This is a genomic window from Parvibaculum sp. (assembly GCF_039973015.1).
In the GTDB taxonomy this organism is placed as follows: Bacteria; Pseudomonadota; Alphaproteobacteria; order Parvibaculales; family Parvibaculaceae; genus Parvibaculum.
The window spans coordinates 57,436-169,722 of the sequence record NZ_JBDWLT010000009.1 but is presented as its reverse complement, the minus strand read 5'-3'; the positions used below and the strand labels follow the sequence as shown (position 1 = coordinate 169,722).

Genomic DNA, 112,287 nt, shown 5'->3' with positions numbered 1-112,287 from the left:
CATATGGGGCTACGAAACGCCGGACGGCTCCTTCGCACAGTTCTGCCGCGTGCAATCGCAGCAGCTGATGCCGCGCCCGAAGCATCTCACATGGGAAGAGAGTGCCTGCTACACACTCACTCTTGCAACGGCCTACCGCATGCTGTTCGGCCATCGCCCGCACATCCTGTCACCCGGACAGAACGTGCTTGTGTGGGGCGCGTCGGGTGGCCTCGGCTCCTTCGCGGTGCAGCTCTGCGCAACGGCGGGCGCACACGCCATCGGCGTCATATCCGACGACTCCAAACACGACTTCGTCATGTCGATGGGTGCGAAAGGCGTCATCAACAGAAAGAATTTCAACTGCTGGGGCCAGCTGCCGAAGGTGAACTCCGAAGAGTTCAACGACTTCATGAAAGAAGCGCGCAAGTTTGGCAAGGCCGTGTGGGATATCACGGGTAAGGGCATCGACCCCGACATTGTGTTCGAACACCCCGGCGAGTCGACCTTTCCCGTTTCCTGCATGGTCGCGAAACGCGGTGGCATGGTTGTCTTTTGCGCCGGCACCACGGGCTTCAACCTGACCTTCGACGCACGCTTCGTGTGGATGCGCCAGAAGCGCATTCAGGGCTCGCATTTCGCGCATCTGAAGCAGGCGTCGGCTGCAAACCAGCTCGTCATCGAGCGCCGCATCGACCCTTGCATGTCGGAAGTTCTTCCGTGGGCGGACATTCCTCTTGCACATGACAAGATGTGGAAAAACGAACACCTGCCGGGCAACATGGCGGTGCTCGTTTCGGCCGCGCGGCCGGGCTTGCGCACGGTCGAGGATGCCATCGAAGCGGGGACAAAGGCGGCCTGAAACGGCCCACCGTCATCGAAACGTCATCAAACCGTCATAAAGCGCGAAGTTATCCCGCAAGCGGGGACAAGTCGGACAAGGGCCGGGGATAACCCGGCCCTTTTTCATGCGTGGCGGCATCGGAGGCAAAATAACAATCCCCGCTTGCCGCTTCGCACACGCGGTAGGGTGGCCGCAAAATAACAATCCCCGGTTTTCGGCTGCCCGTTTCAGGCGCCGCCGAGCCAGGCATCGCCTTCCTCGTAGAGCGTTGCCGCCTCCGGGCTCTTGTCGAGAACGACGGTTTTCGAAAGTTCGATGCCCGCCTTCTTCATGCTGGCGGCAAGAAAGCGGAGTTCCTTCGGAAACTCATCAAGCCCCTCGAAGACGGCAGCGGGAAGGGCGGGCATGTCGACAGGATCGATCCGGTCCTTTTCATAGACCGCGACACGCTTTTGAATCTTCCATGAACCGTCGCGCCTTTCGAGCAGGTCCAGAAAGCGCGCATGGGAGGTGGTGTCGACGGTGCCGGCGGGCGCGGACGACCGCACCATGATGACGACATTGACCTCGCTCACCGCGCGCGTCCCCTCCACGCGAATGGAAGGCACGCCGAACTGGTGCTTGAGAAGCGCACTGCCATTGGCTGCGATCATCTTCGAGGCCTCGACGAAACCTTCGTGAGGTCCGTCATACCAGCTGATCGAGATCGTGCCGCCGGGATGAAAGACGGAAGAGAGTTCGCCCCACCGCTCCTGATCGCGATAGAAGCCCCAATTGTTCACAAGCGCCGCGATTTCCGCTTTCGCCATCATGTCCTCAATCCCTTCACGCGATGCATCAGCGCGCGTGACCGCCGAGGCAGCCAGAAACGCGAAGAGCGCAGCAAGCGCCATCGAGATGTTTTTCATGTTTTTCTCCCCGCGCGTCTCAATGGCGCGAAGAGAAGATGACAAAGCGAGGGTGGGACGGCAATGGACGCGCGGTCAGTTCGGGAGGAGGCAGCGACGGCTCAGCCGTTCAGGCCAAGGTCTTTTCTCACCTCGGCTGCCGAATGTGTTCTCTCTTCGCCCTTGCGCACGCGCTCCAGCACATGCGCGGCGAGATAATAATCTTCCATGTCGGCGATACCGCGCTCCACAAGCTCGCGCAGATAATACGCCCTGGTGCGCCCGGTCTTCTTCGCGAGAAGATCGAGCCGCGTTGCGAGATTTGCGGTGAGGCGGACGGAGATAGGCATGGCAGCCTCTACAGGATGGACATCTGGTCTTATGGCGCAAACGCCGGAGAAACTCTCTTGGGTAATGCCCTGAGAATTCTACATTCGCGACATGAATGCCCTTGGGAACAAATACGACCTCGCCGCGCTAAAGGAAAAATGGGCCACCCTTGCGGGGGAAGTCGCCCTACTCAGGAGGGCCGGTAAGCCCGTCACGGCCCCAGAGATTGTCCCGGGTGCCACTCAAGGAGACTCCCGGCGCGCTCTAACGCCCGTATCAGGGGGAACCTTGTCCATCTGCAAAGGGCGGAAGATCGTGGTGAAGGAAAGGAACGGGACCGGGGCAACGTGGGTTTTGACTTAAACGCTTGCTGAAAAGACGCTGCGGCAAATTTTTTTGAGGCGTTGCTAATCCATTAGAAGCGTCTCGCTTATCGCTTACCAAAGAAGCGAGACGCTTTTGCCACGCAAAGCACACATTGTCAACCCCTATACGCCATTATTAAACGCTATATATCCTCCATATGCCCGCTGTACGGGCATCTCGAATTGAAAGGCGCACCGCAATGAGCATCAAATCTCACGCCTTCGGCCGTGTGACGCTCACGGACGAGGACGCAAAAAAGTTCAAAAACCAGGTTATATACGGAAAGCCGAAAGCCGCTGCCGTAGAAAGCGTCAAGCGCGGCGTAACCCTTGCGCATGAGTTTGGAAAAGGCGGACGTATCCGCATCCAGATTGATCGCGCAAAGGTGAAGGGTGCCTGATAACGCCACTGAAATAGAAGTAAAGCAGTTGGAGCCCGGTGATAAGGTCACCGGGCTTTCGCTTGGCGACGCAGCATTTACAGCTCTGAAGACATTCTTTCAGAAACACGCTAAGAGCTACGAGGCTCAAAGCCTCGCGCGAACCTATGTCGCCTATGACCGGAATGGAAGCTCGCGCCCCGTGGCGTTTATCACCATCGTTTGTAGCGAGGTTGAAACTACCGCCGAACACAGCCTTCTCGGTGAAGATGTACCGTTTCAATATCGCGGCTATCCGGCGGTCAAGCTGGCAAGACTCGCGGTCGATACGCGCTACCGCAAAAGCGGGGTCGGGAGGGCTCTCGTAGATATTGCACTTGGTGTGGTAAAGACTTCCGTCTGCCCGTCCGTTGGGTGTCGCTTTATGGTGGTCGATTCAAAACGACAGTCAGTCAACTTCTACGAAAAGTGCGGCTTCACGATGTTGGATACCGACGAAAATCGCCGCAGAGACGAACCAGTAATGTTTATTGATCTACACAAGATCGAGACTTAGGCCTTATGCCGCTGCCAGTAGCCGGAGAAATCAGCTGACGGCTTCACCTTTATCGCACGGGCACTAACCACACTCCACCTGTTCCCCGTTCGGCATACCGCGATTGTCTTCCCGACAAGAGGCCCTTGCCGACACTGCGGGCATTCCCAAAGGAACGACCAGCGAAGCCTCGCTTATAAGTATGAGAATGCGAACCTAACGAAACGCCGGGACCGGATGCGCTGTATCCGATGCGGTCAGAAGCGGGCGCTATCGTGATTGACGGTCGGGGAGGTAGCTAAGCTGCTTCCGGCGTTTGCGCCATAAGACCGTGGACATCTGTATTCGGCATATTCCCTGTGTGCGTTCACGGCAAGGCGTTTGAGAGAAGCCTGTACATGCCGCACCTCCCATGGGTTGCCACGCCTCCCTTACGGGAGACTCGCAATGACGGTATCGCCGCCCCTTCTACCGCTCCCAGTAGTCCTTCGAGAACATGACGAGGACGGTCAGCAATTCGAGACGGCCGAGCAGCATCGCGAAGGCCATGATGAGTTTTGGCCCGTCGGGCAGCGAAGAAAAATTGCCGGCCGGACCGACGATGGGGCCAAGGCCCGGACCGACATTCGCAATAGAGGTGACGGCGGAGGAGAGCGCCGTCACGAAGTCGAGCCCGAAGGCTGCAAGGGCCAGCGCAACGAAAAGCATGGAAGCGAAATAGACGAACACGAAGAGCGCGACGGAGAAGACGATCTCCCGGCTCACCGTGCGTTCGCCGTAGCGCAGCGTCTGTGCGACATGCGGATAGAGCGTCTGGCGAACCTGCGTGCGGAAGAGAAGCGCCAGAATCTGCAGGCGGAACATCTTCATGCCGCCGGACGTCGACCCCGTACACCCGCCGAGAAACATCAGGATAAAGAAAGCCATGATCCCGAATGGCCCCCAGAGCGTATAATCGGTGCTGGCAAAACCCGCCGTGGTGACGATGGAGGTGACATTGAAGGCGGTCAGCGTCAGCGCCTCGAAGAACCCGTAATCGCCGCGCGCGGCCAGCCAGAGCGCCATCACGATGGAGACGCCGGCCAGCATGGTAACGAAGCTCTTTACCTGCGGATCGGTCCAGAGCGTTTCCCCGGAGCCCCGGAGCGTCTGTACATAGAGAGCGAGCGGCAAGGCGCCCGAAATCATGAAGACCGTGCCGGTCCAATGGATGAAGGGGTTGTCGAAATAACCGAAAGAAGCGTCATGGGTAGAGAACCCCGCCGTCGCGACGGTGGTCATTGCGTGGTTGAGCGCATCGAAGGGCGTCATGCCGCCAACGATATAGGCGAGCGCGCAGAGAAGCGTGAGCAGCAGGTAGACCTCGCCGATCGCAACCGCGACCTGCCCGGGGCGCGGCAGCACCTTCTCCGTCTTGTCCGTGCTTTCCGTGCGGAAGAGCTGCATGCCGCCGACACGCAAGAAGGGCAGAATGGCCACCGCCGTGACGATGATGCCGATACCGCCAACCCATTGCAGCAGCGAGCGCCAGAGGAGGAGACCGGGCGGCGTGCGGTCGAGCCCGGTCATGACGGTCGAGCCCGTGGTGGTCACGGCGGACATGGCCTCGAAAAAGGCATCCGTGTAGTTCATGTCGACTTCGGAGAAGACAAAAGGCAGCGCCGAAAAGGCACCCACCGAAAGCCAGCCGAGTGTCGTGACCAGAAAAGTCGCCCGGTGGGTAAGGTCGCGCTCTTCCGTCTGGTTCGCCAGCATGAGCGCACCGCCGACGAAGCCCGTCACCACCGCAGAGGAGAGGAAGGCCTTCCAGTCCCCGGTGCGTGCAACGATTTCAGCGAGTACCGGCACGAGCATGACCACCGCCAGCGCCACGAGCAGCGCACCGATGACGAGACCGACCACCTTGGTGCTGTCGGCCGCTGTCGTGATCTTTGCGCCGTCCATGGAATGCCCCCGTCAGGCCGTCTCTTGCAACACTTACCAGCGAATCGGGGCCCCGGCTGGCCCGGACCCCGGCTTCGAGATATATAGACATTGAGAAGCACGTGCTATTTTCATCGGGCCATCCCCCGTGCTTCCCGGAAAAATTCCGGATTTCACGTCCACAGGGCCCTTTCCGGGGCCTGCGACATCCCTTTTGTCCTTTTGTCTGCCCGATACGAGCGAGTTCGCCCATGAGCCAGTCCACCGCCGCCAGTTCCAATCCGAGCGCCACGGAAGGCAAAGTCCTTCTCGACGATCTCCTGCCCTTGACGGCAAGCGCCGTGGAGGCAGCCAGCACGCTTTTCGCCAAGGCGAAAGCGGCGGTTTTCGCGAAAGTCGCAAAAGACGGCAAGGTCTCGGCGGCACTGGTCGAGAAGGAACAGTTCGCTGCCCACGGGCTTGCTTGGGCAGCGACCTATGTGGAAGCGCTGCGCCAGCTCAACGCCTATGCGGCGCGCATGGAGGGCGAAGGCCGCCTCGGCGAGTTCGAGGCGCTGATCGTGCAGGTCGCTTTCGGCGAATATCTCTCGCAACTCGCAGGCGGCATTCCGATGAGCCAGGGCGAGACGGTGCGCATGCGCGATCTCGGCGTCTCGCACGAAGAGGCACAGGTTCTGTTCAACGACGCCGTGCGCAAGCTCGTGACGGGCGGCAACACCGCCGCCGCGCGCGCGCGGCTGGCCGAACTGATCGGCGCGAATGCGGGGGCTGCAACCTTCGGCGATGCGGGCCTCGAAGACACCTATGAGCAGATCCGCGACCAGATGCGCAAATTCGCCGATGCCGAAGTCGTGCCCCACGCGCATGAGTGGCACCTGAAGGACGACTACATTCCGCTCGATGTGATCGCGCAGATGTCGGAACTCGGCGTCTTCGGCCTGACGATCCCGGAGGAATTCGGCGGCCTCGGCCTCGGCAAGGAATCGATGTGCGTCGTCTCGGAAGAGCTGAGCCGCGGCTATATCGGCGTCGGCTCGCTTGGCACCCGCTCGGAAATCGCCGCGGAGCTGATCCTCGGCGGCGGCACCGACGAACAAAAGCAGAAGTGGCTGCCGAAGATCGCGAGCGGCGAAACACTGCCGACCGCCGTCTTCACCGAGCCCAATACGGGCTCCGACCTCGCAAGCCTGAAGACGCGCGGCAAGCGCGACGGCGATACCTACAAGGTCAACGGCAACAAGACCTGGATCACGCACGCCGCCCGCGCGGACGTGATGACGCTGCTCTGCCGCACCAATGACGAGCCGGGCTACAAGGGCCTGTCCATGCTGCTCGCGGAAAAGCCGCGTGGCGACGACAACGAACCCTTCCCCGCGAAAGGCATGTCGGGCGGCGAGATCGAAGTGCTCGGCTATCGCGGCATGAAGGAATTCGAGATCGGCTTCGACGATTTCGAGGTGAAGGCGGAAAACCTTCTCGGCGGCGAGGAAGGCCAGGGCTTCAAACAGCTCATGCAGACCTTCGAGAGCGCGCGCATCCAGACGGCGGCGCGCGCTGTGGGCGTTGCGCAATGCGCACTCGAACTCGGCCTTCGCTACGCGCAGGAGCGCATCCAGTTCGGCAAGCCGATCATGAGCTTCCCGCGCGTCTTCGGAAAGCTCGTGATGATGGCCGTGGAAATCATGGTGGCGCGCCAGATCACTTATTTTGCCGCGCGCGAAAAGGACGGCGGCAGACGCTGCGACCTGGAGGCGGGCATGGCAAAACTGCTCGCCGCGCGCATCGCCTGGGCAGCGGCCGACAATGCCCTGCAAATCCACGGCGGCAACGGCTTCGCGCTCGAATATCCCGTGAGCCGCGTACTTTGCGACGCGCGCATCCTCAACATCTTCGAGGGTGCGGCGGAAATTCAGGCGCAGGTCATCGCGCGCCGCCTGCTCGAAGGAGGAAACTGAGCTCATGACTGAAATTTTCACATGGCTCGGACCCATCGCGATGGGCGCGGTCGTCATCGTGCTGCTGCTCGGTCTCTGGAACATGATGCGCGGCGGTTCGGCAAGCCGCTCGCAGACGCTGATGCGCTGGCGCGTGGGGCTGCAGTTCCTCGCCGTCGTCATCATCATGATCGGGCTCTATCTGAGCACGAGCTGAAGGCTCCATCCGAGCACGAGCCGGGCCCCGGCAACACCGGCCAGATGCTCGACAAGCCATTGTTTTACCACGCATTTTCGTGAAGCCGCCCCTTCGGCTCCGCGATTTCAGGCTTTGCCCGCCCGATACAGGTCTTATGATGCCTCGCGCCCTATATCTCTTGGCAAAGAGACGATGGCTGCGACAGGAGGAGGCCCCCGATGCCCGGTAAAGAGATTTCCGCCGCTGAACTGCCGAAGGAACACGTCAATATTTCGGGCCGCAGCATGGCCTATAGCGAGATGGGCAAAGGCGACCCGATCCTCTTCCTGCATGGCAACCCGACATCGTCCTATCTCTGGCGCAATGTGATGCCGCATCTGAAAGATCAGGGCCGCTGCATCGCGCCGGACCTGATGGGCATGGGCGACAGCGACAAGCTCGAACCCTCCGGCCCCACCCGTTACACCTTCCGCGAACATCGCCGCTTTCTCGACGCCTTCCTCGAAGCGGTGGGCGCGACGGAGAAGGTGACGCTGGTGATCCATGACTGGGGTTCGGCGCTCGGCTTCGACTGGGCGAACCGCAACCGCGGCGCGGTCGAAGGCATCGCCTATATGGAAGGGATCGTGAGGCCGCTTGAATGGGACGAGTGGAACAAGGATGCGCGCGGCATCTTCGAAGGCTTCCGCTCGGAGGCGGGCGAGGAAATGATCCTGCGCAAGAACCTCTTCATCGAGGCCGTGCTGCCGGGCTCGATCCTGCGGAAACTGACGGACGAGGAAATGGACGTCTATCGCCGCCCCTTCCGCGAGGAAGGCGAGGACCGGCGGCCGACGCTCACCTGGCCGCGCCAGATCCCGCTTGGCGGCGAGCCGGAAGACGTGACCGACATCGTGCAGTCCTATGCCGGCTGGATGGCCGCGAACGACCTCCCCAAGCTCTTCATCAATGCCGACCCCGGCGCGATCCTGACCGGCGCGCCGCGCGAATTCTGCCGGAGCTGGCCGAACCAGACCGAAGTGACGGTGAAGGGCAGCCATTTCATCCAGGAAGACAGCCCGCACGAAATCGGCGAGGCTGTGGCCGAGTGGCGGCGCGGCTGGAAGAGCTAGGGCTGTAATATCGCCGTAATGTGGCGCAGGCAGCTTGATCCCTCGCCCGCAACAGGCGATTCTTGCTCAAAGCCACAGCCAGGGGATTCCCAAGCCATGACCGATACCGCCTCCGACACGTCGAGCTTCGCCACGAGGATCAAGACGCTTCATTGGGCCATCGCCGTTCTCGTGCTCATCATGCTCTATGGCGGCTTCACGCTGAGCCGCGAGACGGCGACATATCATTTCGGCACCGGCCTCGTGATTCTCGTCCTCATGGTGATCTGGCTGGCGGTAAGGGGATCGAGCCCCCGCCCCGCCTATCCGCCCATGCCGCGCTGGCAGGCAATCGCCGCCAAGGCGACCCATCACAGCCTCTATGCGCTGGTAACGCTGCAACCGCTCTTCGGCCTGCTGCTGGTGACGACCTCGAAGGGCGAACCCGTGGCCTATGGCGTGATACCGCTCAAGATTGCGCAGAACGATACGCTGCACGAAATCGGCGAATGGCTGCACGTCGTCAACGGCTACCTCATTGCCGCGCTGGTGGCGTTCCATATTCTCGGCGCGCTCTATCATCACGTGGTTCTCAAGGATAACGTGCTGAAGCGCATGTTGCCCTTCACAAAGGGCTGACGGCGGCAAACCGCCTGGAGAGATATGGTTACGCTCAACAAGATCTATACGAAGAGCGGCGACAAGGGCACGACCGCGCTTGCGACCGGCGAGCGTGTGCCCAAGCACGCGCTTCGGATCGAAAGCTACGGCACTACGGACGAGACGAATTCCGTCATCGGCATCGCCCGGCTGCACACCGGCACCATGCCGAAGCTCGACGCGATGCTGGGCCGCATCCAGAACGAGCTTTTCGACCTGGGCGCCGATCTCGCCACCCCGGAAAAGGACGAGAAGCTCGACTACGAGCCGCTGCGCATCCTCGATACCCAGGTGACGCGGCTCGAAACGGAAATCGACGAAATGAATACCGCGCTCGCCCCCCTGCGCTCCTTCATCCTGCCGGGGGGGACGCCGGCCGCTGCCTATCTCCATCTCGCCCGCACCGTCTGCCGCCGGGCCGAACGGCAGGTAACGGCGCTTATGGAACTTCCCCATGAGCGTGTGAGCGAGGCCGCTCTCAAATATCTCAACCGCCTCTCCGACTTCCTTTTCGTCGCCGCCCGCTTCGCCAATCTGGGCGAGGACGGGAAAGGCCCCGGCGACGTGATGTGGGTTCCCGGCGGAACCCGGGAGAGCGGCAAATAGCCCCGAGCCGCGCTTGCCCCTATTCGTTGACAGGGACGGGCGGGGCCACTAGGTTCCCGCACCGCAACAGCAGCTTTGTGGCACCGGGCGAGTCTGGCCTCGTTTTACGCGAGAAACAGCCGTTTCAAGGCAGCCGCCCGCCCAAGACCTACACCAAGACCGGCGCCGAGGTACCGTGAGGCCCGGGGGCAGTTTCATCCCCGTTTCTCGCCGCCAAGGCAATGCGCAGGGAGTCCGCCTCAATGAAAGTCCTCGTACCGATCAAGCGAGTGGTCGACTACAACGTGAAAATCCGCGTGAAATCGGATGGCAGCGGTGTCGATCTCGCCAACGTCAAGATGTCGATGAACCCGTTCGACGAAATCGCTATCGAAGAAGCGGTTCGCCTGAAGGAAGCGGGCACGGCAACCGAAGTCGTCGCCGTTTCGATCGGCGTCCAGCAGTCCACGGAAACGCTCCGCACCGCGCTCGCCATGGGCGCCGACCGCGGCATTCTCGTGAAGACCGATGAAACCGTCGAACCGCTCAATGTCGCGAAGATCCTGAAAGCGGTCGCCGAGGAAGAAAAGCCGGACCTCATCATTCTCGGCAAGCAGGCAATCGACGACGATTGCAACCAGACGGGCCAGATGCTTTCCGCGCTGCTCGGCTGGTCGCAGGGCACCTTCGCCTCGAAGGTCGAGATCGCCGGCGACACGCTGAACCTGACCCGCGAAATCGATGGCGGCCTGCAGACGCTGAAGCTCAAGATGCCGGCGGTCGTGACGGCCGACCTGCGCCTCAACGAGCCGCGCTACGCCTCGCTGCCCAACATCATGAAGGCGAAGAAGAAGCCGATCGACGAAAAGTCGCCGGCCGATTACAGCGTCGATGTGAAGGCACACCTTGAAGTCCTGAAGGTGTCGGAACCGCCGCAGCGCTCGGCAGGTATCAAGGTCGAGTCCGCAGCCGAACTCGTCTCGAAACTCAAGGAAGCGGGAGTGATCGGATGACCACGCTTGTTATTGCAGACCACAACAACAAGGCCCTGAACGACGCCACCGCGAAGACCGTCACGGCTGCCTCGAAGATAGGCGGCGATGTCGTCATCCTCGTCGCGGGCAGCGGCTGCGACGCGGTCGCCGAGGCCGCCTCGAAACTCGACGGCGTGACGAAGGTTCTCGTCGCCGACGATGCCCAGTACGAGCATCCGGTTGCAGAACCCCTCGCAGCGCTCGTCGTGAGCCTTGCGGGCGACTATGACGCCATCGTCACGGCTGCCACCACCGTCGGCAAGAATTTCATGCCGCGCGTGGCCGCCCTTCTCGACGTGGCTCAGATCTCGGAAATCACCGCCGTCGAAGGCGCCGACACCTTCGAGCGTCCGATCTATGCCGGTAACGCCATCCAGACCGTGAAGTCGACCGACGCCAAGAAGGTCATCACGGTCCGCACCACCGCCTTCCCGGCGGCGGGCCAGGGCGGCTCGGCCTCGGTCGAGAAGATCGGCGCGGCGGAAAATCCCGGCCTGACCGAATTCGTGGGCGAAGAGCTGACGAAGTCCGACCGCCCGGAACTGACCTCCGCCAAGATCATTATCTCGGGCGGCCGCGGCATGCAGAACGGCGAGAACTTCGCCATGCTCGAAAAGATCGCCGACAAGCTGGGCGCCGGCGTCGGCGCCTCGCGCGCAGCGGTCGATGCGGGCTTCGTGCCGAACGACTACCAAGTCGGCCAGACCGGCAAGGTCGTCGCTCCCGAGCTCTATATCGCGGTCGGCATCTCCGGCGCGATCCAGCATCTCGCGGGCATGAAGGACTCGAAGGTCATCGTCGCCATCAACAAGGACGAAGAGGCGCCGATCTTCCAGGTCGCCGATTACGGCCTCGTGGCGGACCTCTTCAAGGCCGTGCCGGAACTTGAAGAAGAGCTCGGCAAAGCCGGTCTCTGAACTTTTCGGCCCGTTCTTGCGGACCAAGTGAAGCGCTGCCGGGCAACCGGCGGCGCTTTTTCTTTACGCTGCCGGTCTTCCGCGCCATTCTTAGGGCCGTTCCAGCCTGCCGCTTCGGCAGGCCGTAAAACCACAGGTTTCGAGTAATGAATTTTCGCAAGGTAGGCGTCATCGGCGCCGGTCAGATGGGCAACGGTATCGCGCATGTCTGCGCGCTGGCGGGATATGAGGTCGCGCTTTACGACGTCTCGCGCGAGCGCATCGAAGCGGGGCTCGCAACCATCGACGGCAACATGGCGCGGCAGGTATCGAGCGAGCGCATCACCGTCGAACAGCGCGACAAGGCGCTGGAACTGCTCGGCCCCGCCGAAAGCATGGAAAGTTTCGAGGATGCCGACATCGTGATCGAGTCGGCGACCGAGAACGAAGAGGTCAAACGCAAGATCTTCTCCGAACTCTGCCCGCATCTGCGCGAGGATGCGCTGATCGCGACCAACACCTCTTCCATCTCGATTACGCGGCTTGCCGCCTCGACCGACCGCCCCGAACGCTTCATGGGCATGCATTTCATGAACCCGGTGCCGGTGATGGAGCTGGTCGAGCTGGTGCGCGGGATCGCGACCGACGATCCGACCTTCGATGCGATCCAGGTCTTCGCCAGCTCGCTCGGCAAGAAGGTGGCAAACGCGGAAGACTTCCCCGCCTTCATCGTGAACCGCATCCTGCTGCCCATGATCAATGAGGCGGTCTACACGCTTTACGAAGGCGTGGGCTCGGTCGAGAGCATCGACAAGGCGATGAAACTCGGCGCGAACCATCCGATGGGGCCGCTCCAGCTGGCCGACTTCATCGGCCTCGATACCTGCCTTTCGATCATGCAGGTGCTTTACGACGGGCTGGCGGATTCGAAATACCGGCCCTGCCCGCTTCTCGTGAAATATGTCGAGGCCGGCTGGCTCGGCCGCAAGACCCAGCGCGGCTTCTACGATTATCGCGGCGAGAAGCCCGTCCCGACGCGCTGAACCGGCATCGCCGTTCCGCATCGGAAATGAATTCCTAACGAGTTCATTAACCCGGAGCGCGCAGAATGACCGTCAAAAGCGCGCCGAAGGGGCGTGTGAGGACGGAAATGCCCAGCAGCTTCGATCATGGCGAAGGCGCCACCAAGATCACGGAAGAACCCGAATTCATCGACGTTCCCGAGCATCCCTCGGTGTGTGCGCTCCATGACTATATCGAGCGCAAGCGCGGAAGCCGCGAAATGGCCGACCGCGCCGACATCAATCCCGCTGAAATCGCGAAGCTGATGCCGAACCTCGTCATCGCCGAGGCCGTGAACGGCGGCGACGATTTCCGTGTCCGCCTTTTCGGCACGGCGCTTGTGGAACTTCTCGGCGAGGAACGGACAGGGAAACTTCTTTCGGAATTCGCCGAGGAAAGCACCGCCTTTTCAAGCAGGAACCCGGCATCCGTCCGGCGCCGCTGGCTCTACATCACGCGGAAAGCCTTTCTGGACCGCAAACCCGTTTTCGTGAAGGTGCCCTTTACGGCCTCGGACCGCCTCTATCTCGTCGGTCACACCATTTCGGTGCCTTTGACCGCGGGCGGCAGCGACCCCGCCCAGATGCTCGGCGGCATGTTCGTGACAAGGTTAGATCCTACCGACTAGCGATAGAGGTCGAGGGCTTCCGCGATAAAGGCCTTTGCGTCCTCGCTCGCCCAGGGCGCGGGACCGACCATGCGGCCGATTTCCTCGCCTTCCGGCGAAATCAGGAGCGTCGTCGGCAGGCCGAAGGCGCCAAGGGTGAAATTGGCCTTGGCGGCGGGGTCGATATAGAGGCCGAGATGGCCGGCCCCCACTTCGGCAAGGAAGTCCCGGACGAGTTTTTGCCCGTTGCTGTCGACGCTGAGGGCCACGACCTCGAAACGCTCGCCGCCAAACGCCGCCTGAAGCTCGTCCAGCTCCGGCATCTCCTCGCGGCAAGGGCCGCACCAGGTCGCCCAGATGTTCAGGAGAACGAGCTTGCCCCGGAAATCGGCCAATGTCAGCGTCTCTCCCCCGGCATTCTCGAAGGTGAACTCCGGCATGGGCTGAGGCGAGGGCTTCGCCTTGAAATTGGCCACCTCGCCCGTGGCGGCGGCATCGAGCCGGGCGGCGGCCTCGCTCATGGCGGGCCTATCCGGGTTGCCGCCCCCCTGTCCGATCAAGTATACCGCGCCTGCGGCTATCAGCACCGCTACGGCCAGAATGGCGATTGTTTTCGGCTTTCCCTGGAACATTCCCTACTCTTTTTCGGCTTGGCTTCGGAATGCCGCCCAAGGCGCCGGTGAGACCCGAACAGGAGCCCGGAGAACGACATGAGCAACAAGATGTGGGGCGGACGCTTCGGCGAAGGCCCCGACCGGATCATGGAGGAAATCAACGCCTCCATCGGCTTCGACCAGCGCTTCTTTGCCCAGGATATCGAGGGCTCGAAGGCGCATGCGGCCATGTTGGCCGAAACGGGAATTATCTCAAGGGACGATGCCGGGAAAATCGTCGCAGGGCTCGACGAGGTTCTTGCCGAGATCGAGAACGGCAAGTTCGAATTCCGGCGCGACCTCGAAGACATCCACATGAACGTGGAATCGCGGCTTTCGGACCTGATCGGCGCGGCGGCAGGGCGGCTTCATACCGCGCGCTCGCGCAACGACCAGGTGGCGACCGACTTCAAGCTCTATATCCGCGACACGCTCGACCACCTGGACGGCCAGCTCCGCGACCTGCAGGAAGCCCTGCTGACGCGCGCGGAAGAACACGCGGCCACCATCATGCCGGGCTTCACGCATCTCCAGACGGCCCAGCCCGTGACCTTCGGCCATCACTGCCTTGCCTACGTGGAAATGGCGGGCCGCGACCGGGGCCGGCTTGCCGACGCGAGAAAGCGGCTGAACGAATGCCCGCTGGGCGCGGCCGCCCTTGCCGGCACCTCCTTTCCCATCGACCGGGAGCAGACGGCGACGGCGCTGCGCTTCGAGCGCCCGACGCGGAACTCGCTCGACAGCGTCTCCGACCGCGACTTCGTGCTCGAAACGCTCGGCGCGGCCTCGATCGCCGCCACGCATCTGACGCGGCTCGCCGAAGAAATCGTGATCTGGTCGACGCCGGGCTTCGATTTCGTGCGCTTGCCCGACAGCTTCACCACCGGCTCCTCGATCATGCCGCAGAAGCGCAACCCCGACGCTGCCGAACTCGTGCGCGCGAAAGCCGGCCGCGTAATCGGCGCGCTGACCTCGCTTCTCATCGTGATGAAGGGCCTGCCCCTCGCCTATTCCAAGGATATGCAGGAAGACAAGGAAGCCGCCTTCGACGCGCTGGACGCATTGTCGCTCTCGCTGGCCGCGATGACCGGCATGGTGAAGAGCATGAGCGTCAACGAGAAATCGATGCGGGCCGCCGCCTCGCGCGGCTTCTCAACCGCGACCGACCTTGCCGACTGGCTGGTCCGGGCGCTGAACCTCCCCTTCAGGCAGGCGCACCATGTGACGGGCGCCCTTGTCGCGAAGGCGGAGCAGAAAGGCATCGACCTCGACGGGCTTTCGCTCGACGACATGCGCGAGGTGGAGCCCGGCATCACGGATGAGGTATATTCCGTTCTTGGCGTCGACAACTCCGTCGCCAGCCGGACGAGCTTCGGCGGCACCTCGCCGGAGAATGTGCGCGCCGCCGCGAAATGGTGGCGCGATGAACTCGGGCGCGATGGCGGCCGCTAGAGCTGGGAGAAGCGGGATGACGATAGGGCGGACGATCATGACGGCGCTGCTCGGGCTCGCGCTCGCCGCGACGCTTTCGGCCTGCGGGCGCAAGGGCGACCTCGAACTTCCCGCAGGCGCGAAACCACGCCCCGCAGCCGAACAGGGCCCCTCGGCGCAAGACGTGCTGGGCGACAATCCGCCCATCGACGCCGAACCGCTCGACGAGGAAATGGAAGATATCGCGCCGCGCAGCCGCGTCAGCAACTACTGAGCGCACCCCGCGCCCCCGGACAAAGACATGCATCACTTCGACTATCGCGACGGCGTTCTTCATGCCGAGGACGTCGCGATCCCCGAGATTGCCGCAGCGGTCGGCACACCCTTCTATTGCTATTCGAGTGCAACGCTTGAACGGCACTACCGCGTCTTTGCGGATGCCTTCAAGGGACAGCCCGCGCGCGTCTGCTATTCGGTGAAGGCGAATTCGAATCTTGCCGTGGTCGCGACACTGGCAAGACAGGGCGCGGGCGCGGATGTCGTGTCAGAGGGTGAGCTGCGCCGTGCGCTGGCGGCAGGGATAAGCGCGGACAAGATCGTCTTTTCCGGCGTCGGCAAGACCGAAGCCGAGATGAGTTTCGCGCTGGAAACAGGCATCGACCGCTTCAATGTCGAGTCCGAACCCGAACTTGACCTTCTCTCGCAGCTCGCCGCCGCGCGGGGCCTCACCGCGCGCGTCGCGATCCGCGTGAACCCGGATGTCGACGCGAAGACGCATGAGAAGATCGCGACCGGCAAGGCGGAAAACAAGTTCGGCATTTCCTGGCAGCGCGCACCTTCGGTCTATGACCACGCGAAGGAACTGCCGGGCATCGAGGCAAACGGCATCGACGTTCATATCGGCAGCCAGCTGACCGACCTCGCGCCTTTCGACGCGGCGTTCACGCGCGTGGCGGCAATGGTCGAGGAATTGCGCGCGCGCGGCCACGACATTCGCCACATCGATCTCGGCGGCGGGCTCGGCATTCCCTATCGCGGCGATAACGACGTGCCCCCGCACCCGGACGAATATGCCGCGATGGTGAAGCGCACGATGGGCCATCTCGGCTGTTCGCTGACCTTCGAGCCGGGGCGCCTGATCGCGGGTAATGCGGGCATTCTCGTCAGCCGCGTGATTTACGAAAAGCAGGGCGACGACCGCAACTTCCTCATTCTCGATGCGGCAATGAACGACCTGATCCGCCCGACGCTCTACGACGCCTTTCACGAAATTCGCGCGGTCACGCAAGCGGATGACGCGGAACAGGTGATCTATGACGTGGTCGGCCCCGTCTGCGAAACGGGCGATTATTTCGCCAAGGGCCGAAAGCTCCCGAGGCTCGGGAGCGGCGATCTCGTCGCCGTCATGTCCGCGGGCGCTTACGGCGCCGTGCAGGCCTCCACCTACAATACAAGGCCCCTCGTGCCCGAAGTCATGGTGAAGGGGGAGACCTTCGAGGAAGTCCGCGCGCGCCCCAGTTATGACGCAATGCTGAAACAGGATATCATCCCGTCCTGGCTCGATTAGGCGTTCTGCCCACGGGCCGGAAACGGTACGCGAGCGTGAACAAGCGAGCATGAACAAGGGCGAGAAGGCTTGACCGGCCCCGGAGGAAAAAAACCGGCAGGAAGGCGGGAAGACCCGCGCGGCATGAAACTGCCGCCGCGCGTCGAACGCCGTGTACGCATTTCGCGCGCGCTGCTTTTCTGGGAAGAGCTGCTGCCCGCGATCTGGCCTGCCGCCGCGGTTGCAGGGCTCTTCATCGCACTCGCCCTTTTCGGCCTTTTTGCAAGCCTTCCCCTTTCGCTGCACTGGGCGCTGCTGGCGATTTTCGGTACGCTGACGATCTGGCTGCTCTGGCAGGGCTTTCGCGGCTTCCGCTGGCCGGACCGCGACGATGCGCTGCGCCATCTCGAAAAATCATCGGGCCTCGCCCATGCGCCGCTTTCCTCCTATGAGGATGTCGCTGCCGGGAACACCGGCGACCCGGCACTCTGGGCCGCGCATCGCAACTGGATGTCGGAGCGGATCGCACGGCTTCGCATCGGTTTTCCCGTGTCCGTGCTGGCCCTGCGCGACCCCTATGCCATTCGGGCCGCCGTCGCGCTCCTCCTCGTCATCGGCATCGCGGGAACAGGCGCGGGCCGCCTCGACCGGCTGACAGACGCGATGCTGCCGGGCGCGGCGGGCGCGCGGATGGCCAATATCGAAGCCTGGATCACCCCGCCCGGCTATACCGGCAAGCCGCCCCTCTATCTCGAACGCAAGACGGAAGAGGCAAAGGATCTCACGAGGCTCGAAGTGCCGGAGGGCGCCACGCTTTCCATTCGCGTCCACGGGCTGAAGAATGCGCCGGTGCTCGAAAGCCACGGAGAGAGCCGCAACGAACCGCAAATGCTCGAAACCGTGAGCGCGGAGAATTACGCCATCGACGCGACGATGAACGGGACGGCGGATGTGGCGCTCACCGAAGGCGGACGCATGATCCGCGCCTGGCATATCGAGGTGACGCCGGACCACGACCCGGAAATCGAACTGTCGAAGCCGATAGAGCGTGCGGCATCCGGCGCACTCCATTTCAGCTACCGGGTGAAGGACGATTATGGCGTTGCGAACGCCGAAGCCCTGATCGCGCTCGACCGCACCGGCATTCCCGAAACGGACCCCGCCATCAGCGTGCCGCAACCGCGCGTGAGCGCACCCGAGGTCCGGCTCGGCCTGCCGGGTTCGCGCCCGCGCGACGCGCAAGGCGAAGCCTTCGCCGAACTCACCGCGCATCCCTGGGCGGGATTGCCGGTGACGATCACGCTTGCCGCAACCGACGACCTGAAACAGCAAGGGAAGTCGGAACCCGTTTCAATCGTCCTGCCCGCGCGCGACTTCACCGATCCGCTGGCCCGCGCCATCGTGGAGCAGCGCCGCCGCCTCGCGCTCGACCCGCGCTCGGGCGCAAGCGTTGCGCGCTTCATCGACAATTTCACGCAGGATGCCGAGCGCTATATCGACGACAAGGTGGTCTATCTGTCGCTGCGCGCCGCCTATTGGCGGCTGACGGAGGCGACGCGCGACACCGACCTCACCGGCATCTACGACCTTTTATGGTCGGTTGCGCTCAGGATCGAGGATGGCGACCTCTCGCTTGCCGAGCGCGACCTGCGCGATGCGAGGAAGGCGCTGGCCGATGCGCTGGCGGAAGGAGCGGGCGCCGAGGAAATCGACCGGCTGATGAAGGAATTGAAAGATGCCTTCAACCGCTACATGGAAGCCATCGCCAAGATGCAGCCCGCCGAGAACGCGCTGATGCAGAGCGAGTTTCCCGATGGCGACATGCAGACCATCGAGCGCGGCGAGCTCGAAGAAATGATGCGGCAGATCGAGGATCTGGCACAGAGCGGCGCGCGCGAACAGGCGCAGGCCATGCTCGACAAGCTTCAGAACATTCTCGAAAACCTGCAAATGCCGGGCGAGCAGGGCCCGCCGAGCCCCTCGGACCAGGCAATGGCGCAAGCCATCGACGACATCGGCAAGATGATCTCGAAGCAACGCGACCTGATGGACCGGACGTTCCGCGAACTGGAGCGGCTGCGCCTCGACCCGGAGGCCGAACGCAAGCTCGGCATTCAGACGGGAGAGGAAGAAAAGGAAGACGGCGACAAGCCGCTTGAAGGTCTCTCTTCCGAACAGAACGATCTCGGCGAAGAACTCGACAAGCTTCTCAGTATGCTGAAGGAAAAGGGAGCGGAGCCGCCCGATACGCTTCTTGAGGCGCTTGCCGCGATGAACGACGCGGAAGACCGGCTGGACGCCGCCCGCGCCGACCGCGCCACCGCATCGCAGGGACAGGCGATCCAGAACATGCAGAAGGGTGCGCAGGCGCTCGCCGACAAGCTGATGCAGGGCCGTTCCGGGGAGGGCACGGCGCAAGGCTCGGGAGGCAAGGATCCTTTCGGCAGACCCTCTTCCAGCCCGAGCGAGACGAATACCAGAACCGTGCCCGACCATATCGACACACAGCGCGCGCAGCGGATTTTGAAGGAGTTGCGCGACCGCGCCATGGAGCTTGGCCGCCCGCAGATCGAACTCGATTATCTCGACCGACTGCTCAGGCGTTTTTAGCTTCTGTCCAGATCGAGCACGGCCTGGACGCGCATGACGAGTTCGTCGAGCGTGAAGGGCTTGAGCAGAATGTCCTGGATGATGGCGTCGAGACCATGTGCGCGTTCGCGCTGATCCGAATAGCCCGTCATCAGCATGATACGAAGAGACGGCGCATCGCGCGCGGCAAGAAGCGCAAGCGAAACCCCGTCCATCACCGGCATCAGGATATCCGTCAGCAGAAGATCATGCGCACGGTGCGGGCGGGCCCGGGCAAGCGCTTCAAGCGCATCGCTGCCATCGCCGACGCATTCGACCTCATGACCCGCCCCCTGAAGCGCGCGCTGGATAAAGCTGCGCACGGCGGGCTCATCTTCTGCGATGAGGATACGGGCCATTATTTCATCGCTCCCATTATTTCATCGCTCCCGTGACTTCACTGCTCAATATAGCCGACGAAGGGAAGCTGCCGGTAGGCATGGGCGACATCCATGCCGTAGCCCACAACAAAACGGTCCGGGCAATCGAAGCCGGTGAAATCCGCCTTGGCATCGACGGCAAGTTTGCCGGGCTTGTTGAGCAGCACGCAGGTCATGACGCGCTGTGCGCCGCGCGCGGCCAGGAGGTCTTTTGCAAAGGCCAGAGTGCGGCCGGACTCGAGAATATCGTCGACGATGAGAACGTCGCGGCCCGCAATGGCGGCCTCCGTGTCGCGCACGATTGTCACGTCGCCGAGCGAGCGTGTGCCCTTGCCGTAGCTTGAGAGCGTGATGAAATCCATGTCGGGTTCCGCACCTGCCTCATGCAGCGCGCGCAGGAGATCGGCGGCGAAGATGAAACTGCCCTTGAGGATCGGCACGACCAAGGGCTCCGTCCCGAGCGAACGCACGATATCGGACGCAAGCTCGCGGACACGGGCCGCAATTTCCTCCGCCGGGTAGAGCACCGAGATCCGGGCGCCCTTCGGCGCGAGCCGGCTCATCCCCTATTCCGCCGCAGGGGGTGCATCGGGAACATCCGCCGGAATATCTTCCGGGGCCGGCACGGCATCAGGTACAGCTTCGGGCAGGTCTTCAGGTGTCGCACCGGGCAAATCTTCGGGCAGGTCTTCGGACGGACCGGCCGAAGCAATATCCGTCTTCTCGACGAAACGGATTTCGATATCGCGCGCTTCGGGCGGCGGGCTCGACAGGCGCGTGATGAAGGACGCAGCCTCATCGGCCGGGAGCGCGCGCTCGGAAAGCGCGAAGGTCCAGTAATAGAGCTCCTTCTGCCCCTCATCGAGGAGGCCGACCCGAAGGCGGGGCAAGGCGACATTTTCGCCGGCCACATTCACGACCTCGCCCATGACGGCCAGAACGGGCAACCCGTCTTCGGTCTGGCGTTCATAGGTAACATTGCGGAATTCGAGGCCGCGCAGATTGATTTCCTCCCCTGCGACGGCATAGAGCTTCGTCGTCGCAGGCCAGAACGCGACCACCTGCTCGCGGTAAATCCAGCCACCCGCCAGCGTACCGCCGACGAAAAGACAAAGCAGCAGCCAGCCCGCCGTGCCCAGTATCCGGCCACGGCGCATGGAAGCGGCGCGGCGGACCTCCGCACGAAAGCGATGACCGATATCGGCGGCGATGCCTGTCTTTGCCGCAGCCCCGTCCGCAGCGGGCGCATCCTTTTTCGCTGCCTCCCCCTTGGGGAGGGCTTCATCGGCGAAGACGATATCGTCATCCTCTGCCGGGGAGGGAGCGGGCGCAGCGGCAGCGCCCGTCTGTTGCGATTTCTCGCCAAAGACCTTCTTGCGGATCGGCGTGACGGTCGCGGTTGCAAGCTCTTCCTCCGGGCGGGGCGGAGGCGGCATGTCCTCCGCCGTTTCGGAGGGCGGCGATTGATGCCAGCTATGGCCGCACTTGGCGCAGCGCACCTTGCGGCCCGAAGGCGCAAAGGAGGCGCCATCCACCGGATAGCGCGCGGAACAGGACGGGCAATGGATGATCATCCGGGACAATGGTCTCAACCTGGACGCGGAAAACGGGCTTCTCCCGCGCGAACCGCAAAGAGTCGCGCGAGGGGAGATTCGAGTGAGCCTATTGAAAGATCGCGCATGGTTAAAGGCGCGTTAAGAGGACAAGGAAGAAAGCCGCTTTTTCGCGGAAAAGTGCGGGTCGCCGCATGGCGCAGCTGCATCGGCGCGCATGTTCCGTGATACCGTCCCTGCATGATTCGCTTCGAGAATGTGGGCATGCGTTACGGCATGGGGCCGGAGGTGCTGCGCGATGTGAGCTTCCACCTCGCGCCGGCCTCGTTCCACTTTCTGACGGGCCCTTCGGGCGCGGGCAAGACCTCGCTGCTGAAGCTCATGTTCCTCGCCAACCGGCCCTCGCGCGGCCTCATCACCATGTTCGGGCAGGACATCGCCACCCTGCCCCGCAAGGAACTGCCGCCGCTGCGCCGCCGGATCGGCGTCGTGTTCCAGGAATTCCGCCTGCTCGGACACCTGACCACCTATGAAAACGTGGCCTTGCCGCTGAAAATCCAGGGCAAGCGCGAAGCCGAGTACCGCGCCGATGTCGAGGAATTGCTGGCCTGGGTGGGGCTTGGCGACCGGATGAACGCAACGCCGCCGACGCTTTCGGGCGGCGAGAAGCAGCGCGCCGCCATCGCGCGCGCCGTTGTCGCGCAACCCGAAGTGCTGCTCGCCGACGAACCGACAGGCAATGTGGACCCCGAAATGGGCCAGCGCCTGCTGCGCCTCTTCGTGGAACTGAACCGGCTCGGCACCAGTGTGCTGATCGCGACGCATGACCGGGCGCTTGTCGAAAGCACGGGCGCACCCGAACTCGTATTGAGGGATGGGAGGCTCACCATCCGTGGCTGATCCGCTGCGCGGCAAGGACAAGGCGCCGACCTTTCACGACGAGGAACGCGGCCCCGCAGGCGCGCTCGCCGCCATGCTGGTCGAGACGAAAAGCGTGATGCCGGCGGCCGGTGCGACCGGCATGTCGCTGATGCTCGTCGTTGCCGCCATGTGCTTTCTCGCAACGCTGGCCCTCGGCGCGGCGCTTTCCGTCGGCGGCAAGGCGCGCGAATGGACAAACGACCTTTCAGGCTCTCTCACCGTCGAGATCAAACCCTCGCGCGAGATGGAACCGGAAGAACAGATAGACGCCGTGATGGGTGTACTGGCGGAGACAAGCGGCATCGTGAGCGCAACGCCGCTCTCGCGCGACGATACGGCGGCGCTGCTTGAGCCCTGGCTCGGCGGCGAGGTGCTGGCGGACGATCTGCCGCTGCCGCGTCTTGTCGACATCCGCATCGAGGGTTCGGCGCCGCCCGACCTTTCCGCCCTTGCAATGGAGGTCGCGGCAGCCGCACCCGGCGCCTCGCTCGACACGCACCGGCAGTGGCAGAGCGAAATCGTCAACGCGGCGCGCTCCGCCGAATGGCTCGCCTATGCGGTGCTGGCCCTTGTCGCGGCGACGACCGTCGCCATTGTCGTCTTTGCCACGCGGGCGGGCCTCTCGGCAAACCGCGACGTGGTGGAGGTGCTGCACCTGATCGGCGCGCGGGACAATTTCATCGCCTCGGAAGTGCAGCGCCACTTCCTCCATCTCGGTTTTCGCGGCGGGGTGATCGGTGCGGGCCTCGGGGCCGCAGCCTTCCTCCTTCTCGGTCTTGCAGGGGCGACGGGCGACCTCTACCTGGTGTCGGCCTCGGGCATCGGCCCGGAATACCTCCCCGCTCTGGCCGTCATTCCCTTCGCCGCCGCGCTGGTTGCCGTTCTGGCCGCCCGCTTAACGGTTTTTCAGACCCTTGAGAGCATGCTCTGAAGACTTTCCCAAGGCTTCCCGAGGGCTTTTCGGGGCGCTTTACTTGGCGCTTTCGGGCCATATCATGTGCGCCCGGCCGGCATGGTAGAATGCGGGCAGGCATCAGGCGCGGCGGAGCTGGTTTCCGCCCGGAACGGAGACGGGCATGGCGGCAGGCGGCACGCTGCGGCAGAGAACGGGGTGGCGCCTCACGCGTATCGCCGTGAGCCTGCTGGCGCTTGCGCTCGCCGCCTATATTGGCGGCTTCTTCCTCTTCACCGCCGAACTCGACCGCACCCCGCCCGTGGGAATCGCGCAGGCGGACGGCATCGTCGCGCTGACGGGCGGCCCCGACCGCATCACCGCCGCCTACCGCCTGCTCGAACAGGGCAAGGGCCAGCGTCTTCTCATCACCGGCGTTCACCCCGATGTCGATTCGAAGTCGCTGAAGGAAATCGTGCCGGGCAGCGCCGCAAAGTTCGATTGCTGCGTCGATGTCGGCTACATGGCGGAAAACACCATCGGCAATGCGGACGAGACAGCCGAATGGGTCCGCCGCAAGAACTACCGCTCGGTCATTCTCGTCACCAGCACCTATCACCTGCCCCGTGCGAAGCTCGAACTCGCCCGCGCCATGCCCGGCGTCGAAATCAGGCCCTACCCCGTTTTTCAGGATACGCTGCATCTCGACGGCTGGTGGGCCTATCCCGGCACCACCCGGCTGCTGATCTCCGAATACACGAAATATCTGCTGACGCTGACCTATGGCCGTCAGTCATCCCTGCCGACCTGACCGGCCTGAAGGAAACCCCGCCGTGCTCTTTCTCCGCTCCGCCGCCTTCAACCTGGTCTTCTATGCGCTCTCCGTGATCGTTGTCTTCGCGGCGACGCCCTGCTTCCTGCTGCCGCGCCGCTACACGCTGCGCGCGATGGAATTCTGGTCGCACATGACGCTCTGGCTGCTGCGCGTGCTGGCGGGCACCCGATACGAGGTACGGGGCCAACTGCCGCAAGGCGGCGTGCTCGTCGCCTCCAAGCATCAGTCGATGTGGGACACCATCGTCATGACCGCGATCCTGAAAGACCCGGCCATGGTGCTGAAGCGAGAGCTGCTGTGGATTCCGTTTTACGGCTGGTATGCCCGGAAGGCCCGCATGATCGCCATCGACCGGGGGGCGGCGGCCGCCGCGATCCGCCGCCTTGTCGCACAGGGCAAGGCCGCCGTGGCCGAGGGCCGCCCGGTCGTGATCTTCCCCGAAGGCACACGCTCCGCGCCGGGAGCCAAGCTCGACTACAAGCCCGGCGTTGCCGCGCTTTACCGCCAGCTCGGCGTCGAATGCGTGCCCGCCGCTGTCAATTCCGGCCTTTTCTGGGGACGGCGCGGCTTTGCCCGGCGGCCCGGCACCATCGTCATCGAGTTTCTGGAGCCGATCCCGCCCGGCCTCGACCGCAAGAGCTTCATGGCAACGCTCGAAACCCGCGTGGAGACGGCAGCGATGAAACTGGTCGCGGAAGCCGGCGGCACCCGCTGATCTGTGGACAACACCGCCTTCTGTCCGGTGAAAAGCGGGGATAACTGGAATCTTTTAATAAAAACAACCATATAAGAGAGCCCGGAACGGGAACTCTTTGCAGACAAAACAGGAACTTCTTTGTCATCTGAAAGTGCTAGGCTCGCGCCCATGAAACCGATCGCCGAACAAATCTGGGATATGAAATACCGCCTGCACGGGCAGGACGGGACGCCGCTCGACCTGACGGTGGACGACACCCGCAACCGCGTGGCCAGTGCGCTTGCCGAGGCCGAAGCCCCCGATATGCGCGCGCACTGGACCGCGCGTTTCCGCGAGGCGATGGACGGCTTCCGCTTCCTCCCGGCAGGCCGGATTCTGGCCGGTGCGGGCACGGGCCGCGACGTTACGCTCTTCAACTGCTTCGTGATGGGCGAAGTCCCGGACACGATGGAAGGTATTTTCGAGAACCTGAAGGAAGCGGCCCTGACGATGCAGCAGGGCGGCGGCATCGGCTACGACTTCTCCACACTGCGCCCCAAGGGTGCGCCGGTGATGGGCGTGGGCGCGGATGCCTCCGGCCCCTTGTCCTTCATGGATGTGTGGGACGCGATGTGCCGCACCATCATGTCGGCGGGCTCGCGCCGCGGCGCCATGATGGCGACGATGCGCTGCGACCACCCGGATATCGAGGCCTTTATCGAGGCGAAGCAGGAGCCGGGCCGCCTCACCATGTTCAACCTGTCGGTGCTGGCGACCGATCCCTTCATGGAAGCGGTGAAGCGCGACGGCGACTGGGATCTCGTCTTTGGCGGCAAGATCTACAAGACGCTGAAGGCGCGCGCGCTCTGGGACCGCATCATGGCGGCGACCTATGCCTATGCGGAGCCGGGCGTCATCTTCATCGACCGCATCAACCGGCGGAACAATCTCTATTACGCCGAGGAAATCCACGCGACGAATCCCTGCGGCGAACAGCCCTTGCCGCCTTATGGCGCCTGCCTTCTGGGATCGGTGAACCTCGCCGCGCTGGTGAAGGAGCCCTTCACGGGCGATGCGCATATCGACGAGGGGGAGCTTTCCGATCTCGTTTATGCCGCCGTGCGCGCCATGGACAATGTGGTCGACATTTCGCGCTTTCCTCTTCCCGAGCAGCGCCACGAGGCGCAGGCGAAGCGGCGTATCGGCCTTGGCGTGACAGGGCTCGCGGACGCGCTCATCATGTGCCGCTCGCGCTATGGCTCGGACGCATCGCTGGCACTTATCTCCAAATGGATGAAGGCGCTCTCGCGCGCGGCCTATCTTGCCTCCGTCGAACTCGCAAAGGAGAAGGGCCCCTTCCCGCTCTTCGTTGCCGACGCCTATCTTGCGGGCGAAACGGTATCCTCGCTCGACAAGGATGTGCGCGAAGCGATCGCCGAACATGGCATCCGCAACGCGCTCGTCACCTCCATCGCACCGACCGGCACGATCTCGCTCTTCGCGGGCAATGTCTCGTCGGGGATCGAGCCCGTCTTCGCCTATGCCTATACGCGGAAAGTCCTGATGCCGGACGGGACAAGGCGCGAGGAGAAGGTGCGCGACTACGCGCTCGACCGCTATCGCGAAACCTTCGGCGCGGAAGCCGCACTGCCGGATTATTTCGTCACCGCGCAGGAACTGACGCCCGCCGAACACATCGCCGTGCAGGCCGCCGTGCAGGACCATATCGACAGCTCGATCTCGAAGACGATCAACGTGCCCGCCGAAATTTCCTTCGACGATTTCAAGAGCATCTACATGGATGCCTACGAAAAGGGATTGAAGGGCTGCACGACCTATCGCCCGAGCGAAGTGCGCGGCTCGGTTCTCTCCGTGGACGAAGCGCCCGCAGAAGCGAAGAACGCGGAGCAGCCGGCGCTGCCGCTCGCCGCGCCTGCAATGCCAAGCGACCGCTACGAGAAGGACGGCGTCGTCTACATGTCGAAGCCACTGGAGCGCGAAACCGTGCTGCCGGGCTTCACCTACAAGCTGCAATGGCCGGAGTCGGACCACGCGATCTACATCACGATCAACGACATCGCCCAGGAGGGAAGGCGCCGACCCTTCGAGATTTTCATCAACTCGAAGAACATGGAGCATTACGCCTGGACGGTCGCGCTGACGCGGATGATTTCCGCCGTCTTCCGCCGCGGCGGCGACGTGACCTTCGTGGTGGAGGAGCTGAAGGCGGTGTTCGATCCGCGCGGCGGCTCATGGATGAAGGGCCGCTACGTGCCGAGCCTTCTTGCCGCCATCGGCGAGGTGATCGAACAGCACATGATCGACACGGGCTTCATCGCCGCGAAAGACGGCAAGCCCGTGACGGAAGCGCTGCGCGCGGTCGCGGGCGACCCGCCGCCCCCGGGCAACCCAACCGTGACATCTCTCAAAGGCTGCCCGCGCTGCGGCGAGCGCGGCATGATCAAGCAGGAAGGCTGCGAGACCTGCACCTCCTGCGGCTATTCGAAGTGCAGTTGAGTTCGCTTTTCACCACAACACGGAGCGGATGATGACGGCTCGAGATTTTGCGCGCCTGCTAATCAAACTAATGGGCGTGTTCGTGCTGGCCCTGACGCTGGTTCAGCTTTCGCAAGCCATTTCCTATCTTCCTACCTACGCAAACCAAGGATCGCTCCTCGCCGTCCTCTTCCTCTATCTCGTACCTATCCTGATCGGCGCGCTGATCGGCTGGTTTCTCTTCAAATCAGACCGCCTGATTGCCGACAAGGTCATGTTCACGGATACCGGAGACAATCCGTCCGGAAGTCTGAATTTCGAAAAGGCCGAGGAAATTCTGATCTCCCTACTTGGCATCTATCTTTGGGCCTATGGCCTGATTGGACTGGCAAGAACCCTCGGACTGGTTGCCTCCCTTACGACTGCCGACCATCCGGGATTATCGGAAGACACGCTCTGGAGTTCTTACCTGATTCCGTCTCTTGCCCAGATCACGGTCGGCACCCTGATCTTCCTTTCAAGCCGGGGCATCGTCGTTCTGCGAAGGCGTTTCCTGGATATTCGGGACAAAACGCGAGCACTCGGAATGGACGAGTAGGGAATCCGGCCTTTCCGTCCCGCTTTCCCGAACTAGATCACTGAGGCTGTGAACGTCACCTCATCCAATGTCCGGGAGTTTCCATGCGCGACCTGCTGCTGATCGAGAACCCGCATAGCGGCGGCGGCAAGCATTGGGAGGCGGAGCCCTTTCTCGAAAAGCTCAGGCAGGCGGAAATCGAGGTTCGCCACGAAAAGCCCGAAAGCCCGGAGGAATGCGTCCGGCTTATCGAGGAAACGGAGGCGGACGCCGTGGCCATCGCGGGCGGGGACGGCACGCTGAACCCGCTGATTTCGACGCTGATCGACCGCCAGCTTCCGCTTCTTGTGCTGCCCGCCGGAACCGCCAATGACTTCGCCCGTTCTCTTGAGATGCCCGAAAAGCCGGAAGAACTGGCCGGACTGATAACGGGAGGCGAGATCGCCGCCGTCGATGTCGGCTATGCGAACGGGAAGCCCTTCCTCAATGCGGCGAGCATCGGCATGACCAATACGATCAGCCGCCTGCAGACCGAGGAACGCAAGGGCAGGCTCGGCGTACTGAGTTACGCGGTGAGCGCCTTCGAGGCAGGCCGGACCTCACGCTCCTTCGTCGCGCGCTTCGAGGGCGGCAAGGCGCGCAAGGATATGCGCTGCATCCAGCTTCTTGTCGGCAATGGCCGCTTCTATGGCGGCGGCATGACGGTGCATGCCGATGCGACGTTGACGGACGGGTTGCTGCATCTCTACGCCGCCGTCCCGCGTTCGATTTTCGGCATGGCGGCGCTGCTGCCGTTCCTGCGTTTCGGCCGCACAGACCTCGCCCCCGAAGTGCTGTGCGACGAAGGCGCGGAAATCTCGATTGCGACCGCGCCGAGGCGGCATGTCTTCGCCGATGGTGAGGAACTGACGCAAACGCCGGTGCGCTTCCGCGTCGCGCGCCGCGCCTTGAAAGTGATCGTCCCGCGAAAGGAGACAACATGAACCAGTTGATGCTCTCCCCGGAAGAAGGCGCCTTCCGCGCCCTCGGTGTCGCCTGCCAGTCGGCCAGCCGCTACTACGAAGCCGCCATCGACGTAACGAGCGATGAATGGAAGGCTTTCGCGAAAGGCCGCGCCACCGCCTATGCGGACGCCGCCCGGCGCATCACCGAACTGCTGAAGCGCGACGAGCTCTTGCCGGGCTCGCCGGATGCGGACATGGAATGGCTGAAACAGATTGCGCTTCGCGCCCAGACCGCGATATCGGGGGACGAGGCGGGCACATTGCTGAAAAGTTTTGCCCGGACGGAACGCAAGGTGTGGGACGCGCTCGGCGAGCTTGGCCAGACGGGTGTTTCGCCCGCGCATGGACAGACAGCGGAAAATATCGCGCAGATTGTGATGGATGGATTTCTCTGGCTCGGAAAGGAAAAAGAGGCTTTCCTCGATGCTGGCAACAACTGACGCAAGAAGACGAGGGCGAATATGCGGGGCTTCCTTCATCACATCGACCTGACCGTGACGGACCCCTGGGCCTCCGCACCTTTCTACGACGCCGTGCTTGGCTTCATGGGCTATCGCCGCTGGTCGGAAGACGCGAACGGCATCGACTGGGAACACGCCTCCTCGAAAGACAGACTGCCGACCATCGGCATCTTCAAGGCGCGCGGCCCGAACGCAGGCCGCGGCCATGACCGCTACACACCGGGACTTCATCACATGGCATGGATCGCGGACAGCCGCGAGGATGTCGACCGGCTGCACAAGCTGCTGATCGAGATCGACGCCGTGGTTCTCGATGCGCCCGCCGACTACCCCGAATATGGCGAAGGCTATTACGCGGTGATGTTTGCAGACCCGGACGGGCTGAAGCTCGAATTCGTCCACGAACCGCGAAACTGATGCGATGACGCTGCTCGAAATTCCGAATCGCGAGGCGCGGCGGCTTTTCCTCGACCATCATGCGCTGAACCTCGCCCCTGCGGAGCACCACGGAGACGACGAGACGCTCTCCCTTATCCGGCGGCTCGGCTTCGTGCAGCTCGATTCGATCAACACCGTCGAGCGCGCGCATCACATGATCCTTTTCTCCCGCGCACCCGGCTACCGCCACGAGCAATTGAGCGCGCTTCATCATGATCATGCCGCGCTCTTCGAGCACTGGACACATGATGCCTCGCTGATCCCCATCGAGTTCTATCCGCACTGGCGGCACCGCTTTCGCGCGGCCAAGGCAAGGATCGCGGCGAGCCCGCGCTGGCAGGACCGCATTGGCGAGGACGGCGAAAAACTGCTGCGCAAGGTGCGCCGCCGCCTGCGCCGCGAAGGCCCGCTGATGGCGCGCGACTTCGAGGACAAGGGAGCGGGAGGCTGGTGGGGCTGGGGCCCCTCCAAGACGGCGCTCGAAACGCTCTGGCGGACGGGCGAAGTCGCCATCGCGCGGCGCGAAGGCTTCGAGAAGGTCTACGATCTTGCCGAGCGCGTGATCCCGGACGAGTTGCGCAAAGCGCGCCCCAGCGAAACAGCCTCGACGGACTGGGCCTGCCGCGCGGCGCTGGACCGGCTCGGGATCGCCACGCCGCAGGAGATTGCCGGGTTCTGGCAACTCGTTTCCATCGCCAACGCAAAGGCATGGACGGCAAAGGCATTGAAGCGCGGAGAGATCGTCGAGGTGAGCATCGAGGGCACGGATGGCGGCAGGCAGCGTGCCTTCGCGCCCGCCAACATAGAGGCGCGATTGGCGCAGGCCGCCGAAGCCCCGCGTGGCATTCGCTTTCTCTCACCCTTCGACCCTGCCATCCGCGACCGCAAGCGGGCGCTTCGCCTTTTCGGCTTCGATTATCGCATCGAGGTCTTCGTGCCGGAGAAGAAGCGGCAATATGGCTATTACGTCTTGCCAATGATGGAGGGCGACCGCTTCATCGGACGCGCCGACATGAAAGCGCACCGCGCCGAAGACCGGATCGAGATGAAAGGGCTCTGGCTGGAACCGGGCGTGAAACTGACCGGTTCGCGCGAGAAGCAAATAAGATCCGCATTCGCGACGCTTGCCCGCTTCACGGGAACGGCGACTATCGAGGCAGACGCTGCTCTACGGCGCGCCAGAGATGCGTGAGCCCCTTGTCGGATAATCCCGCCTCATCGAGATGGCGAACGGTACTTTCGAGATAGTCGGGATTCTTTCCCGACTGCCCCTCGCCTTCTGCAATAAGCCGGACCTGGGTGTCGAAGTCGATACGCCCCGCATATTGTTCATGCGCACGGTCGACGACGAAACAAAGCGCCTCGACGCGAAGACCATCATCGACAAGCTCGACCGGCTTCACGACATCCCGGTAGACGAGCGTGACCTGCTCGCGCGCCTGCAGATAACGCTTCACATCTGCCGCGCGGGCCCCCTCTACGCGAAAAGCGACACCCCGGCACGAACCGCCCGCATCGAGCCCGAAAACCAGACCCGGCTTTTCGGGCGTACCGCGATGAACATGACTGTAGACGCAGAAGGCACGATGATAGCCGCGCAGCAACGCGGCGCGCCGCTCCTCATATTCGAATCCCGGCCGCCACATCAGCGAGCCGTATCCAAAAACCCATAAATCCTGCATGCTGACAACTCCGCTTGCGCGGGCAACTATAGGCATACGCGCAAGCGGAGCAAAGCGGGACACAGGTATCGGAACGATGAGCGAAGCAGCGACGGAAGGAAAACGCACGGGCATACGCTGGGGCATTATCGGGCCCTCGCTTGCCTTTGCGATATTTGCCGCCGCCTACAGCGTCTATTGGTTCACCATTGCCGGCGAAGTACGCAAGGCCGTGGAAATCTACGCCGCGCGAAGCGAAAAGGAAGTCGTCACCTCATGGGACGGCTTCGCGGTCGGCGGTTACCCCTTTCGCATCGAAGCGCAATTCACAGCGCCCAAGGCGGCGGCACCCGCCACACCCGAGAAATGGGAATGGCAGGGCGAAGGCGCCTATCTCGCATTGCAGCCCCATAATCTTCGCCACATGGTCCTCACCCTGGAAGGCGAGCAGCGCCTCAGCTATCGCGATCTGCGGACAGCCGCGCGCGCGACGAACGAGGCGCGCTTCACGGCAGGGTCCGCGCAAGCAAGCTATGTCTTGCTGGAAGACAAGCCCTTCGGCCGCCTCGCCATCGACATGGAAGCGCTGAAGGGGGAGCACCATCTCGGCGCGAACGACACAACCGAAGAACTCACGGCAAAACGTCTCCAGCTTCACGCGCGCCCCGCCGAAAGCCCTGAAGGCATCAAGGAGCCGGGCAGCTACGACATCGCGCTTCAGGCGGAAGATGTGGATGTCGACAGCACGACGAAAATTCCCGCACTAGGCCCGCGAATGGAATTTTTCCTCGCGCAGACCAGACTGCGCGGCCTGCCGCCTGGAAATTATGTCAGCCTCGTGGAACTGATGCGCGACTGGCAGGCAGCAGGCGGCACACTCGCCATTTCCGACCTTGCCGTGAAGTGGGGCCCGCTCGATCTCTATGCGAGCGGCGAACTTGGGCTCGACGCAAAGCACCGCCCGGAAGGACAGCTCGACGCGCGCATCACCGATTTCGAAGGGCTGCTCGACGCGATGGTGGAAGACGGGATCGTGCAGGAACGCGAGGCGCGCATCGCGATGGCGGGGCTCGTCCTCGTCTCGCAATTTCAGGGCAGCAAATCGAACGAAATCCGGATGCCCGTCATCATGCGCGAGGGGAAGCTCTATCTCGGGCCTCTCGTCATCGCGAAGCTCGAACCGCTTTACTGATCGCCCGCGCCGTCCGCATCCTTCGCGGCGTGTTTCGGCGTCCGCCCGAAATTGGGTGCGGGCGTATCCTGCCCCGCATCGACGATCGAACGGCGAATGGCGCGGGTGCGCGTGAAAAGCTCGAACAGCTGATCGCCATCGCCCCAGCGGATAGCGCGTTGCAGCGCCGTCAGATCCTCTGAGAAGCGCGCCAGCATTTCAAGGATCGGCTCCTTGTTGTTGAGGCAGACATCGCGCCACATCGTTGGGTCGGAGGCCGCAAGGCGCGTGAAATCGCGAAAGCCGGACGCGGAATATTTGATCACTTCCGACTGCGTCACCGTTTCGAGATCGCTCGCCGTGCCGACGATGTTGTAGGCGATGATATGCGGCAGATGGCTGACGATGGCGAGCACCATGTCGTGATGCTTCGGCTCCATCACATCGACCCTGGAACCGCATCCGCTCCAGAAGGCGCTGAGTTTTTCGACCGCATCCTGATCCGTGCCCGGCACCGGCGTAAGGATGCACCAGCGCCCGTCGAAAAGCTCGGCGAAGCCCGCATCGGGGCCGGATTCTTCCGTTCCCGCAATCGGATGACCGGGAATGAAGTGAACGCCGTCAGGCACATAAGGGCTCATGTCGCGGATGACCGCGAGCTTTACGGAACCGACATCGGTGAGGATCGCGCCTTTTTTAAGATGAGGCTCGATCTCCGCCGCCACCTGTCCGAGCGCGCCAACCGGGGTGCAGACCACAATCAGATCCGCATCTTCCACCGCTGCTGCTGCGCTCTCATGCACGCTGTCGATGAAGCCGAGCTCGAGGGCGCGCGCGCGTGTCGTCTCCGAGCGGGCATAACCGGCGACATGGCCGGCGAGGCCGCCACGCTTCATCGCATGACCCAGCGAGGAACCGATCAGCCCGAGGCCGATCATCGCCACACGGTCGAAATGCCTTTCCGCGCCCATCACACAGCCGCCTTCACGCCTGCGAATTCGGCAAGCGCCTTCACGACGAGGCGGTTCGCCTCTTCCGAACCGACGGAGAGACGCAGGCAATCCGGCAGCCCATAGCTCGTCATCTGGCGAAGAATGAGCCCGCGCTTCATCAGGAAGGCATCGGCATCTTTCGCCGTCCTGCCCTGTTCCTTCGGGAAACGGATCAGAAAGAAATTACCGACGCTCGGCACGGTCTCGTAGCCGAGCTTCGAGATTTCCTCGCTGAGCCAGCGGAGCCATTTGTCGTTGTGCTGGCGCGCGGCATCGACATGATCCGTGTCGGCCATCGCCGCGATACCGGCCTCGATGGCGGGAATGGATACGTTGAAGGGCCCGCGAATGCGGTTCACCACATCGACGATGTGCGCAGGCGCATACATCCAGCCAAGGCGAAGCGCGGCAAGCCCGTAAATCTTCGAGAAGGTGCGCGTCATCACGACATTTTCCGATGTCGCAACAAGCTCGATCCCCGCTTCATAGTCGTTGCGGCTCACATATTCGCTATAGGCCGCATCGAGGATCAGCAGGATGCCGGGACGCAGACCCTGCTGCAAACGCCGCACTTCGTCCGCCGGAAGATAACTCCCCGTCGGATTGTTCGGATTGGCAAGAAAGACGATCTTCGTCTTCGGCGTGACGGCATCGAGGATCGCGTCGACATCGGCGTGAAGCGCCGTCTCCTTCACGGTAACGCAGGTGGCGCCAGCCGCCTTGGTCACGATCGGATAGACGAGAAAACCATGCTCGGTCGTAATCGCCTCGTCGCCCTCGCCGAGATAGGCCTGGGCCAGAAGATGCAGGAGCTCGTCGGACCCCGCGCCGCAGACGATCCGGTCCGCATTGAGACCGTAACGCGCGGCAATTGCCTCACGCAGGCCAAGCGCACCGCCATCGGGGTAGAGGTGAAGTTTGTCGGCCGCCGCCGCAAAGGCTTCTTTTGCGCGCGGAGAAGGCCCCAACGGTGTTTCATTGGCCGAGAGCTTGAAAATGCGGGTGCCCCGCTCGGCGCTGGCGCGGCCGCCGACATAAGGCTCGATTTCGAGAACGCCGCGCTGCGGCTCGGGACGCTTCACCATGTTCTCACTCGCCATCGCTGTCGCGCTGAAGCGGGTTGGCATAACCGCCGAGAAGGCGCGCCTCGATAACGGCATCGCCGGCAAGAGCCGAAAGCCGCTCATCATCGGCGGCCAGATGATAGGGAACGGAAATGAGATAGATGTGCTTGGCCGCCCCGTTATCGGTACGCGCGCTCGCAATACGTTTTCCTTCGAGCCCCGCCTCTTTCACCAGCGCCATGACACGCGTGTCGCTCAGGCTTTCCGCAACGGAAAGCGCGATGAGGCTGGTGTCGTCACCGGTGCCTTCGAAATTGCTGTGCGCGAGGACAAGCGCCCGGGCGCCGTCGTTCTCCCCCGCAACATCGGCGAAGGGAAGCCGCGCGACGATCCGCATCTCGCTGGTGCCGCCCGTCGCAAGGCCAACCCACCAGTCGCTATCCACCGCCGCGCCCGGCTGCGGCAGAATGCCGATGGCCGAGCGGTCATGCCCCACACGGCGGAGCACATCGCGCGCCTGGCCGTGAAGCTCCATCGGCGTCGTCGAGCCATAATAGTTACGGGCAAGATCCCAATAGCCGAGCGCGTCGCCCTCGGGGCCAAAGACATCCACCCGGAAAGGCCCCTGAATCCGCGTCATCGCCGCCATGATCTCGCGCCAGAGCCGGATCAGCACCCGAAGCGGCAGCGCCCCCTTGTGGCGCTCTGCAAGACGGCGGATCACCTCTGCCTCGCGGCCCGGCCGGAAAGCGACAAAGCTCCCTTTTCCCGCCGCGCTGGCCGCTCGCGCTTTGGCTTCCGCGACCTCGACCACGAGCTCGGTCCGCTTCTGCAGGAGATCCTGCATGGCATCGTCGATCGCATCGATCTCCTTGCGGACATCGGCGAGGGCCTTCTCGGGTGTGGCGGTCTCGGTCGTCATTCGGCGTCACTCGGCAGGGGGATTGCGGCACGCGAGCAAGCCCCCAACCCGGCCCGCGAGAGCGGTATTCATACGAGGGACACCCGCTAAAATCAAAGAAAACATTGACATTTTGGGGGGTGCATCCCTAGCTATGCACCCTGTTTGGCGGGGGACCGGAAGGCCGCCGCCAACCTGTCCAGACCAAAAAAGGCGGCGCAAAAGCGCTTATGAACACCATCGAGAAGGCCGCTGGCGCATCGGGCGCCGAAGGCCCCGGCAGCACAGAGTTCGAAGAAGGCGGGATCAAGGTGCACCGCGCATCCATGACCTTCGGCCCCGACGAGCCGCTTGCCCTCGATTCCGGCGTGAACCTCAGCCCCTTCACCATCGCCTATGAGACCTACGGTACGCTTAATGCCGACAAGTCGAATGTGGTGCTGATCTGCCACGCCCTGACCGGTGACCAGTATGCCGCGAGCACCCATCCGCTGAGCGGCAAGCCCGGCTGGTGGCCGCATATGGTCGGCCCGGGCTGCCCGATCGACACGAACCGCTTCTTCGTCATCTGCCAGAACGTGATCGGCGGTTGCATGGGGACCACGGGCCCGCGCGATATCGACCCCGCGACGGGCCGCCCTTACGGCCTGAGCTTCCCCGTCATCACGGTGGGCGACATGGTGCGCGCCCAGGCGATGCTGCTCGACCGGCTCGGCATTCACGATCTCTTCTGCGTCATTGGCGGCTCCATGGGCGGCATGCAGGTGCTGCAATGGGCGGCGGCTTATCCCGAGCGCGTCTTTGCCGCGATCCCGATTGCGACCGCTGCCCGCCATTCTGCGCAGAACATCGCCTTCCACGAGGTCGGCCGCCAGGCAATCATGGCCGATCCCGAATGGAAGCAGGGCGCCTATCTCTCGCACGGCACGAACCCCGCCAAGGGGCTCGCGGTCGCGCGCATGGCCGCCCATATCACCTATTTGTCGGAGCCCGCGCTCCACCGGAAATTCGGACGCAACCTGCAGGACCGGGACGCCATCACCTACGGCTTCGATGCCGACTTCCAGATCGAAAGCTATCTGCGCCATCAGGGTTCGACCTTCGTCGACCGCTTCGACGCGAACTCCTATCTCTACATCACGCGCGCGATGGACTATTTCGATCTTGCGGATGATTTCGGCGGTGTGCTTGCGAATGCCTTCCGGGGCACGGCATCGCGCTTCTGCGTCGTCTCTTTCACAAGCGACTGGCTGTTTCCGACCTCCGACAACCGGCAGATCGTGCACGCGCTGAATGCGGTCGCGGCGAATGTAAGCTTCGTCGAGATCAAGACCGACAAGGGTCATGACGCCTTCCTGCTCGACGAGCCGGAGATGTTCGCGACACTGCGCGGCTTCATCGACAGCGCCGCACGTACGCGAGGCCTCGCCGGATGAGCAACGGATATGGCCTCGACACGGGCCGCATAGACCTCGATCTCATCGCCCAGATGATCGCACCGGAAAGCCGCGTGCTCGATGTCGGCTGCGGCGACGGCGACCTGCTCGCCCTGCTGCGCTCGCAGAAGGATATCGACGGCCGCGGCGTGGAACTGAGCCAGGAAGGCGTGAACGCAAGCGTGGCGCGCGGCCTTGCCGTGGTGCAGGGCGATGCCGACACAGACCTCTCCGATTATCCCGACGACGCCTTCGACTATGTGATCCTCAGCCAGACGATCCAGGCGACGCGCAATCCGAAGGCGGTGCTGCGCGAAATGAAACGCATCGGCCGCCATGTCATCGTGTCTTTTCCGAATTTCGGCAATTGGCGCGTACGGCTGAAGCTCCTCTTCAGCGGACGTATGCCGGAAACACGTTCGCTCGGCTATTCCTGGTACGACACGCCAAACATCCACCTCTGTACAGTGCTCGACTTCGCCTCGCTCTGCGATGAACTCGGCCTTGAAATAGAGGACGCGCTGATCGTGACCAAAAACAAGGCACGGCGCATTTCCAATCCGGGCATCTTCGCCAATCTTTTTGCGAATGACGCCGTTTTCCTGCTTTCGCGGAACACCTGAAGATCAGTCTCCGTCTTCCGGCAGGACGGCGCGCGCCGGGGCGGGCGCAGGCGTGGGCAGCGGCGCAATCGCCCGAACCCTGGACTTCATCTTGCGCGATGCCGGCAGCGGCGTCGCGGCATAGATCTGCTTCGTCGCCTCCACCATGATGACACCGGAAAAACGCGGCCAGAGCATATGGCCCGCCCGCTCCCAGGCGGACGCCGAACGAAGCAGCGGACGCCAGTCGAAAGGCGGGACGAAAAGCGCCACTTCCCAGTCCGACGGCGAGAACATCGATTCGCGGAGAAGCTGCGTAATCTGGCTGCGCGAGAAGGGCTGCCCGTGACCGAAAGGCGTCGCCTCGCGCCGCGCCCACAGGCCGCGACGGTTCGGCACCACAATAAGCAGCCGCCCGCCCGGCGCCAGAACGCGCCATATCTGGCGCAACAGCCCGCGCTTGGATTCGCTCGCCTCAAGCCCGTGAACCAGCAGCACACGGTCCATACTTTCATCGGGCAGCGGCAATTCGCGTTCGTCGACAAGACCGGTGAGGCACTTTCCGTTCGCTGGCCACTGCATAACCCCCTGACGCGCCGGCATGAGGCCGATGGTACGCTCCGCCTTGCCCACGAAGGGTGCGAGATAGGGCGTCGCAAAGCCGAGACCAAGTACATTGAGCCCCCGCACATCGGGCCATATCTGCTCCACTCGGCGCGCAATATGGTGCTGCGCGACGCGCCCGAGCGGGCGGCCGTAAAAATCGCGAAGGTCGATCACATCCATCTGCACGAAATAAACTCCAGCAAATCCGGCATTGAAGCACCGGGTTCACGCGGGCGGCCAAGACCTCTACCCTAAGCGGGAAAGCCTATATCGGGCGAGACTAACGGGAGGCAAACGATCCCGATAGCGCCCACCGCCGATGTGCCACCGAAGGAGATGAGATGGCAAAGCTCGAAATTCACCAGTTTCCCTGCCTGAACGACAATTACGGCTATCTGGTCCACGAGCCTTCTTCCGGCGCAACGGCTGCAATCGATACACCGGAAGTGAAGCCGATCCTTGCCGCTCTTGAGGAGAAGGGCTGGAAACTCACCCATATCCTCAACACCCATCACCATTACGACCATGCAGGCGGCAATGCGGAACTCAAGGAGAAGACCGGCTGCATCGTCATCGGCCCGAAAGGCGAGAAGGACAAAATCCCCGCCATCGACCGCGCCGTGAGTGAAGGCGACATCGTGGAACTGGGCGCGGCGCGCGCCCGCGTGATCGACGTGCCGGGGCACACCAGCGGCCATATCGCCTACAGCTTCGACGAAGAACACATTGCCTTCGTAGGCGACACGCTCTTTGCGCTGGGCTGCGGACGGCTCTTCGAGGGTACACCGCAACAAATGTGGACATCGCTCGGCAAGCTGATGGAACTTCCCGACGATACGGTCGTCTATTGCGCACATGAATATACGCAGGCGAATGCGCGCTTCGCCCTTTCAGTCGAGCCCGACAATGCCGCCCTCGTCGCCCGTGCCAGGGAGATCGACGAGATGCGCGCGCGCGGTGAATGGACCGTGCCGACCACCATCGGCCTCGAAAAGAAGACAAACCCCTTCCTGCGTGCGGCAAGCCCGGACCTTCGCCGCACCATCGGGCTCGACGCGGCAAACGATGTCGAGGTCTTCGCCGAAACCCGCAAGCGAAAGGACAATTTCTGATATGCCTTCATTCGCCGGCCTGGACGCCGACGCCATCATCGAACTTCTCGGCATGGAACCGCACCCGGAAGGCGGCCATTTTGCCGAAACCTTTCGCGACACGGCAGGCGGTACGCGCGCCCATTCGACCGCCATCTACTACCTGCTGAAGGAAAGCGAGCGATCCCACTGGCACCGTGTCGACGCTGCCGAAATCTGGCATTGGTACGCGGGGGGGCCGCTCGCCCTGTCACGCCATGTGGAAGGGCAAAAGCCCGAAACCCTGCTTCTCGGCCAGAACCTCGACGCAGGCGAACGCCCCCAAATCGTGATCCCGGCGAATGCCTGGCAGGCGGCCGAACCGCTCGGCCTGTGGACGCTGGTGGGCTGCACGGTCGCCCCCGGCTTCGAATTCGCGGGCTTCGAGATGGCGGAACCCGGATGGACGCCCGCCACTTAACCCTGTTTCTTTTTCACCGCTCCTGTTGCCCCTCTGCGCTGGCCGAAAGCGGCGGGCCCGCTAGACTGGGCCGATAGATACCGTCGCCGGTCCGTGGGGGGCTCAAGGTGAAATCCGTTCTCGCCGCAGCGAGTATGCTGGCCGCGCTTTTCTGCGCGAGCCTGCCCGCGCGCGCGCAAAACCCGGCCTGCGAGCAAGAGACTTCCGTGGTCACGCTCCCGACAAAGGGCGGCCCTGCCTATGGCGGGATGCAATATCCCCGGTCCGCGGGCCTAGGCCTCAAGCAGGTCGCACTCACCTTCGACGATGGTCCCAACCCCGACACGACGCCGCTTATTCTCGATATTCTCGACCGGCATTGTGTGAAGGCGACCTTCTTCATGGTCGGGATCTACGCCGAAAGGCATCCAGACATCGTGCGCGAGGTGGCGGCGCGCGGCCACACCATCGGCACCCATAGCTGGTCCCACCCGAACAACCTCCGTCATTACTCGCCTGCGAACGCGCAAAGCCAGATCCGGCGCGGTTTCGACGCGGTGGAGACGGCGCTTGCAAGCGCGCCTGCCGCCGACCGCGAAAGGCTTGCGCCCTTCTTCCGCTTTCCCGGCCTCAATGACAGCAAGACGCTGATCGGCTGGCTCGGCGAACGCAACATCGCAACCTTCTCCTGCGAATTCGGCGCGGATGACTGGAAATCGATCAGCTCCGCGCAGGTGCGCATCCGGGCGCTGCGCAACATCGCTTATGTAGGGCGCGGCATCCTGATCCTCCACGACACCAAGCCGCGAACGGCCGCCATGCTTTCCGGCCTGATCGAGGCATTGCGCGCGGACGGCTACAGCTTCGCCCGGCTTGCGCCGGAAGAAGGCGCGCGCGCCCTTGCCGCTGCCGCGCCCGATCCCCTCATACGTCCTGTCCGCCGCGCGGACGCTCCTTCCGAACCAGGAGCAACCCTGGGCGCCGCCTTGAAACCGTCGCTTGAGCCCCAAACCGCCCTCCAGTAGCCTTTTGCCATGATCGAAAAATCCGCATCGGGACTTTTTCTGCCGACACGCCGCAAGGCGCTTGCACTGGGCCTTGGCGTGGCGGGTCTTCTGGCGGCGCCTTCCATCCTTCGCGCGGACACGCCGCACAAACGGACGCTCCGGCTCCAGAGCCTCAACTCAGGCGAAAAGCTCACCGTTACCTACTGGACGGACAAGGGCTACGAAGAGGATGCGTTGAAGCGCGTCTCGTGGTTCATGCGCGACCTGCGCACGGGCGGCGTCCATGACGTGCATCCGGGCCTTCTCGACCTGCTCTGGGAGATCGACACCAATACGCGCTCGAAGAACCCGATTTACACCATGTCCGGCTATCGCTCGCCGGAAACGAACGACTGGCTCTTCCATCGCGGCAACGGCGTCGATCCCGGCAGCTTCCACATGCGCGGCATGGCGATGGACATCACGCAGGATTTCCTCGACCCCGAAGAGGTTTACCGCGTGGCAAAAAAACTCGGCAAGGGTGGCGCGGGCTTCTACCCGACAAAGACGCCTTATGCTCATGTCGATATCGGCCCGCCCGACAGCTGGCTCTATCCCGGCATGCCACGCGCCGGTCGCGACGACGAATACGACCGGATGCAAGAGAAAATCGAACAGCAAAGCGGCTGAAACGAAAAACGCCCCGGAGATATCCGGGGCGTTTTCTTGTCATATGCGGGAGAGCCTATCCCGCGATGTACTGCGCGCCATTTGCCGTGATCGTGGCACCGGTAACGAAGCTCGCCTTCTCGTCGGCAAGGAAGGCAACGCAATGCGCGATTTCCTCCGCCTTGCCGAGGCGGCCGACCGGGATCGTCGAGATGATGCCTTCCAGCACCTTTTCCGGCACCGCCGCCACCATGTCGGTGTCGACATAGCCCGGCGCAATGCAGTTCACCGTGACTCCCTTGCGCGCAACTTCCTGCGCCAGCGCCTTGGTAAAGCCGATGACGCCGGCCTTCGCCGCGGAATAATTGGTCTGCCCCATCTGGCCCTTCTGGCCATTGATCGACGAGATGTTGACGATGCGCCCGAAACCGCGCTCGCGCATGCCGTTGATGAGCGGCTGGCACATGTTGAACATGGAATCGAGATCGACGGCCATGACCTCGCGCCACTGCGCGGGCGTCATCTTGTGCAGCATGCCGTCTCGCGTAATGCCCGCATTGTTGACCAGCACATCGACCGGACCGAGTTCTGCCTCGACCGAGCCAATGCCTTTCACGCACGCGTCATAGTCGCCCACATTCCACTTGTAGACATTGACACCATGCTCTTTCGAGAAGGCCGCCGCTGCTTCATCGTTGCCGGCATAGTTGGCGGCCACCTTGTAGCCGGCATTCTTCAGCGCGACCGAAATCGCGGCGCCGATGCCGCGTGTACCGCCCGTCACGAGCGCAACTTTGGTCATTGTCGGTTATCCCCGTCCTGGAAGTTTCTGTAAGCCGATGCAAAGCTCAGCGTTCGACGCAAAGTGCGATACCCATGCCACCGCCAATGCAGAGCGTGGCGAGCCCTTTCTTCGCATCGCGCTTCTCCATTTCGTGAAGAAGCGTGACAAAGACGCGGGCACCGGACGCGCCGATCGGATGGCCGATGGAAATCGCACCGCCATTCACATTGACGATCTCCGGGTTCCAGCCGAGATCCTTGTTGACCGCAAGTGCCTGCGCCGCAAAGGCCTCGTTGGCTTCCACGAGATCGAGATCGTCGACCGTCCAGCCCGCCTTCTTGAGCGCCGCGCGCGAGGCCGGGATCGGTCCCGTTCCCATGACGGCCGGATCGACGCCCGCCTGCGCCCAGGAGACGATGCGGCCGAGCACCTTGTGGCCTTCCTTTTCAGCGCGTTCCGCGCTCATCAGCACAACTGCGGCAGCGCCATCATTGATGCCGGACGCATTCGCCGCCGTCACCGTACCGCCATCCTTCTGGAAGGCAGGCTTCAGGCCCTGAATACCTTCGAGTGTCACGCCATGCTTGATGAACTCGTCGCTGTCGACCACCGTCTCGCCCTTGCGCGACTTGATGGTGACGGGAACGATTTCATCCTTGAAACGGCCGGCCTTCTGCGCGGCCTCCGCCTTGTTCTGCGAGGCAACGGCAAAAGCATCCTGTTCCTCGCGCGTGATCTGCCAGCGCGCGGCGACATTCTCGGCGGTCTGCCCCATGTGATAGCCATTGAAGGCATCCCAGAGCCCGTCCCGGATCATCGTATCGACGAACTGCATATCGCCCATTTTCTGGCCCGCGCGGAGATAGGCTGCATGAGGCGCCTGGCTCATGCTTTCCTGACCGCCCGAGACCACGACCTCGCTGTCGCCATTGACGATGGCCTGATATCCGAGCGCAACGGCGCGAAGCCCCGAGCCGCAAAGCTGGTTGACGCCCCAGGCCGGCACTTCAACGGGAAGCCCGGAATTGATAGAGGCCTGGCGAGCCGGATTCTGGCCCTGACCGGCCTGCAGGATCTGGCCGAGGATGACCTCGGAAACCGCATCCTTTTCGATCCCCGCCCGCTCGATGGCCGAAGAAACGGCGATACGGCCAAGTTCATGCGCGGGCAGGCCCGAGAGAGCGCCGTTGAATGAGCCGACGGGCGTACGCGCCGCGCCGACAATGACCACCTCGGTACCGGATTTGCTCATGGCTTGCTCCCTGGAACCGGCCTCGACGGGCCGAAAGATTATGTGGCTCCCGCCCGGCGCCCGCGGTTGCCGGCTGCAGATGGCCGGGACGCGGTAGCGCTGTTTTCGGTGCATCGCAATGCGGGGCTTGCGCACCGCAACAATACCGCGTCACAATGCCAAATGACAGGGGGCAAGGGACCGTTGCGGCAAGCAAAATGCCGTCACCCGTAAAAAGGTGGGCCCGATGCGACAACATTGTAAAACGAGAGATTGGGACAGCCGTGGCAAAAAAGACTTCATCCACGGACGATGATGTCATCGTTATCAAGAAATACGCGAACAGGCGGCTCTACAACACTTCGACCTCGAGCTATGTGACGCTCGACCATCTCTGCGAGATGGTAAAGCAGAGCAAGGAGTTCGTGGTCCGGGATGCGAAGACGGGCGACGACATCACCCGCTCCGTACTGACGCAGATCATTTTCGAGGAAGAGGGCAAAGGGCAGAACCTGCTCCCGATCAACTTCCTCAGACAGCTGATCCGCTTCTATGGCGACAGCCTGCAGGGCTTTATCCCGTCCTATCTCGAAATGAGCATGAACAGCTTTTCGAAGGAGCAGGAAAAGCTGCGCAACCGCGTGACAAGCGCGCTGGGCGGCCGCGAGCGGCTGAGCCAGTTCGAGGACCAGATTCGCCAGAATCTTGAGGTTTTCGATAATGCCATGCGCATGTTCTCGCCCTTTGGCCGGCCGGGCGCCGGTGCAGGCGAGCGCGGGGGGAAGGACCAGCAGAAGCCTGATCCGGCAGAGGCATCCGAAAGCGGCGAAAAGCGCGACGACGAGCTCGATGAACTCAAGAAGCAGCTTTCCCAGATGCAGGCCCAGCTTGAGGCGCTGTCGAAAAAGTAAGGCTCAGGCGACCGTTCGGTGGCCAGAGAAGCTCGCGACTGATCCTGGCAACGACATGGCGGGCTCTCCAAGATAGAAGCCCTGGAGATATTCCACGCCCAGTGACCTCAGCATCTCGACTTCCTCGGCATTGCTGACCCATTCGGCGACCGTCGGCAGGTTGAAGTTCTGCGCAAGGTTCACGAGTGTGCGCACGAAGAACTGATTGTCTGGGTTGGTCACAAGGTCGATCACGAATGATCCGTCGATTTTTACCAGGTCCACATCGAGCATCTTGAGGTTGCGGAAAGACGTGTAGCCCGCGCCGAAATCGTCGATGGCAATCTGGCACCCCAGATCGCGGAAGGTCGCGACGAATTCGGTCAGTTCCGAAACCTCCTGGATCGCCACCGTTTCGGTGATTTCGATGACGAGCCGCCGCGCAAGGTTGCTGTCTGCGGCAAGGAAGCTGGCAAGCGTTTCGCGCCAGAGACGATCGCTCGTCGTGCGCCCGGACACGTTGAGCGAGAGCCGGACATCCGGCCGCTCACGCAGCGTCTGGATGGCAAGCTCCATCACGCGATAGTCGAGAAGCCCGATCAGCCCCAACTTTTCCGCCACCGGCACAAAATGTCCGGCCGCCAGAATATTGCCGTCCGGCTGCACCATGCGAACGAGACATTCATAGATAACCGTCTCGCCGCTCTTCGCATCGACGATTGGCTGGTAGGCAATGCGGATACGCTTGTCATTAAGGGCGGTGATAAGTTCGTCGGCGACATTGATGTTGCGCAACCTCGTCTTTTCGCGTTCGCGCGAGGGTGTATAGACGACATGGCTGTCGCGAAGCCGCTGCTTCGCTGCAACGAGCGCCTCCTCCGCGCGGGCAAGCGCCTGGTCGACACTCGATGCATGACCGGGAAGCGCAATCGAGCCCGCTGAAACCGTGACGGAAACGGGACCACGCGCCGTCATCACAACCTTGTCGCGCACCTCGGCAAGCAGCCGTTCGGAAATGCCCCCAAGCCGTTCTTCATTGCAGTTACGCAGGATAAGGCCGAATTTGTTACCCGCATAGCGGCCAAGCGCATCGCCGCGTCGCGCAAGCGAAGTCAGCCGCTGGCCGACATGGACAATCACTTCGTCGGCCACATCGAAGCCGAAGGCATCGTTGATGAGAGCGAGGTTATCGACAGCAATGAGCAGAAAAGCGGAATTCTGGCGGCCGCGCTGGGAAGCGATCATCGCATCCGTCAGCGCTTCCTTCATGCGCACCCGGTTCAACAGACCTGTCAGTTCGTCATAGGTCGACAGGCGCACGAGCTCTTCCTCGCGCTTGTGGCGCTCATCGATCGCACGCAACACGCCAATAGCGCTCGCCGGTGCGCCATCGCTTCCGCCATACCACCGGCCGCGATCCTCGACCCAGCGCATACCGCCGAAGTCGTCGCGTATCTGGTATTCGAGTTCGTAAGGCACCCCGCCGCCCGTGTCGCTTTCGCGCGAGCGGCAAATCTGTTCGTAGCGGCTCACGCCCTCGCTTGCGATGCGTGCGGCAAAATCACGATGTGTGGATATCCTGGAAATGTCGGAGATGCCGAGAAGTTGCACGGCCCCCGCGCCCCAACTCAAGACATCCTCGCCGATCGACCACTTGTAGGCAGCATCACCTACAGCGTTCACAGCATTCTCCAGAAGATCATCGCCCGTCTTCATGGGTTCGCCGCTATACGCCACGCCGACTCTGCCCGCTTCCTGCGTCTTCGAGTCCACAACACCGCTCCTGCCGTGTTTAGTTTACTTGGGCACACCGCCCGATCAGGACGCTTCCTGCATCCATTCCGGTCATACTCAGGCAGCAGCCGTTAAAATTTCGAGAAGTGGCTAGGCGACTAAAAGCTTAAAAATGCTGGTTAATTCACGCAGATTGTTCCGTTCCAGCACAACCCGTTGCATTTAAGCGCAGCTATCCGCGGCAGGATTCTTGCGATGCTCGTGCGAACAGGTTCATTCTCCAGTGCGGTACTCGTACGCAACGGCGGCAATAGTGGTAAATGGAAAAAAGATGACGGGAGTGGAGCGCATAGAGCGGACGCGCCGCGCCTTGCCCGCCCCGAGGCGGGCGGAAGAAACGCCGCCCGTGAAGCGCAGCGACCCAGCGCCGCTTCCCCGAACATCGGCCCCCACCCACGCTGCCCTTGGCAGACCCGATCTCACAGCGACCCGTCCCGTCGCCGCCTTCCTCGCGCAATATATCGATCAGCACTGGGCCTGGCCGCGCTCTCCCGAGCGCAAGGAAGAAAAGCGCCGCGAAGCAACCTCCGCCTATATCGGCGCGGACATGCTTCCCGATCTCCTCGCGGAAACGCTCCGCAGCGGACATCACCGGCGCAAGCTGTAACTTCTTCTGAAAATCAGTAGCCGATGGCGGCACCGTCCTTGCGCGGGTCGGAGCCGCCGGCGAGCGTGCCCCGTTCATGGTCGATGACGATAGCCTGCCCGCCGCCATGCGGCAGGAACGCGTCTTTCACCTCGTGACCGCGCGCCGCGAGCCCGTCCCGCGCTTCGGCGGACAGACCGTGCTCGACCTCGATCCCTTTGCCCGCGGGAAAGGCTCGCGTGCTGTCGAGTGCCTGCTGCACATCCATCCCGTAGTCCAGCATGTTGGTCACGACATGCGCATGACCGACCGCCTGATAGGCTCCGCCCATCACGCCGAAGGGCATGACCGCGCGCCCCTTCTCGACAAGCATAGCGGGGATAATCGTGTGGAGCGGCCGCTTGCCGCCTGCCACGCAATTGAGATGCCCTTCTTCCATCACGAAGCCCGAACCCCGGTTCTGAAACATGACGCCGGATTTCGGTGCGCAAATCCCGGAGCCGAAACCGAAGAAGAGCGAGTTGATGAAGGAGACCGCATTGCGATCCTTGTCCACGACGGTGAGATAGACCGTGTCGCGATTGAGCGGATCGCGCACCGTGCCCAGATCCTCGATACGCCGGTTAGGGTCGATCCGCGCCGCCAGTTCTTCCGCCGTTTCCCGCGATAGCAGCCGCTCCACCGGCACTTCGCCAAAATCGGGGTCGGCGACATAGCGGTCGCGCATGTCATAGGCGAGGCGCGCCGCCTCCATTTCATAGTGGAAGCGTGCGGCGCCATGCGGGTCGAGCCCGTCGACCTCCGTGCATGAAAGAATGTTGAGCATCAGCAATGCCGTGATGCCCTGCCCGTTTGGCGGAATTTCGCAGATTTCCCGCCCGCGATACCGGGTGCGGATCGGCTCTACATAGTTGCACTTCGTCGCCGCGAAATCCTCGGCCGTGTGAAAACCGCCCATGCGGCGAAGTTTCTCCACCATATCCCCGGCGAGCGGCCCTTCGTAAAAGGCGTCGCGCCCCTTCGCACCGATAAGCCGAAGTGTCTCCGCCAGCACCGGCAGACGAAACTTTTCCCCGACGGCAGGAGCCTTGCCGTCCTTCGTGAATTGGGCAACGGCATCCGCATCGTGCGCGAGATGGCCTTCCAGAAAATGCCACTCGGTGCCGATGCGCGGCGCAACGGCAAAACCTTCTTCGGCAAGCCGGATCGCAGGCTCGAAGACCCGGCCAAGCTCCATCGTGCCGTGATCGGCGAGAAGCCGTGCCCATGCATCGACCGCGCCCGGCACGGTGACGGCATGAACGCTGTTGAGTCCGAGATCGCCACCGGCGGATTTCAGCTTTTCCAGCGAGAGCGCTTTTGGCGAACGGCCAGACCCGTTGAGACCGATAATATCCCCGCCGCCGCCTTTCGACAGAATGGCGAAGCAGTCGCCGCCGATGCCCGTATTATAAGGCTCGACGACACAGAGAACGGCACTCGCCGCAATCGCCGCGTCGACCGCATTGCCGCCCGCACGCATGATCGAGACAGCCGCTTCGGCGGCAAGCGGCTGCGAGGTCGCACACATGCCGTTGACGCTGTGAACCGTGGAACGGCCGGGCAGATGAAAATCGCGCATCGAAGTACTCAACTGTTTCGCGTGGCGAGGATTAGAGATTGAAGGTCGGCCACCGCACGCTCGATCCGTTCGAGGTGGGCATCCATTTCAGCAAGTTTCGCCATCACGGCACTATCGCCGGCTTGTCCCGCGGCGGTGGGAGAAGATGGAACCGGCGTCGAAACCCCTGCCTTGTTTGCGACATCCGCGGGCGGGGCTGCAAGAAGCTGCGCAAGCACACTCACTTCATGATGTGCGAGTTCACGCTGGTCTTTCCATATCTCGTCGACCTGCGCGCGAGAAAGACGAAGGGCGGCCGCAACTTCATCCCGCGTCCGCCCGGTCTCCCTCAGCTTCGCATCGAACCATTCCTGATCGAAGAAAAGCGCCATGATTTCTCTCAACGTCCCCTGAAAACAGGCGGCCGCTTCTCAAGGAAACTGCTTACGCCTTCGCGGTGATCTTCCGTCTGGAAGAGTTTACCCAGCGTACCGCTTACCCAGCTACCGATTTCGCGCAAGTCGCCATAGGAGGTCCGGCGAAGCCCTTCTTTCATGAAACGAAGAGCAAGCGGTGCGTTGACGGCGATCCTGCCCGCCAGCGCCAGCGCGCGCTCCAGCAACTCGTCATGAGGCACCACCTCGCTGACAAGCCCGATGCGCGCGGCCTCCGCCGCATCGATGACATCGCCGGTGAAAAGAAGCTCCGCTGCCTTTGCCGGGCCGACAATGGCAGGCAGACGCCAGAGCCCGCCGACATCGGTGATCAGCCCGCGCTTGATGAAGATTTCCCCGAACTTCGCTTGTTCCGATGCAATGCGAATATCCGCAAAGAGCGTGAGCTCCATGCCCCAGCCGACGGCGGCGCCATTGACCGCCGCTATCACCGGCCTGTCGCATTCGAGCGCGGCAACGGCGGCAGGCGTCGGCTCGGGACGCACACTGGTGAGCCTCGCCACGCTCTGCTCGTGCTGCTCGCCCGTCATCATCTCCTTCACATCCTCGCCGGAACAGAAGGCAGGATCCGAGCCTGTGACCACGACACAGCGAACGTCCGGGTCGGCGGAGGCGGCGCGAAACGACGCTTCCACCTCGTCATAGGCACGGCGGTTCAGCGCGTTGCGCCGTTCCGGCCGGTTGATGGTGACGATCGCAACATGGTCTCGAACCTCATAGAGAACGCATGTGAATTCCGAGGGCGCAATGCGCGGCATCATGACTTCCTCCCTTTCGGCTTCTTTCCTCCGAGCCTAACGGCAGCACAGGCGGGAGCAAGACATTCAGATGAGGAACTCCACGGCAATCAGCACGAGTGCCGCAATCCAGAAAGTTTCGGCAAGCATGAGACCGACCGGCCGCCAGCCCGTTGACGCAAGGTCGCCAAAGGATGTCTTCATGCCAAGCGCGGCAATGGCGGTGACGAGACACCAGCGCGAGACATCCGTCGCAGCGTCAATCACGGGAGGTGAAAGCAGGCCGAAACTGTTGACGGCGACAAGCGCCGCGAACCCGACAAGAAATACCGGCACAAGGCGAGCACCGCCTGCCGCCTTGCCCCCGCTTGTGCGGCTGACAACGAAGGCAATGCAGAAGACCACGGGAAGCAGCATCGCCACCCGCAGAAGCTTCACATATGTGGCGACATCGCCCGTCTCCACCGAAACCATGTAGCCGGCGCCAACGACCTGGGCCACATCGTGGATCGTACCGCCGAGAAATATCCCCGCCCGCGTGTCGTCGAGACCGATAGCACCGACGAAAACCGGATAGAAGATCATGGCAAGCGTCGAAAGCGCGGTGATCGCAACCACGGTAAGGATTGTATCGCGCTCGCCTTCTTCTCGCTGCGGCAGAACAGAGGCAATCGCCAGCGCTGCCGATGCCCCGCAGATGGCAACGGCACCGCCCGACAAAACCCCGAAAAGCGATTTGAGACCTAGAAGCCGCGAAAGCAGAATACCGACAAGGATCGTCGTCGCAACACCGGCGATGACCGTAAAGACGGGGACAACCCCGAGGCTCGCGATCTCGCCCGCCGTGATCCTGACGCCCAGCAGCGCCACACCGACCCGCAGGATCGTGCGCGAGGAAAACTCGATCCCGGCAACGCAACGGCCTTCTTCATGAAGAAAGTGGAACGCCATACCGAAGAGAAGCGCGAACAGCATGACGGGCGCACCGTAATGCTGTGACAGCCAGGAAGAAGCGAGTGCGATCGTGACCGCCACAAGAACGCCGGGATAGACGGCGTGTATGAGCACACCCTTCGGCAACCGGTGGAGAAGCGAATGCGAGGACGGCACGCTGTGCTCGGCCCTCACAATTCCTTCCATACTCTCCAGCGATTCAAGCTGCTTCAGGGAGCGGGGCGTACCGCGGTCGGGCGATGTCATTCAGGCAAACTCGCCAAGCGCATCTGCACCGGCATCGCCGAGCTTCGATCCGCCATCGCAATCGACGATGGTGCCGGTGATGTATTTCGCGTTGTCCGTCGAAAGGAAAAGCGCGGTGTCGGCGATATCGGTCTTGGTGCCGTAGTCGCGCATCGCGATGCGGGATTTGATCGCCGTTTCCATTTCTGGCGTCGGTGCGAGGCGCGCCATACCCTCCGTATCCGCGATGGGCCCCGGGGATATCGCATTGACGCGAACGCCCGCCGGGCCCCACTCCATCGCAAGGCACTTCGTCAGCATGTTTATGCCCGCCTTCGCCGCACAGACATGCGACTGGAAAACGCTGGGGTTCACCGCCTGCGGTGCGGTGATCGAGATAAGCGAGGCGCCTGGCCTGTTCAGATACTGGAAGGAAGCGCGCAGCACGTTAAAAGTACCGATGAGGTCGATATCGACCACCGTCTTGAAACCATTGGACGACATACCGAGCGCGGGGGCCACGAAGTTGCCTGCAGCACCCGAAATCACGATGTCCAGATTGCCGAGTTTTTCGCGCGCCTGGGCCATTGCCTGATCGACCGAATTGAAATCACGAACATCGGCCGCCATGCCGATGGCCTCATGGCCTTCATCCGTAATGGTCTTCGCCGCAGCGACGATTTTTTCGTGACTGCGGCTGATAAGCGCGACCTTGGCGCCCGCCCGCGCAAAATGCTGCGCGATGCCGAGATTGATACCGCTCGACGCGCCGGCAACGAAAGCCACCTTTCCCGCCAGCACCTGATCCTTGAATGCGTCAGTCATAATTCGTCTCCTTTGAGAACCGCGCGCAGCGCCTGATTTTGTCCGCATCAAGCCTGTAATTCAGGCCTCTCGCAACCCCGCGGCCCATTTGTAGAGCGCCGGTCAACCCACTAGACTGCGCCCGCGCCCGGCTTCCGCAGCGGAAAGAGCGGGACAGTGCAGGAAAGGGCTGAAAGCATCATGGCGATCGTGAAGGGAGTGGCAATTCTCCTGGTGGCGCTTCTCCTCATCATGTTCATGAGCTTCTGGGCGGCCGGCCGCGCGCGCGCGCCGCTGGATGCCGAAGCGCGCGCCCAACTCGAAGCTGACGGTAACGCCTATGATTTCGTGACGCTGCCTTCCGGCACTGTTCACTATCGGCTTGAAGGGCCGGACGCCGGCCCCGTCATCGTGCTGATTCATGGATTCTCTACGCCCTCCATCGTCTGGGAGGACTATTTCAAGCCGCTGACGGCCGCGGGCTATCGTGTCCTCGCCTATGACAATTTCGGGCGCGGCCTCTCCGACCGGCCTGATGCGGTCTACAATGCCGACCTCTTCGACAGGCAACTCGCGGAACTGATCGAAGCGCTGAAGATCGACCGGCGCATCGACCTTGTCGGCTATTCCATGGGCGGCGCCATCGCGACGATCTTCGCGGCGCGCCACCCCGAATTCGTGCGGTCGCTGACGCTGATCGCGCCCGCGGGTCTCGGCGTCGCGACAAACGAGGACGCCGAACTGCTGAAACGTCCGCTCATCGGCGACTGGATCGTCCGTCTCTTCGGCACCCGCATCTTCTACAGCGCCGCCTCGCAGGAAGCTGCAAGCGCGCCGAACCCCGGCGCTTTCCTGGCGGGGTTCAGCCGTCAGCTCGACTATCGCGGCTATGGCGACGCGCTGCTTTCCACCATGAGGTATTATCCGCTCACGGGCGCCGATGCCTTCTTTGCGAAAGTCGGAGAATCGGAAATGCCCGTTCTTGCCATCTGGGGCGAAGCAGACGAAACCGTGCCTTACGAAAATGCAGAAAAACTCATGAGCCTCATGCCGCAAGCGCAGCTTCGCTCCTATTCCGGTACCGGGCACAACATCGCCTTTGCCAGACCCGGGCTGGTAAGCGGCCTTATCGAGGATTTTCTCAAGGTGCAGGATGCGAGGGTCACATCCGGCGGCATGGGCGGCAAACCGCGCGGGCCGCTGACGCGGCTCGAGTCACGACGCTGCGGAAGCTGCAGCCACGAGGCGCCGGAAGATGGTGCATTCGACGTTGAGCGGCCTTCCACAGAATAGAAAAACCGTTGGCGAATGAGAGTATTCGGGTAATGAAGCCGCTCGTCGAAGAGCTGGAATGGGTCGCGCCGCATGATTTGTTTCATGCTCTGGCAGCAGACCCTTTCGCGCTTTTCCTCGATAGCGCTACAGCGGGACCGGAGCGCGATCCCGCGCTGCACGGACGATGGAGTTTCATCGCAATCGAACCCTTTCAGCACCTTGTCTGGCGGCATGGCGAAAACGGAAAACCATTCGATCTCCTGAAGGACACGCTCGCCTCTCTCGCACCAGTCGAAACCGGCAGCACCACAACGCCCTTTCCAGGCGGGGCGGCAGGGTTTTTCGGCTATGGCCTTGGGAGAACGCTGGAGCACCTGCCGCCGGAAGACCGGCCCTTTGCCATCGACGACCAGCATTTTCCAGACATGGCTCTCGGATTCTACGACCTCGTGCTCGCCTTCGACATGGTACAAAACCGCGCCTTCATCGTTTCGACGGGGCTTCCCGAAAGCAAGCCTGCCGCACGGTTGAAGCGCGCGGAAACACGCATGGAGAAAATGCGCAAGCGGATATCGTCGCTGTCAAATCCGTCAGCTTTCATCCCGTCGGCGCTGCCGGAAATCGCATCGAACTTCACGCGCGAAGGCTATGAGCGCGCAGTGGCACAGGTCATCGGCTACATACACGCCGGGGATATTTTCCAGGCAAACCTCTCGCAACGCTTCGAGGCGGAACTCGGCAAGGAAGATACGCCATACGGACTCTATTTGCGCCTGCGCGAGGCAAGCCCCGCTCCCTTCTCGTCCTTTTTCAATTTCGGCGAAGGCGCGATCGTATCTTCGTCGCCGGAGCGATTCCTCCTCTGCCGCGAAGACCTGGTCGAAACCAAGCCGATCAAGGGCACAAGGAAACGCGGCACAACACGCGCTGAAGATGAGAGGCTCGCGGCCGAACTTCTCACCTCCGAAAAGGACCGCGCGGAAAACGTGATGATCGTGGACCTGTTGCGCAACGACATTTCGCGTGTCTGCGAGGATAACTCAGTGACGGTGGACAAGCTCTGCGAGCTCGAAAGCTTCGCCAATGTGCACCATCTCGTGTCGACGGTGCGGGGAAAACTGCGCGCAGGAAAATCCTCAACAGACCTTCTTGCCGCCTGCTTTCCCGGCGGTTCGGTCACAGGCGCACCGAAGCGCCGTGCCATGGAAATCATTGCTGAACTGGAACCGACCGCGCGCGGTCCCTATTGCGGCGCCATCGGTTATCTCGGTGCCGATGGCAGCATGGACAGCGCCATCACGATCCGCACCATGACCGTGAAAGACCGGCGCGTCACCTTTCAGGCAGGCGGCGGCATCGTGGCGGATTCCGAACCTGCCGCGGAATACGAGGAAACGCTGGCAAAGGCACGTGATATGCGGCGCGCACTCGGCGACGGCCAAACACGCGAAGAAAAACCGCTCCTGACGGGACAGCGTGCATGATCCTCGTCATCGATAATTTCGACAGCTTCGTTCACAATCTCGCCCGCTATGTCGGCGAACTCGGCCACGAACGCCGTACAATCCGCACGGATAAAATCTCGGTCGATGAAGCGCTGTCATTGACACCGCAGGCCATCATTCTCTCGCCCGGCCCCTGCGGCCCGGACAAGGCGGGAATTTCCGTTCCCCTCGTGAAGGCAGCGGCGGCGCACGGCATTCCGCTGCTCGGCGTCTGCCTTGGCCACCAGGCGGTGGCGGCGGCTTTCGGCGGGCGTATCCTGCGCGCGGCGAAGCCTGTGCATGGCAAGCCATCGCGCATTTATCATGAAGGCGAGGATATTTTCGCGGGCTTGCCTTCTCCTTTCACCGCCGGCCGCTATCATTCGCTTGTTGCTGAACTTCCGGCAAGCGGAGTGCTTCGTGCCACCGCACATACGCAAGACGGCGTGTTGATGGCGCTTGCACATGACGAACTGCCGATATTCGGTGTGCAGTTTCACCCCGAATCCGTGCTGACCGAACACGGGCACGCGCTACTCGCCAATTTCTTCCGGCTCGCAAAAGTTGTGCCGCAGGGAGCAAGGATAAGCGCATGAAAATCTGGCTCAACGGTTCGATTTCCGATGCGCGGGATGCGCGTATCGATCCCGCCGACCGGGGATTTCTCCTCGGTGACGGCCTGTTCGAAACCATGCTGGCGCTGCATGGACATATCCTGTTCGCAGACGAGCACATGCTGCGTCTTGGCACGTCCTCGAATTTGATAGGGCTGCCGCTCCCCTATTCTCTCGCCGAAATCGAGATGGCATGTGCCGACCTGCTGGACGAAAACGAAATGGACGAAGCGCCTCGCGCCTCGCTTCGCGTGACCGTGACACGAGGCCCCGCACCGCGCGGGCTAGCACTCCCCGTGGAGCCGAAGCCGACCGTGCTCATCACTTGCGCGGCAACGGGCGAAGCGCCAGTGCGAACGTCTCTGGTGACGGCAACGCCGAGGCGCAACCCCTGGTCGCCTTCGTCGCGGCTGAAGGCGCTCCCCTATCTCGATAATCTGCTCGCAAAGGAAGAGGCGCGGGAGAAAGGCGCGGACGACGCACTGCTGCTCGATACGAACGGCAACATCGCCTGCACGAGCGCAGCGAATATTTTTCTCTGGGAAGGCGACAGACTTGTCACCCCCTCCACGAATTGCGGCATCCTGCCCGGTATCACCCGCGCGGCCCTGCTCGAACTCGCGCCGGAGATGGGAATTGAATCAAGGGAAGAGGAGATCGCGGCGGCACGACTGGCGCGCATATCCGGCGCTTTCGTGACGAACAGCCTTGTCGGCATTGTGCCGGTCACGAATATCGACGGGCGGGATATTCCCGCCCATCCACTGACAGCCCGCCTCGCCGCGGCATACGAGCTTCTGCTCGACGCCGCAGACGAAGAAGACTGAGATTATTCGCCGACGGTGAAGTCTCGGCGAGCCGCCGTGATGGTGACGGTGAACCCGGCGATCACGTCGAACAGCGCAAGCAGGACGAGCGCGAAGAAGGTGGAGGTGCCGAACTGCGGCAGCACGATGAACTGGACCAGCGCAATCAGCAGGACCAGCATCGAAAGCGCATGATTGACGATGGTGGATGCGCCCGTCTTCGTCGCGTTGATGAGTTCGAGGAAGAGCAGGAGAAGACCGGCATAGAGGATGAGGTCGCCGACCGAGATCGTCCACACCGCCCCCGAAATCAGCGAGATTGAGGTGATCTGCGATTCCATCGACAGCCCGGTCAGGTAGATGACGACGTTATAGATGATGATGACGATTGCCATCAGCGGCAGCGTACCAAGCATAGTTGAACCCTCTCATTGCCCCCACAAACTGGTCTCTTATGTGCCAGTCTAACACAGTTTTGGCACCATAACCCGCCCAGATGACTGCTTGGCGACAAAGCCGGGATGAGTTGCTGCATACGAACAACACCAGGGAAAAACCCAATTGACCTCTGCATCGCATTATTTTTCAGGAACTTACCGTGAAGCGCGCGCCCGTTTTCTCGATGCGGCGCGCGCGGCGGGTGCGCGCATTAACCATCACGAGCACCCGCTGAAAGGGCCCGAAGGTGAAACGCTGGCAACCGATGTCGCACGGCTGGGGCCGGAGGATGCGACCCGTATTCTCGCCATCGGCTCGGGTACGCATGGCGTTGAAGGCTATTGCGGCTCAGGTGTGCAGACGGCACTGCTTTCGGAAGGCTTTGCCACGCAACTGCCCAAGAGCACGGCGCTTGTTTTCGTCCATGCGATCAATCCTTACGGCTTCGCCTGGAACCGGCGCGTGAACGAGAACAATGTCGACCTCAACCGCAACTTCATCGATCACGCGAAACCGCACCCCGAAAACCCGGGCTATGAGGAACTGGCGGATGCGATCAACCCGCCCGACTTGTCCCCGGAGGCAATGGCGCAGAGCCGCGAACGCATGCGCGCCTATGCCGGGAAACACGGACACCGCGCCATGCAGCACGCGCTGAGCGCGGGGCAATACACACATCCGGACGGCGTTCAGTTCGGCGGGCTGGAGCCTGTCTGGTCGAACAGGACGCTGCGCAGGATCGTGCGCGAGGAAATGGGGAAAGCGGAGCGCACTGTCTTCGTCGATATCCACACCGGCCTTGGCGAGCGCGGCCACGGCGAGATGATTTGCGTAGAACCTGAAACGAGTGCGGCTTACGAGAGAATGCACCGCTGGTGGGGCAGCATCGTGCATTCGACGGTCGGCGGCGCGTCGGTTTCCTCCGACGTACCGGGCTCGATCCCCGTCTGCTTCGCGGAAGAACTGAAGGGACACGAAGTGACCGCCGGCGGGCTTGAGTTCGGCACCGTGCCGATCCGCGAGGTGACGGTGGCGCTCCAGTCGGACAACTGGCTCCACCAGAATGGCGGCGCGGCAAATCCGAAAGCGGCCGAAATCGGCAAGCTCATCCGCGATGCATTCTATGTCGACGAGCCAGACTGGAAGGAAATGGTGACGGCGCAGACGCGCGATATTTGCCTCGCCGCGCTGAAGGGGCTTCAGGACTAGCACGCACAAACAAAAACGCCGCCCCGAAGGACGGCGTTTCGAAATCTGCTTGAAGAGGAAGAGGCTTATTCGCCCTTCGGCTTCAGGATCTGCTTGCCGCGATACATGCCGCTCTTCAGGTCCACGTGATGGGGACGGTGCAGCTCGCCCGAATCCGGGTTCTCGACATAGGCCGGCTGCTTCAGAGCATCGGCCGAACGGCGCATGCCGCGCTTCGACGGGGTGGTTTTCCTCTTGGGGACGGCCATGGGCTTCGCTCCGATTGCTCCGCGAGCGGCCCGCCATCTGCGGACGCCTGCCCTCGCGAAAAAGGCTTTGAAAACAGAATATTGGCCATGCCCGGCGGCGCTGCTCGCAGCGCCGGACGGCCTTTGGCGGGCCTTATACAGCGAAAGCGGGCGAAAAGTCCATAAGCCCCCGCCCGAAATCCGGCCCGCGCCTAGTTCAGATGGATAATGGCGCACTCATCGGCAGATACGGCAGCCCGGGCACAGGCGCTCTGGGCGCTCCGTTCGCTGGCGAAGGGGCCCATACGAACGCGGTGAACCTCATCGCCCGAAATCTGCGCCGTATCGATGGACACGCGCTCGCCGGGCTTGAGGTCCGGTTCACGGCCCAGAATGTCGAAATAGCGGCGGCTGGCGCGGTCGATGGTCGAATAGGAGCCGACCTGCGCGTAATAGCGCCCCGACGGCGCGGCCAGCGATGCGACCTGAACGGAACCGGACGACGAACGCCCCGGGCGGGCCAGCGGCTTGGGCACAGAAGAGGTGATGGAACCGGTGACAAACCCCGCATAGGGATCGTCATTCCAGGCAATCTGCGTGTATTGGGGCCTCGCGGCGGGACGCGGCGCGCTGACCGGAACGGCGACGGCGGTCTCGACCAGACGGTCCATGCCCCCCCGGTCGTAAACCCGAACCTCCTGACGCTCGCGCGGCCCGGTATCGACGAGCCCGCGCTCCTTCTGCACCACGAAAAGCGCCACGAGTATTGCGCCAAGCACCAGCCAGAAGCGGTCACGCTGAGCCTTTTCGAACATATCTGCCCCCATCCCGATTGCCGCCGAGGCGGCTCATGGGAGGAGACTCGCGCCATATGGTTAACTCACACTTAAACTGGCCCGAAACGGCACAATTTATTCCCGGTTCTCAGAAAATATGAATTATTTCAATGGCTTGATCAGGACGCCAAAACGCCCGCCGCATCGCGCCACGCAACGCCGAGCGCGTCCGAAACCGCCCTGTAGGTCAGATCGCCCTTGTGAACATTAAGCCCGGCAAGGAGATGCGGGTTGTCGAGCATGGCCTGACGGTAGCCCTTGTCCGCGAGCGCCAGCGTGAAGGGCAGCGTCGCGTTGTTGAGGGCGAAGGTCGAGGTCCGCGCGACAGCACCCGGCATGTTGGCGACGCAATAGTGAACCACGTCATGCTTCACATAGGTGGGGTCGGCATGGGTGGTTGCGTGCGAGGTCGCAAAGCAGCCGCCCTGATCGATGGCGATATCGACCAGCACCGATCCCTTCTTCATCTGCTTCACCATGTCCTCGGTCACGAGCTTCGGCGCGGCGGCACCCGGCACCAGCACGGCGCCGATCACGAGATCCGCACCGAGCACGCTCTCCTCGATCGCATCAACCGTCGAATAGATCGTGTTGAGGCTGGGGCCGAACTGCATGTCGAGTTCGTAGAGGCGGTGAAGGTTGAGATCGATGACGGTGACATGGGCTTCAAGGCCCATCGCCATGCGCGCGGCATTGGTACCCGATACGCCGCCGCCGAGAATGACGACCTTCCCCGCAGGCACACCCGGCACACCGCCCAGCAGCATGCCGCGCCCGCCCTGCGCAATCTCAAGGCAATGCGCGCCCGCCTGGATCGACATGCGGCCCGCGACTTCCGACATCGGCGCTAGCAAGGGCAGGCCGCCATGTCTGTCGGTCACCGTTTCATAGGCGATGGCAATGCAGCCCGATTCCACAAGGCCGCGCGCCTGCTCGGGGTCGGGCGCGAGATGCAGATAGGTGAAGATGATCTGGCCTTCGTGAAGCTGCTTCCACTCGGATGGCTGCGGCTCCTTCACCTTCACGATCATGTCGGAAGTCGCAAAAATCTCTTCCGCCGCATCGATGATCTTCGCGCCGGCGGCCTCGTATTGCTCGTCGAAAAGGCCGATGCCGAAGCCCGCCCCCTTCTGCACGAAGACCTCATGTCCGTGATGCACCGCCTCGCGGACGGCAGGCGGCGTCATGCCGACGCGATACTCGTGAACCTTGATTTCCTTGGGGACGCCGATGCGCATGGGATGCCTCGTGAGGGGATGAACGCGAAAAAGTGTAGCGCGCGGAAGGAGCGCTACCAAGGTGGGGCATGGAGCCAATCGCGGGCAGCCGTTTAATATTCTGATCAAGCCGTGAGCGGCCGGACAAACGAACAACCGAGAGAGTGCCCGTAGAAATGCATTGCTGCCGTAGAAAGGGGCAACATACATCACGGCACCGTCACAAATATGTCCGCTATCTTAAACACCCGATACGACGGCGGCACCGCGCGTCCTCTTGTGCTAGTCAGGAGCGGGGAGCAGCCATGACTTATTTGTTCGGCGATGAATTGCGAGACGAGATCGAGGCGAGGCTTCGCGGCTTTCCGCGCGCGGAACTCCAGCAAGGCGAGCTGAAGCGCGCCGCGGTTGTCATCACCGTGATCCCGCACGGTCCGCAGGCCGGCTTCCTGCTGACACGGCGCGCGCCGAGGATGAACGCCCATGCGGGCCAATGGGCGCTGCCGGGCGGACGGCTCGACAAGGGCGAGGACGCGGCGGAGGCGGCATTGCGCGAGTTGCGCGAAGAAATCGCACTCGACATCGCCCCCGCCCAAGTGCTTGGAATGCTTGACGATTATCCGACGCGGTCGGGCTATCTCATCACGCCGGTGGTGGTCTGGGCAGCCGACACGAGCGCCATGACGCCGAACCCCGGCGAGGTCGCCTCGATCCACCCCTTCGCGCTCGATGAACTGACAAGGGCGGACTCGCCCATCTTTCTCGAAATACCGGAAAGCGAGCGGCCCGTGATCCGGCTCCTCATCGGCGAGAGCCACGTGCATGCGCCGACGGCAGCCGTGCTCTATCAGTTTGGAGAAGTCGGATTGCGCGGGAGAGAAACCCGCGTGGCGGAACTCGAACAGCCCGTCTGGGCCTGGCGCTGAAGATCAGGCGGGTTGCGCCCCGCCCTGCCCGCGCTGGCCGCGATCATGATTCAAGGGCTGAAAACCGAGCCCCTTCAATGCCTTGGCCGGGAAGCGCGCCCATGCCTTTTCGTGGAAATAGAAGACCACCGTGTTGACCGCAGGCTCGATCAGCGCAACGCCCGCCGCCAGCGTGACCTCGCCGGTCAGCAGATAGACGACGCCGAACCCCACCGAGAAGTGGAGCGAGCCGTAGGTCATGGTCTTCACGAGGTCGCGCATGGGTCCGGTTCCTTTGAAAGCCGCTATTGCGACTTATTCTTATTTAAAGAAGAGGGCCCGGCATGTCAAGGGGCGGATAAGTGAAGCCGACTGTCCCCCGACTGTCCCCCGACTGTCATCGAAACGTCACTGAAACGTCACAAATGGCCGGGATATCCCCGCCCCGGCTGGCAGGAGTGCTTATCCCCGGCTTTCGGGTGGCGGCGAGAATGACGGGCAAGGAGACGGCAAGTGTGCGTTTGAAAGTGCGGATACGTGCGAGCGCACATAAAGGCGCACATGAGAGCGCACGTTCCTGTGCGCCGGGACCGTCTCCGCCTTTCGCTCATTTGAAGGAGACCGCAGATGCCCTCGCCCCGACACGCAAACCGGATCGCAACCATGCGCGCAAGGCGCACCCTTTCCGTGACCGATTTCCGCAAGAACCCGTCCGCCCATATGAGGGCGGCGATGGGCGACACGCTCGCGGTCCTGAGCCGCAACCGCGTCGAGTTCTACGCCGTGCCGCCCATGCTGTTCGAGGCGCTGATCGACCGGATCGAAGCGCTGGAGGGAGACGGGAGGAGGTGAGGGGAAGCCGCGGGGATGGTGTCAGAGGTGTCAATGGGAAGGGTTAGGGCCACGACAATCATCCGTCTACCCCCTAAATTGTCATCCCGGCTTTCGCCGGGATGACACTTTTGGTTATGGCAAGGCTTGTGTTCAAGGCCCCACCCTCCCCCTGCGGGAGGGTCGAAATTTGCGAGCGCAAGCGAAGCGAATTTCGGGGAGGGGTAAGCGGATGAAACGATAGCGCTGCACTGAACGAGGACGGAGTCCCCCCTCCCCGAACGAGCTTCGCTCGTTCGACCCTCCCGCAGGGGGAGGGTGGTCCGGATGGAAAGGCCTGCGAATGTTGCTCTGGATTGCTTCGTCGCGGCTTCGCCGCTCCTCGCAATGACGGATGATGGTATGAATTGAAATGACGAAACGCCGAAGGCGTTCGTTTTCTCATACCTCACGCCAGCGTCAGGATGACCGGGCCGTTCTTTGTCGCGACGAGGGAGTGTTCATATTGCACGGTGGGCGCGGCGGGATCGGCGAGCAGCGTCCAGCCATCGTCGCTTTCGGCCGCGAAGTCGCCGCCCATCGAGAGGAAGGGTTCGATGGTGAAGACGAGGCCTTCCTGAATGAGGCGGCGGTCGGAAGGATCGCGCCAGGTTGAAATGCCTTCGGGCTCTTCATGCAGCGAACGTCCGACGCCGTGGCTCGCGAGATTGCGGATCAGCGTGTAGCCGCCCTTGTCGGCGAAGCGCTCGATGCTCTCGCCGATGGCATTGAGGCGGCCGCCCGGCTTCACCGCGCGGATGCCCTCCCACATGGCGCGCTTGCCATCGCGGCAGAGGCGCGCGACATGAGACTTGACCGGGGGGACGGGGAAGCTCGCGCCCGTGTCGCCGAAGAAGCCGTCCTTCTCCGCCGACACATCTATATTGACGAGATCGCCCGCGCGGATGATCCGGTCGCCCGGAATGCCATGCGCCACTTCCTCATTGACGCTGATGCAGGTCGCGCCCGGAAACTTGTAGGAGAGTTCGGGCGCGGAGCGCGCGCCCTCGCGCTCCAGCAGCGCGCGGCCCATGTCGTCGAGCTCGCGCGTCGTCATGCCGGGCTCAATGGCCGCCCCCATGACGCCCAGCACCTGCGCGACGATGCGGCCAATGGCGCGGAGGCCTTCCAGTTCTTCTTGCGTGGTAATGGTCATGGCGCGGAGTTTAGCGCGGAAAGGCGGAACGGACACGAAGTAAAGCCTCACACCCCTCTCCCCTCCGGGGAGAGGGAGGGAGCGGGCGTCAGCCCGCGGAAGGGTGAGGGGACTTGTCGAGTTCGAGCAGGATCATCTCAAGCACGCCATCCGTGTTCGTCAGCACGTCGGGATTCCAGAAGCGAACGGGGGCGAGGGAGAAAATCCGCTGCTTCAGTCTGATCGAACCATTGAAGCCCTTCAACCTTCCTTACCGCTGCACCATCTTGCGGGCTTCCTCGGCGAACTTCTTCGCGCCCTCGCCATTGCCCTGCTGGAGCGCGGCGAGGTCGACGGGGACGGTAATGCCCTTCTGCGCGGCGGGACGCGCGGCGATGAGGTCGAGCCAGCGCTGAAGATTTGGCAGGCCGTCGATCTCCACGCCCGACCATTTATGCGTGCGCACCCATGCCCAGTTCGCGATATCGGCGATGGAATAATCGCCCGCGAGATACTCATTGTCCTTCAGATGACCGTCCAGAACGGTGAAGAGACGCTTCGATTCGTTCTGGTAGCGGTCGATGACCGGCTGAATTTTCTCGGGAAAGTAGCGGAAGAAAACATTGGCCTGACCCATCATCGGGCCGATACCGCCCATCTGGAACATGAGCCACTGGATCACCTGGCTGCGGCCCTTTGCATCTCCCGGCATCAGCCTGCCCGTTTTCTCGGCAAGATAGATCATGATCGCGCCGGACTCGAAAACCGCGAAATCGCCCTCGTCGCGGTCGACAATGGCGGGGATGCGCCCGTTCGGATTGATCGCGAGAAAGGCGGGTTCCTTCTGCTGGTTCTTCTGCAGCTCGATGGCATGGACCTCGTAAGGGAGCCTGAGTTCTTCAAGCGTTATCGAGGCTTTCCAGCCATTGGGCGTCGAGGCGGTATAGAGGTCGATCATGGGTGCAGGCTCACTTTGCTGAAAGGTGAGAGGCTTTTATTGGCGCTCAACGTGCCACTTCCGGCGCGGGCGGGCCAGCGGGATTTTGAACCGGAGCCGTGACGATCCGGCGGAAGCACTGCCGAAATCTTTTGCAGCGCACATCACATATCCGCGAGCGGCGGAAGGAGGCAACAGGGGCAGCAAACCTGCCCTGTTGCACGGACGGACCGCCGTTTAAAATTTTTGACGCATTTGCGAAGGGAACCGCCGCGTGAGCTTGCGCGGATGCAAAATCCATTGAACACTGACGATCTCGGCCGCTCGACCTCAAGGCAGGGGCGGGGCACAGACACCACAAGATGGAGGGAAGACATCCATGAACCGCAAAAGAGGCATGGCCGGACTGTTGAGCGCGATCTCACGCCGGCAGTTCATGACGGGAGCGGCCGCAGTGGGCCTCAGCATCACCACGATGCCGAAATTCGCGTCCGCCGCCGAGGAAAAGAAGCTGAGCCTGTATAACTGGGATACCTATATCGGCGAAACGACGCTCGACGACTTCAAGGAAGCGACGGGCATCGAAGTGAAGATGGACCTCTTCGCCGACAACTCGGAACTCTTCGCCAAGCTGCGCGCCGGCAATCCCGGCTATGACGTGATCGTGCCGTCCAACGACTGGATCCCACGCATGGTCGCCGCCGGCATGTTGCAGGAACTCGATCACTCGAAGATTCCGAACATGTCAAACCTGTTCCCGCGCTTCCTGGACGAGCCGTTCGATCCGGGCCGCAAATATTCGGTTCCCTATATGTGGGGCACCATCGGCATCGGCTACCGCAAGTCGAAGGTCTCCTCCGTGCCCGACAGCTGGAAGGTGCTCTACGACAGCGACGAGTATGCGGGCAAGATCGCGCTGCTCTCCGATTGCGGCACCATGCTGTCCTGCGCGCTGAAATATCTCGGCTATTCCGCGAACTCGACCGACAAGGCCGAGAACGAAGCGGCAGCCGAGCTCATCATCAAGCAGAAGGGCAACATCAAGTCCTTCGCCGACGATAACGGCCAGGACCTGCTCGCCTCGGGCGAAATCGATATCACCATGGAATATAATGGCGATATCGCGCAGCTCATGACCGAAGACGACGATGTCGGCTTCGTGCTTCCCAAGGAAGGCGGCATCATCTGGGAAGACACGCTCGCGATCCCCAAGGGCGCGCCGCACCCGGAGAACGCCCATGCGTTCATCAACTATGTCTATGAGCCTGAGCCGAACATGCTCATCACCGACTACATCCAGTATGCGACGCCGAACAAGGCGGGTTTCGACCTGATGCCGGAAGAGTACCGGACCAACCCGGCAATCTTCCCGCCGGAAGAGGCAATCGAAGCCTCCGAGACGGCCGAGTATCTCGGCGAGGATGTGGTGCAGATGCGCGAAGAGCTCTGCACGAAAATCAACGCCGCGTAAGCGGAACCGGGGGCGGGCAGGAAACTGCCCGCCCTTTTTCTGCTTCCTGTCTTTCGTCTCTTTCTCCTTTTCCGCGCCCGTGCTTTTCTGGCCGCGGAAAATGACAAGGGGGCAATCCGGAGCGAGGGGGGACCGCGCTCCGGCCCGGCTTGGTACTCGCGTTTTTCTCTTGCCCTTCGGGGGGCCTGACCCATGGAAAACTGGAAGCGATCGGCACAGGCGTTCTTCTCGGCCTTCACGCCGCCGACATTCTGGCTCGTCGCCTTCTTCATCGTGCCGCTGTCGCTGATCTGGCTCTACAGCTTCAGCATGAAAACCGGCGTGACCGAGATCACGCTGGACTGGAACCTCAACCAGTATGCCCGCGCGCTGGAGCCGCTCTATCTCGGCATCTTCTGGAAATCGATCCTGATGGCGGCGGCGACGACCGCAATCTGCCTCGTGGTGGCCTTCCCGGTCGCCATCGCCATCGTCTTTTCCAAGCCGACCATGCGCATGTGGCTGCTGCTGCTCGTGATCCTGCCCTTCTGGACGAACCTGCTGATCCGCACCTATGCGCTGATCGCGGTGCTCAGAACCAACGGCTTCATCAATGGCGGGCTCGGCTGGCTGGTGGAGAAAGGCGACTGGCTGCTTTCCTTTGTCGGGCTCGGCGACAACACGATCATCGGCCCCTTCGAGCCGTTGTCGCTCCTCTACAATAACACCGCCGTCATTTTCGGCCTCGTCTATGTGAGCCTGCCCTTCATGGTGCTGCCGCTCTATGCGGCGCTCGACCGGCTGGACCGCTCCTATCTCGAAGCGAGCCTCGACCTCGGCGCCGGCCATTTCCGCACCTTCTTTTCCATCGTGGTGCCGCTGGCGCTGCCGGGCATTGCGAGCGGCATCGTCATCACCTTCATTCCCGCCATGGGCTCCTATCTCACGCCGGACCTTCTCGGCGGCACGGACAGCCAGATGATCGCCAATGTGATCGCCGACCAGTTCAAGCAGGCGAACAACTGGCCCTTCGGCGCGGCGCTGAGCTTTCTTCTCATGTATGCGACCTTCTTCGCGCTGGCGGTCCGCGCCGTGCTGATGAGGAAGGAAGGCCGGGGGGATGTGAAATGAGGCCACGGGAAGCGAGGAAAGCGAAATGAGTATCTTCAAGCGCAATCCCGACCCCATCGGCCCGCTCGACTATTCGCGCCGCTTCTCGCTGCGCTTCACCGTGGGTCTCACCCTCTTCTTCCTCTATGCGCCGATCGTCGGCCTTATCGTTTTCAGCTTCAACGACAGCCGCCGCAACGTGGTCTGGCGCGGCTTCACAACCGACTATTACGTGAAGCTCTTCAACAATGACGCGCTGATGCTCGCCTTCGGCAATTCGCTGACCATTGCGCTCTTCACCACGCTCTTCTCGACCGTGCTCGGCGCGCTGACGGCTTACGTTCTCTGGCGTTACCGCTTTCCCGGCAAGGCGATCTATGAAGGCGGCATGGCGCTGCCGATCGTCATCCCCGAAATCTGTATGGGCGTCGCGATGATGGTCTTCTTCGCGCGGATCGGCTGGCCGTCCGGCATGATCTGGCCGTTCAATCTCTCGGCCATCACCATCGCGCATATCGCCTTCTCGTTTCCCTTTGCCGCCATCGTCATCCGCGCGCGCCTCGAAAGCTTCAACCCGGAGCTTGCCGAATGCGCGCGCGACCTCGGCGCCAGCGAATTCCGGGTTTTCCGCGACGTCGTCGTGCCGCATATGAAGCCCGGCCTGATCGCGGGCGCGCTGCTCGCCTTCACGCTGTCGCTGGACGACTTCGTGATTACCTTCTTTACCTCCGGTCCCGACACGGTGACCTTCCCGGTGAAGATCTATTCCATGGTCCGCTTCTCGGTAACGCCGGAAGTGAACGCCGCCTCCACGGTGCTGATCCTGCTGACGCTCGTCGTCACGGCCTTCGCATTGCGGATGCAGAACAGAAACAACATGCTCGGTTCGTCCGGGCATTGATCGCCAACGAGTTTCGGAACAGTCACATGAGCGACACAGCAACCGCCCCCTCGACCGGCGAACCGATCATCCAGATCAAGAACGTCAGCAAGATATTCGGCGGCACGGTCAAGGCCGTGGACGAGGTGAACCTCGAAGTGCAGCGCGGCGAGTTCTTCGCGCTGCTCGGGCCTTCGGGCTGCGGCAAGACCACGCTCTTGCGCATGCTGGCGGGCTTCGAGGTGCCGACGCATGGCCAGGTCATCATCGACGGTCACGACATGTCGACGGTGGCGCCGAACAAGCGCCCGATCAACATGGTGTTCCAGTCCTATGCGGTATTTCCGCATATGTCGGTGGAACAGAACGTCGCCTATGGCCTGAAGATGGACCGCCGCCCGGCAAAGGAAATCAGGGAGCGCGTGGCGGAAGCGCTCGACCTCGTGAAACTCGGCCATCTCGGCAAGCGCATGCCCGACGAAATGTCGGGCGGCCAGCGCCAGCGCGTCGCCCTTGCCCGCGCGCTTGTGAAGCGGCCTTCGGTGCTGCTGCTCGACGAACCGCTCTCCGCGCTCGACGCAAAGCTCCGCGAGGCGATGCAGATGGAACTCGTGCGCCTGCAAAAGACCGTCGGCATCACCTTCGTCATCGTGACGCATGACCAGTCGGAAGCCTTGTCCATGGCCAACCGCATTGCCGTGATGAATGCAGGCACCGTGCAGCAGGTTGCGCCGCCGACGACACTTTACGAAGCGCCCGCGAACCGCTTCGTCGCGGACTTCATCGGCAAGATCAACATGATCGAGGGCGACGCCGTGAAGGCCGGCGAGGGCGAGGTGACGGTAACGGCGCCGGGGATCGGCGAGGTGACGCTGGCAGGCACGGCGACCGGCAAGGTCGCGCTCGCGGTCAGGCCTGAAAAGATTTTCGTCGCCGACAACGAACCGGCGGACCCGAATGTCATCAAGGTGAAGGGCAAGGTCGGCGAAGTTGCCTATTTCGGCAGCTACTCGAACGTCTTCTTCGACATCGGCCTCGCCCAGCCCCTGCAGGCGGACATCTCGAACGTGACGACGGATGTGGAGGAAATCACCTTCACGGCGGGCGAGGAATACTGGGTCTACTGGCGCAAGGCCGACACGCTGGTGCTCGGCGACTGAGGGGTACCGGGCGGCTGAGGACGGGGCTCCCGCCCCTCAGATATTGTCTTCGTCCGTCGGCAGCACACCGCTCGCGCTGATCTTCTCGACATCGCGCACGATGCGGTCGATAAGCATGAGCGGCACCATTTCACTCAGTGTACGGATGCCATTGACCGCGAGTTTTGCTGCGGCGGGCTGATCGAGCTTGTCTCCGAGCCGCGAATAGAACCCGACAACGGCCTTGCGCGAAAGCAGCTCGATCATCTGCGGATAGATTTCATAGCTTTCGACCGTATAGCCGACATCGGGCGTGTAACCATCGGCGCGTGTCTGCGCGATGATTTCCATGATGCGGACATTGCGCTGATTGAGCCACTCGCCGCCGTCGCGCTGGTCGATATGGATAAGGCCCACCTCCGCGAATTTGCGGATATCCGGGAGCGCAAGCCCCGTATCCTTCGCAACATCGGCGACCTTTTTCGGCGCGAGATTGCGTCCATCGGAGAGGAGCGGCCCCATCGCCGCCTCAAGCCCGATCAGCGCCTCAAAGCCGCCCGCGGACTCGCCCGTCTCGGAGGTGACGATGGTGCGGATGATCGAGAGCGGCAGATGGCGCTCTTGCTGGAGCTTGCGGATGAGGTTCAGCCGTTTCACATGCGCGCGGCCATAAACGGCCACATTGCGCTTCGGCCGGACCGGCTCAGGCAACAGTCCCTCGCGAATATAGTAGCGGATGGTCTCGCGCCCGACCCCGGTCGCGGCCTCCAGTTCCTTCATTTTCATCTATATGGCTTCTTCGTTTCCCGGCGCCGCCTCCCCTTGGCGAACCACCCCCGGGGCAGGTTTGTGACAGTCTAGCAGATCGGGGCAGAAAATGCGTAGTACGAATGCCCGGCCCCCGGGGTGGAACCGGGGAGAAAATGCTGATTTTCGCGGAGTTGCGGGATCAGCGCCGCCTCTCGCGGCCCGCAATCTCGTTCATCAGCTCGACCTGGATCTGCTGGATTTCCATGAGGCGCTGCCACTGATGGATCAGCAGATGGTCGAGCTTTTCATGCAGGTGGCGGATTTCGAGCTCGGCCTTCAGGTTCACCTTGTAGTCGTTCTGGGCGCGGACGCGGTCGCGCGATTCCTGGCGCTTCTGGCTCATCATGATGATGGGCGCCTGAATGGCGGCAAGGCAGGAGAGCACGAGATTGAGCAGGATGAAGGGATAGGGATCGAAGGGAACGGCAAAGAGCCCCGCGATATTGAGCGATATCCAGCCGAAGATGACCGCACCGAAAAAGATGATGAAGCGCCAGCTACCCCCGAAATCCGCGATGATATCGGCCATGCGCTCGCCCAGCGTGCGCGTACCCTCAAAGACCTCATCCGCATTTTCGGCGAGAATGTCATGCGCCTCGATGCTGCGAACGACCTCGCTTTCGAGTTCGTCGAGCTGGCCCTTGTCCGCCTCGATGGCGCGGCGGACATAGAGATCGCGGTAACGATTGAGATGTTCGTGGCAGATATGCCCGTCGGGCGGAAGGTCGGGATGATCCGCACGGATGAGCTCGAGAACAGGCTCACGCACGGAAGCAAGCGGGACGAGGCCGCCATGACGCTTGCCCGGCCCGCAGACGATGCAGCTGCGATGGTCGCCGTGTTTTTCCTGCATATCCGACATGCGATACGTCCCGCCGTTTTCTCCGCTCAGTATAGCCGTGCCAAAGAAAAAAGGGCGGCGCATCGCTGCACCGCCCTTTCCGCACAAATATGAGGCCGGGCCCTAGAGACGCTCGACAATCGTGACGTTGGCAAGACCGCCGCCTTCGCACATGGTCTGAAGACCGTAGCGCTTGTTGTTGGTCTTCAGCCCGTGGAGAAGCGTGGTCATGAGCTTGGTGCCGGAAGCACCGAGCGGATGGCCGAGCGCGATGGCGCCGCCATGCACATTGAGCCGCGCCGGGTCCGCACCGAGCTTCTGGAGCCAGGCGAGCGGAACCGAAGCGAAGGCCTCGTTCACTTCATAGAGATCGATATCGTCGATCTTCATGCCGGCCTTCTTCAGGGCCTTTTCGGTGCCGGGGATCGGGGCTTCGAGCATGATGACCGGATCGCCGCCAACCACCGTCATGTGATGAACGCGGGCGATGGGTTCGACGCCGAGCGCCTTCAGGCCCTTTTCATTGACGATCATGACGCCCGACGCGCCGTCGCAGATCTGCGAGGAGGTCGCGGCCGTGATCGCGCCGCCTTCGGCCAGCAGCTTCACGCCCTTGATCGCATCGAGCGAAGCATCGAAGCGGATGCCTTCATCGACCTTGTGGATCTCCTTCGAGCCGTCCTCAAGGGTGATTTCCAGCGGCACGATCTCGTTGTCGAAAAGACCGCCTTTCGTCGCCTTGATCGCCTTCTGATGGCTGCCAAAGCCGAACTCGTCGAGCTGGTCTTTCGTGAGGCCGTACTTCTTGGCGATCATTTCCGCGCCCGCGAACTGGCTGAACTGGATGTTCGGATAGCGCTCTTCGATGTTCGGGCTCTTGTAGATGCCGAAACCGTTTTTGAAGGGGAGCGAAATCGGCATGCCCATCGGCACACGCGTCATGCTCTCGATACCTGCTGCAATGACAACATCCATCGCACCCGACATGACGGCCTGCGCACCGAAATGGAGCGCCTGCTGCGAGGAACCGCACTGACGGTCGACCGAGGTCGCCGGTACGCTTTCCGGCAGACCGGAGGCCAGCACGGCGTTGCGCGCGATGTTCATGCCCTGCTCGCCCGCCTGATCGACGCAGCCGACAATGACGTCTTCGATGAGCTCGGGATCGGCGCCGGTGCGCTTCATGAGCTCGTCGATCACCTTGCCGCCGAGGTCGGCGGGGTGCCAGTCCTTCAGTTTGCCGCCCTTGCGGCCACCCGCCGTGCGGGCAGCGGCGACGATATAAGCTTCCGCCATGGTCATCTCTCCTTGGTTTCCATACCGCGACAACCCGGCGGGGCAAGCGCGGCCAATCCTGTTTATTTAGTGTATATACACATACATCTTCAACGGCCCGGAAAATGTTGTGGCGACCGCCGGTCTGGCGCACATCTTCAACACGGGGCGCGTCTTGTCCAGCCGGAAACATCCCCTTGCCAGCCGGTAAAACTCCGCTCAATGTTATGAGAAAGCCTTGTGCCACAACAATTTAGCGGTTTACGCAACGTCACGGCGGCATTGCCCGGAATTCGGGTTGATCGAAATTTGACCGGACGGCGCAGAAAACGATCAGAGCCCGGGAAAGCCGGAAGAGGAGGAAAAAATGGCCGACAAGACCATCGACAATGCGATCGTCGACCCGAAGACCTATGCGAGCGTCGACGGGTTTCACAAGCTGTTCACGAAGCTGCGCGCGGAAGAGCCGGTGCGCTGGACGGAACCGGACGGCTACCGGCCCTTCTGGACCGTGTCGAAACATGCCGACATCATGGAAGTCGAACGCCAGAACGACAAGTTCCTGAACGATCCCCGGCTGACGCTTCAGACCATCGAGACCGAAGAGCAGGTGAAACAGTTCACCGGCGGCGAGTCAAAGCTCCTCCGCTCGCTGGTCGACATGGACAATCCCGATCACCGCAATTATCGCGGGTTGACGCAGGCCTGGTTCATGCCGCCGAACCTGAAGGCGATTTCGGCGCGCGTTGACGCGCTGGCCGAAAAATATATCGACCGGCTGGAAGCAAAGGGTGGCGAATGCGATTTCGTATCGGATGTCGCCGTCTGGTATCCACTGCGTGTCATCATGACGGCGCTCGGCGTGCCGGAGGAAGACGAGCCGATCATGCTGAAGCTGACGCAGGAGCTGTTCGGCGCAACCGACCCGGAGATGCGCCGCGAGAACAGCGACTTCAACGCCAACACCGTGACGGAGTTCTTCAATTACTTCAACGCCCTGACCGAAGATCGGCGCAAGAACCCGAAAGACGACGTGGCCAGCGTGATCGCCAATGCGACCATCGACGGCCAGCCCATCGGCCACCTCGAAGCCATGTCCTACTACATCATCGTGGCGACCGCGGGCCACGACACCACGAGCTCGACGGCGGCGGGCGGACTTCTCGCGCTGATGCAGAACCCTGATCAGTTCGCCCGACTGAAAGCGGACCCGGAAAAGCTGCTACCCGGCGCCATCGACGAGATGATCCGCTGGACGACGCCGGTGAAACACTTCTTCCGCACAGCGGCAGAGGATTACGAGCTGCGCGGCCAGAAGATCAAGAAGGGCGACAACCTTCTGATGTGCTACTGGTCGGCAAACCGCGATGAAGACGTCTTCGACGATCCTTTCTCGTTCAAGATCGAACGCTCGCCCAACAAGCATCTCGCCTTTGGGTATGGCGCGCATCTCTGCCTCGGACAGCATCTCGCGAAGATGGAAATCCGCTCTCTTTACAAGGAGCTGCTGGCGCGTCTCGACCATATCGAACTGGCGGGCGACCCGGCCTGGGTGGAAGCGAGCTTCGTGAGCGGATTGAAGCGGTTTCCCGTGCGTTACTCGATGAAGCGCAAGGCGGCCTGACGGCTACTGGCAAAAGACCGGAGAAAAGGAAAGGCGGCCACACGGGCCGCCTTTTTCACGCGCTATTGCGGCATGGCGCGCCGGTAGAGATGCCAGGTCGCATGCCCCAGAACCGGCAGCACGACGAGAAGGCCGAGAAAAAGCGGCACGGAGGCCGCAAGCATGGCCAGCGTGACGAAGACGCCCCATCCGAGCATGACCACAGGCGAGAGAAACACGGTCTTCAGCGAGGTGATCATGGCAGTCACCATGTCGATTTCGCGCTCAAGCAGCATCGGAATCGAAAAGACCGTGATGGAGAAGAGAACGAGTGCGAGCACGCCACCCACAAGATGACCGGCGGCGAGGAAGATCAGCCCCTGCTGCGTCGTGAAGATCACCGACAGGAACTGATCGAACGAGGCGAAGGACACCAGGCCGAGGCAAAGCGCGATCAGAAGCCGGACCTGATACATCCAGACCCAGAAGACAAAGAGCATGACGAAGGCCATCCACGAAACCTCGCGGCGGCGCTGCGCCCAGATGACGGCGAAGACATCGCGCCATGAGGGGCGCTCGCCCGCGGCGAGGCGGCGGCTCACCTCGTAAAGACCGACAGCGGCAAAAGGCCCGACAAGCGGAAAACCGATGGCAAAGGGATAGATGAGCCAGGGCAAACCCCAGACCGTCAGCGACAGCACGATGACCACGCCGATCAGCGCAAAGACGCTGCCGATGACAAGGCCGAAAAGCGGCGCACGGAGAAAATCCCGCAGACCTTCGCGCAACGCGGCAAGAAGATCGCCAGCCGTCACTATGTGGATGGGCTGCATCGCCGGTTTCGGCGGAGGACGCCCCGCGGACAACTCTTCCATTGCTTCCCTCCCCTTCGCAACAAAGCCTGCGCAGGAGAAGTATGGACGCATGAGACGCATTGCGCCTAGAGGTTTCAGGCGGCGGGCGCCCGCGCCTCCGTCACGCCGCTTGCGAGATAGGCGGCCCATGCGGCGGTAAGCGCCGCTGCGTCGCCCGTACCGAAGACATAACGGTCGGGGCGGACGAGAATGGCGTCTGCATCGCCCATGAGCGCGGCCAGATGCCCGCCCTTGTCGGGCAGCGCCCCGCACAGGGCAACGAAGCCGCGCGCATCCCGGAAAATGCGCGCGGCATCGCACGCCTCGCGCAGGATGAGGAGCGGCGCATAGCCCGCGGCATCGTCCAGACGCGTCGCGCCATGCCCCGGATCGGGGAAGACCGTGCCGCCGCCTTCAAGAATGCCGGACTTGATGCCGTCAAGCGCGAGCATGCCGTTCATGCGCTTGTCCTCGGGACGGGCAAGCATGTCCTCGTCGCGCCGCCGCGCCTCTTCCTCGCTGCGCGTGCAGACGACCTTGCCCATGGACACGGCCATGCCGGTGATCATGCGCACATGCGGCTCGCGCTCGGCCTGATAGCTGTCGAGAAGGCGATCCTCTGCGCGGCCCCGCAACACCGCCTCGATCTTCCAGGCGAGATTCGCCGCGTCGCGCGTGCCCGAACAAAGCCCCTGCCCCATGAAAGGCGGCATCTGGTGCGCGGCATCGCCCGCAAGGATAACCGGCCCCTGCCGCCACTTCTCCGCCACAAGCGCATGAAAGCGATAAACGGCGCGGCGTTCGATATCGAGCGCGGGGGTATCCGCATAGGGCGCGAGCATGGCGGCGATGGCTTCATCGCTCGTGACATCTTCCGGTCTCTCGCCGTCGAGCAGCATGAACTCCCAGCGGTGACGGCCCGGCGCCATCGGCATGGACGTGACGGGACGCGCTGGATCGCAATGCTGGAGACCGACGGTCGTGAGCCGTTCGGCGCCGTTCTTCAGCACCGCGTCGATGACAAGCCAGGGCTCGTCGAAGCCGAGATCGTCGAGCGCGATACCAGCGGTGCGGCGCACAAGGCTGTTGCCGCCATCGCAGCCGACAATGAAGCGCGCGGCGACTTCATAAGTGCCTTCATCGCCCTCGACCCGCGCCACCACACCGTCGCCTGCAACATCGTAAGCGTCCAATGCATGACCGAGCCGCATGGAGACGGAGGGCAGTTCGGCAAGGCGCGCACGCAATGCATGCTCCAGCGCCGGCTGGTGGAACATCGAGGTCCAGGGCCAGCCCGTCGGCGCAAGATCGCCGCTCGGCCTGAACCCCATGAGGAGGTCGCCCGCCGCATTGCGGAACTCATAGGCCGAAAGCGGCTGGCTCGCCGCCGCAACCGCTTCAGCCCCGCCTGCGAGATGAAGAAGACGCATCGTCTCATGGTCGAGATGCGCCGCGCGGGGAAGCGGATAGACATCCCTGTCACGCTCGATCGCAATGACCTTGATGCCCATGCGCCCGAGATAGACGCCGAGTGCTGCCCCCACAGGCCCGAGCCCGACGATCAGGATTTCCGTTTCCTCGCGCTTCATTTCCCTCTTCCCCTTATGCGGCTTCCCGTTCTTATGCGGCTTCGATAACCGTCTCGGCTTTTTCCGGCACGACGCGGTTTTCGATAACGCCGAGCTTTTCGACCTCGACGCGCACGACATCGCCTTCCTTCAGGAACTGCATCGGCTTCATCGCGGCGCCGATACCGCCCGACGTGCCGGTGAAGATCACGTCGCCCGGATCGAGCGTGAAGGCCTGCGTCAGATGCGCGACCTGATCGAAGCAGTTGAAGATCAGATGCTTCGTGTTCGAGTTCTGGCGCAGCTCGCCATTGACCCAGCACTTGATGTCGAGCGCATGCGGATCGCCGACCTCGTCCGGTGTCACGATCCACGGACCCGTGGGGCCATGCGTGTCGAAGCTCTTGCCGATCTGCCACGTATTCGTGCGGAGCTGCCAGTCGCGTACGCTGACATCATTGCCGACGAAATAGCCCGCGATCACTTCATGCGCGCGGCTCGCAGGCACATGCTTGCAACGCTTGCCGATGACGAAACACATCTCCGCCTCGTAATCGAGAAGCGCGGACACGGAAGGCAGCGCCACATCGGCGTAAGGGCCGGTGATGCAATTGTGCTGCTTGTTGAACCAGACCTGATGCTCGGGCATCGCCTGGCCGCTCTCTTCCACATGGTCGCGGTAATTGAGACCGATGGCGAGCACCTTGCCCGGGAAGGGGACGGGCGCTTCGAGCGTCACCTTGTCGAGGGCGATGGCACTGCCCGTCTGCGCCGCCGCACGAGCCCTGGCCATTGCGGCCTCGCTTGAAATCAGCGCCACCATGTCGCGCGGGAGATCGGGAGCGGCGGCAGATAGATCGACAATGCCGTCGTCGCGGACGACACCGGCGCGAGTGGAGCCGCCTTCGGTGAAGGTTGCGAGTTTCATGCTTCCTGTTCCTTCCTTGAATTCTTTTCAGGAGCCCATGGAAGGCGGTGCTTCCGGTCCCCACTGGTTGCCCATGAGCTTGTCGATGCCGACGACATTGGGCGGCGTTTCATTGTTGAAGAGATCGCCGTCCGTCCAGTGCTCGACCGTGTGACCCCAGGGGTCTCGCCAGTAGTCGAAGATCTGGCTGCCGAGGATGTGGCGGCCGACGCCCCATTCATGGCGGCGGCCGGACTGCTCCAGAACCTGGTGGCCCGCCATGAGGTCGTCGAAATTCGCAACCTCGAAAGCAGCGTGGTTGAAGCCGGGCGTGCCTGTGCCGACGGGGAAAAGCGTGTGATGATCGACATGCTCCGGCCCCCGGTCGCAGCGCAGGAAGGCACCGATGGGCGCGCCGGGCGCGATCTCGATTTCATCGGAGGTAACGAGACCGAAGCGCTCCTTGTACCAGGCCTCCGTTTCGCGGAAGTCCTTCACATTGATGACGCAGTGGCCGAGGCGCTTCACCTGCGAGGGGCCCGGCTCGACGCGCAGGGGATCGCCGCGGCGCGGACGCTCGTCGCCATCATTGTGAACGAGGCGGCGCTTGACCGGCAGGGCATGGGGAGCGCTCTGCCCGGCGACGATATCGACGGGAAAGCCGTTCGGATCGGTGAAGCGTACGATCTTGCCCGCGCCCGGCGCATCGCTCTCCTCAACGGGAAGACCGTGCGCCGCCGCGACCTTCTCAAGATCGGCAACGCTTTCCGCGTAAAAGCCGAGGCCGGCGAAACCCGGCTCTCCAAGCTCCGTCACATGCGCGAAGGAAAGCGGGTCCGTGCCGCGCATGAAGAGCTTGTCCGCGCGGCGCTCGGCGCGCACGAGACCGAATTCGAGAAGGAACGTCTCCATCTCGTCGAGATCGGGCGCGCGGAAGCGCACATAGGCAATATCGGTGACCTTGATCATTTTTCCTCCCGAACCGGATGAGCGGTCCTTACAGAAAGCTGAAGCCCGTCGCGTCGAAGGGACGCGCGAGAATGCGTTCGATGTCGGCTCCCGGTACGCCGAGCCCGCGCAGCAGCATGAGAGAGATGTCGCGCGCATAGCCCTCGCCATGCAGGATCTCGGAGCCCGCGCCGGTGTCGAGAAGATGGCGCATGGCGACCGTGCCGAGACCGACGATGAAATGCAGCGCAACCAGCTCGCCCGGCACATGAATGCGGCCCTGGTCGATGCCCGCGCGAATGTCATCCAGGAGTGGCAGGTTGCCCGCACTGTCATGCGCAAGGCCGCCGTCATAGAGGCGCGACAGCATCGCCGCCTTGTCCGGATTACTGACCACATTCGCCATGAAAAGACGGACGCCGCGCGCGATGCGCTCGGCAGGGTCCGTAATACCTTCGTTGATATGCGTGACCGCGGCATCGAGATCGTGGCGGATAAGCGCGCCGACCGCGCGCGCGACTTCCGAGCGATCCGTGAAGTAGTTGTAGAAGGTGCCCTTGGCCACGCCGGCAACATTGACGATCTCGTCGATGGTCGTGGCATCCACTCCCTGCTTCGCAAAGAGCCGAAGAGCCGCCTCGATCAGAATGGCGCGCATCCGCTCGCGGCGGCGCGAACCCGCTTCATCCTGCTTTTCGACGCGCATGCTGCTGACGGCCACGACATCCTCCCGATAACGATATGACTATTTAGTCAATAAATGACTATATAGTCAACTAGACGCCCAGTCAGTTTGGGCAGCCAGCTTTCGGCAAGGCGCGAAAGGCAAAGATGCGGCGAAGCAGAGGACGCAGGGAGAACCGGAGGCGGCCCTAGAACATTCCCGTCCGCATCGGGCAGCCTTCGTGGAGAAGGCCCCGAAACAGGAGATCTATCTGGAGGTCGATGACCTTTGCCGGATCGGTCCACGGAAATTCGTTATGGGTGATGAGGAGCGAGACGATCCCGTGCCCCGCCGCCCATATCGCCTCGGCGAGAAGGTCGGTGCTCGAATGACGCGTCATGCCGCGATTGACGACCTCGCGCACCGCACCGTCGAGGACGTTGAATGCAAGCGCGCCCTTGGAGGGCTGAAGCGTCGCTTCCGCCGTGCGCGGCACTGCCACGCCCGCCCGCACAAGTCCCGACATCGGCGTCATGAAGACGAGACGATAGGCCTCCGGGCGCGAGAGGCCGTATTCGATATAGGCCCGCATACCGGCGCGCAGCTTGCGCAAGGGCTCAACCTCGCTGGCGATGGCGGATGAGAGGGCCTCCAGCAGGTCGCCGAAAAAATCCTCGATGATGACGAAGAGGATCGCTTCCTTGTTCTCGAAATGCTGGTAGATGGCGGCCTGGGTGATACCCACCTCGCGCGCGATCTTGCGCATCGAGACCTGATCGATCCCTTCCTCCGAAAAAAGCGCCTTGGCGGCAGCAACGATCTGGCTGCGGCGCTCGTCCGGCGAGAGGCGGCGGCGAGCCGGCCTGCCCTGCCCTTGCGCAGGGGCATCCTCGCCCTTTGCCTTTGCGGCCCCCGCCGAAGGGGAGCGCTTCACCGTTTTTCTCGCCATGAACGCTAATTAACACCGTTCGGCAGGGTTGACCACACGCCCGATCTCCCTAAATAAACACCGTTAGGTAAATTGGGAGGCTGGGTATGGGTTGGGTGTCGCGCTTCGCGCTGCTATCGGCGTTTTCCGTTGTTCTGCTGGCCGGCTGCGGCGAGGACCCGGGGGAAACGGAAGCGGCCAGAGAGGACGCCGTCCCCGTGCAGGTCGCGGAAGTCACACTGGCTCCCGAGGTGAACGATGTGACCGTCTACGGGATCGTCCGCTCCGACAGGGAGGGCGTCCTTTCCTTCAAGACAAGCGGGCTGGTGAAATCGATCGCCGTGGACGAAGGCGACAGGGTCGCCAAGGGCGATGTACTGGCCGAACTCGACATGCGCGAGATCGACGCCGACGCCCGGCGCGCGGCGGCGGCAGCCGCCAAGGCGAAACGCGACGTGGAAAGGCTGAAGCCTCTTTTCGAGAAGGGCTTCGCCAGCAGCCAGGCCATACAGGATGCCGAAACGGCCTATGCGCAGGCGCTTTCGGAACGCACGCGCGTGGAGTTCAACCGCACCCTTTCGCGGATTACGGCCCCTGCCGACGGCGTCGTGCTCGCCCGTGACGCGGAGCCAAACGAAATCGTGAGCCCCGGCCAGCCGATCCTGACGGTGAGCCAGGGCGGCGGCGGCTTCATCATGAAGGCGGGCCTTGCCGACCGCGACGTTGCCCGCATCCGCCTGGACGCGGCGGCCCGCGTGACGCTCGACGCCTTCCCGGACCTCGAAATCGCGGGAACCGTGCGCCGCATCGCAGCCGCAAGCGAAGCACGGACCGGCACCTTCGAGGTGGAAATCGCCCTTTCCGAAATCCCGGAAGGCGCGGCAAGCGGCTTTATCGGCAAGGCCAGGATCACCCCGGAGCGGAACGGCGCCGCGCCCCTTATGGCGGTTCCCGCCAGCGCCATACTTGAGGGCCACGGCTCGACCGCGAATGTCTATGTCGTTGACGAAAAGACGATGACGGTCAGCCAGAAGCGCATCGGCGTCGGTTCGCTCTCGGGCGGCAACGTGACGGTGATGCAGGGCCTGAGCGAAGGCGACCGCGTGGTCAGTGCGGGTGCACCCTATCTTCGCGAGGGAGCGAAAATCCGGATCGTGAGCGACCTCAAGGCGGCGCGCGCCGCACCCGCCACCGGCAATGAAGACGGGGCGGTGCAGCCATGATCCTCAGCAACATCAGCGGCTTTGCTGTCCGCAACTGGCAGTTCACGCTCGTCGTCTTCGCCATGCTGGCGGCCATCGGTCTCAACGCCTTCAACACCATTCCGCGCGCCGAAGACCCGGACATGAAGGGCCCCTTCGCCATCGTCAACGTGGCGCTGCCGGGCGCGGACCCTGCGGATATCGAGAAACTCATCATCCGCCCGATAGAGGATGCGGTGAACCGGCTGGACGATCTGGAGGAGATCAACAGCCGCGCGGAAGACGGGCTTGCCATCATCCAGGTCGAATTCGACTGGTCGAGCGACCCGGACAAGAAATATGACGACGTGGTGCGCGAGATCAACGCGCTGAGGCCGACACTGCCGGACGGTATCCGCAGGCTCGACGTCAACAAGTTCCGCACCTCGCTCACCAACATCGTGCAGATCGCGCTCGTCTCCGAGACCGCACCCAACCGCGTACTGGAAGATCTGGCCGACGACCTCACCGACGAAATCTACCGTGTGCCGGGCGTACGCGACGCCGATGTCTGGGCACTGCCGCAGTCGGAGGTGCGCGTTTCGCTCGACTTCGGGCGGCTGGCAGCCCTCGGCATCCCGGTCACCGCGGTGGCAAACGCCATCGGCGCGGACGCTGCCGAACTGCCCGGCGGACCCATTCACGCAGGTGCGCGACGCTTCAACCTCAAGACGGCAGGCGGCTACGACGATCTCAATGAGATCCGGTATACGGTTGTCGGCAATTTCGGCGGCAACATCGTGCGCGTCCGCGATGTGGCCGAGGTCGGCTGGGCAACCGAGGAGGCGACCTATCTCGGCTGGTATAATGGTGAGCGCGCCGCCTTCGTCACGGCCAACCAGAAGGAAGCCCAGAACGTCTTCGAGGTGCGCAACGGCATCTATGAAGTGCTGGACGAGTTCGAACAGCACCTTCCCGCCGATGTGCGGATGGAGCGCGCTTTCGACCAGACAGTTTCGGTCGCAAGCCGGCTTAACCGTCTCTATATCGACTTCGCCATCGCCGTCAGCCTGGTGGCGATAACGCTGCTGCCGCTCGGCCTGCGCGCGGCAGGCATCGTCATGGTGTCGATCCCGCTATCGCTCGCCGTCGGCATCGCCCTGCTGAACGTCACCGGCTTTTCGCTCAACCAGCTTTCGATTGCCGGGCTCGTGCTCTCGCTCGGTCTTCTCGTGGACGACTCCATTGTCGTGGTCGAGAACATCGAACGGCATCTGCGCGAGGGAAAGAAACGCTATGAGGCGGCCATCGCCGCAACCTCGCAGATTTCGCTCGCGGTCGTCGGCTGCACGGCGGCGCTCATTCTTGCTTTCCTGCCGCTTCTCTTCCTGCCCGGCGGCGCGGGCAAGTTCACGCGTTCGCTTCCCGTCTCCGTTCTTTTCACCGTGATGGCCTCGCTCGGCATCGCGCTCACCATCATTCCCTTTCTCGCGAGCCGCCTGCTCAGCGACAAGTCCCATCCCGAAGGCAATGTGTTCCTGCGCATCGTGATGCGCGGCATTCACACGATCTACCGCCCTCTGCTCCACATCGCGCTTGGCTGGCCGCGCACCACCGTGATAGGCGCGATGATCATCTGCTTTGCAAGTCTCTCCCTCATACCAAAGATCGGTTTCAGCCTGTTTCCGCCTGCCGACAGCAGGCAGTTTCTCGTGCAGATCGAAACGCCGCAGGGAACGGGCATGGAGGAAACCCGCAAGGCGCTCGACTATGTGACCGAAAGACTCCAGGAGCGCCGGGAGATCGACTGGGTGATGGGCAATCTCGGCCGCTCCAACCCGCAAATCTTCTACAATGAAAGCGCCCGCGAACAGCGCGCGAACAAGGCCGAAGCCTTTGTGCAGATGGCGGAGTTCGACAAGAAACGCACACCTGCACTGCACGACGAACTGCGCGCCGAATTCGCACTCTATCCCGGTGCGCAGATCGTACTCAGAACCTTCAAGAACGGACCGCCGATCGAGGCGCCCATCGCCGTGCGCATCTTCGGGTCGGATCTTGTCATCCTGAAGGATCTGGCCGCCGAGGTGACGCGCGTCCTTGAAGGGGTCGAGGGAACACGCGACGTCGTCAATCCCGTCCGGCTCGACCGCACCGATTACAATCTCGGCCTCAACACGGAAAAGGCGGGCCTTCTCGGCGTGCCGCCGGGAGAGATCGACCGCACGGTCCGCCTTGCCATCGTCGGCGAAACCGTGGGTGCCTTCCGCGAAACGGATGGCGATGAATTTCCCATCGTCACCCGCCTGCCGCTCGACGAACATCACACCGTCGAGGCGCTTCAGGAAATTTACGTACCGACGGCCGGCGGCGCCTCGATCCCGCTGAACCAGCTTTCACGTCCTCGCCTCGAATCCTCTCCCTCCCGCATCGACCGCTTCGACCGTCAGCGCCTCGTGACCGTCACGGCCTACACCCGCACCGGTTACAACACGGAGAAGGTAACGAACGAAGTCTTCGAGGCGATTGCCTCCCTGCCGCGTCCGCCCGGCTATGAATTCCGGGCAGGCGGCGAAATCGAAGCCCGGCAGGAAGGCTTCTCCGGCCTCGGCAATGCCATCCTGATCGCCATTTTCGGCATCATCGGCGTACTCATTCTCGAATTCCGCGCCTTCCGCACAACCTTCGTCGTTGCGGGCGTGATCCCGCTCGGCATCGTTGGCGGCCTGCTCGGGCTCTGGGTCTCGGGCTACTCGCTTTCCTTTACGGCGGTGATCGGCTTCATCGCGCTGATCGGTATCGAGATCAAAAGCTCGATCCTGCTGGTGGATTTCACCAACCAGCTCAGGCGCGAAGGCATGGAACTGCGTGAAGCCGTGGAACGGGCGGGCGAGATCCGTTTCCTGCCGGTGCTGCTCACGTCACTGACGGCAATCGGCGGGTTGACCCCGCTTGCCATGCAAGGCTCCGGCCTCTATTCGCCGCTCGCCTTCGTGATCATCGGCGGTCTCGTCTCATCGACAGTGCTCTCGCGCCTCGTCACCCCCGCCATGTACTACCTGCTGGCGCCGCGAACCCTCGACGACGAACCGGCGGCCGCGGGCGGCGCTCTTTCATCGACGGACCATTAAAGGCTCCTCGGCCGGCAGAAAAACGGACTCCCTCATCCGTTCCGGCCCAAAGAGAAAGGGCGGCCCTCTTTCGAGGCGCCGCCCTTTCGATTGCCGGAGGTGAGGCCGGAAAGTCCGGCCGCAGCCTTAGTGGCCGCGCATCACCGCACGCGCTTCCTCTTCGGAGAGCGGCTTGCGCTTCAGCGGCCAGATATATTCGAACACCGCAACCAGCGCCGGGAGGAGCGTCACCGCACCGAGCATGTTCACGATGAACATGAAGGTGAGGAGGAGGCCCATGTCGGCCTGGAACTTGAGCGCCGAGAAGGCCCAGGTGCTGACGCCGATGGCAAGGGTGAGGCCGGTGAACATGGTCGCCGAACCGACGTCGTAGAGAGCCTGCAGATAGGCCTCGTGCGGCGTCTTGCCCATGCGCATGTAGCGCTGCATCCGGTTGTACTCATAGATGCCGTAGTCGACGCCGATACCCACCGCAATGGCAAGCACGGGCAATGTCGAGATCTTCAGGCCGACACCGAAGGCGGTGAGGAACCAGTCGCCGATGATCGTCGCGAGAATGAGCGGGAACACACAGCACAGCGCGCCGCGCCACTCGCGATAGGTGATGATGACCAGCGTCATGATGACCGCATACACATAGAGCAGCATGGGCAGCTCGGACTTGTGCACGATCTCGTTGGTCGCCGCCGTGATCGGTACGTTACCGGTACCGATACGCAGGTTGATCCCGTCATAGGGGTTTGCGGCGATATATTCTTCAAGCTCCGCGACGACGTGTTTGACCGTTTTGGCCTTGGTATCGCGGATGAAGATCGCGACGGCCGCGGTCGAGCAGTCCGGGTTCACGATGCCCGAAGAGCTGCCGATGCTGGAAGTCGCCTGAGCGAGAGCGGCAGGGTTGCGCGGCAGGTTCTGCCACTTCGGATTACCCTCCTGCCACATGCTGTTGATCTTGCGCGCCAGCACCGGAAGGCTGATGACCGACTGCACACCATCCACATTGCGCATGTTCCAGCTGAACTGCTCAAGATAGTGCATCTTGCCATAGTCGACGCAGACCACATTGTCCGACTCGACGATGACCGTAAGGACGTTCAGGCCGAGGGCGAACTTGTCGGCAATATAGCGGCTGTCCTGATTGTAGCGGGAATCCGGCCAGAGCTCGCCTGCCCCCTCGTGAACGTCACCGATCTGCTTGTCGCGAGCCTCGTAGAGACCGACCATCGCGATAATGAAGCACAGGCCGACAAACGGGAACGCAAAAGCAGGCGTGGCGATCTTCGACAGCGCCGGCCAGAGCTTGGCGCGGGTTTCCATCGCCTTGCGGACCTTCGCACCATATTCCTCTTCCGGCGGCGCCACATAGGAGACGAGCAGCGGAAGCATGATCAGGTTCGAAATGATCTTGAAGCCGAGACCGATCGAGGCGGTGATTGCGAGCTCCTGGATCATGCCGATGGGAATGATGTAGAGCGTGGCAAACCCGGCAAGCGTGGTCAGCAGGGCAACGACGCCCGGGCGGAACAGGAAGGTGAAGGTGGCACGCGCCGCCTGATCCTTGTTCAGGCCCGCGGCCATTTCCGCGCCGACCATGTTGATCTGCTGCACACCATGGCTGACGCCGATGGCGAAAACGAGGAACGGCACGAGCACGCCCAGCGGATCGAGACCGAAGCCGAGGAGGTGCAGGAGGCCGAACTGCCAGACGAGCGAGCACAGTGAAGCGCCGACCGTGACTGCGGTAAGAATCCACGAGCGGCAATAAAGCCACATCATGAAGCAGGTCAGCACGAAGGCGATCGAAAAGAAGAAGACCACGGAGCGCGCACCGTCGGCGATGTCCCCCACCAGCTTGGCGAAGCCAACGATCTTCACATCCGTATTTTCGGTCACATATTTGTCGCGCAGGTCCGTTTCGAGCTTGGCGGCGACTTCAAAGTAGTCGAGGCGCTGCTGCGTTTCCGGATTGAAGTCGAGAAGTTCGGCGCGGATCATCGCCGCGCGAAAGTCGTTCGACACGAGGCGGCCGACAAGATCGGCGCGCAGCGTATTCTGCATGACCGTGTCGATGTCTTCGGGCTCACCGGCGAAGTTGGCCGGGATGACGTCGCCCGCTTCCAGGCCCTCTTCCGTCACCGCGATGAAGCGCGTATTGGGCGTCCACAGCGAAGTCACCGTGTGGCGCGCAACGCCCGGGATATAGAAGAGATCCTGGGTCGCGTCGTTCAGCTTGTAGAGGAAGTCTTTCTGGAAGATATCGCCCTTCTTGTTTTCGAGAATGACGAGAATGCGGTTACCGCCGCCGAAACCTTCCGAATATTCAAAAAAGGTTTCGATATAGGGGTGGCCGATCGGAAGCATCTTCGTGAAGCCGGCGTCCATCTTCAGCTGGGACGCAAACACGCCCATCGTGATGGTGAAGACGAGAAGTGCCAGCAGGATCACGGAACGCAATCCGAACACCAAATTTTCAATACGCTGCAAAATAACCTCCCCTTGGGAATACACTCCTTTTGCAAAAGAGTGCTTCGAAGGCTTGTCTACGGACGGTGGAGCTTCAGCTCTTCTTGTTCGCTCAATTCATTGTACCGACAGGGAGGACATTTATGTCTCGTTCCCCAACCGTACCAGCGACCCCGGGGCTTTCGCCTCTCTCGCCATTCTCTTTATTTCGTACAGACCGCGAAGATCGCTGCCTCCGAAACCGGTTCTAACCAGCCGGGCGGAGATAGCGCCTTTTTAGAAAATTCGCAATCAGGCCACCCGCTCAAGCGGGCACTCAATTATCACGACATATCGCTTTGGCACAGCCTAATTGTCCAGAAAAAGGATGAAGAAATCCAAGTGTGACGGGCAAAACATTGAATATGCACCCATCGTGCGCACGATGAGCATTCGTATAGCAGAGGTGGTGCAGCATTACTTTTGGTTAATGCGGCTCGCCACTCCGTATTCACTTCAGGATGCGCGCACTTGCCTCACGGAATCTGCATACAAACAGAGGTATAAGGGATTGCCGAAAAATAGAGGGATTCCATGCCATCCATTCTCGAACGACTGACTTCAGGCCGCAACGCGGTGTTCGCTGCCGTAGCACTCGCCATTCTCGTGGCACTGGGTCTCTACTACTGGTTCGTGGTCCTCGCCTCCGGGCTTCCAGAGGGTATCGCCGCGTCGAACGGTCGCATCGAGGCCGAACAGGTCAATGTCGCCACGAAATATGCGGGCCGCGTGGAAGAGGTTCGTGTCAGCGAAGGGGATTTCGTGACAGCAGGCCAGGTGCTTGCATGGATGGACGATGCCCAGGTGAAGGCAGAGATCGCCGCTGCGACCGCCGATGTCCGTCAGGCGGAGCAGCAAAAGGCACAGACAGACGCCGTCATCTCCCAGCGCGAGGCAGAACTCGACCTCGCCCAGCGTGAGCTCAGCCGCGCCGAACAGCTGAGCAAAAAGGGGCATATCCCCACCGAGCAGCTCGATCAGCGCCGCGCCCAGACCCGCACCGCGGAAGCGGCCCTCAAGACAGCCATTGCCAGCCGCGCCGCTGCAGAGGCCGCCATCGAAGCCGCCGAAGCCAATCTGACGCGGTTGCGCGACATGCTGGATGACACGGTGCTCAAAGCGCCGCGTTCGGGCCGGGTGCAATACCGGCTTGCAGAATCCGGCGAGGTGCTTGCGGCGGGCGGCAGCGTGCTGACCTTGCTTGACCTTTCCGAGGTCTACATGACGATTTTCCTGCCCGCGGCGGAGGTCGGCCGCCTCGCCATCGGCAGCGATGCACGCCTCGTACTCGATCCGATCCCCGACTATGTGATCCCGGCCCATGTAAGCTTCGTCGCCAGCGACGCACAATTTACGCCCAAATCGGTCGAGACACGAGAAGAGCGCGAGAATCTGATGTTTCGCATAAAGCTCAGCGTCGACCCGGAGCTTCTGGCCCGTGTCGAGGCACGCGTGAAGACCGGGGTGCGCGGCACCGGATATGTGCGCACACTCGCCGGCACGGAATGGCCCGACTATCTTGCGGTGAATCTGCCGCCGATCGCCCAGCCCCTTGAGGGCGAAAAGGGCGGGAGCAACGGCGCAGCCGAATGAGCGGCGATCCGGGCAACAACATGCCGGAACACACCGCAGCGCGGACCAGCGGGCTCACACATCGCTATGGCGAAACCTTCGCCCTTGATGACGTCACGCTCGATATCCCGGCAGGCGGCATGGCCGGCCTGATCGGACCGGACGGTGTCGGCAAATCGACGCTGCTCGCAATTCTTGCAGGCGTCAGGCGCATCCAGTCGGGCAAGGTGATCGTGCTCGGCGGCGACATGACGGACCCTTCCCACAGAAGCCGGTGCCACACACGTATCGCCTATATGCCGCAAGGGCTGGGCAAGAACCTCTATCCGACGCTGAGCGTCGAAGAAAATCTCGATTTTTTCGGACGGCTGTTCGGGCTGGGAACAAAGGCGCGCAAGGAACGCATTCGCGAATTGCTGACGGCAACCGGCCTCGCCCCCTTCCCCGACCGTGCCGTGGGCGCATTGTCGGGCGGCATGAAACAGAAGCTCGGTCTTTGCTGCGCACTCATCCACGAACCCGATCTTCTGATCCTCGACGAGCCGACCACGGGCGTTGACCCGCTGTCACGGCGGCAGTTCTGGGAGCTGATCGACACGATCCGCGCGCGGCGCCCGCAAATGAGCGTGCTCGTCGCGACGGCCTATATGGAAGAGGCGGAACGCTTCGACTGGCTTGCGGCCATGGATGACGGGCGCGTTCTGGCGACGGGCACACCGGACGAGGTTCGAAAGGCGGCAGGCCGTGCGACGCTGGAAGAAGCCTTTATCGAACTGTTGCCCGAAGAGAAGCGCCGCCAGCATCACACCGTAACGGTGCCCCCGCGGGGTGCGGATGGCGGAACACCGGCCATTGAGGCGGAAGGACTGACGCGCCGCTTCGGCAAGTTCGTGGCAGTAGACAATGTGAGCTTCCGTATCGAGCCTGGCGAAATCTTCGGCTTTCTCGGGTCCAATGGTTGCGGCAAGACGACCACCATGAAAATGCTGACGGGTCTTCTGCCCGCCAGCGAGGGCGAGGCGAAGCTTTTCGGCAAGCCGCTCGACGCACGCGACACCGCGACACGGCGGCGCGTGGGTTACATGTCGCAATCCTTCTCGCTCTATAGCGAACTGACCGTGCGGCAAAACCTTGAATTGCATGCCCGCATTTTCGAGTTGCCGGATGCCGAAGTCGAAGCTCGCATTCTGGAAATGCTGAAGAGTTTCGAACTCGACGCCGTGGAGCATAACCGGCCCGACGACCTGCCGCTCGGCATCAAGCAGCGCCTGCAACTCGCCGTCGCCGTCATTCACAAACCCGAAGTGCTGATCCTCGACGAGCCGACATCGGGCGTCGACCCGATCGCGCGCGACCAGTTCTGGCAATATCTCATCGACCTGTCGCGCAACAGCGGCGTGACCATTTTCATTTCCACGCACTTCATGAACGAAGCCGAGCGCTGCGACCGCATTTCGCTCATGCATGCGGGCCGCGTGCTTGCCGTGGGCTCCCCCCATGACCTTGCCGCGGAGCGAGGCGGCGGCTTGCTGGAAGAAGCCTTTGTCGCCTATCTGACGGAAGCGGCAGCAGAAACGGCAGAGGGCACAGCCGAAGCGGATGAGACCTCGCTCGAAATAGCCACTCAGCCCCCCCAGGAGGTCGGCGGACGCCATTTCAGCACCCAGCGTCTATGGGCCTATATGCGCCGCGAAACGATGGAATTGCTGCGTGATCCCATCCGCCTGACTTTCGCCCTGGTCGGCCCCATGATCCTGCTGCTGGCCTTCGGCTATGGCATCTCATTCGACGTCGAGAACCTGTCTTATGCCGTTCTCGATCAGGACCAGTCCTTTGAAAGCCGGACCTTGCTCGCGAATTTCGAGGGCTCGAATTATTTCGAGACGGAAGACCCCGCCACGTCCGAAGCCGACCTCATCCATCGCCTCAAGACCGGCGAGATCGCCGTCGGACTGGAAATCCCCCCCGATTTCGGACGAGATTTGCTGGCCGGCCGCCAGCCTGAAATCAATTTGCTGCTGGACGCGGCCCTGCCCTTCCGTGGCGAAACGGCGGCAGGGTATGTGAGCGGCATTGCCGAGCAATATATGGCCGAACAATTCCCGTCGCTCTCCGCCAGCACCTACTCGGTCGTAACGCGCATGCGTTACAACCAGTCCTTCAAAAGCGTCTATGCCATCGTGCCAAGCGTCTTCACGCTGGTACTGACCATGATTCCGGCCATGCTGACCGCCGTGGGCGTTGTCCGCGAAAAGGAATACGGTTCCATCGCCAATTTCCGCTCGACCCCGGTTACGCGGCTGGAGTTCCTTCTGGGCAAACAGGGGCCTTATGTTGTCCTCGCCTATCTGAACTTCCTGACGCTGCTTGCCATGGCCGTATTCCTGTTCGGCGTACCCATAAAGGGATCGATGACGGCCCTGCTGACAGGTTCGCTCGTCTTTGTCACCGCAACCACCGGCTTCGGCATTCTGGTCTCCTCCTTCACGAAGACGCAGGTCGCCGCCATGTTTGGCGCCGCAGTAATCTCTATCGTTCCGGCGGTCAATTTCTCTGGCTTGCTCGTCCCCGTCTCCTCCCTGTCCGGCGCAGGTCAGGCGATCGGCCTTTCATTTCCCTCGGGCTGGTACCAGCCCATTTCCGTCGGCACCATGACCAAGGGGCTCCACTTCGCCGACATCTGGACCTCTTTCGTCATGCTCGCCTTCTTCGCGCTGCTCTATCTGTTCGCCGCACGGCTGGCCCTCAGAAAGCAGGAGGCGTGACGTGCGGCACTTTCTGAAAAATGTCTGGCGCCTCGGCATCAAGGAACTGCGCGCCTTTCGTTCCGACCCGATCCTGATCGCGCTGGTGATCTATATCTTCACCTTCGCCGTCTATTCAGTCGCCACGGGCGCAAAGACGGAAGTGGTAAACGCGGCTGTCGCCGTCGTGGACGAAGATCGAAGCCCATTGTCGCGCGAGATCGCCCAAGCCCTGCTGCCGCCCTATTTTCAGGAAGCCCGCTACATTCGCGCCGACGAAGCCATAACCGGCATGGACAAGAATGAGTTCGTCTTCCTGATCGACATTCCGTCGAATTTCGAGCGCGACCTCCTGCGGGGAGACAGTCCCACGATTCAGGTCAGTGCAGATGCCACCGCCATGTCACTGGCCGGCATCGGCACCAGCTACATCACCTCGATCATTTCCCAGGAAATCACCACCGCCCTGCAGGAACACGGCTACTCGGCCTCGCAGCCGATCAACCTCGTTTCTCATTTCCTGTTCAATCCCAATGTGGAGTCGATCCGCAGCACGTCGATGATGCAGGTGATCAACAACATCTCCATGCTGGCAATCATTCTGGCAGGGGCCGCACTGATCCGCGAACGCGAACGCGGCACCGTCGAACATCTCCTCGTCATGCCGGTCAATGCGGCTGAAATCATGCTCGCCAAGATCTGGGCCAATGGGCTTGTGATACTGATCGCCGCTCTCGCTTCGCTGATCGTGGTGGTGGAGTGGGTGCTTGGCGTACCCGTGGCCGGCTCGCTTACGCTCTTCGCCCTCGGCATCGCCGTCTATCTGACAACGGTGACGGGCCTTGGCATCATGCTGGCGACATTTGCCTCCACCATGCCTCAATTCGCCCTGCTCTCCATACCTGTGCTCATTATTTTTCAGCTCCTGTCGGGCAGCGCGACACCGATGGAGAGCATGCCGACCTGGCTGCAAGCCATCATGCAGTTCTCGCCGGCGACCCATTTCGTCGCGTTCTCTCAGGCGGTTCTCTATCGCGGGGCGGGCTTCGCGATTATCTGGCCCCAACTGATCGTCATGGCGGGCATCGCCGCGGCCTTTTTCTTCATCGCCCTCATCCGCTTTCGCAGCGCGGTCCTGCGCGGTTGAACAAGCCGGAAGCATCTATCGGATGTGACATTTTGCAGCGCGGCAAGCTGGCCAGTGCCTGTTTATCCGTACTCGTGCTAAGGTTTTCCGGCTGGGTGCGGAGAGGGGTTTGAGTCGTCGAACGAGAGGATTTTTACCTCCAACGCTATCCGGCCTGAAGGCAACGCATATAAGGATAGCGCGACATGGCGGTTTCAAGCGCACCGGGCTCCAACCTGCCCGGCACGATGACCTCGGCGGCAATGGCCGTTGGGGGATTACTCATCGCGGGAACGGTTCTCTCCATCATTATCGCCGCCAAGGCAGCAGATGCGCCCATGGCGGCCCATGCCTGGCTTTTCGCCTTTGCCTTCATGGCGGGTGTGATGGCGCTGGGTCAGCGCCACTTCAATGCAACCCAGGGCCATGTGAGCGATGACGGGACGGGCTACGCCGATGGCGTGGTGAAGGCCGGCGCCATCGCGACCCTTTTCTGGGGCGTTGCGGGCTTCCTCGTCGGCGTGGTGATCGCCTTCCAGCTCGCCTTCCCCTTCCTGAACCTCGACACCACATTCACGAATTTCGGGCGCTTGCGCCCGCTCCACACCTCGGCGGTGATTTTCGCCTTTGGCGGCAACGCGCTGATCGCGACCTCGTTCTATGTCGTGCAGCGCACCTGCCGCACACGGCTCGCGGGCGACATCGCACCCTGGTTCGTCTTCTGGGGTTATCAGCTCTTCATCGTCGTAGCGGCGACCGGCTACCTGATGGGCGTCACCCAGTCGAGGGAATATGCCGAGCCTGAATGGTATGCCGACATCTGGCTCACCATCGTCTGGGTGGTCTACCTGCTCGTCTTCCTTGCGACGCTCGCAAAGCGCAAGGAGCCGCACATCTATGTGGCGAACTGGTTCTACCTTGCCTTCATCGTAACGATCGCGATGCTCCATATCGGCAATAATCTCGCGATCCCGGAGACCTGGACCTCGTCGAAGAGCTATGCGCTCTTTCCCGGTGTGCAGGATGCGCTGATCCAGTGGTGGTACGGCCATAATGCGGTGGGCTTCTTCCTGACCGCAGGCTTCCTCGGCATGATGTATTACTTCGTGCCGAAGCGCGCCGAACGTCCGGTCTATTCCTACCGGCTTTCCATCGTTCACTTCTGGTCGCTGATCTTCATCTACATCTGGGCAGGCCCGCACCACCTCCACTTCACGGCTCTTCCCGACTGGGCGCAGACGCTCGGCATGACCTTCTCGATCATGCTCTGGATGCCGTCCTGGGGCGGCATGATCAACGGCCTGATGACGCTGTCGGGCGCCTGGGACAAGCTGCGCACGGACCCCGTGATCCGCATGCTCGTCGTCTCCGTCGCCTTCTACGGCATGTCGACTTTCGAAGGCCCGGTGATGTCGGTGAAGGCAGTGAACTCGCTGTCGCACTACACCGACTGGACCATCGGCCATGTGCATTCCGGTGCGCTCGGCTGGGTCGGCTTCATCTCCTTCGGCGCCGTCTACTGTCTGATCCCGTGGCTCTGGAAGCGCGAGCGGCTCTACTCGCTCGCTCTCGTGAGCTGGCATTTCTGGATCGCCACGATCGGCATCGTTCTCTACATCACCGCAATGTGGGTGTCGGGCATCCTGCAGGGCCTGATGTGGCGCGCCTACGACACCCAGGGCTTTCTCGAATATTCCTTCGCGGAAACCGTCGCGGCGATGCATCCCTTCTATGTGATCCGCGCACTCGGCGGCGTGCTCTTCCTCATCGGCGCTCTCATCATGGTCTACAACTGCTGGATGACCATCAAGGGCCGCGTCCGTAAGGGCGAGCCTCTGCCCGCAAGCGCGCCTGGTAACGCATCCGCCGGCGCGATGCCGCAACCCGCCGAGTGAGGAGCAAAGGTCATGGCAAAGAAGTTCACACACGCAACGATCGAAAAGAACTCGATCCTGCTCCTCGTCCTGACGCTCGTCGTCGTCGCCATCGGCGGTCTCGTCGAAATCGTTCCGACATTCCTGATCAAGAGTACGATCGAGGATGTGAAGGGCGTGCGTCCCTATAGCCCGCTCGAAGTCGCGGGCCGCAACATCTATATCCGCGAAGGCTGTTACACCTGCCACAGCCAGATGATCCGGTCACTCCGCTCGGAAGTGGAGCGCTACGGTCATTACTCGCTGGCGGCGGAAAGCAAGTACGACCACCCGTTCCAGTGGGGCTCGAAGCGCACCGGGCCGGACCTCGCCCGCGTCGGCGGCAAGTATTCCGACGAGTGGCATCTGCTGCACATGGAAGATCCGCGCGCCGTGGTGCCGGAATCGGTGATGCCCGGCTATCCCTTCCTCGCCCAGACACCCCTCGACTACCGCCATATTGAAGGCGGCCTGAAGGCGCTTGCCTTGGCGGGTGTGCCTTATTCGGATGAGGAAATCGAAAACGCGAAAGCAGATCTGGAAGCGCAGGCAACCCCCGATGCCGACACGGACGGGCTGTTGCAACGCTATCCAAAAGCGGTCGCTCGCGACTTCGACGGCAACCCGGCGATGATTTCGGAATTCGATGCCCTTGTCGCCTACCTGCAGATGCTCGGCACACTCGTGGATTTCAACGCCTACGAGAATGCAGATTTCAAGCAATAGGAGCGGACCTTGGATAGCGAGACGACTTATTCGCTGGTGAGAACCTGGTTCGGGACGGGCGGCCTCATCCTCATGGTGGTGCTCTTTGCCGCCGTATTGGCCTATGCGCTCTGGCCCTCGAACAAGAAGAAATTCGACCATATGGCGAAGCTGCCTCTTGAGGACAAGGAACCCGGAGACAGCGGCAAGAATGACAAGGAACCCGGACAATGAGCGAGAAGCACACAGACGACGTGACCGGCGTCGAGACGACCGGTCATAGCTGGGACGGGATCCGCGAACTGAACAACCCGCTACCCAAGTGGTGGATTTATACCTTCTACGTTTCGATTGTCTGGGCCGTAGCCTACTGGATCGTGATGCCGGCCTGGCCCTATCTGACGGGCGATGGCTGGACCTACACCAAGGGCGTGATCGGATATGAACAGCGCGAGGTTGTGACGAACGAGCTTGCCGCCGTCCTCGAAGGGCGTGCAGGCGCGATGGAGCGCATCGCCACCACACCGCTTGAAGAGATTGCAAACGATCCCGCCTTGATGGAAGTGGCGCTCGGTGCGGGCAAAGCCGCTTTCGGCGACAATTGCGCGCCCTGTCATGGCTCCGGTGCGCAAGGCGGCAAGGGCTTCCCCAACCTGAATGACGACGACTGGATTTGGGGCGGCACACTGGACGACATTCACACGACGCTCGCCCACGGCATCCGCTGGGACAGCGACGACGACACCCGTCTCAACATAATGATGGCCTATGGCCGCGACGGCATTCTGAACCGCAGCGAAATTTCGGATGTTTCGGAATATGTGCTCTCCCTCTCGGGGCGTGCCGGAGACCAGGAAGCCGCAGCCCGCGGCTCCGAAGTCTTCGCGAGCCAGTGCGTCGCCTGCCACGGCGAAGACGGCGCCGGTAATCAGGAACTCGGCGCACCGAACCTCACCGACGCCATCTGGCTCTATGGCGGCGACAAGCAAGCCATTGTGGAAACCGTGTCAAACGGACGCAGCGGCGTCATGCCGGCTTGGAACGAACGCCTCAGTGAAGGCACGATCAACTCGCTGACGCTCTTCGTATATTCCCTCGGCGGCGGCGAGAAGTAATACCCGGCGACAAGGCGGAACGCTTCTCGGCGTTCCGCCTCCGGGGTTTCAATCCTCGAGTACGCAAAATGACAGATACCGCCCTCCCTCTCGAACGTCTTGCCGCACAGGCTGCTGCGGAAGCCGGCGCAAATCCGCATGGCGAGGAGGGCGAACGCTACACAGCCGTCAATTCGGAAAAGAACCGGCCGCTTTATGCGAGCCGTGTGAAGGTTTACCCCAAGCTCGTTCACGGGACTTTCCGCCGCCTGAAATGGCTGGTGATGGCGGTAACGCTGACGATCTACTACGTCACACCCTGGCTTCGCTGGGACCGGGGTCCGAACCTCCCCGACCAGGCCGTACTCCTCGACTTCCCGTCACGCCGTTTCTATTTTTTCTTTCTCGAAATCTGGCCGCAGGAATTCTACTACATCACCGGCCTGCTGATCCTTGCCGCGCTCGGCCTCTTCCTCGTGACGAGCGTCGCGGGCCGCGTCTGGTGCGGCTATACCTGCCCGCAGACGGTCTGGACCGATCTCTTCATTCATGTGGAACGCTTCTTCGAAGGTGAACGCGCCAAGCGTATCCGCCTCGACAAATCACCCTGGAACCTGGGCAAACTCGCCCGCAAGGCGGGCAAACATTTCACCTGGATATTGATCGCCCTCGCAACAGGCGGTGCATGGGTCTTCTATTTCGCGGATGCCCCCACACTGGCGGGCCAGCTTGTTACCTTCGACGCCCCGGCAGCCGCCTATCTCTTCATCGGCCTTTTTGCAGCCACGACTTATCTGCTTGGCGGCATCGCCCGCGAGCAGGTCTGCATCTATATGTGCCCTTGGCCGCGCATTCAGGGCGCAATGTTCGACGAGGAATCCCTTCTCGTCAGCTACAAGGACGATCGCGGCGAAAAGCGCGGGCCGCACAAGAAGGGAACGAGCTGGGAAGGCCGCGGCGACTGCATCGACTGCGGGCAATGCGTGGCCGCCTGCCCCATGGGCATCGATATCCGCGACGGCATGCAGCTGGAATGCATCCAGTGTGCGCTCTGTATCGACGCCTGCGACGAGATCATGGACAAGGTGGAACGGCCGCGCGGCCTGATCGCTTACGATACCTTCCGCAACCAGGAGCGTCGCCGTGCAGGCGAAACGCCGAAGCTCGACATCCTCCGGCCCCGCACGATTCTCTATTCCGCCGTACTCGTCTTCGTCGCCGCCATCATGCTTTTTGCGCTTTCCAATCGCTCCACACTCGATGTCAGCGTACTCGCCGACCGGAACCCGCTTTTCGTGCAGCTTTCCGATGGTTCGGTACGCAATGGCTATCAGGTGAAAATCGTCAACAAGGAACATTCCGAGCGCATATATCGTGTCTCGATAGACGGGCTCGACGGGGCTATCCTGACCCGTCCCGCTCTTGCAGGCGAAGGAACAGACACTGTGACCGTTGGAGCCGACAAGCTCGAAAACCTTCGCTTCTTCGTGAGCCTGCCGGGCGATGACGTGAAGGCACTCGATGGTGGCGAAGCCGGTTTCGGGTTTGTCATCACCGACCTTGAGAACGGCAAGACCGCAACAAGAAAAACTACTTTCCGGGGGCCCGGCCAATGAGTGTCGAAAACAGCGACTTCCGTCCCTCGACACGCTTCGGCAAGGTTACCGGCTGGCATGTGCTGAGTGGCTTCGTTCTTTTTTTCGCCATCGTCTTTGGCGTGAACGGCCTGATGGTCTACCGCGCCCTCTCGACCTTTGATGGCGTGGAGGTGGAGGGGGCCTACCAGAAAGGCCGAACCTATAATCACCTTCTCGAGCGGATGGACGCACAACGTCAGCTCGGCTGGAGCTCCGGCATCAAGACGACAGCGCTGCCCGGCGAGGGCCGCCGCACGGCGCTCCGCGTCACCTTCACCGGCACACAGGGTGAGCCCGTGAATGGCCTTGCCGTGAGGGGTACATTCTGGCGCCCTGTCGTCTCCGGCGAGGACAAGAGCATGATGCTCGTCCAGACGGCACCCGGGATATATGAAGCCGAGTTCCCGCTTGCGCACTCGGGCAACTGGCTTGTTCGCATTGCGGCAGAGGGCCTCAACGGCGAAACCTTCGTCGAGGAAAAGCGCGTCATCATACGCGACTGAGGAAATGATGAACGATACGGCAGCCATCGCCGAAGAAAACCCGGGCGCCGACCCGGAATTCTTCGTGCGCGAGACGGAAGACGGGCAAGCCCGCCTCGATCTCGTCGTGGCGGGAATGCATTGCGCCGGTTGCCTGCGCAAGGTTGAGGGCGCGCTTAAAAATCTCGACGGCGTCGAATATGCCCGCGCCAATCTCTCGACAAAGCGCGTCGCCGTGCGCTGGAACCCGTCCCGCCTCAAGGCCCGCGCCATTATCCACACGCTTGCGGCGACAGGCTTCACTGCCGTCCCCTTCGACCCGAAACTTCTCGGCACACTGGACGAACAGGAAAGCCGCTCTCTTCTGAAGGCCCTGGGCGTTGCAGGCTTTGCCGCCGCAAACGTCATGCTTGTCTCGGTTTCCGTCTGGTCCGGCCTCGTAACCGACATGGATGCGACGACGAGAAGCTTCTTTCACTGGGTCTCGGCGTTGATCGCGCTACCCGCGATTGCCTATGCGGGCCAGCCTTTCTTCCGTTCGGCGCTGAAGGCGCTCCGCGCGAAGACGATGAACATGGATGTACCGATTGCACTCGCGGTCATCCTTGCGACCACAATGAGCCTCGTCCAGACCATGGTGAACGCACGCCATGTCTATTTCGACGCCAGCGTCACGCTTCTCTTCTTTCTTCTGATCGGGCGGTATCTCGACGTTCAGGCGCGTGCAAAAGCCTGCTCTGCGGCAGAAAACCTGCTGGGTCTTCGCGCAACAGCCGCCACACTCATTGCGCCGGACGGAACGCATCGCTCCATCGCGGTTGAGAACCTCGAACCGGGCATGAAGGTGCTTGTGGTCGCAGGCGCACGCATCCCCGCCGATGGCGAGATACTGACCGGCGTGAGCGAGGTGGATACGAGCCTCGTTACCGGCGAGAGCCTTCCCGAACAGGTGAAACCGGGGGCGCCTGTATTTGCAGGTACGCTCAATCTGGGCGCCCCGCTCATTGTTCGCGTGACGAAACGCGACGACGATTCCCTGCTTGCCGAGATCGTGCGCCTGATGGAGACGGCGGAACAGGGCCGCGCGCGCTATGTGCGCATCGCCGACCGCGCCGCCCGCATCTATTCGCCTGCGGTTCACATCATGGCGGCGGCGACGCTTGCACTCTGGTTCGCACTTGGCGCGCCATGGGAAACCTCGCTCACCTACGCGATTTCCGTCCTTATTATTACCTGTCCCTGCGCCCTCGGCCTCGCTGTTCCCGTGGTGCAGGTCGTGGCGACCGGGCGGCTGCTGCGGCAAGGCGTACTGGTGAAGGCGGCGGACGGGCTCGAACGGCTTGCCCAGGCCGGCACAATCGTCTTCGACAAGACAGGGACACTGACGCTTGGCCGCCCGCATCTCGTCAACGGTGATGACATGGCACGGGCGGACATTGCCCTCGGTGCGGCAATTGCCGCCTCAAGCAGGCACCCGCTCGCCGTTGCGCTTGCCGCCCACGGGAAGGAGCTTCCTCGGCCCCTCCTCAAGAATGTGCGCGAGGAACCGGGCATGGGCCTAGAAGCCCAGCTCGACGGCGAGACAATCCGCCTTGGAAATGCCGAATATGCGGGTGGCCAGCAGCGCGACATGCATGGCGGCTCCGAGCTCTGGCTGCGACGCGGCAACGCAACGCCCGTCTGCTTCCGCTTCGAGGACACACCGAGACCGGACGCGAAGGAAGTCATCGATGCCTTGAAGGCACGAGGCTTCACCGTCGAACTTCTTTCCGGCGACCGCGAACCCGCGGTGAGGCGCCTTGCCGAGACGCTCGGAATTGCGATCTGGCACGCCGGCGCCCGGCCTGCCGCGAAGATTGCGCGCCTGGAAGAGTTAACGAAAGAAGGGCACAAGGTTGCGATGATCGGCGACGGCCTCAACGATGCCCCTGCACTTCGCGCCGCTCATGTCTCGATCTCGCCTGCCGATGCCGCCGATGTGAGCCAGACCGCCGCCGACTTCATCTTTCAGGGCACAAGGCTCGCCCCCGTGGTGGAAGCCATTGATGTCGCCCGAAAATCCCGCACGCTCGTCTTTGAGAATTTCGGCCTGGCGCTCGCCTATAATGCCGTCGCCGTGCCGCTCGCCGTTGCCGGCTATGTGACGCCGCTTGTCGCCGCCGTCGCCATGTCGAGCTCCTCCATCACGGTGACGCTGAACTCGCTCCGGCTCAACCTCGCCCGGCGCGCAAAACCTCCGCGCGAAGTCTGATGAATATTCTGATTTTCCTCGTGCCCGCGGCATTGCTGCTCGGCCTTCTCGGCCTTGTGGCTTTCCTCTGGTCGCTGAAGACCGGGCAATATGACGACCTCGAAGGAGCCGCGGAGCGCATTCTCTTCGACGACGACGAACCAGAAAAAGACAGACCGGAGAAGGACTAGGCTTCACCCGCCAGCGCGCGCTGCGCATGCCAGGTGGCGTGGCCAAGCAGCGGAAAGATGACCGCGAGCGCCAGAAACCAGGTCGCGATCCCGAATGCCGTCAGCAGTGCAACGATCCACGCCCAGAGCAGCATCGTCCAGAAATTGCGCCTTACGGCACGTACGCTCGCAATAACCGCAGTGACGGCATCGATATCGCGTGCAAGAAGGAGCGGCACTGAAATTGCCGAGATCGAGAAGACAGCGAAGGCGATTGCACCGCCCGCTATCGTGCCGGTGACGAGCATTGCAAGCCCGCGCGGAGTAAGCAGCAGCATGGGCGCGAATTCCGAAAGAGGCGGAATACCTACCGGCCCGAAAAAAAGCGCGAACAGCCAGCCCGCAACCTGCAGCCAGATGAGCATGGCCCCCGCAAGCATGGCGCCGACAAGGGCCAGCTGGGAAAGGTTGCGGCTCGAAACAAAGACGACATCGGAAAGCTGAACCGGGAGGCCTGCTTCAAGGCGACGGCTCGCTTCATACAGGCCGACGGCAAGCATAGGCCCCACAAGCAGGAAACCGGCCGCCATGACAGGCACCACCGCACTGAGTCCGGCAGCAAGAAGCACCGCCACAAGCAAGATCGACGCGAGAAGGAAAGCGAAGCCGTAGGTCAGGCTGATGGCGGGCACCTTGCGCATGTCCGCCCAGCCCGCCTCAAGCCATCGCCACGGCTGGTCCGGGCGGATCGAGCGGATGGAAAGCTCTGCTCCTCCGCTATCCGTCGGTCCTGCGCTCTCCGTCGAAACGCTCATTGCCAGCCCTCCCAAAGCAGTCATGCAGCAGATTCATGCTAGCCCCGGAAATCCATGCCGTCCATGTGGGATTACACCCTGTAGCCAGACGCGAACCGCTCTCGAAGTTGTGAGGCAGATGTGACGGGCCGAAGAGCCGGTTCCGCCCTACATTTTCTGCAACGGCTCGCTTCACCGGCTGGAGACCGGGCCGCGGCGAACAAGGAGTTCCATCCGATGCGATTTCTGATCCCTCTCGTTCTCGCTTTCAGTGCGCTGGCGGGCATGGCTTCCGCCGGGATGGCAGCCCCGGACGATCGCGCGACGGCAATTTTCGCCGGCGGCTGCTTCTGGTGCATGGAACCGCCCTTCGACAAGACGGAGGGTGTGATCAGCACGACCTCAGGCTATATCGGCGGTACGCTCGACAATCCGACTTATGAGCAAGTATCCGCCGGCGGGACCGGGCACGCCGAAGCAGTTAAAATCGTCTACGACCCCTCGAAGGTCAGATATGACGAGCTTCTTCACCTCTTCTGGCGAAACGTCGACCCGCTGCGCAAGGATGCCCAGTTCTGCGACACGGGCCATCAATACCGCTCGGCAATTTTCTATCTGGATGACGAACAGAAGAAACTCGCGGAAGAGTCTAAGCAAGAACTGGAAAAGTCCGGCCGCTTTTCGCAACCCGTTGTGACGGAGATCGCGAAAGCCGGACCTTTCTATCCTGCGGAGAAGTATCATCAGGATTACTACCTGAAGAATCCGAACCGCTACGCCTTCTATCGCTGGAACTGCGGCCGCGACCAACGCCTGGAGCAGCTTTGGGACGATGAAGCAGGCGAACATTGAGGAACACACAATGATGTCACGACGCATGTTTTTGAGTGGAACCGCTGTCGCAGGCGCGTTCGCTGCGATGAGTGTTGCGCTGCGCGGCGGAAAGGCCGAAGCCGCCCGAAGCAACACCTTCGAGGTAACGAAGACAGAAGCCGAATGGAAAGAAATTCTGACGCCGGAGCAATATTACGTTCTGCGCGAAGAAGGCACTGAACGGCCTGGATCAAGCCCGCTCAACAAGGAAAAGCGCGCAGGAACTTTTCATTGCGCCGGATGCGACCTCGCACTTTTCTCCTCCCAGGCAAAGTATGAGAGCGGAACCGGCTGGCCGAGTTTTTACGCACCGCTCGACGATGCGGTAGGGACATCGGAAGACAGAACTTTCTTCATGACCCGCACCGAAGTGCATTGCCGCCGCTGTGGCGGACATCTCGGTCACGTCTTCGACGATGGACCAAAGCCGACGGGAAAGCGCTACTGCATGAATGGCGTAGCGATGAGGTTTGAAGCCTCGGGTGCGGCCTGAACGGAAACTGTTCCGTAACGCAGAAGAACACGCGTCGCGACTGTCATGAACATCTTTTAATCCGCGGCCTTCCGCTACCTTGCGGAAATCATGGAACGGAGCCTCCATAATTTTGTTGTTATTCCTGCAATCGGAAACAACAGACAGGAGGACCGGCATGAAAAGCCGATTCAACCGAAAGCTGGCCGCGACCACTGCGCTGAGCACGGCGCTTGCGCTGGGTCTTTCACTCGGCACCACCCAGGCGATGGCCACCGGCAATGAAACGGCCGGCCAGAACGTCAACGCTCGGGCCGATGTTGAAGCGACCGGTTCAATTACCTCCGCGGACGATGCGGATGCAGCAATGGAAGCACAAGGGCTTATCGATGAGTCTGTGTCGGTTGTTGGCCAGATGAAGGCCGATGAAGGCTTCCAGGAAGTTCTGCAAAGGGCTAAAGGCATTTACATCGTGCCCGACTATGGCAAGGGCGCAGCGATCGTCGGCGGCGAAGGCGGTGCGGGTGTCGTACTCGTGAAGCAGAGCGCCGAGTGGACCGACCCCGCCTTCTATAATTTCGGCGGTGTAAGTCTTGGTGCACAGGCTGGCGGCGAAGCGGGCTCGATGGCCTTCCTTCTCATGACGGATGACGCGGTCAATGCTTTCAAGAGCGGAAACAAGGTGACGCTCGATGCGGACGCCGGCTTCACCCTCGTGAACTGGTCCGCCGACGCAGAAGCATCCTGGGGCAAGGCCGATGTCGTGACCTGGTCCGATACGGAAGGTCTCTTCGGCGGTGCATCGCTCGGCGTGACGGATATCAACTGGGATGACGACAGCAACGAGGTTGTCTACGGCGCCGGCACGGACATGTCGGCGGTTCTCGCCGGGAAGGTCGAAAACGACAATGCGGAAAAGCTCAAGAACGCCCTTGAGAGCTGATCCGTCATCGGCGATCAGGCGTTGAAAAGAAATCCGATGCGGCACGTCAGGCTAGGGTCTGGCGTGCCGTTTCGCTTTCTGGATCGCATCTTCGAGCGCACGGAGGAAACGCGAACGATCCTCTTTGGAGAAGGCCGGACCGCCGCCCTTGGATTGACCCGTCTCTCGCAGCTCCTTCATCAAATCCCGCATGGCAAGCGCCATGCCGATACTCTCTGTCGTGAAGGGCCGCCCGTCATGGCCCAAAGCCGCTGCCCCTCTTTCAAGCGCGCGTGCCGCAAGCGGTATATCGCCTGTTACGACAATATCGCCGGGGCCCGCTCTTTCCGCGATCCAGTCATCCGCCACGTCGGGGCCTTCAGGCACCACGACCTGCCGGACAAGCGGATGCCCGGTGGGCCGCATTCCGCTGTTGCTGACAATGAAAACACCAACATCGTGACGCTCCGCGACGCGCACCACCTCTTCCTTGACCGGACAGGCGTCGGCATCGACATAAATTTCGCTCATGGACTTCGCATTCTTGACTGCTTTCGCGTGAGCGGAATGATAGCTTGCACGCGTGAACGACACCTCAGAAAAATCCCGGCCCCTGGCAGCGGTCGTTGGCGGCGGACCTGCAGGTCTGATGGCCGCCGGGCGCCTCGCCGCCACGGCGGAGGTACACGTCTTCGACGCCATGCCGTCGTTCGGCCGGAAATTTCTACTCGCAGGCAAAAGCGGGCTGAACATCACTCATGGCGAAGATTTTGAGACCTTTTTGACACGCTTTGGAGCGGCCCGCGAAATGCTGGAACCCGCCCTCCGCAGCTTCACCCCTGGCGATATCAGGGAGTGGGCCGCCGCTCTCGGCATCGAAACCTTTAAGGGAAGTTCGGGACGCATCTTTCCGGTGATGATGAAAACCTCGCCGCTGCTGCGCGCATGGCTCAGGCAGCTGGGAGAGAAGGGGGTCACCTTCCACACTCGTCACAAATGGCAGGGCTGGACGGATAAAGGTGCACTCCGCTTCATGAGGCCCGGGGGCGACACAACAATCGTCGCGGATGTTACCATTCTCGCTCTCGGCGGCGCGAGCTGGCCCCGGCTCGGGTCCAATGGCGGCTGGGTAGATTTGCTGGCGGCAGTCGGCGTGAATGTCACGCCCTTCCAGCCGGCAAATTGCGGCTTCGATGTTCCATGGAGTTCTCATCTAAAGGAGCATTTTGCGGGCGCGCCCGTCAAATCGGTTACGCTCTCTTGCGCTGGCCAGAGCGTGAAAGGCGACTTCGTGGTCACAAGAACAGGGGTCGAGGGGAGCGCGGTCTATGCGCTTTCCGCGCCACTTCGCGACGCGATCGAGCGTGACGGAAAAGCATCTCTCATGCTGGACCTTACGCCCGACATCGACCTGGACCGCCTTGCAACCACATTGTCAGCCCCGCGCGGCAAAAACTCGCTGGCAAACCATTTAAGGAAGAAAGCGGGCATCGACGGCGTCAAGGCTGCATTGCTGCATGAGGTGAGCGACAAGACGGCTTTCAACGATCCAGCGCAGCTGGCCCGCGCGATCAAATATCTCCCCCTCACCCTCGAGCGTACGCGCCCGCTTGCAGAGGCCATCAGCACCGCCGGCGGCATTTCTCCCGATGAACTCGACGCGAGCTTCATGCTCCGCAAATGCGAAGGCGTCTTTGCCGCCGGAGAAATGCTCGACTGGGAGGCCCCGACCGGCGGCTATCTTCTCTCTGCCTGCCTGGCCACCGGCCGCGCGGCGGGCGATGGCGCTGCGTGCTGGCTCAAGCGTTCTTGACCAGCATGCCTCCATCGACCGGGATCGCGACGCCAGTCAAATAGGACGACGCCGGAAGGACGATGCTCAGCGTTACATGCGCGACCTCTTCCGGATCACCATAGCGGCGCAATGGCACACGGCGCTTCGCAAAGATTTCCTTATGCTCGTCGGGTATCTCCTGCGTAATGCCGGTGCGAATGGGGCCCGGACAGATGCAGTTGACCGTGACGCCCTCACGGCCAAGCTCGACGGCAAGCGCGCGGGTAAGACCGATGACACCATGCTTTGCAGCCACATAGGGCGAATTGCCAGGCGTCGCACCAAAGCCTTCCGTGGAAGCAATATTCACGATACGGCCCTCACCCGACTTCTTGAGTGAGGGCAGCGCAGCCCGCACGAAACGCATATGGGCAGTGAGCATCACGTCGAGCGCACGAGCCCATGTATCCTCATAACCGGGCTCACCGATCCCGTGGAAAGTCGCAAGGCCCGCATTGTTGACTAGGATGTCCAGACCGCCGAAACGTTGCTCTATTTCCTTCACCACCCGGACGATGCCCTCACCATCGGCAACGTCGAGGGCCCAGCCTTCGGCTGTGCCGCCCGCTTCCGTGATCTCGTTCACGACCGCATCGACCCGCTCCTGACTGAGGTCGATGACCGCGACTTTTGCCCCTTCATCGGCAAAGAGATGCACCGTCGCTCGCCCCATCCCGCTTGCCGCACCCGTAACAAGCGCCACCTTTCCCTCGATCGAACGGCTGAGTTTCTTCACCGGTTCCATGTCGCTTCCCTCCAGATCCTGCTTTTCATTGGCGGAGAGACTAGCGAAACTCATGGTGCCACGCGAGATTGAAGACGAAAGAAGTCCAGCGGCTGAGTGAACGCAGGGGCAAGCAGGAGAGGGAATGATTATTACCCTTGGAAAAGCGATTGCCCTGCGCACCGCCGCCAACCCTCTCGCTCGCTCCGTCAAGATCGCAGACCTCAAGGACAATCTGACTACAGTGCCAGAGACCGCATCCGGCAGCGAGCGCGAGGCAAAGATGTGGAAATACCGCCAGGCGCTGAAGCTGATTGGCGCCTAGGTCGCGATCTTCTCCTCAACCGACATGGATATTTCCGATGGCGCCCAGCAAACCGAAGACCTGCAGCAGCCATATCACCACCGCGATCACCACCACGGCGTTGAGGATGCTCTTTATCTTCGAATCCATGGGAATGTAGGTATTGACCAGCCAGAGCAGTACGCCGATCACGACAAGAACGAGAACGAGATGGAGGAGAGGCATAGTAAAATCCTTCAATAGACCTGTCCGTCCGGATGCGACGCATGCGGAACACGCAACCCTTGGCCGGTAGCGCTCGGCAAAAGGGCATTCAGAGGAAACAACGCTAAAACTTCAGGAAGTTTCCATATGCGGCAGAAAGAAACGCGGGTTATCGCGCCCTATTCGAGCGTGAAAGCGAGCTTCAGCTTCACCTGATAATGAGCGACTTTCCCGTTTTCGACATGCCCGCGTGTCTCGAGCACTTCGAACCAGCGCAACTCCCGGAGTGTCTTGCTCGCCTTCTCCACAGCGCTGTTAATCGCCCCTTCGATGCTCTCGGGCGACGAACCGACAACTTCGATGATCCTGTAGACATGTTCCGACATGGGAATTTCCTCCATTTCTGCGTCTCATGCTGGACTGCTTGCACGGAAGTAAAGTGGAGCGATGAACGGCAAGGGCAATAGCCTCCCGTATATCCAGAAGGCCGGCACCATCGGGAAAGCATGGCTATTCGCCGCCAGTTTTGCCAAACTGACGCGGCTGCCGCGAAGAAAGGCACCGGACAACGGGAGAAGCCGAATGAACCGCGCCATGCGTACCATTCTCTGTGCAGCCCTCGCATTTCTGGGTGCTGCCGCGCCGGGACTCGGCCTCTCCCAGGAAAACGGGACTACGGAGAAGACCGCAACCCCGCTCGCGCTTGTCGCAACTATAGACGGCGCCATCGGTCCCGCCACCGCACGCCAGGTTGCCAACGCCATCGAAGAAGCTGCCGGACGGCATGCGGATGTACTCGTCTTGCGCATCGACACGCCGGGCGGCCTCGTCACATCGACGCGTGACATTGTGAGCGACATTCTGGCCTCCCCCGTGCCTGTAGCCGGTTATGTCTGGCCGGGCGGTGGACACGCCGCGAGCGCAGGCACCTACATCATCTATGCGACCGGCATTGCGGCGATGGCACCCGGCACGAACATGGGCGCGGCAACGCCGGTCTCGATGGGCGGCGGCATGCCCGGCACCCCGAAAGGACCGGGGAGCGAGAATGAAGGCGGCAACAAGACAGGCGACAGCGCCTCTCCCTCCAACGAGGAGGCCCTCGCGAAGAAATCGACGAACGATGCCGTGGCGCTGATCGTAAGCCTCGCCGAGGCACATGGCCGCAACGCCGGATGGGCCGAAGAGGCCGTTCGCGAGGGCGAGAGCATCGGTGCCAGCAAGGCACTGGAGATCGGCGCGGTTGAGGTCGTCGCGCAGGATCTCGACGATTTGCTCGCGCAGATCGATGGCCGCGAGGTTCTGACAAACGGCAAGATCGTGACGCTCGCGACAGCGAATGCGCGGGTCGAACATCTCGAACCCGGCTTCATGACCGAACTTCTCGCACTGATCAGCAACCCGAACGTCGCCTTCCTGCTGATGATGATCGGCGTCTATGGCATCATCTTCGAACTTTCCAACCCAGGCAGTTTCGGACCCGGCATTCTCGGTGCGATATGCCTGCTGTTGGGACTTTATGCGCTTAATCAACTTCCACTCGACTATGCCGGTGCAGCTCTCATTATTTTCGGTCTCGCCCTGATGATGGTGGAAGCGTTCACACCGACTTTCGGTATTGCAGGATTCGGAGGCCTGATTGCCTTCATCTTTGGTGCGGCGATCCTTGTCGACAGCGACACGCCGGAATTTCAGCTTTCCTGGTGGACCATCGGGATCACGGCCCTGCTGAGCGTGGCACTCCTTGTTTTTCTCATCGGATATAGCTGGCGTGCGCTGCGTCGTCCCGTGACGACGGGTGCAGAGGAAATGCAGGGCGCAGAAGCACGCGTTCTCGAATGGTCGGACGGTGAAGGCTATGTGCATGTGCATGGCGAACGCTGGCATGCGCGCGGGCCCGCCGGGCTTGTACCGAGCAGCACGGTGCGCGTCGAAAAAATGGACGGGCTGACCCTCGTCGTGAGCTAAAGACGGTTTCAGGTAACCGCATAACAAGGATGGGAGACCCAGATGGGATTCGCGGTCTATATTTTCCTCGGCGTTCTGCTCGTCGCCTTTTTCATTTCCGCAATCAATATCCTGCGGGAGTATGAGCGTGGCGTGGTCTTCACTCTGGGCCGCTTCACCCGCGTGACGGGACCAGGCTTCATCCTCATCATCCCTGTGATCCAGCAAATGGTGCGCGTCGATCTGCGTACTTTCGTCGAGGATGTGCCGACACAGGACGTGATCTCGCGCGATAATGTGTCGGTGAAGGTAAATGCGGTGCTCTATTTCCGTATCGTCGACCCGGAGAAATCGATTCTGCAAGTTGAGGATTACATGGCAGCGACGAGCCAGCTCGCGCAGACGACGCTGCGTTCCGTACTCGGCAAGCACGAACTCGACGAGATGCTATCCGAGCGCGACAAGCTCAATGCCGACATCCAGGCCATACTCGACGACCAGACCGACGCATGGGGCATCAAGGTTGCAAATGTCGAGATCAAGCATGTCGATATCGATGAGAGCATGGTGCGTGCCATCGCAAGACAGGCGGAAGCCGAACGCTACCGGCGCGCCAAGATCATCAATGCAGAAGGTGAGCAACAGGCAGCCGAGAAACTGGTTGAAGCAGGACGCATCCTCGGTGGCGATGCCCGGGCGATGCAGCTTCGCTATTTCGCCGCGCTTCACGACATCGCCGGCGACAAGACCAACACCATCGTCTTTCCGATGCCGCTCGATCTGATTGAGGGACTGAAACCAGCCAACAAGGCCTGAGTCTCGGCCAAACTTAATTCACTCTATCCGGCCGGACCGCAGGGTCCGGCCGTTTTGTTTTCCGCATGAATTTCAAATATTGATATTAAGAATCATTATCTTTATAGCTCCTTTGTTGAGAATTGATCGCATTTTCTACAAGGGGGTTAGCGACATGAATTCCACTTTCCGCTGCATGCCGTTCACAGCGGCTCTTATGGGGGCTGTGGCGCTGGCAGCGCTTCCCGTCCATGCACAGGACGAAACGCAGACCGGCGAGGAAGGGGCAATTGAGCTCTCCCCGCTCATCGTCGAAGGCACAACGGAAAGGGCCGACGGTCCCGTAGAAGGGCCCTTCGCGACGCAAAGCGCGACAGCCACCAAGACCGACACACCGATCATCGAGACGCCGCAATCGATCTCCGTGATTTCAAGCGAGGAGATGGAGACGCGCGGCGCGCGTTCCGTCGCTGAGGCCGTACGCTATTCGACGGGCATCACGACCGAAAACCGCGGCGGCGTCGTGACACGCTATGACATGCTCAATATTCGTGGCTTCGACGTCACGCGAAACTATCTGGACGGCATGCAGCTTCACTATAATGGCTGGTACGCCGTGCCCCAGATCGCGCCGGAAATGGTTGAACGGCTTGAAATCCTGAAGGGGCCCGCTTCGGTCCTTTATGGCAACTCGCCTCCCGGCGGGCTTATCAATCTTGTTTCAAAGCGCCCGCAGAATACGCCGTCAGGCGAAGTTTCCGTCGGTGTCGGCACCAACAATCTCTATGAAGGCATGATCGATGCGACCGGGCCTATCGATCCGGAAGGCAAGTTCTCATATCGGTTCATCGGGCTTGGCCGCACGGCAGACGGACAGGCAAGAACGACGGAGCTGGAGCGCCGCCTGATCGCCCCTTCGCTCACATGGGCGCCGACGGACAACACGAACATCACCTTCCTCGCGCATTACCAGCACGACCCGAAATCAGGTGCCTTCGGCGCTGCGCCGGGTGCCGGTTCAGCCTTCCCGAACTCGAACGGTCAGGTGCCAACCGATTTCTACGACGGCGACGTCAAGTTCGAGGAATTCAACCGCAAGCAACTAGCGCTTGGGTACATCATCGAGCATGAGTTCGACGAGACTTTCACATTCAAGCAGAGCACCCGCTTCTTCAGGACGGACGTCGACTACAAAAGCATCTACGGTGCGGCCCTCAATCCATTCGACAACCGCACACTTTTCCGCGGCGCAATCTACTCCGACGAAAAGAGCATCTCCTACGCGGTCGACAACCAGCTCAAGGCGAAGTTCGAGACCGGCCTTGTGGAACACACTTTCCTCGCCGGCCTCGACTACTGGCATCTCGATTCCGACGTCGAAATCGGCCGCTTGACGCCAACGCTGCTCAACCCGTTCGTTGTACCGCCGATCGATATCTACAACCCGGACAATGATCAGGTTCTGCCCGCGGTGCCGGTGACGGAAATCTACGACTACGAGAGAGATCAGACAGGCATCTATCTTCAGGAGCAGTTCAAGCTTGGCGGCCTTGTCGTGCTGCTTGGCGGACGTCAGGACTGGTACGAAAGCAACGACTATGAACGCCTGGGCGCTACTGCCTCGTCGCTCAGCCAAGACCAGTTCAGCGGCCGTGCCGGAATTCTCTATCGTTTCGACAGCGGCATCGCGCCCTACATCTCTTATGCAGAATCCTTTGAGCCGCAGTCAGGCGCAGACAGACTGGGTAACGTCTTTGTGCCGACAACCGGCCAGCAGATCGAAGGAGGAATCAAGTTTCAGTCGCCGAATGACACCGTGATGATAACGGCAGCCCTCTTCGACCTCACTAAACAGAACGTAACTGTTCAAGATCCGGCCGGTGTACCAGGCGACCAGATCCAACAAGGCGAAATCCGCTCGCGCGGATTCGAGATCGAAGGACATGTGCGACCTCTCGCGGGCCTGACTCTTTCCGCTTTCTACACGAAGCTCGACATTGAAACGACGAAGGATACGAACGCCGCAAATATCGGCAATACGCCCGTGATGGTTGCCGATGAAACCGCCTCGTTCTGGGCGGAGTATGCGTTACCGAGCAATATGATCGACGGCCTCACTGTCGGGGGTGGTGCTCGCTATGTCGGCGAAACCTATGTCGACGCTGCAAACACGGCAGGCACAACCGATCCGTACACGTTGTTCGACGCCATGATCGAATATGATCTGGCTGCGATCAGCCCGGAACTCGCAGGCAACTCCGTGCGCCTGAACGGCACCAACCTCGCCGACAAACGCCATGTGACGGGATGTTTCACACAGCTCAATCCCACCTGCTGGTTCGGTCAGGAGCGGCAGGTGACGCTCACGCTCACGCATCGCTGGTAAGCCACACACGAAAGCGGCGGTGGCGGATTTTCCGCCATCGCCGATCCCTCCAAATAGGTTCGATCCCCGCTCGCGAGAACCATCCTGCTGCCCGGATAATGCAACCCGCTGCAACGGCCGATACGAGTCGCCGCAACAAGGGAACAGCATGGGCAAGATCGAATTTGTATCCGGGTGGCAAAAGCGCGATGCAAAGCTGGAACAGGATGCGATAGCAGCCTGGACAGCGCATGGCGCTTTGCCCGACGGCGTAAACCCCGAGGAGCGCGCGCGCGAAATAGGCAGCCTCGCCTATGAGGGCGACACCCTTGCCGCCATCTCAACTGTCGAGATCAGGCCCTGCAAACCCTTGCGCAACAGGCTTTTTGGCTATCTGCGCGTCTTCACGCTGCCCGAGTACGAGCAGCAGGAAATCGCCATCGGGCTTGCGATCCATTGCCGCGACACGCTGGAGCAATGGTCGCTCGAAAATCCTGACGCGAAACTCTGCGGCATGGCGGCCGTCTATCAGTCGCCGAAGCTCGGCCCGACACCCATCGGCAAGTCGGGGCTGACGCTCATCGGATATACGCCGCAAGGCTATCAGCACCGCATTGTCTGGTTCAAACACATACGCACCTGAAAGAGAGGTACACGGAATGAGCAATACTGCCGGAGTTCGCGAAGCGCGCACCGACAACCATCTGCCCTATGCCGTCATGGCATCGGGAACGCTGATCGCCATCGCCATTGTCGTCGCTGCATTAACGGGCGGCGGTAGCGGCATGATGCCGAACCCGCAAGGCGGCATCTGGGTCGAGCGAAACGACACGCTCTATCTGTGCCAGGCCAGACCCAAGGCGCCCGCCCCTTGCGTGAATTTGAGCGACGGTTCGACCCTCGCCTTCGGGGATATCTCGCACTGAAACAGCCCGACTGTCATCAAAACGTAACAATAACGTCACAAAGGATCAGCCCGGCACATGCCGGGCTTTTTCTTTGGGGATAAACATCGCCCTGCCGGGGACAAGTAGCCCGGGAACAGGCCCCGGGAACAGGCCCCGGAAATACGCAAAAAAATGGCGCCCCGGATATCCCCGGAGCGCCATTCTCGTCTTGCGAGGACCGTATCGTCAGAAGGCGATTCGGATCGCGGCCGAGAGGCTCTGCTCTTCGTAGTCGCTCTGGAACTCGCCATCATAGGTGACGCGCAGCGTGACCCCGTTCACCCCTTCGAAGGTGAGGCCGCCGAGCACCCCATAGGAGACATCGTCACGGGCCGTCTGCTGCGTGGTGAAGGCGCCGCCGCCAACCACACTGCCCGTGATCGCCTCATCGGGATCGGCGAGTTCGGAGAGAACCTTCACGCCGAGTTCCGGGATCAGCTTTGAGCCGCCGTCGAGCTCCGCTGTGTAGCGGAAGTTGACGCCACCAACCGCACGGAGCGATTCGATGGTACGTCCGTTGACGCTTGTCGGCAGCGGACCCGTTTCCGTATAGGCATCCACATCGACGAGATTGTAGCGAAGGCCCGCATTCGGCGTGATGTCGAAGGCACCGGAAGTGAACATGCGGCCCACCTCGGCACGTGCGACGAATTGCGAACCGTCATAGTCCGCGACGTTGACGCCGCCAAGCGAGGAACGGCTGCTCTCGTAGCTGTTGAAGCCGTAGCCAAGCGAGCCGTTCACATACCAGGCGTTGGGACGGTAGCTCATATAGGCGACCGCACCGTAGCTATCGACCGTGGAGGTCGAGTTCGCGCCTGCGCCGTTCTCGTCGATATCCGCCGAGGTGTAGAAGGCGGAGAGGCCGAGACGGATATTCGCCGCGACTTCGCCGTCGACACCGCCCGTGGCACCCCACATGTCGGTATCGAAGCCGTTGACGCCGGAAGGCGTGTACTCGGCCTTGAGCCCGCCGACGCGGCCCCAGATCGCCCACTTGCCGTCGCCGCCAAGCATTTGGTCGCCCGCGGCAAGACCCGTGTCGCCCGTATTGTTGGCGATGGCGAAACCGCCGCCGGAGATACGGTCCATGATCATGTCGAAGATGAGATCCGTCGACGCCATGGTGCTCGTGCCTTCGGCATTGCTTTCGGAAGGCATCGTGTCCTGGACAACCTTCAGAAGGGCTTCGCGCTGCTCTTCTTCCGT

The 112,287-nt window shown here is 62.0% G+C and carries 113 protein-coding genes and 1 pseudogene (2 of these 114 cut by a window edge); 70 read left to right on the top strand and 44 right to left on the bottom strand.

Features of this window, described 5'->3' with window-relative positions:
- Positions 1-841 carry the 3' portion of a crotonyl-CoA carboxylase/reductase gene (gene ccrA, locus ABJO61_RS10470; protein WP_348328178.1) on the top strand. Its footprint begins 425 nt before the window's first position, so only the last 841 of its 1,266 coding nucleotides appear in the window; its start codon lies beyond the left edge, outside the window; it ends in the stop codon at positions 839-841.
- A 209-nt stretch (positions 842-1,050) separates the two neighbouring features.
- Here ccrA and ABJO61_RS10465 read toward each other — a convergent pair whose 3' ends face one another.
- Entirely contained in the window at positions 1,051-1,731 is a 681-nt protein-coding gene (locus ABJO61_RS10465; RefSeq protein WP_348328175.1) for a nuclear transport factor 2 family protein, read from the bottom strand.
- Between the two features lie 101 nt (positions 1,732-1,832).
- Positions 1,833-2,060 (bottom strand): ribbon-helix-helix protein, CopG family, encoded by a 228-nt coding sequence (locus tag ABJO61_RS10460; RefSeq protein ID WP_348328172.1) that lies wholly within the window; start codon positions 2,058-2,060, stop codon positions 1,833-1,835.
- 545 nt (positions 2,061-2,605) lie between these two features.
- Here ABJO61_RS10460 and ABJO61_RS10455 point away from each other — a divergent pair.
- Both ABJO61_RS10455 and ABJO61_RS10450 read left to right on the top strand, forming a co-directional pair.
- Positions 2,606-2,806: a hypothetical protein gene (locus tag ABJO61_RS10455; RefSeq protein ID WP_348328169.1), complete on the top strand. Its 201-nt coding sequence runs from the start codon at positions 2,606-2,608 to the stop codon at positions 2,804-2,806.
- Complete coding sequence (locus ABJO61_RS10450) at positions 2,799-3,341, top strand: GNAT family N-acetyltransferase (RefSeq protein WP_348328166.1); 543 nt, start codon at positions 2,799-2,801, stop codon at positions 3,339-3,341. Before ABJO61_RS10455 ends, ABJO61_RS10450 begins: the two co-directional genes overlap by 8 nt.
- A 447-nt stretch (positions 3,342-3,788) precedes the next feature.
- Here ABJO61_RS10450 and ABJO61_RS10445 read toward each other — a convergent pair whose 3' ends face one another.
- Entirely contained in the window at positions 3,789-5,264 is a 1,476-nt protein-coding gene (locus ABJO61_RS10445) for a TrkH family potassium uptake protein (protein ID WP_348328163.1), read from the bottom strand.
- 230 nt (positions 5,265-5,494) lie between these two features.
- On the opposite strand from ABJO61_RS10445, the gene ABJO61_RS10440 reads away from it, so the two are divergent.
- The 9 genes from ABJO61_RS10440 (at position 5,495) to ABJO61_RS10400 (ending at position 13,332) form a co-directional block, all read left to right on the top strand.
- The gene (locus tag ABJO61_RS10440; RefSeq protein WP_348328160.1) at positions 5,495-7,198 is read left to right on the top strand and encodes an acyl-CoA dehydrogenase family protein; all 1,704 of its coding nucleotides are present in this window, start codon (positions 5,495-5,497) and stop codon (positions 7,196-7,198) included.
- Positions 7,199-7,202: 4 nt separating this feature from the next.
- Positions 7,203-7,394: a twin transmembrane helix small protein gene (locus ABJO61_RS10435; RefSeq protein ID WP_348328157.1), complete on the top strand. Its 192-nt coding sequence runs from the start codon at positions 7,203-7,205 to the stop codon at positions 7,392-7,394.
- A 200-nt stretch (positions 7,395-7,594) separates the two neighbouring features.
- Positions 7,595-8,488 carry a haloalkane dehalogenase gene (locus ABJO61_RS10430; protein ID WP_348328154.1) on the top strand — a complete coding sequence of 298 codons (894 nt, stop codon included), beginning with the start codon at positions 7,595-7,597 and terminating at the stop codon, positions 8,486-8,488.
- 96 nt (positions 8,489-8,584) lie between these two features.
- Entirely contained in the window at positions 8,585-9,106 is a 522-nt protein-coding gene (locus tag ABJO61_RS10425; protein ID WP_348328151.1) for a cytochrome b, read from the top strand.
- Between the two features lie 24 nt (positions 9,107-9,130).
- Entirely contained in the window at positions 9,131-9,733 is a 603-nt protein-coding gene (locus ABJO61_RS10420; protein WP_348328148.1) for a cob(I)yrinic acid a,c-diamide adenosyltransferase, read from the top strand.
- A 242-nt stretch (positions 9,734-9,975) separates the two neighbouring features.
- Positions 9,976-10,725: an electron transfer flavoprotein subunit beta/FixA family protein gene (locus ABJO61_RS10415; RefSeq protein ID WP_348328144.1), complete on the top strand. Its 750-nt coding sequence runs from the start codon at positions 9,976-9,978 to the stop codon at positions 10,723-10,725.
- A complete protein-coding gene (locus tag ABJO61_RS10410) occupies positions 10,722-11,663 on the top strand; it encodes an FAD-binding protein (protein WP_348328141.1) in 942 nt (313 codons plus the stop codon). Before ABJO61_RS10415 ends, ABJO61_RS10410 begins: the two co-directional genes overlap by 4 nt.
- A gap of 146 nt (positions 11,664-11,809) precedes the next feature.
- Positions 11,810-12,685, top strand: coding sequence for a 3-hydroxybutyryl-CoA dehydrogenase (locus ABJO61_RS10405; protein WP_348328138.1), 876 nt, complete (start codon positions 11,810-11,812; stop codon positions 12,683-12,685).
- Between the two features lie 65 nt (positions 12,686-12,750).
- Positions 12,751-13,332, top strand: a complete 582-nt coding sequence (locus ABJO61_RS10400; RefSeq protein ID WP_348328135.1) for a PAS domain-containing protein — start codon at positions 12,751-12,753, stop codon at positions 13,330-13,332.
- Here the strand turns inward: ABJO61_RS10400 and ABJO61_RS10395 are convergent.
- Positions 13,329-13,943, bottom strand: a complete 615-nt coding sequence (locus ABJO61_RS10395; protein ID WP_348328132.1) for a TlpA disulfide reductase family protein — start codon at positions 13,941-13,943, stop codon at positions 13,329-13,331. The genes ABJO61_RS10400 and ABJO61_RS10395 overlap by 4 nt on opposite strands.
- Positions 13,944-14,021: 78 nt before the next feature.
- Here ABJO61_RS10395 and argH point away from each other — a divergent pair, with 78 nt between their 5' ends.
- From argH to ABJO61_RS10375, 4 genes are all read left to right on the top strand, one after another.
- Positions 14,022-15,416 carry an argininosuccinate lyase gene (gene argH, locus ABJO61_RS10390; RefSeq protein WP_348328129.1) on the top strand — a complete coding sequence of 465 codons (1,395 nt, stop codon included), beginning with the start codon at positions 14,022-14,024 and terminating at the stop codon, positions 15,414-15,416.
- A 16-nt stretch (positions 15,417-15,432) separates the two neighbouring features.
- A complete protein-coding gene (locus tag ABJO61_RS10385; protein WP_348328126.1) occupies positions 15,433-15,669 on the top strand; it encodes a lipoprotein in 237 nt (78 codons plus the stop codon).
- A 27-nt stretch (positions 15,670-15,696) separates the two neighbouring features.
- The gene (gene lysA, locus ABJO61_RS10380; protein WP_348328123.1) at positions 15,697-16,962 is read left to right on the top strand and encodes a diaminopimelate decarboxylase; all 1,266 of its coding nucleotides are present in this window, start codon (positions 15,697-15,699) and stop codon (positions 16,960-16,962) included.
- A 123-nt stretch (positions 16,963-17,085) separates the two neighbouring features.
- A complete protein-coding gene (locus ABJO61_RS10375) occupies positions 17,086-19,551 on the top strand; it encodes a TIGR02302 family protein (RefSeq protein WP_348328120.1) in 2,466 nt (821 codons plus the stop codon).
- On the opposite strand, the gene ABJO61_RS10370 is transcribed toward ABJO61_RS10375, so the two are convergent.
- Genes ABJO61_RS10370 through ABJO61_RS10360 form a run of 3 tightly spaced genes read right to left on the bottom strand, consistent with a single transcriptional unit; the run spans position 19,548 to position 21,523 of the window.
- Complete coding sequence (locus tag ABJO61_RS10370; RefSeq protein ID WP_348328117.1) at positions 19,548-19,928, bottom strand: response regulator; 381 nt, start codon at positions 19,926-19,928, stop codon at positions 19,548-19,550. The genes ABJO61_RS10375 and ABJO61_RS10370 overlap by 4 nt on opposite strands.
- Positions 19,929-19,966: 38 nt before the next feature.
- Entirely contained in the window at positions 19,967-20,512 is a 546-nt protein-coding gene (gene hpt / locus ABJO61_RS10365) for a hypoxanthine phosphoribosyltransferase (RefSeq protein WP_348328114.1), read from the bottom strand.
- Between the two features lie 3 nt (positions 20,513-20,515).
- Positions 20,516-21,523 (bottom strand): zinc-ribbon domain-containing protein, encoded by a 1,008-nt coding sequence (locus ABJO61_RS10360; protein ID WP_348328593.1) that lies wholly within the window; start codon positions 21,521-21,523, stop codon positions 20,516-20,518.
- A 219-nt stretch (positions 21,524-21,742) separates the two neighbouring features.
- Between ABJO61_RS10360 and ftsE the strand changes: the two genes are divergently transcribed.
- From ftsE to ABJO61_RS10310, 10 genes are all read left to right on the top strand, one after another.
- Entirely contained in the window at positions 21,743-22,402 is a 660-nt protein-coding gene (gene ftsE / locus ABJO61_RS10355) for a cell division ATP-binding protein FtsE (RefSeq protein ID WP_348328111.1), read from the top strand.
- Complete coding sequence (locus ABJO61_RS10350) at positions 22,395-23,354, top strand: FtsX-like permease family protein (protein WP_348328108.1); 960 nt, start codon at positions 22,395-22,397, stop codon at positions 23,352-23,354. The genes ftsE and ABJO61_RS10350 overlap by 8 nt, the downstream gene beginning before the upstream one ends.
- Positions 23,355-23,499: 145 nt before the next feature.
- Positions 23,500-24,126 (top strand): YdcF family protein, encoded by a 627-nt coding sequence (locus ABJO61_RS10345; protein WP_348328105.1) that lies wholly within the window; start codon positions 23,500-23,502, stop codon positions 24,124-24,126.
- A gap of 22 nt (positions 24,127-24,148) precedes the next feature.
- A complete protein-coding gene (locus ABJO61_RS10340) occupies positions 24,149-24,865 on the top strand; it encodes a lysophospholipid acyltransferase family protein (protein ID WP_348328102.1) in 717 nt (238 codons plus the stop codon).
- A gap of 150 nt (positions 24,866-25,015) precedes the next feature.
- Entirely contained in the window at positions 25,016-27,343 is a 2,328-nt protein-coding gene (locus ABJO61_RS10335; protein ID WP_348328099.1) for an adenosylcobalamin-dependent ribonucleoside-diphosphate reductase, read from the top strand.
- A gap of 31 nt (positions 27,344-27,374) precedes the next feature.
- Positions 27,375-27,920 (top strand): hypothetical protein, encoded by a 546-nt coding sequence (locus ABJO61_RS10330; RefSeq protein ID WP_348328096.1) that lies wholly within the window; start codon positions 27,375-27,377, stop codon positions 27,918-27,920.
- A gap of 83 nt (positions 27,921-28,003) precedes the next feature.
- Positions 28,004-28,882 (top strand): YegS/Rv2252/BmrU family lipid kinase, encoded by an 879-nt coding sequence (locus tag ABJO61_RS10325; RefSeq protein WP_348328093.1) that lies wholly within the window; start codon positions 28,004-28,006, stop codon positions 28,880-28,882.
- Positions 28,879-29,343: a hypothetical protein gene (locus ABJO61_RS10320; RefSeq protein ID WP_348328090.1), complete on the top strand. Its 465-nt coding sequence runs from the start codon at positions 28,879-28,881 to the stop codon at positions 29,341-29,343. The genes ABJO61_RS10325 and ABJO61_RS10320 overlap by 4 nt, the downstream gene beginning before the upstream one ends.
- Positions 29,344-29,364: 21 nt before the next feature.
- Positions 29,365-29,781 (top strand): VOC family protein, encoded by a 417-nt coding sequence (locus ABJO61_RS10315; RefSeq protein WP_348328087.1) that lies wholly within the window; start codon positions 29,365-29,367, stop codon positions 29,779-29,781.
- A 4-nt stretch (positions 29,782-29,785) separates the two neighbouring features.
- Positions 29,786-30,994: a crosslink repair DNA glycosylase YcaQ family protein gene (locus ABJO61_RS10310; RefSeq protein ID WP_348328084.1), complete on the top strand. Its 1,209-nt coding sequence runs from the start codon at positions 29,786-29,788 to the stop codon at positions 30,992-30,994.
- Here the strand turns inward: ABJO61_RS10310 and ABJO61_RS10305 are convergent.
- Positions 30,951-31,484 (bottom strand): gamma-glutamylcyclotransferase, encoded by a 534-nt coding sequence (locus tag ABJO61_RS10305; protein WP_348328081.1) that lies wholly within the window; start codon positions 31,482-31,484, stop codon positions 30,951-30,953. The genes ABJO61_RS10310 and ABJO61_RS10305 overlap by 44 nt on opposite strands.
- A 76-nt stretch (positions 31,485-31,560) precedes the next feature.
- Between ABJO61_RS10305 and ABJO61_RS10300 the strand changes: the two genes are divergently transcribed.
- Complete coding sequence (locus ABJO61_RS10300; RefSeq protein WP_348328078.1) at positions 31,561-32,655, top strand: DUF2125 domain-containing protein; 1,095 nt, start codon at positions 31,561-31,563, stop codon at positions 32,653-32,655.
- Here the strand turns inward: ABJO61_RS10300 and ABJO61_RS10295 are convergent.
- Genes ABJO61_RS10295 through ABJO61_RS10285 form a run of 3 tightly spaced genes read right to left on the bottom strand, consistent with a single transcriptional unit; the run spans position 32,649 to position 35,612 of the window.
- Entirely contained in the window at positions 32,649-33,605 is a 957-nt protein-coding gene (locus ABJO61_RS10295) for a prephenate/arogenate dehydrogenase family protein (RefSeq protein ID WP_348328075.1), read from the bottom strand. The genes ABJO61_RS10300 and ABJO61_RS10295 overlap by 7 nt on opposite strands.
- Positions 33,605-34,726 (bottom strand): histidinol-phosphate transaminase, encoded by a 1,122-nt coding sequence (hisC, locus tag ABJO61_RS10290; protein WP_348328072.1) that lies wholly within the window; start codon positions 34,724-34,726, stop codon positions 33,605-33,607. The genes ABJO61_RS10295 and hisC overlap by 1 nt, the downstream gene beginning before the upstream one ends.
- Positions 34,716-35,612, bottom strand: a complete 897-nt coding sequence (locus tag ABJO61_RS10285; RefSeq protein ID WP_348328069.1) for a chorismate mutase — start codon at positions 35,610-35,612, stop codon at positions 34,716-34,718. The genes hisC and ABJO61_RS10285 overlap by 11 nt, the downstream gene beginning before the upstream one ends.
- A 305-nt stretch (positions 35,613-35,917) precedes the next feature.
- Here ABJO61_RS10285 and ABJO61_RS10280 point away from each other — a divergent pair, with 305 nt between their 5' ends.
- Both ABJO61_RS10280 and metW read left to right on the top strand, forming a co-directional pair.
- A complete protein-coding gene (locus tag ABJO61_RS10280) occupies positions 35,918-37,027 on the top strand; it encodes a homoserine O-acetyltransferase (RefSeq protein ID WP_348328590.1) in 1,110 nt (369 codons plus the stop codon).
- Entirely contained in the window at positions 37,024-37,650 is a 627-nt protein-coding gene (gene metW, locus ABJO61_RS10275) for a methionine biosynthesis protein MetW (RefSeq protein WP_348328066.1), read from the top strand. The genes ABJO61_RS10280 and metW overlap by 4 nt, the downstream gene beginning before the upstream one ends.
- Positions 37,651-37,653: 3 nt before the next feature.
- On the opposite strand, the gene ABJO61_RS10270 is transcribed toward metW, so the two are convergent.
- Positions 37,654-38,415, bottom strand: coding sequence for a class I SAM-dependent methyltransferase (locus ABJO61_RS10270; RefSeq protein ID WP_348328587.1), 762 nt, complete (start codon positions 38,413-38,415; stop codon positions 37,654-37,656).
- Positions 38,416-38,576: 161 nt separating this feature from the next.
- On the opposite strand from ABJO61_RS10270, the gene gloB reads away from it, so the two are divergent.
- The 4 genes from gloB to ABJO61_RS10250 all read left to right on the top strand — a co-directional run bounded on the left by gloB (position 38,577) and on the right by ABJO61_RS10250 (position 41,441).
- Positions 38,577-39,347 carry a hydroxyacylglutathione hydrolase gene (gene gloB, locus ABJO61_RS10265; protein ID WP_348328063.1) on the top strand — a complete coding sequence of 257 codons (771 nt, stop codon included), beginning with the start codon at positions 38,577-38,579 and terminating at the stop codon, positions 39,345-39,347.
- A 19-nt stretch (positions 39,348-39,366) separates the two neighbouring features.
- On the top strand, positions 39,367-39,786 hold the full coding sequence (locus ABJO61_RS10260) for a cupin domain-containing protein (RefSeq protein ID WP_348328584.1): 420 nt from the start codon (positions 39,367-39,369) through the stop codon (positions 39,784-39,786).
- A gap of 107 nt (positions 39,787-39,893) precedes the next feature.
- Positions 39,894-40,790, top strand: a complete 897-nt coding sequence (locus tag ABJO61_RS10255; protein WP_348328060.1) for a polysaccharide deacetylase family protein — start codon at positions 39,894-39,896, stop codon at positions 40,788-40,790.
- Between the two features lie 9 nt (positions 40,791-40,799).
- Positions 40,800-41,441 carry a DUF882 domain-containing protein gene (locus ABJO61_RS10250; RefSeq protein WP_348328057.1) on the top strand — a complete coding sequence of 214 codons (642 nt, stop codon included), beginning with the start codon at positions 40,800-40,802 and terminating at the stop codon, positions 41,439-41,441.
- 55 nt (positions 41,442-41,496) lie between these two features.
- Here the strand turns inward: ABJO61_RS10250 and phbB are convergent, their stop codons facing one another.
- Together phbB and ABJO61_RS10240 are read right to left on the bottom strand one after the other, a co-directional pair.
- Positions 41,497-42,222 carry an acetoacetyl-CoA reductase gene (phbB, locus tag ABJO61_RS10245; RefSeq protein ID WP_348328054.1) on the bottom strand — a complete coding sequence of 242 codons (726 nt, stop codon included), beginning with the start codon at positions 42,220-42,222 and terminating at the stop codon, positions 41,497-41,499.
- A 46-nt stretch (positions 42,223-42,268) separates the two neighbouring features.
- Positions 42,269-43,456 carry an acetyl-CoA C-acetyltransferase gene (locus ABJO61_RS10240; RefSeq protein ID WP_348328051.1) on the bottom strand — a complete coding sequence of 396 codons (1,188 nt, stop codon included), beginning with the start codon at positions 43,454-43,456 and terminating at the stop codon, positions 42,269-42,271.
- 263 nt (positions 43,457-43,719) lie between these two features.
- On the opposite strand from ABJO61_RS10240, the gene phaR reads away from it, so the two are divergent.
- A complete protein-coding gene (gene phaR, locus ABJO61_RS10235; protein WP_348328048.1) occupies positions 43,720-44,346 on the top strand; it encodes a polyhydroxyalkanoate synthesis repressor PhaR in 627 nt (208 codons plus the stop codon).
- Positions 44,347-44,349: 3 nt separating this feature from the next.
- Here phaR and ABJO61_RS10230 read toward each other — a convergent pair whose 3' ends face one another.
- Positions 44,350-46,098: a bifunctional diguanylate cyclase/phosphodiesterase gene (locus ABJO61_RS10230; protein WP_348328045.1), complete on the bottom strand. Its 1,749-nt coding sequence runs from the start codon at positions 46,096-46,098 to the stop codon at positions 44,350-44,352.
- Positions 46,099-46,390: 292 nt separating this feature from the next.
- Between ABJO61_RS10230 and ABJO61_RS10225 the strand changes: the two genes are divergently transcribed.
- A complete protein-coding gene (locus ABJO61_RS10225) occupies positions 46,391-46,726 on the top strand; it encodes a hypothetical protein (RefSeq protein ID WP_348328042.1) in 336 nt (111 codons plus the stop codon).
- A gap of 13 nt (positions 46,727-46,739) precedes the next feature.
- On the opposite strand, the gene ggt is transcribed toward ABJO61_RS10225, so the two are convergent.
- The 5 genes from ggt to ABJO61_RS10200 all read right to left on the bottom strand — a co-directional run bounded on the left by ggt (position 46,740) and on the right by ABJO61_RS10200 (position 51,501).
- Positions 46,740-48,326 (bottom strand): gamma-glutamyltransferase, encoded by a 1,587-nt coding sequence (gene ggt / locus ABJO61_RS10220; RefSeq protein WP_348328581.1) that lies wholly within the window; start codon positions 48,324-48,326, stop codon positions 46,740-46,742.
- 8 nt (positions 48,327-48,334) lie between these two features.
- Positions 48,335-48,697, bottom strand: a complete 363-nt coding sequence (locus tag ABJO61_RS10215) for a hypothetical protein (RefSeq protein ID WP_348328039.1) — start codon at positions 48,695-48,697, stop codon at positions 48,335-48,337.
- A gap of 8 nt (positions 48,698-48,705) precedes the next feature.
- A complete protein-coding gene (locus ABJO61_RS10210; protein WP_348328036.1) occupies positions 48,706-49,521 on the bottom strand; it encodes an enoyl-CoA hydratase-related protein in 816 nt (271 codons plus the stop codon).
- Between the two features lie 63 nt (positions 49,522-49,584).
- Positions 49,585-50,697, bottom strand: coding sequence for a YeiH family protein (locus ABJO61_RS10205; protein WP_348328033.1), 1,113 nt, complete (start codon positions 50,695-50,697; stop codon positions 49,585-49,587).
- Entirely contained in the window at positions 50,698-51,501 is an 804-nt protein-coding gene (locus ABJO61_RS10200; protein ID WP_293329887.1) for an SDR family oxidoreductase, read from the bottom strand. It lies immediately after the preceding gene.
- Positions 51,502-51,681: 180 nt separating this feature from the next.
- Here ABJO61_RS10200 and ABJO61_RS10195 point away from each other — a divergent pair, with 180 nt between their 5' ends.
- Genes ABJO61_RS10195 through ABJO61_RS10180 form a run of 4 tightly spaced genes read left to right on the top strand, consistent with a single transcriptional unit; the run spans position 51,682 to position 55,680 of the window.
- Positions 51,682-52,773, top strand: coding sequence for an alpha/beta fold hydrolase (locus ABJO61_RS10195; RefSeq protein ID WP_348328030.1), 1,092 nt, complete (start codon positions 51,682-51,684; stop codon positions 52,771-52,773).
- A 32-nt stretch (positions 52,774-52,805) separates the two neighbouring features.
- Entirely contained in the window at positions 52,806-54,239 is a 1,434-nt protein-coding gene (pabB, locus tag ABJO61_RS10190) for an aminodeoxychorismate synthase component I (RefSeq protein WP_348328027.1), read from the top strand.
- Positions 54,236-54,835: an aminodeoxychorismate/anthranilate synthase component II gene (locus ABJO61_RS10185; protein ID WP_348328024.1), complete on the top strand. Its 600-nt coding sequence runs from the start codon at positions 54,236-54,238 to the stop codon at positions 54,833-54,835. Before pabB ends, ABJO61_RS10185 begins: the two co-directional genes overlap by 4 nt.
- On the top strand, positions 54,832-55,680 hold the full coding sequence (locus ABJO61_RS10180; RefSeq protein WP_348328021.1) for an aminotransferase class IV: 849 nt from the start codon (positions 54,832-54,834) through the stop codon (positions 55,678-55,680). Before ABJO61_RS10185 ends, ABJO61_RS10180 begins: the two co-directional genes overlap by 4 nt.
- A 2-nt stretch (positions 55,681-55,682) precedes the next feature.
- Here the strand turns inward: ABJO61_RS10180 and ABJO61_RS10175 are convergent, their stop codons facing one another.
- Positions 55,683-56,075 carry a hypothetical protein gene (locus ABJO61_RS10175; RefSeq protein WP_348328018.1) on the bottom strand — a complete coding sequence of 131 codons (393 nt, stop codon included), beginning with the start codon at positions 56,073-56,075 and terminating at the stop codon, positions 55,683-55,685.
- A gap of 145 nt (positions 56,076-56,220) precedes the next feature.
- Here ABJO61_RS10175 and ABJO61_RS10170 point away from each other — a divergent pair, with 145 nt between their 5' ends.
- Entirely contained in the window at positions 56,221-57,306 is a 1,086-nt protein-coding gene (locus ABJO61_RS10170; protein WP_348328015.1) for a M14 family metallopeptidase, read from the top strand.
- A gap of 65 nt (positions 57,307-57,371) precedes the next feature.
- Here the strand turns inward: ABJO61_RS10170 and rpmF are convergent, their stop codons facing one another.
- From rpmF to ald, 3 genes are all read right to left on the bottom strand, one after another.
- Positions 57,372-57,554 carry a 50S ribosomal protein L32 gene (gene rpmF / locus ABJO61_RS10165; protein WP_012110466.1) on the bottom strand — a complete coding sequence of 61 codons (183 nt, stop codon included), beginning with the start codon at positions 57,552-57,554 and terminating at the stop codon, positions 57,372-57,374.
- A 191-nt stretch (positions 57,555-57,745) separates the two neighbouring features.
- Complete coding sequence (locus ABJO61_RS10160) at positions 57,746-58,348, bottom strand: SPOR domain-containing protein (RefSeq protein ID WP_348328012.1); 603 nt, start codon at positions 58,346-58,348, stop codon at positions 57,746-57,748.
- A gap of 140 nt (positions 58,349-58,488) precedes the next feature.
- Positions 58,489-59,607 (bottom strand): alanine dehydrogenase, encoded by a 1,119-nt coding sequence (ald, locus tag ABJO61_RS10155; protein WP_348328009.1) that lies wholly within the window; start codon positions 59,605-59,607, stop codon positions 58,489-58,491.
- A 284-nt stretch (positions 59,608-59,891) separates the two neighbouring features.
- Between ald and ABJO61_RS10150 the strand changes: the two genes are divergently transcribed.
- The gene (locus ABJO61_RS10150; RefSeq protein ID WP_348328006.1) at positions 59,892-60,512 is read left to right on the top strand and encodes a CoA pyrophosphatase; all 621 of its coding nucleotides are present in this window, start codon (positions 59,892-59,894) and stop codon (positions 60,510-60,512) included.
- A gap of 3 nt (positions 60,513-60,515) precedes the next feature.
- Here ABJO61_RS10150 and ABJO61_RS10145 read toward each other — a convergent pair whose 3' ends face one another.
- Positions 60,516-60,773 carry a DUF2061 domain-containing protein gene (locus tag ABJO61_RS10145; protein WP_348328003.1) on the bottom strand — a complete coding sequence of 86 codons (258 nt, stop codon included), beginning with the start codon at positions 60,771-60,773 and terminating at the stop codon, positions 60,516-60,518.
- A gap of 345 nt (positions 60,774-61,118) precedes the next feature.
- Between ABJO61_RS10145 and ABJO61_RS10140 the strand changes: the two genes are divergently transcribed.
- Positions 61,119-61,343: a hypothetical protein gene (locus ABJO61_RS10140; RefSeq protein WP_348328000.1), complete on the top strand. Its 225-nt coding sequence runs from the start codon at positions 61,119-61,121 to the stop codon at positions 61,341-61,343.
- Between the two features lie 427 nt (positions 61,344-61,770).
- Here the strand turns inward: ABJO61_RS10140 and map are convergent, their stop codons facing one another.
- The 3 genes from map to ABJO61_RS10125 form a co-directional block, all read right to left on the bottom strand.
- Entirely contained in the window at positions 61,771-62,517 is a 747-nt protein-coding gene (gene map / locus ABJO61_RS10135; protein WP_348328578.1) for a type I methionyl aminopeptidase, read from the bottom strand.
- 88 nt (positions 62,518-62,605) lie between these two features.
- Complete coding sequence (locus ABJO61_RS10130; RefSeq protein ID WP_348327997.1) at positions 62,606-62,761, bottom strand: hypothetical protein; 156 nt, start codon at positions 62,759-62,761, stop codon at positions 62,606-62,608.
- Between the two features lie 6 nt (positions 62,762-62,767).
- Positions 62,768-63,454, bottom strand: coding sequence for a glutathione S-transferase N-terminal domain-containing protein (locus ABJO61_RS10125; RefSeq protein WP_348327994.1), 687 nt, complete (start codon positions 63,452-63,454; stop codon positions 62,768-62,770).
- Positions 63,455-63,812: 358 nt separating this feature from the next.
- Between ABJO61_RS10125 and ABJO61_RS10120 the strand changes: the two genes are divergently transcribed.
- The 4 genes from ABJO61_RS10120 (at position 63,813) to ABJO61_RS10105 (ending at position 68,033) form a co-directional block, all read left to right on the top strand.
- Complete coding sequence (locus ABJO61_RS10120) at positions 63,813-64,904, top strand: spermidine/putrescine ABC transporter substrate-binding protein (RefSeq protein WP_348327991.1); 1,092 nt, start codon at positions 63,813-63,815, stop codon at positions 64,902-64,904.
- Positions 64,905-65,096: 192 nt separating this feature from the next.
- Positions 65,097-66,014, top strand: coding sequence for an ABC transporter permease (locus ABJO61_RS10115; RefSeq protein WP_348327988.1), 918 nt, complete (start codon positions 65,097-65,099; stop codon positions 66,012-66,014).
- 25 nt (positions 66,015-66,039) lie between these two features.
- Positions 66,040-66,894 (top strand): ABC transporter permease, encoded by an 855-nt coding sequence (locus tag ABJO61_RS10110; RefSeq protein WP_348327985.1) that lies wholly within the window; start codon positions 66,040-66,042, stop codon positions 66,892-66,894.
- Between the two features lie 26 nt (positions 66,895-66,920).
- A complete protein-coding gene (locus ABJO61_RS10105) occupies positions 66,921-68,033 on the top strand; it encodes an ABC transporter ATP-binding protein (RefSeq protein WP_348327982.1) in 1,113 nt (370 codons plus the stop codon).
- Positions 68,034-68,069: 36 nt separating this feature from the next.
- On the opposite strand, the gene ABJO61_RS10100 is transcribed toward ABJO61_RS10105, so the two are convergent.
- The 3 genes from ABJO61_RS10100 to ABJO61_RS10090 form a co-directional block, all read right to left on the bottom strand.
- On the bottom strand, positions 68,070-68,798 hold the full coding sequence (locus tag ABJO61_RS10100) for a MerR family transcriptional regulator (RefSeq protein ID WP_348327979.1): 729 nt from the start codon (positions 68,796-68,798) through the stop codon (positions 68,070-68,072).
- 163 nt (positions 68,799-68,961) lie between these two features.
- Positions 68,962-69,684, bottom strand: coding sequence for a DUF1003 domain-containing protein (locus tag ABJO61_RS10095; protein WP_348327976.1), 723 nt, complete (start codon positions 69,682-69,684; stop codon positions 68,962-68,964).
- A gap of 102 nt (positions 69,685-69,786) precedes the next feature.
- Positions 69,787-70,959, bottom strand: coding sequence for an acetyl-CoA C-acetyltransferase (locus ABJO61_RS10090; protein WP_348327973.1), 1,173 nt, complete (start codon positions 70,957-70,959; stop codon positions 69,787-69,789).
- Between the two features lie 346 nt (positions 70,960-71,305).
- On the opposite strand from ABJO61_RS10090, the gene ABJO61_RS10085 reads away from it, so the two are divergent.
- The gene (locus ABJO61_RS10085; protein WP_348327970.1) at positions 71,306-72,562 is read left to right on the top strand and encodes a cytochrome P450; all 1,257 of its coding nucleotides are present in this window, start codon (positions 71,306-71,308) and stop codon (positions 72,560-72,562) included.
- Positions 72,563-72,624: 62 nt separating this feature from the next.
- On the opposite strand, the gene ABJO61_RS10080 is transcribed toward ABJO61_RS10085, so the two are convergent.
- The 6 genes from ABJO61_RS10080 to ABJO61_RS10055 form a co-directional block, all read right to left on the bottom strand.
- The gene (locus ABJO61_RS10080) at positions 72,625-73,416 is read right to left on the bottom strand and encodes a DUF2189 domain-containing protein (protein WP_348327967.1); all 792 of its coding nucleotides are present in this window, start codon (positions 73,414-73,416) and stop codon (positions 72,625-72,627) included.
- Positions 73,417-73,490: 74 nt separating this feature from the next.
- The gene (locus tag ABJO61_RS10075) at positions 73,491-74,984 is read right to left on the bottom strand and encodes a bifunctional 3-(3-hydroxy-phenyl)propionate/3-hydroxycinnamic acid hydroxylase (protein ID WP_348327964.1); all 1,494 of its coding nucleotides are present in this window, start codon (positions 74,982-74,984) and stop codon (positions 73,491-73,493) included.
- A gap of 31 nt (positions 74,985-75,015) precedes the next feature.
- On the bottom strand, positions 75,016-75,891 hold the full coding sequence (locus tag ABJO61_RS10070) for a fumarylacetoacetate hydrolase family protein (RefSeq protein ID WP_348327961.1): 876 nt from the start codon (positions 75,889-75,891) through the stop codon (positions 75,016-75,018).
- A 27-nt stretch (positions 75,892-75,918) separates the two neighbouring features.
- The gene (locus ABJO61_RS10065) at positions 75,919-76,839 is read right to left on the bottom strand and encodes a VOC family protein (protein WP_348327958.1); all 921 of its coding nucleotides are present in this window, start codon (positions 76,837-76,839) and stop codon (positions 75,919-75,921) included.
- A gap of 28 nt (positions 76,840-76,867) precedes the next feature.
- Positions 76,868-77,539, bottom strand: coding sequence for a helix-turn-helix domain-containing protein (locus tag ABJO61_RS10060; RefSeq protein ID WP_348327955.1), 672 nt, complete (start codon positions 77,537-77,539; stop codon positions 76,868-76,870).
- A gap of 151 nt (positions 77,540-77,690) precedes the next feature.
- The gene (locus ABJO61_RS10055; RefSeq protein WP_348327952.1) at positions 77,691-78,416 is read right to left on the bottom strand and encodes a TetR/AcrR family transcriptional regulator; all 726 of its coding nucleotides are present in this window, start codon (positions 78,414-78,416) and stop codon (positions 77,691-77,693) included.
- A 101-nt stretch (positions 78,417-78,517) separates the two neighbouring features.
- Between ABJO61_RS10055 and ABJO61_RS10050 the strand changes: the two genes are divergently transcribed.
- Complete coding sequence (locus tag ABJO61_RS10050; protein WP_348327950.1) at positions 78,518-79,633, top strand: efflux RND transporter periplasmic adaptor subunit; 1,116 nt, start codon at positions 78,518-78,520, stop codon at positions 79,631-79,633.
- The gene (locus ABJO61_RS10045; RefSeq protein ID WP_348327947.1) at positions 79,630-82,722 is read left to right on the top strand and encodes an efflux RND transporter permease subunit; all 3,093 of its coding nucleotides are present in this window, start codon (positions 79,630-79,632) and stop codon (positions 82,720-82,722) included. Before ABJO61_RS10050 ends, ABJO61_RS10045 begins: the two co-directional genes overlap by 4 nt.
- A gap of 126 nt (positions 82,723-82,848) precedes the next feature.
- Here the strand turns inward: ABJO61_RS10045 and ABJO61_RS10040 are convergent, their stop codons facing one another.
- Positions 82,849-85,206 (bottom strand): efflux RND transporter permease subunit, encoded by a 2,358-nt coding sequence (locus tag ABJO61_RS10040; RefSeq protein ID WP_348327945.1) that lies wholly within the window; start codon positions 85,204-85,206, stop codon positions 82,849-82,851.
- 552 nt (positions 85,207-85,758) lie between these two features.
- On the opposite strand from ABJO61_RS10040, the gene ABJO61_RS10035 reads away from it, so the two are divergent.
- From ABJO61_RS10035 to ccoS, 11 genes and pseudogenes are all read left to right on the top strand, one after another.
- Positions 85,759-86,817, top strand: a complete 1,059-nt coding sequence (locus ABJO61_RS10035; RefSeq protein WP_348327943.1) for an HlyD family efflux transporter periplasmic adaptor subunit — start codon at positions 85,759-85,761, stop codon at positions 86,815-86,817.
- Positions 86,814-89,561, top strand: coding sequence for a ribosome-associated ATPase/putative transporter RbbA (rbbA, locus tag ABJO61_RS10030; RefSeq protein WP_348330899.1), 2,748 nt, complete (start codon positions 86,814-86,816; stop codon positions 89,559-89,561). Before ABJO61_RS10035 ends, rbbA begins: the two co-directional genes overlap by 4 nt.
- A 1-nt stretch (position 89,562) precedes the next feature.
- A complete protein-coding gene (locus tag ABJO61_RS10025) occupies positions 89,563-90,687 on the top strand; it encodes an ABC transporter permease (protein ID WP_348327118.1) in 1,125 nt (374 codons plus the stop codon).
- A 227-nt stretch (positions 90,688-90,914) separates the two neighbouring features.
- Positions 90,915-92,561 (top strand): cytochrome-c oxidase, cbb3-type subunit I, encoded by a 1,647-nt coding sequence (ccoN, locus tag ABJO61_RS10020; RefSeq protein ID WP_348327181.1) that lies wholly within the window; start codon positions 90,915-90,917, stop codon positions 92,559-92,561.
- Positions 92,562-92,573: 12 nt separating this feature from the next.
- Positions 92,574-93,305: a cytochrome-c oxidase, cbb3-type subunit II gene (gene ccoO / locus ABJO61_RS10015; protein WP_348327121.1), complete on the top strand. Its 732-nt coding sequence runs from the start codon at positions 92,574-92,576 to the stop codon at positions 93,303-93,305.
- Positions 93,306-93,314: 9 nt separating this feature from the next.
- The gene (locus ABJO61_RS10010; RefSeq protein ID WP_348327124.1) at positions 93,315-93,518 is read left to right on the top strand and encodes a cbb3-type cytochrome c oxidase subunit 3; all 204 of its coding nucleotides are present in this window, start codon (positions 93,315-93,317) and stop codon (positions 93,516-93,518) included.
- Positions 93,515-94,399: a cytochrome-c oxidase, cbb3-type subunit III gene (gene ccoP / locus ABJO61_RS10005; protein ID WP_348327127.1), complete on the top strand. Its 885-nt coding sequence runs from the start codon at positions 93,515-93,517 to the stop codon at positions 94,397-94,399. Before ABJO61_RS10010 ends, ccoP begins: the two co-directional genes overlap by 4 nt.
- A 68-nt stretch (positions 94,400-94,467) precedes the next feature.
- Positions 94,468-95,994 (top strand): cytochrome c oxidase accessory protein CcoG, encoded by a 1,527-nt coding sequence (gene ccoG / locus ABJO61_RS10000; RefSeq protein ID WP_348327130.1) that lies wholly within the window; start codon positions 94,468-94,470, stop codon positions 95,992-95,994.
- Positions 95,991-96,518, top strand: coding sequence for a FixH family protein (locus ABJO61_RS09995; RefSeq protein WP_348327133.1), 528 nt, complete (start codon positions 95,991-95,993; stop codon positions 96,516-96,518). The genes ccoG and ABJO61_RS09995 overlap by 4 nt, the downstream gene beginning before the upstream one ends.
- Before the next feature lie 7 nt (positions 96,519-96,525).
- A pseudogene (locus ABJO61_RS09990) lies at positions 96,526-98,745 on the top strand (heavy metal translocating P-type ATPase); the annotation flags it as partial.
- A gap of 2 nt (positions 98,746-98,747) precedes the next feature.
- On the top strand, positions 98,748-98,918 hold the full coding sequence (ccoS, locus tag ABJO61_RS09985; protein WP_348327136.1) for a cbb3-type cytochrome oxidase assembly protein CcoS: 171 nt from the start codon (positions 98,748-98,750) through the stop codon (positions 98,916-98,918).
- Here the strand turns inward: ccoS and ABJO61_RS09980 are convergent.
- A complete protein-coding gene (locus tag ABJO61_RS09980) occupies positions 98,915-99,712 on the bottom strand; it encodes a DUF2189 domain-containing protein (protein WP_348327139.1) in 798 nt (265 codons plus the stop codon). The genes ccoS and ABJO61_RS09980 overlap by 4 nt on opposite strands.
- Before the next feature lie 216 nt (positions 99,713-99,928).
- On the opposite strand from ABJO61_RS09980, the gene msrA reads away from it, so the two are divergent.
- The 3 genes from msrA to ABJO61_RS09965 all read left to right on the top strand — a co-directional run bounded on the left by msrA (position 99,929) and on the right by ABJO61_RS09965 (position 101,979).
- Positions 99,929-100,543, top strand: a complete 615-nt coding sequence (gene msrA, locus ABJO61_RS09975; RefSeq protein WP_348327141.1) for a peptide-methionine (S)-S-oxide reductase MsrA — start codon at positions 99,929-99,931, stop codon at positions 100,541-100,543.
- A 10-nt stretch (positions 100,544-100,553) separates the two neighbouring features.
- Positions 100,554-101,057 (top strand): peptide-methionine (R)-S-oxide reductase MsrB, encoded by a 504-nt coding sequence (gene msrB / locus ABJO61_RS09970; protein ID WP_348327143.1) that lies wholly within the window; start codon positions 100,554-100,556, stop codon positions 101,055-101,057.
- Positions 101,058-101,214: 157 nt separating this feature from the next.
- On the top strand, positions 101,215-101,979 hold the full coding sequence (locus ABJO61_RS09965; RefSeq protein WP_348327145.1) for a lipid-binding SYLF domain-containing protein: 765 nt from the start codon (positions 101,215-101,217) through the stop codon (positions 101,977-101,979).
- 51 nt (positions 101,980-102,030) lie between these two features.
- Here the strand turns inward: ABJO61_RS09965 and ABJO61_RS09960 are convergent, their stop codons facing one another.
- A complete protein-coding gene (locus ABJO61_RS09960; RefSeq protein ID WP_348327148.1) occupies positions 102,031-102,489 on the bottom strand; it encodes a YaiI/YqxD family protein in 459 nt (152 codons plus the stop codon).
- A gap of 52 nt (positions 102,490-102,541) precedes the next feature.
- Here ABJO61_RS09960 and ABJO61_RS09955 point away from each other — a divergent pair, with 52 nt between their 5' ends.
- Entirely contained in the window at positions 102,542-103,771 is a 1,230-nt protein-coding gene (locus ABJO61_RS09955; RefSeq protein ID WP_348327151.1) for a TIGR03862 family flavoprotein, read from the top strand.
- On the opposite strand, the gene ABJO61_RS09950 is transcribed toward ABJO61_RS09955, so the two are convergent.
- Positions 103,758-104,537, bottom strand: a complete 780-nt coding sequence (locus ABJO61_RS09950) for an SDR family NAD(P)-dependent oxidoreductase (RefSeq protein ID WP_348327184.1) — start codon at positions 104,535-104,537, stop codon at positions 103,758-103,760. The genes ABJO61_RS09955 and ABJO61_RS09950 overlap by 14 nt on opposite strands.
- Positions 104,538-104,661: 124 nt before the next feature.
- Between ABJO61_RS09950 and ABJO61_RS09945 the strand changes: the two genes are divergently transcribed.
- The gene (locus ABJO61_RS09945) at positions 104,662-104,841 is read left to right on the top strand and encodes a hypothetical protein (RefSeq protein WP_348327154.1); all 180 of its coding nucleotides are present in this window, start codon (positions 104,662-104,664) and stop codon (positions 104,839-104,841) included.
- Between the two features lie 15 nt (positions 104,842-104,856).
- Here ABJO61_RS09945 and ABJO61_RS09940 read toward each other — a convergent pair whose 3' ends face one another.
- Positions 104,857-105,045, bottom strand: coding sequence for a Thivi_2564 family membrane protein (locus ABJO61_RS09940; RefSeq protein ID WP_348327157.1), 189 nt, complete (start codon positions 105,043-105,045; stop codon positions 104,857-104,859).
- 158 nt (positions 105,046-105,203) lie between these two features.
- On the bottom strand, positions 105,204-105,410 hold the full coding sequence (locus tag ABJO61_RS09935; protein ID WP_348327160.1) for a dodecin: 207 nt from the start codon (positions 105,408-105,410) through the stop codon (positions 105,204-105,206).
- Positions 105,411-105,606: 196 nt separating this feature from the next.
- Between ABJO61_RS09935 and ABJO61_RS09930 the strand changes: the two genes are divergently transcribed.
- The 5 genes from ABJO61_RS09930 to ABJO61_RS09910 all read left to right on the top strand — a co-directional run bounded on the left by ABJO61_RS09930 (position 105,607) and on the right by ABJO61_RS09910 (position 111,057).
- Entirely contained in the window at positions 105,607-106,992 is a 1,386-nt protein-coding gene (locus ABJO61_RS09930; protein WP_348327163.1) for a nodulation protein NfeD, read from the top strand.
- Positions 106,993-107,034: 42 nt separating this feature from the next.
- On the top strand, positions 107,035-107,787 hold the full coding sequence (locus ABJO61_RS09925; protein WP_348327166.1) for a slipin family protein: 753 nt from the start codon (positions 107,035-107,037) through the stop codon (positions 107,785-107,787).
- A 154-nt stretch (positions 107,788-107,941) separates the two neighbouring features.
- Positions 107,942-110,152, top strand: coding sequence for a TonB-dependent siderophore receptor (locus ABJO61_RS09920; RefSeq protein ID WP_348327169.1), 2,211 nt, complete (start codon positions 107,942-107,944; stop codon positions 110,150-110,152).
- Positions 110,153-110,300: 148 nt separating this feature from the next.
- Positions 110,301-110,774 carry a hypothetical protein gene (locus ABJO61_RS09915; protein WP_348327172.1) on the top strand — a complete coding sequence of 158 codons (474 nt, stop codon included), beginning with the start codon at positions 110,301-110,303 and terminating at the stop codon, positions 110,772-110,774.
- Between the two features lie 16 nt (positions 110,775-110,790).
- On the top strand, positions 110,791-111,057 hold the full coding sequence (locus ABJO61_RS09910) for a hypothetical protein (RefSeq protein ID WP_348327175.1): 267 nt from the start codon (positions 110,791-110,793) through the stop codon (positions 111,055-111,057).
- A 207-nt stretch (positions 111,058-111,264) separates the two neighbouring features.
- Here the strand turns inward: ABJO61_RS09910 and ABJO61_RS09905 are convergent, their stop codons facing one another.
- Positions 111,265-112,287 carry the end of an autotransporter domain-containing protein gene (locus ABJO61_RS09905; protein WP_348330896.1) on the bottom strand. Its footprint extends 4,683 nt past the window's final position, so the window shows 1,023 of its 5,706 coding nt (coding positions 4,684-5,706); its start codon lies off the right edge, out of view — the gene reads right to left on this strand; its stop codon occupies positions 111,265-111,267.

Coding starts and splice junctions, on each gene's coding strand:
- ABJO61_RS10465 (WP_348328175.1), bottom strand. CDS start 1,731: ATGAAAAACATCTCGATGGCGCTTGCTGCGCTCTTCGCGTTTCTGGCT.
- ABJO61_RS10460 (WP_348328172.1), bottom strand. CDS start 2,060: ATGCCTATCTCCGTCCGCCTCACCGCAAATCTCGCAACGCGGCTCGAT.
- ABJO61_RS10455 (WP_348328169.1), top strand. CDS start 2,606: ATGAGCATCAAATCTCACGCCTTCGGCCGTGTGACGCTCACGGACGAG.
- ABJO61_RS10445 (WP_348328163.1), bottom strand. CDS start 5,264: ATGGACGGCGCAAAGATCACGACAGCGGCCGACAGCACCAAGGTGGTC.
- ABJO61_RS10440 (WP_348328160.1), top strand. CDS start 5,495: ATGAGCCAGTCCACCGCCGCCAGTTCCAATCCGAGCGCCACGGAAGGC.
- ABJO61_RS10435 (WP_348328157.1), top strand. CDS start 7,203: ATGACTGAAATTTTCACATGGCTCGGACCCATCGCGATGGGCGCGGTC.
- ABJO61_RS10430 (WP_348328154.1), top strand. CDS start 7,595: ATGCCCGGTAAAGAGATTTCCGCCGCTGAACTGCCGAAGGAACACGTC.
- ABJO61_RS10425 (WP_348328151.1), top strand. CDS start 8,585: ATGACCGATACCGCCTCCGACACGTCGAGCTTCGCCACGAGGATCAAG.
- ABJO61_RS10420 (WP_348328148.1), top strand. CDS start 9,131: ATGGTTACGCTCAACAAGATCTATACGAAGAGCGGCGACAAGGGCACG.
- ABJO61_RS10415 (WP_348328144.1), top strand. CDS start 9,976: ATGAAAGTCCTCGTACCGATCAAGCGAGTGGTCGACTACAACGTGAAA.
- ABJO61_RS10410 (WP_348328141.1), top strand. CDS start 10,722: ATGACCACGCTTGTTATTGCAGACCACAACAACAAGGCCCTGAACGAC.
- ABJO61_RS10405 (WP_348328138.1), top strand. CDS start 11,810: ATGAATTTTCGCAAGGTAGGCGTCATCGGCGCCGGTCAGATGGGCAAC.
- ABJO61_RS10400 (WP_348328135.1), top strand. CDS start 12,751: ATGACCGTCAAAAGCGCGCCGAAGGGGCGTGTGAGGACGGAAATGCCC.
- ABJO61_RS10395 (WP_348328132.1), bottom strand. CDS start 13,943: ATGTTCCAGGGAAAGCCGAAAACAATCGCCATTCTGGCCGTAGCGGTG.
- argH (WP_348328129.1), top strand. CDS start 14,022: ATGAGCAACAAGATGTGGGGCGGACGCTTCGGCGAAGGCCCCGACCGG.
- ABJO61_RS10385 (WP_348328126.1), top strand. CDS start 15,433: ATGACGATAGGGCGGACGATCATGACGGCGCTGCTCGGGCTCGCGCTC.
- lysA (WP_348328123.1), top strand. CDS start 15,697: ATGCATCACTTCGACTATCGCGACGGCGTTCTTCATGCCGAGGACGTC.
- ABJO61_RS10375 (WP_348328120.1), top strand. CDS start 17,086: ATGAAACTGCCGCCGCGCGTCGAACGCCGTGTACGCATTTCGCGCGCG.
- ABJO61_RS10370 (WP_348328117.1), bottom strand. CDS start 19,928: ATGGCCCGTATCCTCATCGCAGAAGATGAGCCCGCCGTGCGCAGCTTT.
- hpt (WP_348328114.1), bottom strand. CDS start 20,512: ATGAGCCGGCTCGCGCCGAAGGGCGCCCGGATCTCGGTGCTCTACCCG.
- ABJO61_RS10360 (WP_348328593.1), bottom strand. CDS start 21,523: ATGATCATCCATTGCCCGTCCTGTTCCGCGCGCTATCCGGTGGATGGC.
- ftsE (WP_348328111.1), top strand. CDS start 21,743: ATGATTCGCTTCGAGAATGTGGGCATGCGTTACGGCATGGGGCCGGAG.
- ABJO61_RS10345 (WP_348328105.1), top strand. CDS start 23,500: ATGGCGGCAGGCGGCACGCTGCGGCAGAGAACGGGGTGGCGCCTCACG.
- ABJO61_RS10335 (WP_348328099.1), top strand. CDS start 25,016: ATGAAACCGATCGCCGAACAAATCTGGGATATGAAATACCGCCTGCAC.
- ABJO61_RS10330 (WP_348328096.1), top strand. CDS start 27,375: ATGACGGCTCGAGATTTTGCGCGCCTGCTAATCAAACTAATGGGCGTG.
- ABJO61_RS10325 (WP_348328093.1), top strand. CDS start 28,004: ATGCGCGACCTGCTGCTGATCGAGAACCCGCATAGCGGCGGCGGCAAG.
- ABJO61_RS10320 (WP_348328090.1), top strand. CDS start 28,879: ATGAACCAGTTGATGCTCTCCCCGGAAGAAGGCGCCTTCCGCGCCCTC.
- ABJO61_RS10315 (WP_348328087.1), top strand. CDS start 29,365: ATGCGGGGCTTCCTTCATCACATCGACCTGACCGTGACGGACCCCTGG.
- ABJO61_RS10310 (WP_348328084.1), top strand. CDS start 29,786: ATGACGCTGCTCGAAATTCCGAATCGCGAGGCGCGGCGGCTTTTCCTC.
- ABJO61_RS10305 (WP_348328081.1), bottom strand. CDS start 31,484: ATGCAGGATTTATGGGTTTTTGGATACGGCTCGCTGATGTGGCGGCCG.
- ABJO61_RS10300 (WP_348328078.1), top strand. CDS start 31,561: ATGAGCGAAGCAGCGACGGAAGGAAAACGCACGGGCATACGCTGGGGC.
- ABJO61_RS10295 (WP_348328075.1), bottom strand. CDS start 33,605: ATGGGCGCGGAAAGGCATTTCGACCGTGTGGCGATGATCGGCCTCGGG.
- hisC (WP_348328072.1), bottom strand. CDS start 34,726: ATGGCGAGTGAGAACATGGTGAAGCGTCCCGAGCCGCAGCGCGGCGTT.
- ABJO61_RS10285 (WP_348328069.1), bottom strand. CDS start 35,612: ATGACGACCGAGACCGCCACACCCGAGAAGGCCCTCGCCGATGTCCGC.
- ABJO61_RS10280 (WP_348328590.1), top strand. CDS start 35,918: ATGACCTTCGGCCCCGACGAGCCGCTTGCCCTCGATTCCGGCGTGAAC.
- metW (WP_348328066.1), top strand. CDS start 37,024: ATGAGCAACGGATATGGCCTCGACACGGGCCGCATAGACCTCGATCTC.
- ABJO61_RS10270 (WP_348328587.1), bottom strand. CDS start 38,415: ATGGATGTGATCGACCTTCGCGATTTTTACGGCCGCCCGCTCGGGCGC.
- gloB (WP_348328063.1), top strand. CDS start 38,577: ATGGCAAAGCTCGAAATTCACCAGTTTCCCTGCCTGAACGACAATTAC.
- ABJO61_RS10250 (WP_348328057.1), top strand. CDS start 40,800: ATGATCGAAAAATCCGCATCGGGACTTTTTCTGCCGACACGCCGCAAG.
- phbB (WP_348328054.1), bottom strand. CDS start 42,222: ATGACCAAAGTTGCGCTCGTGACGGGCGGTACACGCGGCATCGGCGCC.
- ABJO61_RS10240 (WP_348328051.1), bottom strand. CDS start 43,456: ATGAGCAAATCCGGTACCGAGGTGGTCATTGTCGGCGCGGCGCGTACG.
- ABJO61_RS10225 (WP_348328042.1), top strand. CDS start 46,391: ATGACGGGAGTGGAGCGCATAGAGCGGACGCGCCGCGCCTTGCCCGCC.
- ggt (WP_348328581.1), bottom strand. CDS start 48,326: ATGCGCGATTTTCATCTGCCCGGCCGTTCCACGGTTCACAGCGTCAAC.
- ABJO61_RS10215 (WP_348328039.1), bottom strand. CDS start 48,697: ATGGCGCTTTTCTTCGATCAGGAATGGTTCGATGCGAAGCTGAGGGAG.
- ABJO61_RS10210 (WP_348328036.1), bottom strand. CDS start 49,521: ATGATGCCGCGCATTGCGCCCTCGGAATTCACATGCGTTCTCTATGAG.
- ABJO61_RS10205 (WP_348328033.1), bottom strand. CDS start 50,697: ATGACATCGCCCGACCGCGGTACGCCCCGCTCCCTGAAGCAGCTTGAA.
- ABJO61_RS10200 (WP_293329887.1), bottom strand. CDS start 51,501: ATGACTGACGCATTCAAGGATCAGGTGCTGGCGGGAAAGGTGGCTTTC.
- ABJO61_RS10195 (WP_348328030.1), top strand. CDS start 51,682: ATGGCGATCGTGAAGGGAGTGGCAATTCTCCTGGTGGCGCTTCTCCTC.
- pabB (WP_348328027.1), top strand. CDS start 52,806: ATGAAGCCGCTCGTCGAAGAGCTGGAATGGGTCGCGCCGCATGATTTG.
- ABJO61_RS10185 (WP_348328024.1), top strand. CDS start 54,236: ATGATCCTCGTCATCGATAATTTCGACAGCTTCGTTCACAATCTCGCC.
- ABJO61_RS10180 (WP_348328021.1), top strand. CDS start 54,832: ATGAAAATCTGGCTCAACGGTTCGATTTCCGATGCGCGGGATGCGCGT.
- ABJO61_RS10175 (WP_348328018.1), bottom strand. CDS start 56,075: ATGCTTGGTACGCTGCCGCTGATGGCAATCGTCATCATCATCTATAAC.
- rpmF (WP_012110466.1), bottom strand. CDS start 57,554: ATGGCCGTCCCCAAGAGGAAAACCACCCCGTCGAAGCGCGGCATGCGC.
- ABJO61_RS10160 (WP_348328012.1), bottom strand. CDS start 58,348: ATGTTCGAAAAGGCTCAGCGTGACCGCTTCTGGCTGGTGCTTGGCGCA.
- ald (WP_348328009.1), bottom strand. CDS start 59,607: ATGCGCATCGGCGTCCCCAAGGAAATCAAGGTTCACGAGTATCGCGTC.
- ABJO61_RS10150 (WP_348328006.1), top strand. CDS start 59,892: ATGACTTATTTGTTCGGCGATGAATTGCGAGACGAGATCGAGGCGAGG.
- ABJO61_RS10145 (WP_348328003.1), bottom strand. CDS start 60,773: ATGCGCGACCTCGTGAAGACCATGACCTACGGCTCGCTCCACTTCTCG.
- ABJO61_RS10140 (WP_348328000.1), top strand. CDS start 61,119: ATGCCCTCGCCCCGACACGCAAACCGGATCGCAACCATGCGCGCAAGG.
- map (WP_348328578.1), bottom strand. CDS start 62,517: ATGACCATTACCACGCAAGAAGAACTGGAAGGCCTCCGCGCCATTGGC.
- ABJO61_RS10125 (WP_348327994.1), bottom strand. CDS start 63,454: ATGATCGACCTCTATACCGCCTCGACGCCCAATGGCTGGAAAGCCTCG.
- ABJO61_RS10120 (WP_348327991.1), top strand. CDS start 63,813: ATGAACCGCAAAAGAGGCATGGCCGGACTGTTGAGCGCGATCTCACGC.
- ABJO61_RS10115 (WP_348327988.1), top strand. CDS start 65,097: ATGGAAAACTGGAAGCGATCGGCACAGGCGTTCTTCTCGGCCTTCACG.
- ABJO61_RS10110 (WP_348327985.1), top strand. CDS start 66,040: ATGAGTATCTTCAAGCGCAATCCCGACCCCATCGGCCCGCTCGACTAT.
- ABJO61_RS10105 (WP_348327982.1), top strand. CDS start 66,921: ATGAGCGACACAGCAACCGCCCCCTCGACCGGCGAACCGATCATCCAG.
- ABJO61_RS10100 (WP_348327979.1), bottom strand. CDS start 68,798: ATGAAAATGAAGGAACTGGAGGCCGCGACCGGGGTCGGGCGCGAGACC.
- ABJO61_RS10095 (WP_348327976.1), bottom strand. CDS start 69,684: ATGTCGGATATGCAGGAAAAACACGGCGACCATCGCAGCTGCATCGTC.
- ABJO61_RS10090 (WP_348327973.1), bottom strand. CDS start 70,959: ATGGCGGAAGCTTATATCGTCGCCGCTGCCCGCACGGCGGGTGGCCGC.
- ABJO61_RS10085 (WP_348327970.1), top strand. CDS start 71,306: ATGGCCGACAAGACCATCGACAATGCGATCGTCGACCCGAAGACCTAT.
- ABJO61_RS10080 (WP_348327967.1), bottom strand. CDS start 73,416: ATGGAAGAGTTGTCCGCGGGGCGTCCTCCGCCGAAACCGGCGATGCAG.
- ABJO61_RS10075 (WP_348327964.1), bottom strand. CDS start 74,984: ATGAAGCGCGAGGAAACGGAAATCCTGATCGTCGGGCTCGGGCCTGTG.
- ABJO61_RS10070 (WP_348327961.1), bottom strand. CDS start 75,891: ATGAAACTCGCAACCTTCACCGAAGGCGGCTCCACTCGCGCCGGTGTC.
- ABJO61_RS10065 (WP_348327958.1), bottom strand. CDS start 76,839: ATGATCAAGGTCACCGATATTGCCTATGTGCGCTTCCGCGCGCCCGAT.
- ABJO61_RS10050 (WP_348327950.1), top strand. CDS start 78,518: ATGGGTTGGGTGTCGCGCTTCGCGCTGCTATCGGCGTTTTCCGTTGTT.
- ABJO61_RS10045 (WP_348327947.1), top strand. CDS start 79,630: ATGATCCTCAGCAACATCAGCGGCTTTGCTGTCCGCAACTGGCAGTTC.
- ABJO61_RS10035 (WP_348327943.1), top strand. CDS start 85,759: ATGCCATCCATTCTCGAACGACTGACTTCAGGCCGCAACGCGGTGTTC.
- rbbA (WP_348330899.1), top strand. CDS start 86,814: ATGAGCGGCGATCCGGGCAACAACATGCCGGAACACACCGCAGCGCGG.
- ccoN (WP_348327181.1), top strand. CDS start 90,915: ATGACCTCGGCGGCAATGGCCGTTGGGGGATTACTCATCGCGGGAACG.
- ccoO (WP_348327121.1), top strand. CDS start 92,574: ATGGCAAAGAAGTTCACACACGCAACGATCGAAAAGAACTCGATCCTG.
- ccoP (WP_348327127.1), top strand. CDS start 93,515: ATGAGCGAGAAGCACACAGACGACGTGACCGGCGTCGAGACGACCGGT.
- ccoG (WP_348327130.1), top strand. CDS start 94,468: ATGACAGATACCGCCCTCCCTCTCGAACGTCTTGCCGCACAGGCTGCT.
- ABJO61_RS09995 (WP_348327133.1), top strand. CDS start 95,991: ATGAGTGTCGAAAACAGCGACTTCCGTCCCTCGACACGCTTCGGCAAG.
- ccoS (WP_348327136.1), top strand. CDS start 98,748: ATGAATATTCTGATTTTCCTCGTGCCCGCGGCATTGCTGCTCGGCCTT.
- ABJO61_RS09980 (WP_348327139.1), bottom strand. CDS start 99,712: ATGAGCGTTTCGACGGAGAGCGCAGGACCGACGGATAGCGGAGGAGCA.
- msrA (WP_348327141.1), top strand. CDS start 99,929: ATGCGATTTCTGATCCCTCTCGTTCTCGCTTTCAGTGCGCTGGCGGGC.
- msrB (WP_348327143.1), top strand. CDS start 100,554: ATGATGTCACGACGCATGTTTTTGAGTGGAACCGCTGTCGCAGGCGCG.
- ABJO61_RS09965 (WP_348327145.1), top strand. CDS start 101,215: ATGAAAAGCCGATTCAACCGAAAGCTGGCCGCGACCACTGCGCTGAGC.
- ABJO61_RS09960 (WP_348327148.1), bottom strand. CDS start 102,489: ATGAGCGAAATTTATGTCGATGCCGACGCCTGTCCGGTCAAGGAAGAG.
- ABJO61_RS09950 (WP_348327184.1), bottom strand. CDS start 104,537: ATGGAACCGGTGAAGAAACTCAGCCGTTCGATCGAGGGAAAGGTGGCG.
- ABJO61_RS09945 (WP_348327154.1), top strand. CDS start 104,662: ATGATTATTACCCTTGGAAAAGCGATTGCCCTGCGCACCGCCGCCAAC.
- ABJO61_RS09940 (WP_348327157.1), bottom strand. CDS start 105,045: ATGCCTCTCCTCCATCTCGTTCTCGTTCTTGTCGTGATCGGCGTACTG.
- ABJO61_RS09935 (WP_348327160.1), bottom strand. CDS start 105,410: ATGTCGGAACATGTCTACAGGATCATCGAAGTTGTCGGTTCGTCGCCC.
- ABJO61_RS09930 (WP_348327163.1), top strand. CDS start 105,607: ATGAACCGCGCCATGCGTACCATTCTCTGTGCAGCCCTCGCATTTCTG.
- ABJO61_RS09925 (WP_348327166.1), top strand. CDS start 107,035: ATGGGATTCGCGGTCTATATTTTCCTCGGCGTTCTGCTCGTCGCCTTT.
- ABJO61_RS09920 (WP_348327169.1), top strand. CDS start 107,942: ATGAATTCCACTTTCCGCTGCATGCCGTTCACAGCGGCTCTTATGGGG.
- ABJO61_RS09915 (WP_348327172.1), top strand. CDS start 110,301: ATGGGCAAGATCGAATTTGTATCCGGGTGGCAAAAGCGCGATGCAAAG.
- ABJO61_RS09910 (WP_348327175.1), top strand. CDS start 110,791: ATGAGCAATACTGCCGGAGTTCGCGAAGCGCGCACCGACAACCATCTG.